Annotated in this window: 98 protein-coding genes and 1 riboswitch (1 of these 99 cut by a window edge); of the genes, 53 read left to right on the top strand and 45 right to left on the bottom strand. The window is 61.4% G+C overall.

Features of this window, described 5'->3' with window-relative positions:
• The 5 genes from kdpC to OS035_RS12560 form a co-directional block, all read right to left on the bottom strand.
• Nucleotides 1-413: the 5' portion of a potassium-transporting ATPase subunit KdpC gene (kdpC, locus tag OS035_RS12540; protein ID WP_183778033.1), read on the bottom strand. The gene continues 157 nt to the left of window position 1, outside the view; the window shows 413 of its 570 coding nt (coding positions 1-413); its start codon is at nucleotides 411-413; the stop codon falls past the left edge of the window.
• Nucleotides 414-426: 13 nt separating this feature from the next.
• The gene (gene kdpB / locus OS035_RS12545) at nucleotides 427-2,487 is read right to left on the bottom strand and encodes a potassium-transporting ATPase subunit KdpB (RefSeq protein ID WP_331813770.1); all 2,061 of its coding nucleotides are present in this window, start codon (nucleotides 2,485-2,487) and stop codon (nucleotides 427-429) included.
• Nucleotides 2,488-2,552: 65 nt separating this feature from the next.
• Nucleotides 2,553-4,256 (bottom strand): potassium-transporting ATPase subunit KdpA, encoded by a 1,704-nt coding sequence (gene kdpA, locus OS035_RS12550; protein WP_310805591.1) that lies wholly within the window; start codon nucleotides 4,254-4,256, stop codon nucleotides 2,553-2,555.
• Nucleotides 4,257-4,325: 69 nt separating this feature from the next.
• Nucleotides 4,326-4,415, bottom strand: coding sequence for a K(+)-transporting ATPase subunit F (locus OS035_RS12555; RefSeq protein WP_003594574.1), 90 nt, complete (start codon nucleotides 4,413-4,415; stop codon nucleotides 4,326-4,328).
• Nucleotides 4,416-4,715: 300 nt separating this feature from the next.
• Nucleotides 4,716-5,075, bottom strand: a complete 360-nt coding sequence (locus OS035_RS12560; protein ID WP_183778039.1) for a copper resistance CopC family protein — start codon at nucleotides 5,073-5,075, stop codon at nucleotides 4,716-4,718.
• A gap of 495 nt (nucleotides 5,076-5,570) precedes the next feature.
• Here OS035_RS12560 and OS035_RS12565 point away from each other — a divergent pair, with 495 nt between their 5' ends.
• Entirely contained in the window at nucleotides 5,571-6,614 is a 1,044-nt protein-coding gene (locus tag OS035_RS12565) for an NAD(P)-dependent alcohol dehydrogenase (RefSeq protein ID WP_183854590.1), read from the top strand.
• 15 nt (nucleotides 6,615-6,629) lie between these two features.
• Here OS035_RS12565 and OS035_RS12570 read toward each other — a convergent pair whose 3' ends face one another.
• From OS035_RS12570 to OS035_RS12585, 4 genes are all read right to left on the bottom strand, one after another.
• Nucleotides 6,630-7,199 carry a DedA family protein gene (locus tag OS035_RS12570; RefSeq protein WP_331813771.1) on the bottom strand — a complete coding sequence of 190 codons (570 nt, stop codon included), beginning with the start codon at nucleotides 7,197-7,199 and terminating at the stop codon, nucleotides 6,630-6,632.
• Nucleotides 7,200-7,232: 33 nt separating this feature from the next.
• The gene (locus OS035_RS12575; RefSeq protein ID WP_183854586.1) at nucleotides 7,233-8,600 is read right to left on the bottom strand and encodes an FAD-containing oxidoreductase; all 1,368 of its coding nucleotides are present in this window, start codon (nucleotides 8,598-8,600) and stop codon (nucleotides 7,233-7,235) included.
• Nucleotides 8,597-9,058, bottom strand: a complete 462-nt coding sequence (locus OS035_RS12580; protein WP_331813772.1) for a DUF4126 family protein — start codon at nucleotides 9,056-9,058, stop codon at nucleotides 8,597-8,599. The genes OS035_RS12575 and OS035_RS12580 overlap by 4 nt, the downstream gene beginning before the upstream one ends.
• Nucleotides 9,059-9,147: 89 nt before the next feature.
• Nucleotides 9,148-10,335 (bottom strand): acyl-CoA dehydrogenase, encoded by a 1,188-nt coding sequence (locus OS035_RS12585; protein ID WP_183778051.1) that lies wholly within the window; start codon nucleotides 10,333-10,335, stop codon nucleotides 9,148-9,150.
• Between the two features lie 174 nt (nucleotides 10,336-10,509).
• Between OS035_RS12585 and OS035_RS12590 the strand changes: the two genes are divergently transcribed.
• Nucleotides 10,510-10,848, top strand: a complete 339-nt coding sequence (locus tag OS035_RS12590; RefSeq protein WP_097629064.1) for a cupin domain-containing protein — start codon at nucleotides 10,510-10,512, stop codon at nucleotides 10,846-10,848.
• Here OS035_RS12590 and OS035_RS12595 read toward each other — a convergent pair whose 3' ends face one another.
• Nucleotides 10,849-11,802: a LysR family transcriptional regulator gene (locus tag OS035_RS12595; protein ID WP_183778053.1), complete on the bottom strand. Its 954-nt coding sequence runs from the start codon at nucleotides 11,800-11,802 to the stop codon at nucleotides 10,849-10,851.
• Nucleotides 11,803-11,977: 175 nt separating this feature from the next.
• Here OS035_RS12595 and OS035_RS12600 point away from each other — a divergent pair, with 175 nt between their 5' ends.
• The 7 genes from OS035_RS12600 to mmsB all read left to right on the top strand — a co-directional run bounded on the left by OS035_RS12600 (nucleotide 11,978) and on the right by mmsB (nucleotide 19,110).
• The gene (locus OS035_RS12600; RefSeq protein WP_183778055.1) at nucleotides 11,978-13,183 is read left to right on the top strand and encodes an ABC transporter substrate-binding protein; all 1,206 of its coding nucleotides are present in this window, start codon (nucleotides 11,978-11,980) and stop codon (nucleotides 13,181-13,183) included.
• A 5-nt stretch (nucleotides 13,184-13,188) separates the two neighbouring features.
• Complete coding sequence (locus OS035_RS12605) at nucleotides 13,189-13,971, top strand: ABC transporter ATP-binding protein (protein WP_097628949.1); 783 nt, start codon at nucleotides 13,189-13,191, stop codon at nucleotides 13,969-13,971.
• Nucleotides 13,971-14,672 (top strand): ABC transporter ATP-binding protein, encoded by a 702-nt coding sequence (locus OS035_RS12610; protein ID WP_003594592.1) that lies wholly within the window; start codon nucleotides 13,971-13,973, stop codon nucleotides 14,670-14,672. The genes OS035_RS12605 and OS035_RS12610 overlap by 1 nt, the downstream gene beginning before the upstream one ends.
• 4 nt (nucleotides 14,673-14,676) lie before the next feature.
• Complete coding sequence (locus OS035_RS12615) at nucleotides 14,677-15,564, top strand: branched-chain amino acid ABC transporter permease (protein ID WP_003553893.1); 888 nt, start codon at nucleotides 14,677-14,679, stop codon at nucleotides 15,562-15,564.
• Nucleotide 15,565: 1 nt separating this feature from the next.
• Nucleotides 15,566-16,555, top strand: coding sequence for a branched-chain amino acid ABC transporter permease (locus tag OS035_RS12620; RefSeq protein WP_131710857.1), 990 nt, complete (start codon nucleotides 15,566-15,568; stop codon nucleotides 16,553-16,555).
• Nucleotides 16,556-16,623: 68 nt separating this feature from the next.
• A complete protein-coding gene (locus OS035_RS12625; protein WP_183778057.1) occupies nucleotides 16,624-18,219 on the top strand; it encodes a GMC family oxidoreductase in 1,596 nt (531 codons plus the stop codon).
• Between the two features lie 9 nt (nucleotides 18,220-18,228).
• Nucleotides 18,229-19,110, top strand: coding sequence for a 3-hydroxyisobutyrate dehydrogenase (gene mmsB, locus OS035_RS12630; RefSeq protein WP_183778059.1), 882 nt, complete (start codon nucleotides 18,229-18,231; stop codon nucleotides 19,108-19,110).
• A 7-nt stretch (nucleotides 19,111-19,117) separates the two neighbouring features.
• Here mmsB and OS035_RS12635 read toward each other — a convergent pair whose 3' ends face one another.
• The 9 genes from OS035_RS12635 to OS035_RS12675 form a co-directional block, all read right to left on the bottom strand.
• On the bottom strand, nucleotides 19,118-19,897 hold the full coding sequence (locus OS035_RS12635; protein WP_183778061.1) for an ABC transporter ATP-binding protein: 780 nt from the start codon (nucleotides 19,895-19,897) through the stop codon (nucleotides 19,118-19,120).
• A gap of 97 nt (nucleotides 19,898-19,994) precedes the next feature.
• Nucleotides 19,995-20,753, bottom strand: a complete 759-nt coding sequence (locus OS035_RS12640) for a fumarylacetoacetate hydrolase family protein (protein ID WP_183778069.1) — start codon at nucleotides 20,751-20,753, stop codon at nucleotides 19,995-19,997.
• An 89-nt stretch (nucleotides 20,754-20,842) separates the two neighbouring features.
• Nucleotides 20,843-22,222: an FGGY-family carbohydrate kinase gene (locus tag OS035_RS12645; protein WP_183778070.1), complete on the bottom strand. Its 1,380-nt coding sequence runs from the start codon at nucleotides 22,220-22,222 to the stop codon at nucleotides 20,843-20,845.
• Nucleotides 22,219-22,539: an L-rhamnose mutarotase gene (gene rhaM, locus OS035_RS12650; protein ID WP_097628956.1), complete on the bottom strand. Its 321-nt coding sequence runs from the start codon at nucleotides 22,537-22,539 to the stop codon at nucleotides 22,219-22,221. Before rhaM ends, OS035_RS12645 begins: the two co-directional genes overlap by 4 nt.
• Complete coding sequence (locus OS035_RS12655; protein ID WP_097628957.1) at nucleotides 22,536-23,543, bottom strand: ABC transporter permease; 1,008 nt, start codon at nucleotides 23,541-23,543, stop codon at nucleotides 22,536-22,538. Before OS035_RS12655 ends, rhaM begins: the two co-directional genes overlap by 4 nt.
• Complete coding sequence (locus OS035_RS12660) at nucleotides 23,540-24,541, bottom strand: ABC transporter permease (RefSeq protein ID WP_097628958.1); 1,002 nt, start codon at nucleotides 24,539-24,541, stop codon at nucleotides 23,540-23,542. Before OS035_RS12660 ends, OS035_RS12655 begins: the two co-directional genes overlap by 4 nt.
• Nucleotides 24,542-24,550: 9 nt before the next feature.
• On the bottom strand, nucleotides 24,551-26,086 hold the full coding sequence (locus OS035_RS12665; protein WP_183778072.1) for a sugar ABC transporter ATP-binding protein: 1,536 nt from the start codon (nucleotides 26,084-26,086) through the stop codon (nucleotides 24,551-24,553).
• A gap of 72 nt (nucleotides 26,087-26,158) precedes the next feature.
• Entirely contained in the window at nucleotides 26,159-27,154 is a 996-nt protein-coding gene (rhaS, locus tag OS035_RS12670) for a rhamnose ABC transporter substrate-binding protein (protein WP_183778074.1), read from the bottom strand.
• Nucleotides 27,155-27,202: 48 nt separating this feature from the next.
• Nucleotides 27,203-28,015, bottom strand: coding sequence for a DeoR/GlpR family DNA-binding transcription regulator (locus OS035_RS12675; RefSeq protein ID WP_097628961.1), 813 nt, complete (start codon nucleotides 28,013-28,015; stop codon nucleotides 27,203-27,205).
• A gap of 197 nt (nucleotides 28,016-28,212) precedes the next feature.
• Between OS035_RS12675 and OS035_RS12680 the strand changes: the two genes are divergently transcribed.
• Both OS035_RS12680 and rhaI read left to right on the top strand, forming a co-directional pair.
• Nucleotides 28,213-30,309, top strand: a complete 2,097-nt coding sequence (locus tag OS035_RS12680) for a bifunctional rhamnulose-1-phosphate aldolase/short-chain dehydrogenase (protein WP_183854567.1) — start codon at nucleotides 28,213-28,215, stop codon at nucleotides 30,307-30,309.
• A gap of 213 nt (nucleotides 30,310-30,522) precedes the next feature.
• Nucleotides 30,523-31,815: an L-rhamnose catabolism isomerase gene (rhaI, locus tag OS035_RS12685; protein WP_183778078.1), complete on the top strand. Its 1,293-nt coding sequence runs from the start codon at nucleotides 30,523-30,525 to the stop codon at nucleotides 31,813-31,815.
• 48 nt (nucleotides 31,816-31,863) lie between these two features.
• Here the strand turns inward: rhaI and OS035_RS12690 are convergent, their stop codons facing one another.
• Nucleotides 31,864-32,322: a carboxymuconolactone decarboxylase family protein gene (locus OS035_RS12690; protein WP_037074429.1), complete on the bottom strand. Its 459-nt coding sequence runs from the start codon at nucleotides 32,320-32,322 to the stop codon at nucleotides 31,864-31,866.
• Between the two features lie 127 nt (nucleotides 32,323-32,449).
• On the opposite strand from OS035_RS12690, the gene OS035_RS12695 reads away from it, so the two are divergent.
• Both OS035_RS12695 and OS035_RS12700 read left to right on the top strand, forming a co-directional pair.
• Complete coding sequence (locus OS035_RS12695; RefSeq protein WP_183778080.1) at nucleotides 32,450-33,319, top strand: sigma-70 family RNA polymerase sigma factor; 870 nt, start codon at nucleotides 32,450-32,452, stop codon at nucleotides 33,317-33,319.
• A 165-nt stretch (nucleotides 33,320-33,484) separates the two neighbouring features.
• Complete coding sequence (locus OS035_RS12700; RefSeq protein ID WP_183778082.1) at nucleotides 33,485-34,699, top strand: amidohydrolase/deacetylase family metallohydrolase; 1,215 nt, start codon at nucleotides 33,485-33,487, stop codon at nucleotides 34,697-34,699.
• A gap of 38 nt (nucleotides 34,700-34,737) precedes the next feature.
• Here the strand turns inward: OS035_RS12700 and OS035_RS12705 are convergent, their stop codons facing one another.
• Complete coding sequence (locus OS035_RS12705) at nucleotides 34,738-35,577, bottom strand: IclR family transcriptional regulator (protein ID WP_131710852.1); 840 nt, start codon at nucleotides 35,575-35,577, stop codon at nucleotides 34,738-34,740.
• Between the two features lie 205 nt (nucleotides 35,578-35,782).
• Here OS035_RS12705 and OS035_RS12710 point away from each other — a divergent pair, with 205 nt between their 5' ends.
• Nucleotides 35,783-36,640 (top strand): SDR family oxidoreductase, encoded by an 858-nt coding sequence (locus OS035_RS12710; RefSeq protein WP_097629066.1) that lies wholly within the window; start codon nucleotides 35,783-35,785, stop codon nucleotides 36,638-36,640.
• 91 nt (nucleotides 36,641-36,731) lie between these two features.
• On the opposite strand, the gene OS035_RS12715 is transcribed toward OS035_RS12710, so the two are convergent.
• Complete coding sequence (locus OS035_RS12715; protein WP_331813773.1) at nucleotides 36,732-40,343, bottom strand: hydantoinase B/oxoprolinase family protein; 3,612 nt, start codon at nucleotides 40,341-40,343, stop codon at nucleotides 36,732-36,734.
• Nucleotides 40,344-40,428: 85 nt separating this feature from the next.
• Between OS035_RS12715 and OS035_RS12720 the strand changes: the two genes are divergently transcribed.
• Nucleotides 40,429-40,959: a winged helix DNA-binding protein gene (locus tag OS035_RS12720; RefSeq protein WP_331813774.1), complete on the top strand. Its 531-nt coding sequence runs from the start codon at nucleotides 40,429-40,431 to the stop codon at nucleotides 40,957-40,959.
• A gap of 55 nt (nucleotides 40,960-41,014) precedes the next feature.
• Here the strand turns inward: OS035_RS12720 and OS035_RS12725 are convergent, their stop codons facing one another.
• Nucleotides 41,015-41,230, bottom strand: coding sequence for a hypothetical protein (locus tag OS035_RS12725; protein ID WP_097628968.1), 216 nt, complete (start codon nucleotides 41,228-41,230; stop codon nucleotides 41,015-41,017).
• A gap of 124 nt (nucleotides 41,231-41,354) precedes the next feature.
• Between OS035_RS12725 and OS035_RS12730 the strand changes: the two genes are divergently transcribed.
• Together OS035_RS12730 and OS035_RS12735 are read left to right on the top strand one after the other, a co-directional pair.
• The gene (locus tag OS035_RS12730; RefSeq protein WP_183778088.1) at nucleotides 41,355-41,978 is read left to right on the top strand and encodes a TetR/AcrR family transcriptional regulator; all 624 of its coding nucleotides are present in this window, start codon (nucleotides 41,355-41,357) and stop codon (nucleotides 41,976-41,978) included.
• A gap of 71 nt (nucleotides 41,979-42,049) precedes the next feature.
• Entirely contained in the window at nucleotides 42,050-42,247 is a 198-nt protein-coding gene (locus OS035_RS12735) for a hypothetical protein (protein ID WP_097628970.1), read from the top strand.
• A 102-nt stretch (nucleotides 42,248-42,349) separates the two neighbouring features.
• On the opposite strand, the gene OS035_RS12740 is transcribed toward OS035_RS12735, so the two are convergent.
• Together OS035_RS12740 and OS035_RS12745 are read right to left on the bottom strand one after the other, a co-directional pair.
• Nucleotides 42,350-42,781, bottom strand: a complete 432-nt coding sequence (locus OS035_RS12740) for a DUF1810 domain-containing protein (RefSeq protein WP_183778090.1) — start codon at nucleotides 42,779-42,781, stop codon at nucleotides 42,350-42,352.
• A gap of 89 nt (nucleotides 42,782-42,870) precedes the next feature.
• Complete coding sequence (locus OS035_RS12745; protein WP_183778318.1) at nucleotides 42,871-43,149, bottom strand: hypothetical protein; 279 nt, start codon at nucleotides 43,147-43,149, stop codon at nucleotides 42,871-42,873.
• 274 nt (nucleotides 43,150-43,423) lie between these two features.
• Here OS035_RS12745 and OS035_RS12750 point away from each other — a divergent pair, with 274 nt between their 5' ends.
• Nucleotides 43,424-44,794 (top strand): amidase, encoded by a 1,371-nt coding sequence (locus tag OS035_RS12750; protein ID WP_331813775.1) that lies wholly within the window; start codon nucleotides 43,424-43,426, stop codon nucleotides 44,792-44,794.
• A 65-nt stretch (nucleotides 44,795-44,859) separates the two neighbouring features.
• A complete protein-coding gene (locus OS035_RS12755; protein ID WP_183778094.1) occupies nucleotides 44,860-45,720 on the top strand; it encodes a sugar phosphate isomerase/epimerase family protein in 861 nt (286 codons plus the stop codon).
• An 18-nt stretch (nucleotides 45,721-45,738) separates the two neighbouring features.
• Here OS035_RS12755 and betC read toward each other — a convergent pair whose 3' ends face one another.
• Entirely contained in the window at nucleotides 45,739-47,253 is a 1,515-nt protein-coding gene (gene betC / locus OS035_RS12760) for a choline-sulfatase (RefSeq protein WP_183778096.1), read from the bottom strand.
• A gap of 94 nt (nucleotides 47,254-47,347) precedes the next feature.
• On the opposite strand from betC, the gene OS035_RS12765 reads away from it, so the two are divergent.
• The 3 genes from OS035_RS12765 (at nucleotide 47,348) to OS035_RS12775 (ending at nucleotide 49,398) form a co-directional block, all read left to right on the top strand.
• The gene (locus OS035_RS12765; RefSeq protein WP_183778098.1) at nucleotides 47,348-48,253 is read left to right on the top strand and encodes a choline sulfate utilization transcriptional regulator; all 906 of its coding nucleotides are present in this window, start codon (nucleotides 47,348-47,350) and stop codon (nucleotides 48,251-48,253) included.
• Between the two features lie 88 nt (nucleotides 48,254-48,341).
• Nucleotides 48,342-48,542 (top strand): hypothetical protein, encoded by a 201-nt coding sequence (locus OS035_RS12770; protein WP_183778100.1) that lies wholly within the window; start codon nucleotides 48,342-48,344, stop codon nucleotides 48,540-48,542.
• A gap of 61 nt (nucleotides 48,543-48,603) precedes the next feature.
• Nucleotides 48,604-49,398 carry an HpcH/HpaI aldolase family protein gene (locus OS035_RS12775; RefSeq protein ID WP_183778102.1) on the top strand — a complete coding sequence of 265 codons (795 nt, stop codon included), beginning with the start codon at nucleotides 48,604-48,606 and terminating at the stop codon, nucleotides 49,396-49,398.
• A 14-nt stretch (nucleotides 49,399-49,412) separates the two neighbouring features.
• Here the strand turns inward: OS035_RS12775 and OS035_RS12780 are convergent, their stop codons facing one another.
• The gene (locus tag OS035_RS12780) at nucleotides 49,413-50,093 is read right to left on the bottom strand and encodes a spermidine synthase (RefSeq protein ID WP_183778103.1); all 681 of its coding nucleotides are present in this window, start codon (nucleotides 50,091-50,093) and stop codon (nucleotides 49,413-49,415) included.
• A gap of 243 nt (nucleotides 50,094-50,336) precedes the next feature.
• Between OS035_RS12780 and OS035_RS12785 the strand changes: the two genes are divergently transcribed.
• The gene (locus OS035_RS12785; RefSeq protein WP_012555158.1) at nucleotides 50,337-50,774 is read left to right on the top strand and encodes a VOC family protein; all 438 of its coding nucleotides are present in this window, start codon (nucleotides 50,337-50,339) and stop codon (nucleotides 50,772-50,774) included.
• Between the two features lie 6 nt (nucleotides 50,775-50,780).
• Here OS035_RS12785 and OS035_RS12790 read toward each other — a convergent pair whose 3' ends face one another.
• From OS035_RS12790 to thiM, 10 genes are all read right to left on the bottom strand, one after another.
• Nucleotides 50,781-51,680: an ABC transporter ATP-binding protein gene (locus tag OS035_RS12790; protein WP_183778105.1), complete on the bottom strand. Its 900-nt coding sequence runs from the start codon at nucleotides 51,678-51,680 to the stop codon at nucleotides 50,781-50,783.
• Entirely contained in the window at nucleotides 51,677-52,480 is an 804-nt protein-coding gene (locus OS035_RS12795; protein WP_183778107.1) for an ABC transporter ATP-binding protein, read from the bottom strand. Before OS035_RS12795 ends, OS035_RS12790 begins: the two co-directional genes overlap by 4 nt.
• A complete protein-coding gene (locus OS035_RS12800) occupies nucleotides 52,477-53,355 on the bottom strand; it encodes an ABC transporter permease (RefSeq protein ID WP_183778110.1) in 879 nt (292 codons plus the stop codon). Before OS035_RS12800 ends, OS035_RS12795 begins: the two co-directional genes overlap by 4 nt.
• 1 nt (nucleotide 53,356) lies before the next feature.
• The gene (locus OS035_RS12805) at nucleotides 53,357-54,334 is read right to left on the bottom strand and encodes an ABC transporter permease (protein WP_097628983.1); all 978 of its coding nucleotides are present in this window, start codon (nucleotides 54,332-54,334) and stop codon (nucleotides 53,357-53,359) included.
• Between the two features lie 107 nt (nucleotides 54,335-54,441).
• On the bottom strand, nucleotides 54,442-56,085 hold the full coding sequence (locus tag OS035_RS12810; protein ID WP_331813776.1) for an ABC transporter substrate-binding protein: 1,644 nt from the start codon (nucleotides 56,083-56,085) through the stop codon (nucleotides 54,442-54,444).
• Between the two features lie 42 nt (nucleotides 56,086-56,127).
• On the bottom strand, nucleotides 56,128-57,150 hold the full coding sequence (locus OS035_RS12815; RefSeq protein ID WP_183778114.1) for a glycoside hydrolase family 3 protein: 1,023 nt from the start codon (nucleotides 57,148-57,150) through the stop codon (nucleotides 56,128-56,130).
• A 24-nt stretch (nucleotides 57,151-57,174) separates the two neighbouring features.
• The gene (locus OS035_RS12820; RefSeq protein ID WP_183778116.1) at nucleotides 57,175-57,654 is read right to left on the bottom strand and encodes a GNAT family N-acetyltransferase; all 480 of its coding nucleotides are present in this window, start codon (nucleotides 57,652-57,654) and stop codon (nucleotides 57,175-57,177) included.
• Between the two features lie 216 nt (nucleotides 57,655-57,870).
• Nucleotides 57,871-58,704 (bottom strand): bifunctional hydroxymethylpyrimidine kinase/phosphomethylpyrimidine kinase, encoded by an 834-nt coding sequence (thiD, locus tag OS035_RS12825; RefSeq protein WP_183778118.1) that lies wholly within the window; start codon nucleotides 58,702-58,704, stop codon nucleotides 57,871-57,873.
• A complete protein-coding gene (thiE, locus tag OS035_RS12830) occupies nucleotides 58,701-59,336 on the bottom strand; it encodes a thiamine phosphate synthase (protein WP_183778120.1) in 636 nt (211 codons plus the stop codon). Before thiE ends, thiD begins: the two co-directional genes overlap by 4 nt.
• Nucleotides 59,333-60,136 carry a hydroxyethylthiazole kinase gene (gene thiM, locus OS035_RS12835; protein WP_183778122.1) on the bottom strand — a complete coding sequence of 268 codons (804 nt, stop codon included), beginning with the start codon at nucleotides 60,134-60,136 and terminating at the stop codon, nucleotides 59,333-59,335. The genes thiE and thiM overlap by 4 nt, the downstream gene beginning before the upstream one ends.
• Before the next feature lie 48 nt (nucleotides 60,137-60,184).
• Nucleotides 60,185-60,281, bottom strand: a riboswitch (TPP riboswitch).
• A gap of 703 nt (nucleotides 60,282-60,984) precedes the next feature.
• Here thiM and OS035_RS12840 point away from each other — a divergent pair.
• From OS035_RS12840 to OS035_RS12890, 11 genes are all read left to right on the top strand, one after another.
• Nucleotides 60,985-61,599, top strand: a complete 615-nt coding sequence (locus OS035_RS12840) for an invasion associated locus B family protein (RefSeq protein ID WP_097628990.1) — start codon at nucleotides 60,985-60,987, stop codon at nucleotides 61,597-61,599.
• A gap of 13 nt (nucleotides 61,600-61,612) precedes the next feature.
• Entirely contained in the window at nucleotides 61,613-63,334 is a 1,722-nt protein-coding gene (locus OS035_RS12845) for a ShlB/FhaC/HecB family hemolysin secretion/activation protein (protein ID WP_183778124.1), read from the top strand.
• 13 nt (nucleotides 63,335-63,347) lie between these two features.
• Nucleotides 63,348-63,815 carry a hypothetical protein gene (locus tag OS035_RS12850; RefSeq protein ID WP_097628992.1) on the top strand — a complete coding sequence of 156 codons (468 nt, stop codon included), beginning with the start codon at nucleotides 63,348-63,350 and terminating at the stop codon, nucleotides 63,813-63,815.
• A gap of 44 nt (nucleotides 63,816-63,859) precedes the next feature.
• Nucleotides 63,860-64,414, top strand: coding sequence for a hypothetical protein (locus OS035_RS12855; RefSeq protein ID WP_097628993.1), 555 nt, complete (start codon nucleotides 63,860-63,862; stop codon nucleotides 64,412-64,414).
• 91 nt (nucleotides 64,415-64,505) lie between these two features.
• Entirely contained in the window at nucleotides 64,506-72,278 is a 7,773-nt protein-coding gene (locus OS035_RS12860) for a hemagglutinin repeat-containing protein (RefSeq protein ID WP_222148552.1), read from the top strand.
• A gap of 171 nt (nucleotides 72,279-72,449) precedes the next feature.
• Nucleotides 72,450-72,953 (top strand): hypothetical protein, encoded by a 504-nt coding sequence (locus OS035_RS12865; RefSeq protein ID WP_183778128.1) that lies wholly within the window; start codon nucleotides 72,450-72,452, stop codon nucleotides 72,951-72,953.
• Nucleotides 72,954-73,374: 421 nt separating this feature from the next.
• A complete protein-coding gene (locus OS035_RS12870) occupies nucleotides 73,375-74,004 on the top strand; it encodes a hypothetical protein (protein ID WP_097628996.1) in 630 nt (209 codons plus the stop codon).
• 280 nt (nucleotides 74,005-74,284) lie between these two features.
• On the top strand, nucleotides 74,285-74,662 hold the full coding sequence (locus OS035_RS12875) for a hypothetical protein (protein WP_131710846.1): 378 nt from the start codon (nucleotides 74,285-74,287) through the stop codon (nucleotides 74,660-74,662).
• Between the two features lie 108 nt (nucleotides 74,663-74,770).
• Entirely contained in the window at nucleotides 74,771-75,709 is a 939-nt protein-coding gene (locus OS035_RS12880; RefSeq protein ID WP_245426869.1) for a hypothetical protein, read from the top strand.
• Nucleotides 75,710-75,876: 167 nt separating this feature from the next.
• The gene (locus OS035_RS12885) at nucleotides 75,877-76,128 is read left to right on the top strand and encodes a MafI family immunity protein (RefSeq protein WP_097628998.1); all 252 of its coding nucleotides are present in this window, start codon (nucleotides 75,877-75,879) and stop codon (nucleotides 76,126-76,128) included.
• Nucleotides 76,129-76,150: 22 nt separating this feature from the next.
• A complete protein-coding gene (locus tag OS035_RS12890; RefSeq protein ID WP_097588476.1) occupies nucleotides 76,151-76,465 on the top strand; it encodes a colicin in 315 nt (104 codons plus the stop codon).
• 68 nt (nucleotides 76,466-76,533) lie between these two features.
• Here OS035_RS12890 and OS035_RS12895 read toward each other — a convergent pair whose 3' ends face one another.
• Nucleotides 76,534-77,118 carry a DUF1349 domain-containing protein gene (locus OS035_RS12895; protein ID WP_097629000.1) on the bottom strand — a complete coding sequence of 195 codons (585 nt, stop codon included), beginning with the start codon at nucleotides 77,116-77,118 and terminating at the stop codon, nucleotides 76,534-76,536.
• Nucleotides 77,119-77,345: 227 nt separating this feature from the next.
• Here OS035_RS12895 and OS035_RS12900 point away from each other — a divergent pair, with 227 nt between their 5' ends.
• The 7 genes from OS035_RS12900 to OS035_RS12930 all read left to right on the top strand — a co-directional run bounded on the left by OS035_RS12900 (nucleotide 77,346) and on the right by OS035_RS12930 (nucleotide 85,349).
• Nucleotides 77,346-78,872, top strand: coding sequence for an ABC transporter substrate-binding protein (locus OS035_RS12900; RefSeq protein WP_183778134.1), 1,527 nt, complete (start codon nucleotides 77,346-77,348; stop codon nucleotides 78,870-78,872).
• An 81-nt stretch (nucleotides 78,873-78,953) separates the two neighbouring features.
• The gene (locus OS035_RS12905) at nucleotides 78,954-79,895 is read left to right on the top strand and encodes an ABC transporter permease (protein WP_165503881.1); all 942 of its coding nucleotides are present in this window, start codon (nucleotides 78,954-78,956) and stop codon (nucleotides 79,893-79,895) included.
• Entirely contained in the window at nucleotides 79,895-80,764 is an 870-nt protein-coding gene (locus OS035_RS12910) for an ABC transporter permease (RefSeq protein ID WP_183778136.1), read from the top strand. The genes OS035_RS12905 and OS035_RS12910 overlap by 1 nt, the downstream gene beginning before the upstream one ends.
• 48 nt (nucleotides 80,765-80,812) lie before the next feature.
• Nucleotides 80,813-81,325, top strand: coding sequence for a RidA family protein (locus OS035_RS12915; RefSeq protein WP_041672209.1), 513 nt, complete (start codon nucleotides 80,813-80,815; stop codon nucleotides 81,323-81,325).
• Nucleotides 81,326-81,394: 69 nt separating this feature from the next.
• Nucleotides 81,395-82,591 carry an aminotransferase class V-fold PLP-dependent enzyme gene (locus OS035_RS12920; protein WP_331813777.1) on the top strand — a complete coding sequence of 399 codons (1,197 nt, stop codon included), beginning with the start codon at nucleotides 81,395-81,397 and terminating at the stop codon, nucleotides 82,589-82,591.
• Between the two features lie 21 nt (nucleotides 82,592-82,612).
• The gene (locus OS035_RS12925; RefSeq protein ID WP_331813778.1) at nucleotides 82,613-84,448 is read left to right on the top strand and encodes an ABC transporter ATP-binding protein; all 1,836 of its coding nucleotides are present in this window, start codon (nucleotides 82,613-82,615) and stop codon (nucleotides 84,446-84,448) included.
• Between the two features lie 79 nt (nucleotides 84,449-84,527).
• Nucleotides 84,528-85,349, top strand: coding sequence for a bifunctional allantoicase/(S)-ureidoglycine aminohydrolase (locus OS035_RS12930; protein WP_331813779.1), 822 nt, complete (start codon nucleotides 84,528-84,530; stop codon nucleotides 85,347-85,349).
• A gap of 193 nt (nucleotides 85,350-85,542) precedes the next feature.
• Here the strand turns inward: OS035_RS12930 and OS035_RS12935 are convergent, their stop codons facing one another.
• Both OS035_RS12935 and OS035_RS12940 read right to left on the bottom strand, forming a co-directional pair.
• On the bottom strand, nucleotides 85,543-85,833 hold the full coding sequence (locus tag OS035_RS12935) for a ribbon-helix-helix protein, CopG family (RefSeq protein WP_097629070.1): 291 nt from the start codon (nucleotides 85,831-85,833) through the stop codon (nucleotides 85,543-85,545).
• A 150-nt stretch (nucleotides 85,834-85,983) separates the two neighbouring features.
• Nucleotides 85,984-86,304 carry a hypothetical protein gene (locus OS035_RS12940; protein WP_097629006.1) on the bottom strand — a complete coding sequence of 107 codons (321 nt, stop codon included), beginning with the start codon at nucleotides 86,302-86,304 and terminating at the stop codon, nucleotides 85,984-85,986.
• Nucleotides 86,305-87,255: 951 nt separating this feature from the next.
• Here OS035_RS12940 and OS035_RS12945 point away from each other — a divergent pair.
• Entirely contained in the window at nucleotides 87,256-87,522 is a 267-nt protein-coding gene (locus OS035_RS12945; protein ID WP_183854814.1) for a hypothetical protein, read from the top strand.
• Nucleotides 87,523-87,531: 9 nt separating this feature from the next.
• Here OS035_RS12945 and OS035_RS12950 read toward each other — a convergent pair whose 3' ends face one another.
• On the bottom strand, nucleotides 87,532-87,909 hold the full coding sequence (locus OS035_RS12950) for a hypothetical protein (protein WP_331813780.1): 378 nt from the start codon (nucleotides 87,907-87,909) through the stop codon (nucleotides 87,532-87,534).
• 618 nt (nucleotides 87,910-88,527) lie between these two features.
• On the opposite strand from OS035_RS12950, the gene OS035_RS12955 reads away from it, so the two are divergent.
• The 5 genes from OS035_RS12955 (at nucleotide 88,528) to aspA (ending at nucleotide 94,399) form a co-directional block, all read left to right on the top strand.
• Entirely contained in the window at nucleotides 88,528-89,238 is a 711-nt protein-coding gene (locus OS035_RS12955) for a FadR/GntR family transcriptional regulator (RefSeq protein WP_331813781.1), read from the top strand.
• Nucleotides 89,239-89,298: 60 nt separating this feature from the next.
• The gene (locus OS035_RS12960) at nucleotides 89,299-90,006 is read left to right on the top strand and encodes a FadR/GntR family transcriptional regulator (RefSeq protein WP_331813782.1); all 708 of its coding nucleotides are present in this window, start codon (nucleotides 89,299-89,301) and stop codon (nucleotides 90,004-90,006) included.
• A 224-nt stretch (nucleotides 90,007-90,230) separates the two neighbouring features.
• Nucleotides 90,231-91,700 carry an amino acid permease gene (locus tag OS035_RS12965; RefSeq protein ID WP_183854525.1) on the top strand — a complete coding sequence of 490 codons (1,470 nt, stop codon included), beginning with the start codon at nucleotides 90,231-90,233 and terminating at the stop codon, nucleotides 91,698-91,700.
• 71 nt (nucleotides 91,701-91,771) lie between these two features.
• A complete protein-coding gene (locus OS035_RS12970) occupies nucleotides 91,772-92,872 on the top strand; it encodes an asparaginase (RefSeq protein WP_331813783.1) in 1,101 nt (366 codons plus the stop codon).
• A 99-nt stretch (nucleotides 92,873-92,971) separates the two neighbouring features.
• On the top strand, nucleotides 92,972-94,399 hold the full coding sequence (gene aspA / locus OS035_RS12975; protein WP_131710840.1) for an aspartate ammonia-lyase: 1,428 nt from the start codon (nucleotides 92,972-92,974) through the stop codon (nucleotides 94,397-94,399).
• A gap of 46 nt (nucleotides 94,400-94,445) precedes the next feature.
• On the opposite strand, the gene OS035_RS12980 is transcribed toward aspA, so the two are convergent.
• On the bottom strand, nucleotides 94,446-95,375 hold the full coding sequence (locus OS035_RS12980) for a TauD/TfdA dioxygenase family protein (protein ID WP_131710839.1): 930 nt from the start codon (nucleotides 95,373-95,375) through the stop codon (nucleotides 94,446-94,448).
• A 299-nt stretch (nucleotides 95,376-95,674) separates the two neighbouring features.
• Here OS035_RS12980 and OS035_RS12985 point away from each other — a divergent pair, with 299 nt between their 5' ends.
• The gene (locus OS035_RS12985; protein ID WP_183778150.1) at nucleotides 95,675-96,082 is read left to right on the top strand and encodes a carboxymuconolactone decarboxylase family protein; all 408 of its coding nucleotides are present in this window, start codon (nucleotides 95,675-95,677) and stop codon (nucleotides 96,080-96,082) included.
• 150 nt (nucleotides 96,083-96,232) lie between these two features.
• Here OS035_RS12985 and OS035_RS12990 read toward each other — a convergent pair whose 3' ends face one another.
• The 3 genes from OS035_RS12990 to OS035_RS13000 form a co-directional block, all read right to left on the bottom strand.
• Nucleotides 96,233-96,523, bottom strand: a complete 291-nt coding sequence (locus tag OS035_RS12990; RefSeq protein WP_442967700.1) for a GH32 C-terminal domain-containing protein — start codon at nucleotides 96,521-96,523, stop codon at nucleotides 96,233-96,235.
• A gap of 5 nt (nucleotides 96,524-96,528) precedes the next feature.
• Nucleotides 96,529-97,161 (bottom strand): hypothetical protein, encoded by a 633-nt coding sequence (locus tag OS035_RS12995; RefSeq protein ID WP_097629013.1) that lies wholly within the window; start codon nucleotides 97,159-97,161, stop codon nucleotides 96,529-96,531.
• Between the two features lie 450 nt (nucleotides 97,162-97,611).
• Entirely contained in the window at nucleotides 97,612-98,655 is a 1,044-nt protein-coding gene (locus OS035_RS13000; RefSeq protein WP_210202856.1) for a LacI family DNA-binding transcriptional regulator, read from the bottom strand.
• Nucleotides 98,656-98,968: 313 nt separating this feature from the next.
• On the opposite strand from OS035_RS13000, the gene OS035_RS13005 reads away from it, so the two are divergent.
• The 5 genes from OS035_RS13005 (at nucleotide 98,969) to OS035_RS13025 (ending at nucleotide 103,970) form a co-directional block, all read left to right on the top strand.
• Entirely contained in the window at nucleotides 98,969-99,934 is a 966-nt protein-coding gene (locus OS035_RS13005) for a substrate-binding domain-containing protein (protein WP_222148546.1), read from the top strand.
• Between the two features lie 97 nt (nucleotides 99,935-100,031).
• Nucleotides 100,032-101,084 (top strand): ABC transporter permease, encoded by a 1,053-nt coding sequence (locus tag OS035_RS13010; protein WP_097629015.1) that lies wholly within the window; start codon nucleotides 100,032-100,034, stop codon nucleotides 101,082-101,084.
• Nucleotides 101,085-101,094: 10 nt separating this feature from the next.
• Nucleotides 101,095-101,919 carry an ATP-binding cassette domain-containing protein gene (locus OS035_RS13015; RefSeq protein WP_097629016.1) on the top strand — a complete coding sequence of 275 codons (825 nt, stop codon included), beginning with the start codon at nucleotides 101,095-101,097 and terminating at the stop codon, nucleotides 101,917-101,919.
• Nucleotides 101,920-102,012: 93 nt separating this feature from the next.
• A complete protein-coding gene (locus tag OS035_RS13020; protein ID WP_183778152.1) occupies nucleotides 102,013-103,014 on the top strand; it encodes a Gfo/Idh/MocA family oxidoreductase in 1,002 nt (333 codons plus the stop codon).
• Nucleotides 103,011-103,970: a sugar phosphate isomerase/epimerase family protein gene (locus tag OS035_RS13025; protein ID WP_131710827.1), complete on the top strand. Its 960-nt coding sequence runs from the start codon at nucleotides 103,011-103,013 to the stop codon at nucleotides 103,968-103,970. The genes OS035_RS13020 and OS035_RS13025 overlap by 4 nt, the downstream gene beginning before the upstream one ends.
• The last annotated feature ends 329 nt before the right edge of the window (nucleotides 103,971-104,299 follow it).

The raw sequence follows: 104,299 nt of genomic DNA on the forward strand, positions 1-104,299 counted from the left end.
TGGAAGTAGGCGGCGTCGGGCGAAATGTCGGGATCGAGGCCGCTGCCCGATGCGGTGACGAGGTCGGCGGGCACCTCGGCATTGGGGTTCGTCGCCTTGTAGGCCTCGTAGTCGCCCTTGACGCGATCGATCAGTTTCTGGCTGGTCGGGCCGAGGTTCGAGCCGCTGGAGGCGGCGGCATTATAGCCGTCGCCGGCAGCCGAGGGACGGCCGTGGAAATACTTGTCTGAGGTGAAGGCCTGGCCGATCAGTGTCGAGCCGATCACCTGGCCGTTCTTCTCGACCAGGCTGCCGTTTGCCTGGGCGGGAAAGAGGGCCTGGGCCGCCCCGGTCATGGCGAGGGGGTAGAGAAGGCCGGTGATCGCGGTGGTGGCGACGATCATGACGACGGCCGGGCGAAGTTCTTTCAACATTGTTCCTGCTCCTTTAAGCGAGGCCGAGGGCTGCGACGGCCAGGTCGATCGCTTTGATGCCGATGAAGGGGACGATGATGCCGCCGAGGCCGTAGATCAGAAGGTTGCGCGACAGAAGCGCGCCGGCGCCGATCGGACGGTAGCGCACGCCCTTCAGCGACAACGGGATCAGCGCGACGATAACAAGCGCGTTGAAGATGATTGCCGAGAGGATGGCGCTTTGCGGCGTCGAAAGCCCCATGATGTTGAGCACGCCGAGTTGAGGGTAAAAGGTCAGGAACATCGCCGGGATGATGGCGAAATATTTGGCGATGTCGTTGGCGATCGAAAAGGTCGTCAGCGCGCCGCGCGTCATCAGGAGCTGCTTGCCGATCTCGACGATCTCGATAAGCTTCGTCGGGTCGCTATCGAGGTCGACCATATTGCCGGCCTCGCGGGCGGCGACCGTGCCGGTGTTCATGGCGACGCCGACATCGGCCTGGGCAAGCGCCGGCGCATCGTTGGTGCCGTCGCCGCACATGGCGACGAGCTTGCCCTTGGCCTGCTCCTCGCGCATCAGCGCCAGCTTCATCTCCGGCGTCGCCTGGGCGAGGAAATCGTCGACGCCGGCTTCGGCAGCGATGGCCGCGGCCGTCAGTGGATTGTCGCCTGTGATCATCACGGTGCGGATGCCCATGCGGCGCAGCTCCGTGAAGCGCTCCCGGATGCCGCCCTTGACGATATCCTTCAGCTGGATGACGCCGAGCAGCCGGCCGTCGCGGGCAACGGCGAGCGGCGTGCCGCCCGATTTGGCGACCTCGTCGGCGAGCAACTGCAGTTCGCGCACGACCTCGCTGCCGTTCTTCGAAGGGGCGTCGCCGTTGACATAGGTCAGCACGGCGTCGACTGCCCCCTTGCGGATCGAAGCGCCCTCGAGGTCGACGCCGCTCATGCGACTCTGGGCGGTGAAGGGCACGAAGGTGGCCTTGAGGCTCGCCATGTCACGGCCGCGGATCGCATATTGCTCTTTGGCGAGCACGACGATGGAGCGTCCTTCAGGCGTTTCGTCGGCCAGCGAGGCAAGCTGGGCGGCGTCGGCGAGATCCTGTTCGGAAACGCCGCGAACCGGGCGGAAGCTCGTCGCCTGGCGGTTGCCGAGCGTGATCGTGCCGGTTTTGTCGAGCAGCAGCGTGTCGACGTCACCGGCAGCTTCGACGGCGCGGCCGGACATGGCGAGCACGTTGAAGCGGACGAGACGGTCCATGCCGGCAATGCCGATCGCCGACAGCAGCGCACCGATCGTCGTCGGGATCAGGGTGACGAAGAGGGCGACGAGAACGATGATCGGGATCGAGCCGCCGGCATAGATGGCAAAGCTCGGGATCGTCGCGGCGGCGAGCACGAAGATCAGCGTCATGCCGGCCAGCAATATGTTAAGCGCGATCTCGTTCGGCGTCTTCTGGCGCTCCGCACCTTCGACCAGCGCGATCATCCGGTCTATGAAGGTCGAGCCGGCGGCTGCGGTGATGCGGACGCGGATCCAGTCGGACAGCACCTGGGTGCCGCCGGTGACCGCCGAGCGGTCGCCGCCGGATTCGCGGATGACCGGGGCGGATTCGCCGGTAATTGCCGCCTCGTTGACGGAGGCCACCCCTTCGATGACCTCGCCGTCCGAAGGTATGATATCGCCGGCCTCGACCAGCACGACGTCGCCGACCTTGAGACTGGTGCCCGGCACCATGCGGTAGTCGCTGCCATTGTTGGTGGCGAGCAGCTTGGCTTGGGTTTCGGTGCGGGCCCTGCGCAGCGAATCCGCCTGCGCCTTGCCGCGGCCTTCGGCGACGGCTTCGGCGAAATTGGCAAAGAGCACGGTAAACCATAGCCAGAGATTGATCTGGAAGGAGAAGCCGAGATTGCCGTTGCCGGCTGCGAGGTCGCGCAGGAAAAGCACGGTGGTCAGCACCGAGACCGTGGCCACGACGAACATGACCGGATTTCTGGCAAGTGCGCGCGGGTCGAGCTTCTTGAAGGCGGCGCCCACGGCCGGAATGAGGATGCGACTATCGACGATACTCGCGGATTTTGCCTGGCTCATAAGAGACTCCAGCTTTGAAACGAGGATGGTGGACGAAACCTGTGACGCAGGGTCACGGCATCGCCTCAGAAGGTTTGCCCGGCGATCATGACCAGGTGCTCGACGATGGGGCCGAGTGCTAAGGCCGGGAAGAAGGTCAGGCCGCCGACGATCAGGATGGTGCCGACGAGCAGACCGACGAAGAGCGGGCCGTCCGTCGGGAAGGTGCCTGCCGAGGCCGGGACCGTCTTCTTGCCGATCAGCGAACCGGCGATGGCAAGCGCCGGGATGATGACCAGGAAGCGGCCGGCGAGCATGCCGATGCCGAGCGTCACGTTGTACCAAGGCGTGTTGCCCGTCAGTCCGCCGAAAGCCGAGCCGTTATTGGCCGCAGCCGAGGTATAGGCATAGAGGATTTCGGAGAAGCCGTGCGGGCCGGCGGTGCCGATCGAGGCGACGGCGGAGGGCAGCACCGTGGCGATCGCGGTGAAAACCAGCATGACGAGCGGCAGGCAGAGGATGGCGAGGACAGCCATCTTCATTTCCTTCGCCTCGATCTTCTTGCCGAGATATTCCGGCGTGCGGCCGACCATCAGGCCGGCGACGAAGACGGCGACGATGATGAACAGCAGGATGCCGTAGAAGCCCGCACCGACCCCGCCGACGATGATTTCGCCGAGCTGCATGTTGATCAGCGGAATGAGGCCGCCGAGCGCGGTGAAGCTGCCATGCATCGCATTAACCGCGCCGCAGGAGGCGGCGGTGGTGATGACGGCAAAGAGCGAGGAGAGGGCGACGCCGAAGCGGACTTCCTTGCCCTCCATGTTGCCGCCGCCAAGACCGAAGGCGTGCATCAGCGGGTTGCCGGCCGCTTCCGCCCAATAGGTTACGACGACGCCGGCGAGGAACAGCACGCCCATCGTGGCGAGGATTGCCCAGCCCTGGCGCTGATTGCCGACCATGCGGCCGAAGACATTGGTCAGCGCCGCACCGATCGCGAAGATCGAGACCATCTGGATGAGGTTGGAGATCGCATCGGGGTTTTCGAACGGATGAGCGGAATTGGCGTTGAAGAAGCCGCCGCCATTGGTGCCGAGCATCTTGATCGCAAGCTGCGAGGCGACGGGGCCGACGGCGATCGTCTGCTGCGCGCCTTCGAGCGTCGTCGCATTGACATAGGCTCCGAGTGTCTGCGGCACGCCGAGATAGACATAGACGAGCGTCAGCACGATGCAGATCGGCAGCAGCACGTAGAGGGTCGCCCTCGTCATATCGACCCAGAAATTGCCGATCGCCTTGCCCGAAGCACGCGAGAAGGCGCGGATGAAGGCGAGTGCGATCGCAATGCCGGTCGCGGCCGACACGAAGTTCTGGACGGTGAAGCCGGCCATCTGGGTGAGATAGGACATGGTGCTTTCGCCGCCGTAGTTCTGCCAATTCGTATTGGTGACGAAGCTGACGGCGGTGTTGAAGGCAAGCTCCGGCGGGACGGTCGCCATGCCGGCCGGATTATAGGGAAGCCCGGCTTGGAAGCGCTGCAGCGCAAAAAGCGCGATGACGCCGAGAAGATTGAAGAGCAGCATGGCGAAGGCATAGGAGGTCCAATGCTGCTCCTCGCCTTCGCTGGTGCCGGCCGCGCGGTAAAGTCCCCGTTCGATCGGAACGAGGACGGGCGACAGGAAGGTGCGCTCGCCGCTGAAGACACGCGTCATGTAGCCGCCGAGCGGTTTGACGAGCGTAAGCACGATCCCGCAATAAAGCAGGATCTGAAGCCATCCGTTGAGGGTCATGGAGGTCAACTTTCAATACCCGGCGGCTTCTCGGTCACGTATGCGCGACCCCGGAAGCGCCGATTCTCTTCAAAAGCGTTCTGGGCGAAGCAGAGCGTAGGTGAGGTAGACGGTGAGAAACACGGTCACGGCACCGCTCAAGATATAATCGAGGGTCATCGTCGTTTCTCCGGTCAAAGCCTGTCGCAGGCTCGTGTGTAGGCAAAGCACAGCGCGAAGAATAGGATCGCGGTGCCAAGCAGAATGATATCCATCATGATCGTGACTCCTGTTGTTCTTGTTGGAGTCAGACAAGACAAAGGGCGCCATTCCCTGGGGAAGGCCGCCTTTCATGCTTTCTGGCGTGGAGATGATCGGTCGATCTCTCGGGTTTCAATATGGAGCCGGAGGCCATAAAGGTTCGAGACGGCCGGAGGGCCGTCAATATAAAAATCTTATAAATGCTTTTCAGGCAGCGAGCTAAGGATCGACCCGGAACCGGTATTGGCCTTCGGCACTGCGGCCGTCCATCGAGAGGACGCGCCAGTCGACGGTATAATCGCCGGGTGCCATGGCAGGATCGAGCGGAACCTTGAAGATCGATCCCTCAGGACCGGAGAGAAACGGCTTGCCGGTGGGAAGCGCCGTTCCCTGTGCATTCAGCAGGACGGCAGTCGAGCGGGCAAGATCGACCGGGCCGCTGAAGGTGAGCTCCAGATTGGCCGGCACCAGCCGTTCTTCCTGCTGCGGCGGGAGCGACGCTTGCTCCAGGGCCGCAGACGCTTCACCTGCGGTGAAGAGAAGGGATGCGAACAGACAGAATGACACGATCGACTTCATGATGGTCTTCCTTATCTTGCCGATCCGCATGGGCCGGAGCCGTCATGCTTCCGCGACGCCATGCCGGCGCATGGCTAATAACGCTGCAAGCGATGATTTCGATCCCTTGTCTTTACAACAATACGTACCGGCCGCGGTTGGCGGTCTTTCGGCAGTGCGGCGATCAGGTCCACAAGCCGTTGCCAGAACTGCCGCAATGACCTTGATATCGTCGGGCCGTTGGATCGATTTCCGCCGGCATTATCGTGATTTTTCTTCATCTCTCTGCCTGTCCTCGTGGCCGGGATGCTCGAATGAAGAATGTACTCCCCGACGGTCAAGGCTGGAATCATACGGAGGTCTTGGAAGACAAATCTTTCGGATTATAGGAAATGGGCATTTCATCGCATGTTGAGCAAAAGCTTGATCTCTTCGATTGAATTGCCGCCCCTTAAAGTCTTATAGTCGCTTCAACGGCACGCGACGAACCGCGGGCACAAGGGAAGGAAACCGATCATGACCAAAGTCCGTGCGCTGGTACTGGAGCGCCAGCATGAGCTTGCGCTTCGCGATATTGATCTGCCGCTCGAAACAGGGCCGGGGCAGGTGAAGATAAAGATTCATACCGTCGGCGTCTGCGGTTCGGACGTTCACTATTATACCCATGGAAAGATCGGCCCCTTCATCGTCAACGCGCCGATGGTGCTTGGCCATGAGGCGGCGGGCACGGTGGTCGAGGTCGGGGCCGGGGTGACGCATCTGAAAGTCGGCGACCGCGTCTGCATGGAACCCGGCATTCCAGATCCGAATTCCAAGGCAAGCCGGCTCGGTATGTATAATATCGACCCGGCCGTGACCTTCTGGGCGACGCCGCCGATCCACGGCGTGCTGACGCCTGAGGTCGTGCATCCCGCCAATTATACCTTCAAGCTGCCGGACAATGTCAGCTTCGCCGAAGGCGCCATGGTCGAGCCCTTCGCGGTCGGCATGCAGGCGGCAGCCAAAGCGAAGATTACGCCTGGGGATACCGCCGTCGTCCTCGGCGCCGGCCCGATCGGCACGATGGTAGCGATCGCCGCCCTGGCCGGCGGTTGCGCCCGGGCGATCGTCGCCGATCTCGCCCAGCCGAAGCTCGATATCGCCGCGCAATATCAGGGCGTCATTCCGGTCAATATCCGCGATAAGAACCTGAGCGAAGAGGTCGTGCGGCTGACCGACGATTGGGGTGCCGACGTCGTCTTCGAATGCTCCGGCTCGCCGAAGGCCTGGGAGACGATCATGGCGTTGCCGCGCCCGGGCGGCGTCATCGTCGCCGTCGGCCTGCCGGTCAACCCTATCGGCTTCGATGTCTCCACGGCATCGACCAAGGAGATCCGTATCGAGACGGTGTTCCGCTACGCGCACCAGTATGAGCGCTCGATCGCGCTCTTGGCATCGGGCCGCGTCGATCTGAAGCCGCTGATATCAGAGACCTTCACATTCGCAGATTCGATCAAGGCCTTCGATCGCGCTGTCGAGGCAAGGCCGAGCGACGTCAAGCTGCAGATCGTCATGGAATAAAGGCTCTAAGCGCCGCTACGAGTGCCTGGCGCTTGGTCTCATTCTGCGAAAGGCAAGGGCCGCGGCGGCGGCGACAGCCGCGGCTCCGATGGCAATCAGCAGATGGCGGTGAAGGGAAAGGTGGCCCAATATCTGCTCGATGCCGTGCCCGAACAAATAGCCAAGCGCGGTGAAAAGCTGCCCCCAGATCAAAGCGGCGATGGCGTTCAGGATGACGAATTTTCCGGTCGATATCCGCGTCGTCCCGATGACGACAGGGCTGATCGTGCGCAATCCGACGAGGAAACGAAACGCAAGGATGAAGCCGGTCGGATATTTTTCCAGAAGTTGGGTAACGCGGGCGAGCGCTGGCTTTTCCATCAGCCGGCGGACGAGGCTCCATCGGGCCGCGTAACGGCCGGCAAAGAACCAGAACTGATCGCCGGCGAAGGATCCGGCCATGGCTGCGAGCGACGCCGACCAATAGGGAAGCAACCCGCGATGAGCGACCACGCCGCCGAGAAAGGCGGCCGTTTCGCCTTCGAAGGCAGCGCCCAGAAAGATTGCCAGCAGGCCGTAATTCTCGATCAGCAGTTCGATGGACACGCGGGTTCGCCTCCAGCTCTTCCCGAGGTCAGGTCACGGCTGAACCGGCTTCAGATCGCCAAGCAGCGTCGGGATCAGCTCCGACACCGTCGGATGGATCGGCACCGCCCATTGCAAGGCGGGATAGGTGGTGCCCGCATTCATCGCGTCGATAAGCCCATGGATCACCTCGTCGCCCTCGATGCCCAAGATCGCAGCGCCGAGGATCTGCTTGGTCTCGGCATCGGCAATCACCTTCATGAAGCCCCTGGTCTCGCCGCGCTCGGTTGCGCGGCCGACGCGGCTCATCGGCCGGGTCGAGACCATGATCTTGCGCCCCGACTCCCGCGCCTGTTTCTCCGTCATGCCGACACGGCCGAGCGGCGGGTCGATGTAGAGCGCATAGGCCGGAATGCGGCTTGAGACCTTGCGGTCGTCGCCGTCGAGGAGATTGGCGGCGGCGATCTCGAAATCATTGTAGGAGGTGTGGGTGAAGGCGCCGTGGCCGTTGCAGTCGCCGAGCGCCCAGATGCCCTCGACATTGGTGGCGAGCCCGTCGTCGACGGTGATGAAGCCGCGTTTATCGGTGGCGACGCCGGCGGCATCGAGGCCGAGATCGTCGGTGTTCGGCGTGCGGCCGGTGGCGATCAGCACATGGCTCGCATCGATTGTCGCCGAGCCGGCGGTGACGCTTACCCCGCTGCCGTTTCCGGCAAAGGCAATGTTGCCGGCATCGGTGTGCACGCCGATGCCTTCGGCACGCAGGATGTCGGCGATCGCATCCGATATATCCTCGTCCTCGCGCGATGCGAGCTTAGGGCCATGCTCGATGACGCTGACTTCGGCGCCGAAGCGGCGATACATCTGCGCAAATTCCAGCCCGATATAACTGCCGCCGATCACCGCCAGATGCCGCGGCAGCGTGTCGAGCTGGATGATCGAGGTGCTCGTGAGGTAGTCGATATCATGGATACCCGGCAGCTCGGGGATAACAGGCCGCGCGCCGACATTGAGGAAGATGCGCGGCGCAGTCAGCGTCTCGCCGTTGACGCGGACGGTCTTCGGGCCTTCGAAACGGGCATGGCCGTAGATCACGCTCATGCCGTCCATCCCGGTGAGCCAGCCGATGAGGCCGTTGCGGGCATTCATCGTCACGGTTTCGGCGCGGGCTCTGACCACCTTCATATCGATGGCGATCTCGCCGGGAATCTTGACGCCGTAGGCGGCGCCGCTTCTGGCGACATGGGCGGCCCGGGCGCTGGCGACCAGCGTCTTGGTCGGCATGCAGCCGGCATTGACGCAGGTGCCACCGAGGAATTTGCGCTCGATCAGCGCCACCTTCATGCCCTTTTCCACCATGCGGGCGGCAAGCGACGGGCCGGCCTGGCCGGCGCCGATAACGATAGCGTCGAAATTTGTCATGCGACGGCTCCCACGATCAGCACCGCGCCGATGACGGCTACGGCATCCTCGATAAGGGCGGCCGGCAGGTCCTTGCCGAAGGAGGCGGCAAGCCGGCTGCGGGCGGCAGCGCCGCCATAGGTGCCGATGACGGCGCCGATCACGCCGGCTATCAGCCCGCCGAAGAGCAGGCCGCTGGCGGCCCCGATTGCAGCACCCGACAGCGCGCCTGAGACGATGCGGGCACCGAACTGCATTGGCACCTTGCGCGACGGCGTCGACGGCAGCTGGTCGGCGACCAGCTCGGTGACCGCGAGGATCGTGAAGATCCACGGCGTCCAGCGATAGCCCATGAAGGCAAGCGGCGTCTGCGACAGGTCGAACCAGCCGAGTGCTGCGCCCCAGGCGACGGCGGCCGGCGCCGTCATGGTGCGAAGGCCTGAAATGACACCGATCAGCAATGCAAGAAGCAGAAACATGCGATCCCCCTCATTGCCGGCTTTGTGCCGCGAGAGGGAAGGTTGCACATTGTCAGGCGCGTGGCAATTCGCCTTGCCCTGCAAGCGAGTTAGTTCGCAAAGGCGGCGATGCCGGTGATCGCTCGACCGATGATCAGCGCGTGGATGTCGTGGGTGCCCTCATAGGTGTTGACTACTTCGAGGTTGACGAGATGACGGGCGATGCCGAATTCGTCGGAGATGCCGTTGCCGCCGAGCATATCGCGGGCCGCGCGCGCAATCTCCAGCGCCTTGCCGCAGCTGTTGCGCTTGAGGATCGAGGTCAGTTCCACCGGCGGATGTCCTTCCTCTTTCATGCGGCCGAGCCGCAGACAGCCCTGCAGTCCGAGCGAGATCTCCGCCGCCATGTCGGCGAGCTTCTTCTGGATCAACTGGTTGGCGGCGAGCGGCCGGCCGAACTGCTTGCGCTCCAGCGTATATTGCCGCGCCCTGGCGTAACAATCCTCGGCAGCACCAAGCGCGCCCCAGGCGATGCCGAAGCGGGCCGAGTTGAGGCAGGTGAACGGTCCTTTCAGGCCGGTCACGCCGGGCAGAAGATTTTCCTCGGGCACGAAGACCCCGTCCATCACCACTTCGCCGGTGATCGAGGCGCGCAAGCCGACCTTGCCATGGATGGCAGGCGCCGAAAGCCCCTTCCAGCCCTTTTCGAGGATGAAACCGCGGATAAACCCGTCCTCGGTCTTGGCCCAGACGACGAAAACATCGGCGATCGGCGCGTTCGAGATCCAGGTCTTCGAGCCGGTGAGGCTGTAGCCGCCGTCGACCTTTTTCGCGCGTGTCGCCATCGAGCCGGGATCGGAGCCGTGATCGGGTTCGGTCAGGCCGAAACAGCCGATCCATTCGCCGGTGGCGAGTTTCGGCAGGTATTTCAGCTTCTGCGCCTCAGAGCCGAAGGTGTCGATCGGCACCATGACCAGCGAGGACTGCACGCTCATCATCGAACGATAGCCGCTGTCAACCCGCTCGACCTCGCGGGCGATCAGGCCGTAGGCGGTGTAACCGAGGCCGGCGCCGCCGTAATCCGGCGAGATCGTCGGGCCGAGCAGGCCGAGTTCGCCCATTTCGCGGAAGATTTCAGGGTCGGTCTTTTCATTGCGGAAGGCGTCGAGAACGCGGGGCGCGAGCTTTTCCTGCGCATAGGCATGGGCCGTATTCTGCACCATGCGCTCCTCGTCGGTCAGTTGCTCCACCAAGCGGAACGGGTCGGCCCAGTCGAAAACCTCGCGCGTATGCTGCATGTCGGCGCCTCCTCACCCTTGACTCAGGCTTGCCTCGCTCAAGGTCGCATAAACCCGCCAGCCGACCGCGTCAACAGAAGGCCGCCTCATCGAAAAGACAGGGCGCGCCATCTTTTCAAAAGCGCCGGCATGCTCCACTTTGCCGGCTATCGATTCTGGAACGAGGAGACGGAAATGTCGTCAAGCGATCTGTTCGTATCGGCTGAAGGCGCCGAATGGGTCAATCCCGAGCCCGGCGTTACCAGGCGCATCATGACCTGTCTTCCGGAGATGATGATGGTTGAAGTCGCCTTCGAGAGCGGTGCCGTCGGTGCGGCCCATTCGCATCCGCACATCCAGGCAAGTTATGTCGCCGAGGGCAGCTTCGAGGTAACGATCGACGGCCGGACCGAGGTGCTCAAGCAGGGCGGCAGCTTCATCGTGCCCCCCAATCTCGTCCACGGCGTCAAGGCGCTGGAAAAGGGCCGACTGATCGATAGCTTCACGCCGCACCGGGCTGAATTTCTCAAATAGTCAGCTTTCGGCTTCCGAGCGACGCGCCGGGCCGGCGGGAGTGACATAGGGTGGCACGAAGCGAGCATCCTCGCCGCGCACCGCCTCGCGCAGAAAGTCGATGACGGCGCGCACCCGCGGCGCCTGTTTCAGGTCGCGGTGGCAGGTGATCCAGTAATGGCGCTTGAGGTCGACCTCCTCGGGCAGCACGCGCACGAGCTCGGGATAACGGCTGGCGAAAAAATAGGGCAGGATGCAGAGGCCGAGGCCGTTTCGGGTGGCGGTGAGCTGGGCGAAGATGCTGGAACTCTGGAATTGCGGCTTGATGCGCGGATGCACATCGCTGAGATAATCCAGGCCCGGCGCGAAAATCATTTCCTCGATATAGCTGACGAAGGGATGCTCAAGCAGGTCCTCGCGGCAGGTGATGGCAGGCGCTTTCGCCAGATAGTCGCGCGAGCCATAGATCTGCAGGTGATAATCGGTCAGCTTCTCGGCAAAATAAGGCCCACCCTTCGGCTCGTCGAGCACGACGGAAAGATCGGCCTCCTTGCGCGACAGCGACATGATCTGCTGAATCGTCACCAATTCGAGCGAGAGATGCGGATGCTGGGCGGCAAAGCGGTGCAGAACGGTCGCAAAGAAGAAATTGGCAAAACCCTCGGGCGCGCTGAAGCGCACGAGGCCGCGCTGTGCCATCGAGCCATCGGCGAGGTCGGCGCGCAGCCGCTCGGTCTCCTGCTCCATTTTCTCGGCCGTTTCGACGAAACGCGTGCCCATGGCGGTCAGCACATAACCGCGCGGATTGCGCTCGAAAAGCTTGACCTTGAGGGTGAATTCCAGCCGGTCGATGCGCCGCGAGACGGTCGCATGGCTGGAGCGCAGCTGGCGGGCCGCCGTCGACAGCTGTCCGGTGCGGGCGACGGCTAGAAAAAACTGAAGATCGTCCCAAGTAAACTGCGGCGGATTGTTCATCGCGATCCCCATCTGTTCAAAAACGAACAGATACTGTTTGGAATTAGTTGTAAACCACCCGTTGCTTCAACGCGGAATTTCCGTGATCGTAGGGAGAGGGTCCGTCGTTCTGAGGAGTGCGGCTGGCCAAATCTGAACAGAACCGCAATCTGGCTCATCTCTGGGAGGAGAGAATATGCGTAAGAATCTCGTTGCATCAGTTGCATTTCTGCTGGCGAGCAGCACCGCGGTGCTCGCGCAGAGCGCGACCGACGGCAAGGTCAAGATCGGCATCCTGAACGACCAGTCGGGCGTCTATGCCGATTTTGGCGGCAAGTCTTCCGTCGAAGCCGCCAAGATGGCGGTCGAGGATTTCGGCGGCAAGGTACTTGGTGTGCCGGTCGAGATCGTCGATGCAGACCACCAGAACAAGCCTGATATTGCCTCCAACATCGCCCGCCAGTGGTATGACACCGAGCAGGTGGATGCGATCATGGAACTGACGACCTCGTCGGTGGCGCTCGCCGTGCAGGCGATCGCCAAGGAAAAGAAAAAGATCGACATCGTCACCGGTGCGGCGACGACCGATCTGACCGGCAAGGCCTGCTCGCCCTACGGCTTCCATTGGGCCTACGACACCCATGCGCTCGCCGTCGGCACTGGCGGTGCACTGGTCAAGCAGGGCGGCGACAGCTGGTTCTTCCTGACCGCCGACTATGCTTTCGGCTATTCGCTGGAGCAGCAGACCACCGACTATGTCAAGGCGAGCGGCGGCACGGTCGTCGGCGCCGTCCGCCATCCGCTGTCGACTCAGGATTTCTCGTCCTTCCTGCTGCAGGCGCAATCCTCAGCCGCCAAGGTGATCGGCCTTGCCAATGCCGGCCTCGATACCTCGAACGCCATCAAGCAGGCGGCCGAATTCGGCATCACACAGGGCGGCCAGCATCTGGCGGCGCTGCTCTTCACGCTCGCCGAAGTCCATGGCCTCGGCCTCGAAGCGGCGCAGGGGTTGACGCTCACCGAAGGTTTTTACTGGAATCGCGACGACGAAAGCCGGGCCTTCGCCAAGAAATTCTTCGCCCGCACCGGCAAGATGCCGAATATGATCCACACCGGCACCTATTCGGCGGTGACGCAATATCTGAAGGCGGTGCAGAAGGCCGGCACCGACGAGACGGAAGCCGTCGCCAAACAGCTGCATGAAATGCCTGTCGATGACGTCTTCGGTCGCGGCGGCACGGTCGGCGCCAACGGCCGCATGATCCACGACATGTACCTGCTGCAGGTCAAGAAGCCGGCCGACAGCAAGGAGCCGTGGGACTACTTCAACGTTCTCGCCACCATTCCTGGCAAGGAAGCCTATATCGACCCCGCCAAGAGCGGCTGCGATCTGGTGAAGTGAGCGCAATGGCGGTTTCCGCGATTGAAACTAAGGAAAAACCGCGGGTGGTCTTATCCGCCCGCGGCCTGCGCCGCGATTTCGGCGGCTTCACCGCCGTCAAGAACGTCGATCTCGACGTGCATGATGCCAGCGTGCATGCGCTGATCGGCCCGAACGGCGCCGGCAAGACGACGGTCTTCAACCTGCTGACCAAGTTCCTGCAGCCGACATCGGGCACGATCACGCTGATGGGCACCGACATCACCGGAACGCCGCCCGACAGGGTGGCGCGCATGGGGCTGGTGCGCTCCTTCCAGATCTCGGCGGTCTTCCCGCATCTCTCCGTTCTCGACAATGTGCGCGTGGCGCTGCAACGGCCGAACAATCTTTCCACCCAGTTCTGGCGGCCGCTCTCGGCGCTCGACCGGCTGAACGAGCGCGCCGAGCAGCTGCTCGCCAGCGTCGGGCTTTCCAAGGAGCGCGATCATATCGCCGCCGATCTTTCCTACGGCCGCAAGCGGGTGCTGGAGATCGCCACGACGCTGGCGCTCGATCCGAAGGTGCTGCTGCTCGACGAGCCGATGGCCGGCATGGGGCTTGAGGATGTCGGCGTCGTCTCGGCGATCATCCGCGATGTCGCCCGCGACCGGGCGGTGCTGATGGTTGAGCACAATCTCTCCGTCGTCGCCAATATCTGCCAGCATGTCACCGTGCTGCAGCGCGGCGAGATCCTTGCCGAGGGCGATTATGCCACTGTCAGCCAGGACGAGCGCGTGCGCGTGGCCTATATGGGCACGGAGGAGCATTGATGGCCGCTCTCCTCGAAATTCAGGGATTGAACGCCTGGTACGGCGAAAGCCATGTCCTGCACGGCGTCGACATGCGGGTGGCCGAAGGCGAGACGATCACCATTCTCGGCCGCAACGGCGTCGGCAAGACGACGACGCTGCGCACCATCACCGGCATCGTGCGGGCCCGCAAGGGCAGGATCAGCTTTGCCGGCAGCGACATGATGCAGGTGCCGCTGCACAAGACGGCGCATCGCGGCATCGGCTTCGTGCCGGAGGAGCGCGGCATCTTCTCGACGCTCACCGTGTCGGAAAACCTGCTGCTGCCGCCTGTCGTGGCGAAAGGCGGCATGACGCTCGACGAGATCTACGAGCTCTTCCCCAATCTCTACGAACGCCGCGGCAGCCCCGGCACCAAACTGTCAGGCGGCGAGCAGCAGATGCTGGCGATCGCCCGGATCCTGCGCACCGGCGTCCGGCTGCTCATTCTCGACGAACCGACGGAGGGGCTCGCCCCGGTCATCGTCCAGCGCATCGGCGAGGTGCTGCAGACGCTGAAAGGGCGCGGCATGACGATCCTGCTCGTCGAGCAGAATTTCCGTTTCGCCAGCCGTATTGCCGATCGCTTCTATCTGATGGATCATGGGCAGATGGTGTCGGAATTCCCGGTCGGCGAACTGCCGCAGCGCATGGATACGCTGCACAAGGTTCTGGGAGTGTGACCAGATGACGATGATCTTCGGCATTCCCCTGCAGGCGCTGCTCGGCCAGCTGCTGATCGGCCTGATCAACGGCTCGTTCTACGCGCTGCTCAGCCTTGGCCTCGCCATCATTTTCGGCCTGCTCAGGGTGATCAATTTCGCCCATGGCGCGCAATATATGCTCGGCGCCTTCGTCGCATATCTGCTGCTCACCTATGCGGGCATCGGCTATTGGCCGTCGCTGATCCTGGCGCCGGTCATTGTCGGCCTTGCCGGGGCGATCATCGAGCGGCTGTTCCTGCGCCGGCTCTACGATCTCGATCCTCTCTATGGCCTGCTCTTCACCTTCGGGCTGGCGCTGGCGGTCGAAGGCACGTTCCGTTATCTCTACGGCTCCTCCGGCCAGCCCTATGCGACGCCGGCAGCACTGGCCGGCGGGGCCAATCTCGGCTTCATGTTCCTGCCGATCTATCGCGGCTGGGTGGTCGTGGTCTCGCTTGTCGTCTGCCTCGGCACATGGCTGCTGATCGAGAAGACCAAGCTCGGTGCCTATCTCCGGGCCGCCACCGAAAACGCGGTGCTGGTGCAAGTCTTCGGCGTCAACGTGCCGGTGCTGCTGACGCTGACCTACGCGCTCGGCGCCGGTCTTGCCGCCTTTGCCGGCGTGCTGGCGGCGCCGATCTACCAGGTCTCGCCGCTGATGGGCTCGAACATGATCATCGTCGTCTTCGCCGTGGTCGTCGTCGGCGGCATGGGATCGATCATGGGCGCGATCATCACCGGTTATGTGCTCGGCATCGCCGAGGGCCTGACCAAGGTCTTCTATCCCGAGGCTTCAAACATCGTGATCTTCGTCATCATGGCGATCGTGCTTCTCATCAGGCCCGCGGGCCTCTTCGGCCGGGATGCTTGACATGGCTGACATCACCGACACCATTCGAACGGAAAGAAGCCGGACCGCCCTTTCGGTCCAGGCGGGCTTCCTCGCCATCGGGCTGCTGCTGCTGCTTCTGGCGCCGTTCTTCTTCTATCCGATCTTCCTGATGAAGCTGCTGTGCTTCGCGCTGTTTGCCTGCGCCTTCAACCTGCTGCTCGGCTATACCGGCCTGCTGTCCTTCGGTCATGCCACCTTCTTCGGCGGGGCGGCCTATTTCACCGCCTATACAGTGAAGGCATGGGGCCTGCCGCCGGAACTCGGAATCCTGATCGGCGTGGCGGGTGCGGCGTTCCTCGGGTTGGTGATGGGCTTCTTCGCCATCCGCCGCCAAGGCATCTACTTCGCGATGATCACGCTGGCGCTGTCGCAGATGTTCTTCTTCTTCTGCCTGCAAGCGAAGTTTACCGAAGGCGAGGACGGCATCCAGTCGGTGCCGCGCGGCCATCTCTTCGGCTTCATCGATCTGAACAGTTCCACCAACATGTATTATTTCGTGCTTGGTGTGTTCATCGTCGGTGTGCTGATCATCTGGCGTTTCATCAACTCGCCCTTCGGCATGATCCTCAAATCGATCCGTGAGAACGAAAACCGGGCGATCTCGCTCGGTTATTCCGTGGCGCGTTACAAGCTCGGCGCCTTCGTCATGTCGGCAGCGCTTGCGGGGCTGGCGGGCGCGGTGAAATCGATCGTCTTCCAATTCGCGACCCTGACCGACGTCGCCTGGCAGATGTCGGGCGAGGTGATCCTGATGACACTGCTCGGCGGCATCGGCACGCTGATCGGCCCGCTCTTCGGCGCCGGGCTGGTGGTGGCGCTGGAAAATTACCTCGCCACCTCGGAATTCCCGGTGACGATCATCACCGGCATCGTCTTCATGATCTGCGTGCTGATCTTCCGCCGCGGCATCATCGGCGAATTCTACGCTTCGCGGCTGGGGCGGAAGCTGGGCTTCGTCTATCGCCGCTGAACGGGCGGACCTCTTCCCGTCCGCGGGGAGGGGAAGCGGCAAGCATCTGGAGTTCGTGCAGGGCACACATGGATCGTTACGACTATATCATCATCGGGGCGGGCAGTGCCGGCTGCGTGCTGGCCAACCGGCTGTCGGCCGATGGCCGGAGCCGGGTGCTGCTGCTTGAAGCCGGGGGCAGCGACAATTACCATTGGATCCACATCCCGGTCGGTTATCTCTATTGCATCAACAATCCGCGCACCGACTGGTGTTTCACCACCGCGCCGGAAGCCGGATTGAACGGCCGGGCGCTGAGCTACCCCCGCGGCAAGGTGCTCGGCGGCTGCTCGTCGATCAACGGCATGATCTATATGCGCGGCCAGGCGCGCGATTACGATCTCTGGCTGCAGATGGGCTGCAGCGGCTGGGGCTGGGACGATGTCCTGCCCTTCTTCCGCAAGTCCGAGGATTTTTATCGCGGCGAAGACGAGATGCACGGCGCCGGCGGCGAATGGCGCATCGAGAGAGCGCGGGTGCGCTGGGCGGTGCTCGATGCCTTTCAGCAGGCGGCGAGAGAAGCCGGCATTCCGGAGACGGCGGATTTCAACCGCGGCAGCAACGAGGGTTCCGGCTATTTCGACGTCAACCAACGTTCCGGCATTCGCTGGAACACCTCCAAAGCCTTCCTGCGCCCGGCGCGCAAGCGCTCCAACCTGAGCGTTCTGACCAAGGCGCAGGTCCGGCGGCTGCTGGTCGAGGAGGGGGCCGTCGCCGGTGTCGAATTCCAGCACGATGGCGTGGCGAAACGTGCCTATGCGGGCAAGGAAACCATCCTTTCGGCCGGGTCGATCGGTTCGCCGCATATTCTGGAGCTCTCAGGGATCGGCAGGGGCGAGGTTCTCCAGCGGGCGGGCGTCGATGTCATCACCGAGGTGAAGGGCATTGGCGAGAACCTGCAGGACCATCTGCAACTGCGGCTCGCCTATAAGGTGACCGGCGTTCCGACACTGAACGAGAAGGCGACGAAGCTGATCGGCAAGGCGGCGATCGGGCTCGAATATCTCGTCCGCCGCTCCGGGCCGATGGCGATGGCGCCGAGCCAGCTCGGCATCTTCACCCGCTCGGGCCCGGACCGGGAAACGCCCGACCTGCAATATCACGTACAGCCGGTCTCGCTGGAGAAGTTCGGCGATCCCGTCCATCCGTTCCCGGCGATCACGGCCAGCGTCTGCAATCTGAGGCCGGAAAGCCGGGGCTCGGTACACCTGTCGAGCCCGGATTTTGCCGCGCAGCCGACGATCAGCCCAAGGTACCTCTCGACGCAGCGCGATCGTGACATAGCTGTCCGTTCGATACGGTTGACGCGCAGGATCGTCGCGCAGCCTTCCTTCGCGAGGTTCCGGCCGGAGGAATTCAAGCCCGGTCCCGCCTATCAGACCGAAGTCGATCTGGAGCGGGCGGCGGGCGATATCGGCACGACGATCTTCCATCCCGTCGGCACCTGCCGCATGGGCGCCGACAGGGACAGCGTCGTCGATCCGCGGCTGAGGTTCCGGGCGCTCGGCAAGCTCAGGATCGCCGATGCCTCGGTGATGCCGTCGATCACCTCGGGCAATACCAATTCGCCGACGATCATGATCGCCGAAAAGGCAGCGGCGATGATCCTCGAAGACAATCGATAGGAGAAGACCATGGCAAGGATCGCATTCATCGGGCTTGGCAACATGGGCGGGCCGATGGCGGCCAATCTCGTCAAATCGGGTCACGAGGTCCTCGGCTTCGATCTCGCGGCCTCGGTGCTGAAGGCGGCTGAGGCGGGCGGCGTCAAGCCGGCAAGCCATGCCAGCCAGGCGGTCAAGGACGCGGAGATCGTCATCACGATGCTGCCGCAGGGCAGGCACGTGCTGACGGCCTGGACCGATATCCTGCAGGCCACGGCGCAGGGCACGCTTGTCATCGATTGCTCCACCATCGACGTCGACAGCAGCCGCAAGGCGCATGAGATGGCCAAGGCCGCAAGCTGCCTGTCGCTCGACGCGCCCGTCTCCGGCGGCACCGGCGGGGCGAGCGCCGGCACCCTGACCTTCATGGCGGGCGGCTCGGACGAGGCCTTCGCCAGGGCGAAACCCATTCTCGAGGCGATGGGCAAGAAGATCGTCCATTGCGGCGAGGCCGGTGCCGGCCAGGCGGCAAAGATCTGCAACAACATGATCCTCGGCATCTCGATGGTCGGCGTATGCGAGGCCTTCGTGCTCGCCGAAAAACTCGGCCTCTCGCATCAAGCGCTGTTCGACGTCGCCTCGACTTCATCCGGCCAGTGCTGGTCGATCAATACCTATTGCCCGGTGCCCGGGCCGGTGCCGACCTCGCCGGCCAACAACGACTACAAGCCGGGTTTTGCCGCGGCACTGATGCTGAAGGATCTGAGACTGTCGCAGGAGGCAGCGCTGGCGAGCGGCGCGTCAACGCCGATGGGTGCCGAAGCGGCCCAGCTTTTTGCGCTCTTCGAAAAGCAGGGTAACGGCGGACGGGATTTCTCCGCCATCATCGAGATGTTTCGGGAAAAGCCGTAAACGAAACCTACAGGAGATAGCTGACCGGCTCGTTTCGAACCGGATGGGGAAAGACGCCCATGCCGACGCCGAAAATCGAGTGCAGCTTGTCAGCCTGCATGATCTCGCCAGGCGTGCCTTCGGCGGTGATCTGGCCGCGGTTGAGCGCGACGATCGCGTCGCAATAGCGTGCGGCGAGGTTGATATCGTGCAGCACGATGATAACGGTCAGCCCGCGTTCGTGGCTGAGCTCCTGCACCAATGAGAGGACGCTTGCCTGATGGGCAAGGTCGAGCGCGGAGGTGGGCTCGTCGAGCAGCAGGCAGCGGGCGTCCTGGGCGAGCATCATGGCGATCCAGGCGCGCTGACGCTCGCCGCCGGACATGTTGGCGACGAGACGGTCGGCAAAATTCTCGAGCTCGGTACGGACGATCGCGTCCTCGACCTTGTTACGATCGGTGGCGGTGAAGCGGCCGAGCGTGCCGTGCCAGGGAAAACGGCCAAGCGCGATCAGTTCCCGCACGGTCATCCCATCGGTTGCCGGCGTGAATTGCGGCATGTAGGCGATATGCCGGGCAAACTCGCGGGCGCCCCAATCACCGGCCGGCTTGCCGCCGAAGGCGATGGCGCCGGATTTCGGCGCGACCTGGCGGGCGATGATCTTCAAAAGCGTGCTTTTGCCGGAGCCGTTCGGCCCCACCAGACCGTAGATACGGCCCTGCTCGAGCGTCAGGTCGATGCCACGCAGGATGGATTTCGGCCCGATGGCATATTCGATTCCCGACAGGGCAAGGAAAGGCGAAGGCATGGTCTGCTCCGGGTTCGGTGTCGCACGGGTTCGGGGAGGGCGAACCCTCCCTTTCCTTGCAAAACTAAACCGGAATTGTCAACTTACGCTTCGGACATTAACCCTTCGACACGGAGAAGTGCAGTTTGCTGTCCCCGAACAGGATGTCGATCTCGCCAGGTTCGGTCAGTTCGATCGCGCCGCTCAACGTACCTGTGGTGATCAGCGCGCCTGCCTTCAGCGATGTCTCGGGGCGCAGACCGTCATTGGCGTAATCGACCAGCCAGGTGAGAACGTCACCCTTCGGATGCTGGGCCGGACCGTCATAGATCGTGCGGCCGCCATGGGTGACCTTGAGCGGCGTGCCGACGGCGGTATCGACGGCGCTTTTGTCGAGCTGCGGGCCGAGGACGTAGCCGCTGTTGCCGAGGCGGTCTGATGTAAACAGCAGAAAGGAGACGCTGCCGCCTTCCTTGACGGCGCTGACCAGCAGCTCGGCGCCGAGATGGACAGCGGAGATCGCCTCGACCGTGTCGGCGCGGCTATAGGGAGTGCCGGTGCGGATCGGCAGATCCTTGCCAAGGCGCACGGCGATCTCGGTTTCGAATTTCATGCCCGGATACCAGGGGATGCTGGCGCTCGAGGCGGCCTCGGCATAGGGATGCAGCGGTGCGGTGACCGCCTGGCCCTGCGGCGAGACCGTCACCTTCCAGGCATTGCTGGAGATGTCGTCGGCGGAAGTCAGGAAATTCTGCGCCTCCATCGCCTGATGCAGATCGGCCGGCAGCGTGAAAGTGCCGGTTTCCTCCTGCCTGCCGGCCTGGCGCAGGCTATGAAGCCGGGCCGCGAGCCCGCGCGGATCGAATGTCTCTGTCATGCTGTCTCCTCGAATTGATTTTCGAGGGGCACACTAACCGCAAGGCAGGGGGGAGCAAGGACGTTGTTGAGCCGTATTTGGAAAAGCTCTTATTCCATCGCCGCGTACCAGCGATCGCGATAGGCGGCCAGCTCCGCGATCTCGGCAGGCGGAACACGCGTTTCGGCGCCGGATACCGGCCGGATGCCGGTGAGAAGGGCGGCACCCTGGCTGGTGCCGGTCGAGCCGGGAAGGGCGAGGACCTCGCGGCCGGCAAGCGCCGCAAGCAGCTTCAGATAGGTCTCGTTGAGCGCAAAGGGACCCTCGACGATAACCGGGCCTTTGGCGCCGATCAGTCCGAGACAGGCATCGGTCATCAAAGCGAGATAGAGGCAAGCGGCGGCGTGGCGCTCCTCGCGGCTCGCTCCTTCGGCGCCGATCCAGCGGCTTGCCTTGCCGGGAAAAGGTCCGGAGCCGGGGGCCATGTTAGGCAGCAGCATCACGCCCTTTTCGATGGCTGGGCCGATCGCCGCCTGGGCGGCCTTTTCACCGACGGGACCGATCTCGGCCGAAAGGATTTCGAACTCCCGCCCGCCCATGAAACGCGAGGAGGGGACGGCCCGGCCATAGGCATCGACATTGGCGAGCGCATCGCGTTTGGCATCGAGGTGATCGAGATCGCCGCCGACGCCGAAATTGATGACCCAGGTGCCGGTGGAGACGACGGCGAAGGGGGCTTCCCGATGGACCAGATGCGGCAGCAGCGAGGCGTTGGAATCGTGAATGCCGCAATAAACCCGCACCGGCGCGGCAAGCCCGAGCTCTTCGGCGATCCCGGGCAGGACCGGGCCGAGCGCATCGAAGGCGGAGCGGATCGGCGCCATCAGCGCGCGGATGCCGAGCCTGTCGACGAGCGACGAATAGTCTGATGTTTTCGGGTTCCAGAGGTCGGTGTGGCAGCCGAGCGAGGTCAGCTCGTTGGCGGCGACACCGGTCAGCCGCGCCGTCCAATATTGCGCATAGGTGAGAATAGTCGCGACCTTGGCGAATGCCTCGGGGAAGGCGCTCTTCTGGTAGTGCAGCTGTGCGCCGACATTGAGGCCCATCGTAAGCCGCGGCGAGAAGGTTTCGTCGAAGGCGGGACGCAAGGCCGTATAGGCATCGCGGATTTCCTCGGGGTATTCATGTTCGTAGTCGATCACAGGCATGGCGAGTTCACCGTGCCGATCGAGCAGGGCGGCTGCGGCGCCGTGGGTGGTGATCGAAATGGCGTCGAAGCCCGGTTCCCTCGCCAGGCGCTTCAACGCATCGAGCGCGAAGGACCAGAGCGCCTCTATGTCGTAATGCGGGTAGGGGCCGGTCTTTATCGTAACGTTCGGCCGTTTCAGCACGGCGATCTCGGCGCCCGTCCCGCTGTCGAGCACGACAACCTTGGCATTGGTCTTGCCGATGTCGAGTACGGCGATGCGGCGATAGGAGGGAGCGGTCATGGCATATGGAAGAGGGTGACGAGGTCGCTTTGAACAGGCGAATTATCCGGATTTACAGCCATGATGTCGGCCATGTGTGCCCACCATTTCTTCATGACCGGATGTTCCGGCAGGCTCGCCATGGTGTGGTCGGCCGGCCGCGTCAACACGCCGAACAGGGTATTGGTCTGACGGTCGAGATGGATGGAATAGTCGCTGGCCCCCGACTGATGCAGGAGATCGACCAGTTCCGGCCAGATTTCGTCATGCCGCTTGCGGTATTCGGCTTCCATGCCGGGATTGAGCTGCATCTTGAAGGCGTGTTTTTCCAAAGTCATCGGGAACTCATGAGCTTGATGCGGCGGGCGATGATCGGGATGGCAATGGTGATGATGAGGAGCAGGCCGATGAAGATCGACATGACGATGCCGGGCACGTTCAGCAGGCCGAGGCCGAAGGTGACGAGGCCCATGACGAAGGCGGCGATGACGACGCCGCCGATCGTGCCGGAGCCGCCGAGGATCGAGATGCCGCCGAGCACGACCATGGTGACAACCTCGAGCTCCCAGCCTTGCGCGATCGACGGCCGGGTCGAGCCGAGGCGCGAGGTCAGACAGACGGCGGCGATGCCGCTCATGATGCCGGTCAGCAGGAAGAGGATGAATTTGACGCGCTCGACCGGGATGCCGGAGAAGCGGGCGGCAAAGTCGTTATTGCCGATCGCATAGACCTGCCGGCCGAAATTCGTCGCATGCAGCAGAATGGCGAAGGCGATCGCCAGCACGATGAACAGCACGAATTCGAAGGAGAATACCCAGACGACATAACCCTGGCCGAAATAGGCGAAGTCGGCGGGATATTTGCCATAGGCCTGATCGCCGAGCACGATATAGGAAATGCCGCGGAAAAGACTCATCGTACCGATGGTGACGACGATTGACGGCAGTTTCAGCACCGAGACCAGGACGCCGTTGAAGGTGCCACAGACAAGGCCGGTGCCGATGCCGATCAGCACCAGGCCCGGCGTGCCGATGCCGAACTGGGCTGCCGCCCCCATCGCCGTCGAAGCGAGCGCGATGATCGCAGCGACCGACAGGTCGATTTCGCCCGAGATGACGAGCAGCGCCATGGCGAAGGCGATCATCGCCTTTTCCGTGAAGTTGAAGGTGGCGTCCGAGAGGTTCCAGGCATCGAGGAAATAGGGCGAGGCCAGGGAATTGAAGATGAAGATCAGGACGGCGACGCCAAAGAGCAGCACTTCCCAGCTGGCGACGATGCGCCGCAACGGCGTGCCGAGGCGATCGGGGATGACCCGCTTTTCGGGTGTGGACACGGTGCTCATGCTGCGGCCCCCGTTCTGATCTCGGCTGCGGCGCGGTCGCGCAGGATGATGCGGCCCCGGTTGCGTTCACGCCGGGCGTTGAAGGCGACGGCGAGAATGATGACGGTTCCGGAGATCGCCATCTGGGTGAAGGGTGAAATGCCGATCACCGGCAGCGCATTCTTGATGACGCCGAGGAAGAGCGCGCCGAGCACAGTGCCGGCGACCGAGCCGACGCCGCCGGCAATCGATATGCCGCCGATGACGCAGGCAGCCACGCTGTCGAGCTCGAAGCCGTTGGCGATATCGACATAGGCGACGGCATAACGCGATACCCAGAGATAGCTCGAAAGCCCGGCGAGCGCCCCTGACAGAACGAAGGCGAGGAATTTTGTCCAGCCCGTATCGATGCCGGCATAGACGGCGGCGGTCGGATTGCCGCCGGTCGCATAGGCCGAGCGGCCGAACTGGGTATATCGAAGCAGCACATACATCAGCAGCACGATGATAATGCCGACCCAGCCGAGCACGGGCAGACCGAGGATCGGCGTGCGCGGCACGGACAGGAAGATCGGCGTCATCTGGTGGGCGTTGACCCAGGCTCCGCCCGAGAGCACGAAGGCCATACCGCGATAGATGGTGAGCGTGCCGAGGGTGACGACGATCGGCGGGATTTCCAGCGCCCAGACGAGAAAGCCGTTGATCGCGCCGAGACAGGCGCCGATGACGATAGCCATCAGGATCAGCACGACGAGCGGCAGATCGGGATGGGCGGCATTCATCATCGCGATCGCCATGCCGGTAAAGGCGAGATTGGCGGCGACCGACAGGTCGATCGATTTCGTCAGGATGACCGTCATCTGCGCCAGCGCCAGGATGATCAGGATCGAGGTGTCGTTGAAGATCCCGGCGAGATTGTCCGGTGTGGCGAAATCGGCTGCCCGCGTCGAAAAGATCGCGATCATCACGACGATGATGAGGAACAGCAGGGTTTCGCGTTTTCTGATCAGTCTTGCCATACTTCTACCTCATGCATTGCCGGTGGCGGCGCGCACCAGCGCTTCCGGCGACAGTTCGGCCCGCTCGAAAATTCCGGCGGCGAGCCCTTCCTTCATCACCAGAACCCGGTCCGACATGCCGATGATCTCGGGCAGTTCGGAAGAGACCATGATGATCGACAGGCCCTCGGCGGCAAGTTCGCTGATAAAGCCGTGCACGGCCGCCTTCGAGCCGATGTCGATGCCCTTTGTGGGTTCGTCGAGAATGATCACCTTCGGCGACGTCGCCAGCCATTTGCCGATGACGACTTTCTGCTGGTTGCCGCCCGACAGCGTGCCGACCGGCACGGAAAGCGCGGCGGCGCGCAGATCCAGCCGCTCGGCATATTTGCGCGCAAGCGCGAATTCTTCCGCCGCTCTCAGAAAGCCGCGGCGCGAGGTGCGGGTGAGCGAGGGCAGCGTCATGTTCTGGAAGATCGGCATCGGCAGTGCCAGCCCGTGCCGGCCGCGTTCTTCCGGCACATAGACGATGCCGGCGCGGATCGCATCCTGTGGCGAATGGATGGTGATCTCGCGGCCTTCGAGCATCATCGTGCCGCAGAGCGGCCGGGTGATGCCGAAGAGGGATTGGGAGAGTTCCGAGCGGCCGGCGCCGATCAGCCCGTAAATGCCGAGAATCTCGCCCTTGCGCAGGGTGAAGGAAATGTCGCGGAATTCGGTGCGGTGGCTGTAGTTGCGGATTTCCAGCACCGGGCCGCCAATGGCGACATTGATCTTCGGGAAAGCGTTCTCGACGTCGCGGCCGACCATCATGCGGACGATCTCGTCCTGCGGCGTGTCCTTGAGCCGGCCCTGGCCGATGGCGCGGCCGTCGCGGAAGACGACGAAATCGTCGGCGATTTCGTAAACCTCATCGAACTTGTGGCTGATGAAGAGGATCGCCTTGCCCTGTTCCTTCAGGCCCCGGACAATGCGGAAGAGATCGTCGATTTCCTTGCGGGAAAGGGCGGCCGTCGGCTCGTCCATAATGACGATGCGGGCCTCGATCGACAGAGCGCGGGCGATCGCCACCAGATGGCGCTGCGCAATGGAGAGGTCCTTGAGCCGGATGGTCGGATCGATATTGCTTTCGAGCGCGGTCAGCAGCGTCTTCGAGCGGTTGTTCATCGCCTGCCAGTCGATGGTGCGCAGGCGCGTGCGCGGCGCATGGCCGAGGAAGATGTTTTCGGCAACCGTCAGCTCGTCAAAAAGCACGGTTTCCTGATGGATGGCGGTGACGCCGGCATCGATTGCCGCCTGGGCGCTGGCAAAACTCGTCGGCCGGCCGTCGACCAGGATCTCGCCTTCGTTCGGCCGGTAGATGCCGGTCAGGATCTTGACGAGCGTCGATTTGCCGGCACCGTTTTCGCCGATCAGCGCCGTCACCGTGCCGGGATGAAGGGCGATGCTGACATTGTCGAGCGCTTTCACGCCCGGAAAGATCTGGGAGATGCCGCGCATTTCCAGAATGGCGGGCGCATCGCCGGTTTTGCTGTCCGTGACGGTTTGTTGAAAGGCGGCGTTCATCAGATTTCTACCAAATGTCGAAAGGGAAATCCCGGCGGCAAGGCCGCCGGGATCTTATTCGTCGGCTGTGGATCAGAAGACCTTGGAGAACTGGTCGATGTTCGCAGCATTGTAGACGAAGGGATCGGCCATAGCGGCTTCGCCGTTGTCGCCGATCTTGATCTTGCCCATGCGGCCGGCTTCGATTTCGCTGCCCGGCTTGCCATCGGCATCACCCTTTGCCAGGTGATAGGCGATCTGGGTTGCGGAGTAGCCGAGGTCGATCGGGTTCCAGATGGCGAATTCCTTGGTGGCGCCCGACTTGATCGCGCCGGCCATTTCGGACGGCAGGCCGAGGCCGGTGACGTAGACCTTGCCGACGAGACCCTTGTCTTCGACGACCTTGGAAGCGGCGAGAACGCCGACCGTCGTCGGAGCGACGATGACCTTGACGTTCGGGTTCGACTTCAAGAGGCCTTCGGCTTCACGATAGGACTTGTCCGAGAGGTCGTCGCCGTAAACCGTGGTGACGAGGTTGAGACCCGGGAAATCCTTGAGCTGCTTCTTCATCTGGTCGATCCAGATGTTCTGGTTGGTCGAGGTGGTGGTTGCCGACAGGATGGCGAAGTCACCCTTGCCGCCGTCGAGATGGTCCTTGACGAGCGTCAGGCACATCTTGCCGATCAGCTCGTTGGACGAAGGGTTGAGCTGCAGGATACGGCCTTCCGGCGCAACGCCCGAATCCCAGGAGATGACCTTGATGCCGCGCTGGGTCGCCTTCTTCAGTGCGGGGACAAGTGCATCCGGATCGTTGGCCGAGACGGCGATGGCGTCGACGCCCTGGGCGATCAGCGAGTTGATGACTTCGATCTGGCCTTCGGCCGTCGTCGAGGTCGGGCCGGTGTAGATCACTTCTACGCCGCCGAGTTCCTTGGCGGCTTCCTGGGCGCCCTTGTTGGCGGCGTCGAAGAAGCCGTTGCCGAGCGATTTGACGACGAGGCCGATCTTGATGTCCTTGGCGCTGGCAGTGCCGGCCATCATAGCGACGGCAAGCGCTGCGCCGAGCGCCAGTGTCTTTGCGAATTTCATGTCACTTTCCTCCCATTAAGATTTAGACTTCCACACCTCGGCGGCGCCTCATGCGACCGACGAGGAATCCTCCTTCGCAAGCTGCGCCACCGGGGTCGCGACAACCAGCCGGACACCGGCATTCTCGACCATGCGAGCTGCCTCTTCCGAAATCCCGTCATCGGTGATGATCGCAGAGACGCGGTCGAGCGCGCAGAGAATGAGGCTCGACCGGCGATTGAATTTGCTTGAATCGACCATGACGACGAGTTCGTCGGCCTGGTGCATCAGCTTCTGCTCGCTCTGAATGATGAGGGCGTCCGCCTCCATGATGCCGAGCGGGCCGACGCCCTGGGCGCCGATGAACATGCGTCGCGCATAAAAATTGCGGATCGCGTCATTGTCGAAAGGCGACAGGATGAGGCTCTGCTCGCGATAGATCGCGCCGCCCGGCACCGTCACCGTGTTTTTGGAATGTTTGACCAGATGTTCGGCGATGGCAAAAGAATTGGTCATCACCTGCAGGCGATGGCCGGCCATGTAATGCACCATCTGGAAGGTTGTCGTGCCGCCGTTGATGATGATGGCATCGCCCGCTTCGCAGAGATCGACAGCTGCGCGGGCAATTGCACGTTTTTTATCGATGTTGACTGATTCTGAAACCCGGAAGGGCCGGCCGGCGAGATTGCCGAGCTGCGGCGGATGCACCGCTTCGGCGCCGCCGCGGACGCGACGGATCTTGCCCTGCACATGAAGAGCCGCAATGTCGCGCCGGATCGTCGCTTCGGAAGCTTCCGTCAGCTCGGCAATGTCCTGGATCGTCACCACCGACTTTTCCTGAACAGCGCTTAAGATGATGCGATGGCGTTCGCGTTCGTGCATTGGGCTCCTCCTCTTGTCACATTTATTTCGCATCCCTTAATGACTGTCAATCACAAACGATCATAAATTTTCATATTGCGATGCAGCATAATCGAATATGATCGTTTTCGATTGACAAGCACACTTTTGATGCGCGATACCGTGAGCGAAAGGGCGCGCTGATCGCGGCCCCTGACAAGCCTATATGGGAGGATGATATGGCGGCGAACGTCCGGCTTCTGGATAACCGGTGGGATGATGCATATGCGGCAGGCCTCGATGAGCCCGGCAAGCTGCTCTATCGCTCCAACCTGCTCGGCGCCGACAAGCGCATCACCAATTACGGCGGCGGCAACACCTCGGCGAAGGTGATGGAGACCGATCCGCTGACCAGCGGCACGGTCAAGGTGCTCTGGGTCAAGGGCTCCGGCGGCGATGTCGGCACCATCAAGCTCGACGGCTTTGCCACACTCTACCAGGACAAGCTGGAAGCGCTGAAATCAATCTATAAGGGCGTCGAAGACGAGGACCGCATGGTCGGCTTCCTGCCGCATTGTACCTTCAACCTCAATGCCCGCGCCGCTTCGATCGACACGCCGCTGCACGGCTTCGTGCCGTTCACCCATGTTGATCACATGCATCCCGACGCCATCATCGCCATTGCCGCATCGAAGAATTCCAAAGAGCTGACGCAGCAGATCTTCGGCGCCGAGATTGGCTGGCTGCCCTGGCGCCGTCCGGGCTTCCAGCTCGGCCTCGATCTCGAAGCCTTCGTCAAGGCGAACCCGAATGCCAAGGGCGTCGTGCTCGAAAGCCACGGCCTCTTTACCTGGGCTGATGATGCCAAGGCCTGCTACGAGCTGACGCTCGATATCATCAACAAGGCGATCGTCTGGTTTGCCGAAAAGACTGAAGGCAAGACGATTTTCGGCGGTGCCGTCGCTGAGAGTCTGCCGGTTGCCGAACGCCGCGCCATCGCTGCCCGGCTGATGCCTGAGATTCGCGGCCGCATCGGCAAGCAGGAGCGCAAGCTCGGTCATTTCGACGATCAGGACGCCGTGCTCGAATTCGTCAATTCGAAGGATTTGCGCCCGCTCGGCGCGCTCGGCACCAGCTGCCCCGATCATTTCCTGCGCACCAAGATCCGACCGCTGATCGTCGATTTCGATCCCGCCAAGCCGGATGTCGACGCGATCGTTGCCGGCCTCGACCAGGCGCTGGAGGATTACCGCGCCGATTACGCCCGCTATTACAACGACTGCAAGCATGACAATTCGCCCGCCATGCGCGACGCCAATCCGGTCATCTTCCTCGTTCCCGGCGTCGGCATGCTGTCCTTCGCCCGCGACAAGGCGACGGCGCGCATCGCCAGCGAATTCTATGTCAACGCCATCAACGTCATGCGCGGCGCTTCGACGGTCTCGGAATATCAGGGCCTGCCGGAGCAGGAAGCCTTCGATATCGAATACTGGCTTCTCGAAGAGGCCAAGCTGCAGCGCATGCCGAAGCCGAAGAGCCTCGCCGGCCGAGTGGCCTTCGTCACCGGCGGCGCCGGCGGCATCGGCCGGGCGACCGCTGCGCGCCTCGTCGGCGAGGGCGCCTGCGTGGTGCTTGCCGATATCGACCAGGCGGCGCTTGAGGGCACCGAGGCCGATTTCGTCAAGAAGTTTGGCGCCGACGCGGTGCGCAGCGTCCGGCTTGACGTCACCAAGGAAGATGCGGTGATCGCCTCCTTTGCGGAAGCCTCGGTCGAATTCGGCGGCATCGATATCCTCGTCTCGAATGCTGGCATTGCCTCCTCCGCGCCGATCGAAGCCACCGAGCTTGCGACGTGGAACCGCAATATCGATATTCTGGCGACCGGCTATTTCCTGGTTTCGCGCGAAGCCTTCCGCCTGTTCCGCCGTCAGGCGCTCGGCGGCAACATCGTCTTCGTCGCCTCGAAAAACGGTCTCGCCGCTTCGCCGAATGCCGCTGCCTATTGCACCGCAAAGGCCGCCGAGATCCATCTCGCCCGCTGCCTGGCGCTGGAAGGTGCCGATGCCGGCATCCGCGTCAACACGGTCAACCCGGATGCGGTGCTGCGCGGTTCGAAGATCTGGAGCGGCGAATGGCGCGAGCAGCGCGCCGCCTCCTCGAAGATCGAGGTGGATGATCTCGAGGAACATTACCGCAAGCGTTCGATGCTGAAACTCAACGTGTTTCCGGAGGATATCGCCGAGGCGATCTATTTCCTGGCATCGGACCTTTCGGCAAAATCGACCGGCAATATCATCAACGTCGATGCCGGCAACGTGCAGAGCTTTACGCGGTAATTTTGATCGGCGGCGGATGCGTCTGCCCCTCACCCTAACCCTCTCCCCGTCGTGACGGGGAGAGGGACTTGCCCAACGAAATGTTGGAGTGGGACGGAGACGATGCGCCACACCCCCTTCTCCCCGTCTGAACGGGGAGAAGGTGCGGGCAGGCGGATGAGGGGCGGCCCAACGGCGGTCCCAATGTAGAAATTGCATCAGTGGGAGGAAAGAATGGCCGAGTTCAGGATCGCGCAGGATCTCATCGCGACGGATAACGACAAGCGGGCGACCGCACTGAAAGCCGATTACGAGGCGCTGGGTGCGAACCTTGACCGCCGCGGCGTCGATATCGAGGCAATCACCCGCAAGGTCGCGGAATTTTTCGTCGCCGTTCCCTCTTGGGGTGTCGGCACCGGCGGCACGCGTTTTGCCCGCTTTCCCGGCACGGGCGAGCCGCGCGGCATCTTCGACAAGCTCGACGATTGCGCCGTCATCAATCAGTTGACGCAGGCGACACCGAATGTCTCATTGCATATTCCCTGGGACAAGGCGGATGCCAAGGAATTGAGGGCCAGGGGCGATGCGCTCGGCCTCGGTTTCGATGCGATGAATTCGAACACTTTCTCTGATGGGCCGGTACAAGCCCATTCCTACAAATACGGCTCGCTCAGCCACACCGACGCGGCGACGCGGGCACAGGCGGTCGAGCACAATCTCGAATGCATCGAGATCGGCAAGGCACTCGGGTCGAAGGCGCTGACCGTCTGGATCGGCGACGGCTCGAACTTCCCCGGCCAGAGCAATTTCACCAAGGCGTTCGAGCGTTACCTCGCCTCGATGGCTGACATTTACCAGGCGCTGCCCGACGATTGGAAGCTGTTCACCGAGCACAAGATGTACGAGCCGGCCTTCTATTCGACGATCGTGCAGGATTGGGGCACCAACTATCTGATCGCCCAGACGCTCGGTCCCAAGGCTCATTGCCTCGTCGATCTCGGCCATCATGCGCCGAACACCAATATCGAGATGATCGTCGCCCGGCTGATCCAGTTCGGCAAGCTCGGCGGCTTCCACTTCAACGATTCGAAATATGGCGACGACGATCTCGATGCCGGCGCGATCGATCCCTATCGGCTGTTTCTCGTCTTCAACGAGTTGGTCGATGCCGAGCAGCGTGGGGTCAACGACTTCAACCCGGCCCATATGATCGACCAGTCGCATAATGTCACCGACCCGATTGAGAGCCTGATCAACAGCGCCAACGAAATCCGCCGCGCCTACGCGCAGGCGCTGCTCGTCGACCGCAAGGCGCTGTCCGGCTATCAGGACGACAATGACGCGTTGATGGCGTCGGAAACGCTGAAGCGCGCCTATCGCGCCGATGTCGAGCCGATCCTCGCCGAAGCCCGGCGCAGGTCCGGCGGCGCGATCGACCCGATCGCGGCCTATCGCGCCAGCGGCTACCGCAAGAAGGTTGCGGCCGAGCGCCCGGCTTCGGTTGCTGGCGGCGGCGGTATCATCTGAACTTCAGTCGCCGGCAGCGTAGGGGTGATTCGCTGCCGGCAACCGCATCTACGGCTTCCAGGCGCCGGCGATCTGCCGTGTGGCGATGTTCAGCCGATTCCAGACATTGATATTGGCGATGGCGATGACGAGGGCCGCGAGGCTCTTGCCGTCATAGTGCCGGGTCGCCTCGTCCCAGATCTCGTCGGGCACGGGGTCGGAACGGTCGCTGGTGCGGGTCACGGCCTCGGTCAGCGCAAGGGCTGCCCGCTCGGCACCGCTGAAATAGGGCGTGTCGCGCCAGGCGCTGACGGCAAAAAGCCTTTCATCGGTCTCGCCGAGCTTCTTGGCGATGCGCGGATGACCGTCGATGCAGACGCTGCAGCCGTTGATCTGGCTGGCGCGCAGATTGACGAGTTCCAGCAGCTTCGGCGAAAGGCCAGCCTCGGCCGGCACCTTCGCAAGCGCCGTCAGCGCCTGCATGGCGGCGGGAAGCACCAGGGCGGGATTTCCCATTCTCTCCTGCATGACCAATTTTTCCTGCATGATATGTCTCCTTGATGCATTTTGCTCTTCGACGATCCGCCGGCGCTGTCACACCGGCCGGGTTTCATTCGTCATGGGCTTGACGGAACGCAGCGAAGGAATGTGACGGATGAACGAGAAAAAATGGCTGGCCGATCAATTCGAGGCGAACCGGGCGCATCTGCGGGCGGCGGCCTATCGCATGCTCGGCTCGCGCAGCGAGGCTGAAGACGCCGTCCAGGAGGCCTGGCTGCGGCTCAACCGCGCGGATACGACCGACGTCGGCAATCTCGGCGGCTGGTTGACGACAGTTGTGGCGCGCATCTGTCTCGACATGCTGCGTGCGCGCAAGACCCGGCGGGAGGAGCCGCTGGAGATGCCGGTTCATGCCGCGATCGCCGATCCGGCAAACGATCCGGAGCGCGATGCGGCCTTCGCCGAATCGGTCGGCGTGGCCTTGCTCGTCGTGCTGCAGACGCTGGCGCCGGCCGAGCGTGTCGCCTTCGTGCTGCATGACATGTTCGATCTGCCTTTTGACGAGATCGCGCCGATCATCGGCCGCACGTCCGCCGCCGCCCGGCAGCTCGCAAGCCGCGCCCGCCGCCGAGTGCAGGGCACGGAAGAGGCGCCCGATGTCGATCTCGGCCACAAGCGGACGATCGCGGAAGCCTTCCTGACGGCATCGCGCAACGGTGATCTCGAGGCGTTGCTTGCCGTGCTTGCCCCCGATGTCGTCTTCCGGCCGGATGCGACGGCAGCGCGATTCGGTCCATTTGGCGGAAGGCGCGGCGCGTCCGAGGTCGCAGAGCTGTTCAAGGGCCGGGCACAGGCGGCGGAAGCCGCGCTCGTCGACGGCGAAGTCGGATTCATCGTCCGCATCAAGGACGAACTGCGCGTCGTCGTGACGCTGACCATCGCCGACGGGAGGGTGACGGTAATCGACGCCTTCGCAGATCCGGATTATCTCGAACACGTCAACTATTCCGTGCTTTCCAGCTGAAACAGACGGCGATCCGGTGCTCCTTCAGTAGGTGGATTTCAGATTGGCGCGCCTTCGCCAGCATTTTTCGCGGCCGTCCTCGTCGCGTCATTTTGCTTGACAGGCGCACCTCCAGCTTTATTCTATTATAAAGATTTATATAACATAACTGTGGAATGACGCGATATGAGCAAGTCCGGCGACCAGGCGAAAAAGCCGCTCCTTCTCACCAATGTGAAACCGATGGCTTTCGGTGCGGGGACTGCGGAAGGGGCGCTCGACATTCTCGTCGATCGCGACGGCAAAATCGCAAAGATCGGTCCGGCGCTCGCCGTTTCTGAGGATGTGACCCGCATCGACGGCAAGGGCGCCTTCGTCTCGCCGGGCTGGATCGACCTGCATGTGCATATCTGGCATGGGGGCACCGACATTTCCATTCGTCCCTCCGAATGCGGTCTCGAGCGCGGCGTCACGACGCTGGTCGATGCCGGTTCGGCTGGTGAGGCGAATTTCCATGGCTTCCGCGAATATATCATCGAGCCCTCGCGCGAGCGCATCAAGGCCTTCCTGAACCTCGGCTCGATCGGCCTTGTCGCCTGCAATCGCGTCGCCGAGCTCAGGGATATAAGAGATATCGATCTCGACCGGATCCTTGAAGTCTACGCCGAAAACAGCGAGCACATCGTCGGCATCAAGGTGCGCGCCAGCCATGTCATCACCGGCTCCTGGGGTGTCACCCCTGTCAAGCTCGGCAAGAAGATCGCCAAGATTCTGAAAGTGCCGATGATGGTGCATGTCGGCGAACCGCCGGCGCTCTATGACGAAGTGCTGGAGATCCTCGGTCCCGGCGATGTCGTCACCCACTGCTTCAACGGCAAGGCGGGTTCGAGCATCATGGAGGACGAGGATCTTTTCAATCTCGCCGAGCGCTGCGCCTCCGAGGGCATTCGCCTCGACATCGGCCACGGCGGCGCCTCCTTCTCCTTCAAGGTGGCGGAAGCGGCGATCGCGCGCGGGCTGCTGCCGTTCTCGATCTCGACCGACCTGCACGGCCATTCGATGAATTTTCCGGTCTGGGACCTGGCGACGACGATGTCGAAGCTGCTCAGCGTCGGCATGCCCTTCGACAAGGTGGTCGAGGCCGTCACCCATGCACCGGCCTCGGTCATCAAGCTGTCGATGGAGAACCGGCTTTTGGTCGGCGCGCAAGCCGAATTCACCATTTTCGACCTTGTCGATTGCGAACTCGAGGCGACGGATTCCAACGGCGACGTTTCGGTCCTCAGCAAGCTGTTCGAGCCGCGTTACGCGGTGATGGGCGCCGATGCCGTTGCAGCCAGCCGCTACGTGCCGCGGGCGCGCAAGCTGGTGCGCCACAGCCACGGTTATTCCTACCGTTAGGACCGGCCGTCGGCTTGGTTCGGCGACCGAGGAAAGCCTTAGCGGTTGCGCCAGCCCATCAGCTTTTCGATCCGCTCCGCCGAATTGCGTACATGCGCGGTATAGTGGTTCTCGTCGGAGAAGGCTTTCTGCTCCGGCAGCACGATGGAAATGGTGGCGACGCAGTGGCCATCGCGGTCGCAGATCGGCGAGGCGATGCAGGCAACCGCATAATCCGATTCCCCCGCCTGGATCGACAGGCGCGCCTCAAAGGCCTTGGCGGCGGCTTCCGACAGCGTGCTTGGATCGATCTCGGCGCGGCCGGTCGGAGACGAGCGGGCGCAGCGCTTGAACAGCTCGATGCGCTCCTCTTCCGGCAGATGGCCGACAAGCAGGCGGCCCGACGCCGTCCAGTTCAGCGGCACCCTTGTGCCGACGCGCGACGCCACCTGGAAGTGGCTCGGGCCATCGGCCATGGCAAGCACCAGCATATAATCACCGTCGCGGCCGCAGACCTGCACGGTTTCGCCGGCCTGGCGGCAGAGATCGTGCATTTCGTGGGTGGCGATGCTCATGAAATCCAGCGACCGGGCATAGGCGAGCCCGTAGTGATAAAGCCGTGCGCCGAGCCAGATGGAACCATCAGCCTGGCGTGTCAGCATGTTCTTCTCGACCAGATCGTCGACGATGACGTAGACGGTCGACAGCGGCGCCTTCACGGCCTTGGCGATGGCATAGACACCGGCAGGCGATCCCGTCTCATAGAGATGATCGATCACCTGAAGCGCCCGGTCGATACCGCTGACGCGCGCGCGCCGCGCGCCCTTGCCGGCGGCTTCCTCGGAATGGCCCTCGTCTTCGGCGTAAACTGCGGGTGATGTTTTTCCGTCCAATTCCATGCACCTCGTTAAAACTGCGATCATGTTACATTACTATGGCATAGCGGTCGCTGTGGCAAATCGCAACATTTTGTAGGTTGATCGTGCGGAGGAATGTGGCAGCAAGATCATTCTCTGTACGGTGTGCCCGCTCGGAAAGAACTCCATCAAAAACTTGGAACAACAAACCGCAGCCTGAGTTTGATCCTGAACCCAGGAGGTCATGATGACGAATTATCCGACACCGCCGTTCCCGTCCCAGAAACAACCGATGCCTGGTTTTACCGCACAGATGGACCCGGTTCCCGACCATGGCGAAAAAAGCTATCGCGGTTCCGAGCGGCTGAAGGGCAAGCGGGCGATCATCACCGGCGGCGATAGCGGCATCGGCCGGGCGGTGGCGATCGCCTATGCCAGGGAAGGCGCCGATATCGTAATTTCCTATCTCGACGAGGATGAGGATGCCGACGAGACGAAGCGGCTGGTCGAGGAGGCCGGTCGCAAGGCCGTGCTGGTCAGCGGCGATATCCAGGATCCGGCTCTGTGCCGGCAGATCGTCGAGACGGCGGTCAAGGAGCTCGGCGGTATCGACATTCTCGTCAACAATGCGGCCCATCAGGCGAGCTTCAAGAGCATCGACGAAATCAGCGACGAGGAGTGGGAACTGACCTTCAAGGTCAATATCCATGCGATGTTCTATCTGACCAAGGCGGCCGTTCCCCATATGAAGCCCGGCAGCTCAATCATCAACACCGCCTCGATCAACTCCGACAGTCCGAACCCGACACTGCTTGCCTATGCGACGACCAAGGGCGCGATCCAGAATTTCACCGCCGGCCTTGCCCAGCTTCTGGCCGAGAAGGGCATCCGCGCCAATGCCGTGGCGCCGGGGCCGATCTGGACGCCACTCATTCCCTCAACGCTGCCCGAGGAAAGCGTCAGCAATTTCGGCAAGCAGGTGCCGATGAAACGGCCCGGCCAGCCGGCGGAGCTGGCTACAGCCTATGTGATGCTGGCCGATCCCTTGTCGAGCTATGTCTCCGGCACGACAATCGCGGTCACTGGCGGCAAGCCGATCCTTTGACGCAAGTCGCCTGGGATTGGCGGTTCCGGGTTAAAGACATGCGTGAAACAAGGAGCTGAAGCGGGTCGATCAAAGTTTGACGTGACGCGTTTCAGTCCGGCTTGCCGTAGCCACCGCCGGTCGGCGTCGTGACAATCACGGCGTCGCCGGCGGCGAGCATTGCCTGGTCGCAGCCGTCAAGTCTTTCGACGGTGCCGTTCGCGCGGCGGATCTCGGTTTTTCCCAGCTGCCCGTCTTCTCCGCCGAAAAGGCCGAAAGGCCGGATCGTGCGATGCGAGGAGAGAATGCTGCAATCCATCATCTCCAGGAAGCGGATGGTGCGCTCGGTGCCGCCGCCGGAACTATACTGTCCCTTGCCGCCAGAACCGCGGCGGATGTGGAAATCTTCGAGCACGACGGGAAAGCGGAATTCTAGCACTTCGGGATCGGTCAGCCGCGAATTGGTCATATGCGCGTGCACGCCGTCGGCGCCGCTGAAGCCGGTGCCGTCGTTGAGCAGGCCGGCGGGGCCGCCGGCGCATATCGTCTCGTAATATTGATAGGCGGCGTTGCCGAAGGTCAGGTTGTTCATCGAGCCCTGGGCTGCCGCGAGCGTTCCGAGCGCTCCGAACAGCGCATTCGTCACATGCTGGCTGGTCTCGACATTGCCGGCGACGACGGCGGCCGGATAGGCTGGGCGAATCATCGACCCGTCCGGCACGATGATCCGGATCGGCCGAAGGCAGCCGGCATTCATCGGGATCGGTTGCTCGACCATGACGCGGAAGACATAGAGCACGGCGGCGCGCGTCACCGGTTCCGGCGCATTGAAATTGGTCGGCTGTTGCGCGCTCGTGCCGGTGAAATCGACCATCGCCTCACGTGCCTGCCTGTCGACGGTGATCTTCACCTTGATGACGGCGCCCTGATCGGTGGGATAGGTGAATTCGCTGTCACTGAGGCGGGCGATCACCCGGCGGACGCTTTCTTCGGCATTGTCCTGCACATGGCCCATATAGGCTTCGACGACGTCGAGCCCGAAATGGGAAACCATCTTGCGCAACTCCTGCACGCCCTTTTCGTTGGCAGCGATCTGCGCCTTGACGTCGGCAAGGTTCTGAGCCGGATTGCGGGCGGGATAGGGATGGTCGGTCAGCATCGCCGCGAAGTCCGCTTCGCGGAAACGGCCTTTGTTGACCAGCAGGAAATTGTCGATCAGCACGCCTTCCTCGTCGACCTTCGTCGCTCGCGGCGTCATCGAACCCGGCGCCTTGCCGCCGATATCGGCATGATGGCCACGCGAGGCGACGTGAAACAGGATCACCTCTCCGGCATCGTCGAAAACAGGGGTGACGACGGTGATGTCGGGCAGATGCGTGCCGCCATTATAAGGCGCGTTGAGCGCGAAGACGTCGCCCGGATGGATGCGGCCTTCGTTGAGGCGGATGATGGTTTCGACCGAACGATCCATCGAGCCGAGATGCACCGGCATATGCGGCGCATTGGCGACGAGTGCGCCGGTGCGGTCGAAGACGGCGCAGGAGAAATCGAGCCGCTCCTTGATATTGACCGAATGCGCGGTGTTCTGCAGCGTCACGCCCATCTGCTCGGCGATCGCCATGAACAGATTGTTGAAGACTTCGAGCATGACCGGATCGGCATTGGTGCCGATCGCGGCATGGCGGGCAAGCGGGATCTCGCGGGTGAGGACGATATGATCGTGGCCGGTGAGCCGCGCCTGCCAGCCGGCTTCGACGACGATCGTCTGATGTGCTTCGATGATAAGGGCAGGCCCTCTGAGGATGGCGCCGGGCTTCAGCGCGTCGCGCTTGAAAATTCCGGCGTCCTGCCATGTTCCGCCGGAATAGAAGCGGGTCGTGCGCAGCGCTTCCGGCTCGAAGACTTTCGCCTCCCTATAAGCTTCCTCGATATCGGCGCCGCCGCCGATGCCCTCGACTTCGATGGAATCGACGACAGTGGGCCGGTCTTCGAAGATGAAGCCGAACTGTTTCTTATGGGCGATGGCAAAGGCCTGCACCATCTCCTCCTGTGGCCCGAAGGCGACGGGCAGGGCGGTGTCGGTGCCCTTATATTGCAGGTGCAGCCGGGTGACGACCTCCATGTCGGCGGCCTCGACGCCTTGCAGCGTCAACTCCTCGCGCACCTCCGCCTCCAACCCGGCCCTGATCTCGCCGATCGTCACCAACGCCGTAGCAAGTTCGGTCAGCACCGCGCGCTGGCGGGTGGCGCGGATATCGGCGAGGCCCATGCCATAGGCCGAAAGGATGCCGGAGAAGGGGTGGATCAGCACTCTTTTCATGCCGAGGCTATCGGCGACGAGGCAGGCATGCTGGCCGCCGGCGCCGCCGAAACAGGTGAGCGCATAGCCCGAAACGTCATAACCGCGCTGGACCGAGATCTTTTTGATGGCATTGGCCATGTTCTCGACAGCGATGGCGAGGAAACCGTCGGCGGCGTCCTCAGCCGTCCGACCGCCGCCGATCGTCTTTGCCATCTCGGCAAAGGCGGCGTGCACCGCCCCGGCATCGAGCGGCTGGTCCTGTCTCGGGCCGAAGATCGCCGGGAAGAATTCCGGGAGGAGCTTGCCGGTCATGATGTTGGCGTCGGTGACGGTGAGTGGGCCGCCGCGGCGATAGGATTTCGGGCCGGGCGTGGCGCCGGCTGATTCAGGGCCGACGCGGAAGCGCGAACCGTCAAAGCTCAGGATCGAACCGCCGCCGGCGGCCACCGTGTGGATCTTCATCATCGGCGCGCGCATGCGCACGCCGGCGACTTCGGTCTCGAAGGCGCGCTCCAGTTCACCGTCGTAATGCGACACATCCGTCGAGGTGCCGCCCATGTCGAAGCCGATCATCTGGCCGAAGCCGGCAATGCGCGACACCTCGACCGCGCCGACCACGCCGCCGGCGGGGCCTGAGAGGATCGCATCCTTGCCCTGGAACAGATGCGCGTCGGTCAGCCCGCCGGAGGACTGCATGAACATCAGCTTCGGGCCTTGCCCCTCGACGGCGCCGAGTTCGGTGGCGACCTGATCGACATAGCGCCGGAGAACCGGGGACAGATAGGCGTCGACGACGGCAGTGTCGCCGCGGCCGACGAGCTTGATCAGCGGGGAAACGACGTGCGAGGGCGAGATTTGTGTGAAGCCGATCGCGCGCGCGATGGCGGCGGCCCGTTGCTCATGCTCGGGATAGCGGTAGGCGTGCACGAAGACGATGGCGACGGCGCGCAGGCCCTCGGCATAGGCGGCTTCGAGCGCCTGCCGCAGCCTGCCCTCGTCGAGCGGGCGTTCCACCGTGCCGTCCGCCAGCACGCGCTCGTCGGCCTCGATGACGCCGGCATAGAGCAGTTCCGGCTTGACGATCTTCTTGGCGAAGATATCGGCGCGGGCCTGGTAGCCGATCTCCAGCGCATCGCGGAAACCTTTGGTCGTCACCAGGAGGGTCGGATCCCCCTTGCGTTCCAAGAGCGCATTGGTGGCGACCGTCGTTCCCATCTTCACCGCGCCGATGCGCTCGGAAGGGACAGGATCACCGGCTTTGAGCCCGAGCAGTTCGCGAATGCCGTGCACGGCCGGGTCGCGATAGGCTTCCGGATTTTCCGAAAGCAGCTTGTGGGCGATCAGCGCACCGTCGGGACGGCGTGCGACGATATCGGTGAAGGTGCCGCCGCGATCGATCCAGAAATCCCACTGTCCGCCCATCGTCCGGCCTCCTGTTGAACTGAAAATTTATTGACGATTTATCGATAAAATGTCAACGTTTCCTCTCGGATCATGGAGGGTGGACATGACAGATGGGTGTGGAAGACAAGCGGAAATCGGGCCGATCGTCTCCTCCGCACATCTGGCCGATGGCGCGCTTCCGGCTCTTTCGGAGCTGGAGTTCGGCCTTATCCTCGCCGGCAATGCCTTCGACCGCTGGATGGTACGCTGCATGACGGCGGCTGGCGAGCCTGGATGCGCCCCGATCGACGTTCTGGTGCTGCATTCGGTGGCGCACCGGCAGCGGCCGAAACGGCTCGGCGATCTGTGCAGCGTGCTCGGCGTCGAGGATACTCATCTGGTGATTTATGCGATCAAGAAGCTGGAAAGGCGCGGCCTCGTGAAAAGCACGCGGGCGGGCAAGGAGAAGCTGATCGCCGCCACCGAAAAGGGCTTGGAAATCTGCCTGAAATATCGGGCGGTGCGCGAAGCGCTGCTGGTGGAATCGGTCAAGGGGTTGGGGCTCGATGCCGCAGCGGCATCGGCGGTGGCGGCGACGCTCAGGGCGCTTTCCGGCCACTATGATCAAGCAGCAAGGGCCGCCGCCTCTTTCTGACGACAGCCCTTGACGGGGGCAGGGAGAGATCCCCCGAAATTTTCAGGCGGCGTGTTCAGCCGAAGCAGGGCATCGCCGGCAGATTGGTGCGGCTTGCGATCGCTCCAATGATGTTGCCGACCGGCGTCGAGCGCGGTTCGCGTTTGCCGGCGGCCGTCTCAAGGAGTTGCTTGAAATCTTCAAGCTTCACGCCGTCGGCGCGCAACACCATGGCGATCAGGGGGTCGCGAAGGGCTTCGGATATCGTCAGGTCGTCTCTGGTCTTTCTCATGGTTGTCCTCCTTTCGTGGGCGGTCGCCCGTGTTCCACTTTGCGCTGCCGTGTTCTCATTGACTTTCGCGTTTCGTGGTGTTACCGGTAAGTAACAATGCATTTGTTACCGATCGGTCACATCGATGTCAAGGACTACGTCCGCAAAAAAATCAGAAACTTCGAATGAAATCTCCGCAGCCGTTCCAGAAGATCGCATCCCGCCGCGGGAACGTATCGTCTCGACCGCCTCGGAGCTTTTCCGCGAGCGCGGCATCCGCGGCATCGGCGTCGATGCCATCGCCGACGCGGCTCTGACCAACAAGATGACGCTCTACCGGCATTTCGGCTCGAAGGACGAGCTTGTCTGCGAGACGCTGCGCCGCGCGTCGGAAAAGGCGGGTGCGATCTGGCGGGAGCTGGAGGCGGCCTATCCCGGCAATCCGCGCGCCCAGCTCTACGCTTGGGTGGAGATGCGGGCGCAATGTCTGAACGGCGAGCCCGCCGGCTGCGATCTCGCCAATGCCGCCATCGAACTGAAGGGCGAGGGCCATCCCGCCCACGAGATGATCGAGCGCCACAAGGCAGAACAGCGTGATCGTCTGGCCGCGCTCTGTTCGGCGGCCAATGCGCGCGAGCCGGAGCTTCTTGCCGATACGCTGACGCTGCTGCTCGAAGGTGCTCGCGTCAGCCGCCAGGCGATGGGTGCTGGCAGCTGCTGCGGTCATTTCGCCAAGGCCTGCAATGCGGCGATCGCCTCTTTCGCCTGAACCGGTTTTTCGGGAACCTTACCGCTTCCATACCGTTTTTCCCTCACCGGAGGACAAGTGGAGACCGGGAGATGAACTACGTCTATCTCAAGCGGCTGTATGCCAAACGCGCCGAACTCGAAGCCAAGCTGGAGCTTCACGATGCGCGCTATTGTTTCGGCGAGGAAGAGGTCGATGACGGCACCGACAGCGACCTGCGTCAGCGGCTGAGCGAAATTTCCGACGAAATTGACGAGCTGGAATCAGGCCGGGCCGCCAGAACAGGATGATTTCAAGCCCGGCCTGCCTGAATCCTGTTCTAAATTAGAGAGTGCGGAAAGCTGTGAGCAGTCTCGGGCGACATTAGGCCGACCGGACCCAAATCACCTATTCTAAGTCCGGAGGATATCCATCGTCCGGTCGTCGAATTTCCCTTGATAGAAACGCTCGATCACGCGGTGAAAGGGCGAGCCATGGTCGCTGATTGCGGCAAACAAGGTCATTGACGAGCGCAGCTTCAGGTCATCGGGCGAACCGAGGATCTCATGCGCCGATCGGCCCTCCACCGACAGGATCGCCTCGACGCAGCGCAGCAGCCGGCTGGAGAGAATGGGATCGGCGAGATAGGCGGTGGCTTCCTCAGCCGAGCGGATCGCGTATTTTTCCGCCATTGGCGAGGTGCCGAGACCTGATATCTGCGGGAAGATGAACCACATCCAATGGGAAGTCTTGCGCCCGGCTTTCAGCTCCGAGAGCGCTTTTTCGTAGACGCCGTTCTGAGCGTCGACGAAACGGTCGAGATTGTAATCGATATCACCGGCCATGGTCCTTTTCCCTTTTCCTGCATTATGCAGCCTGGGCCAAGGTCTCCATGCCCGGCGAGGTGATTTACCCGCGCGAGCCGAGCTCGCCTTCAGCAGACCCTTTCAGCGTATGGGCTGCTCTCACGGCAATGGCCGTAAGGCTGATGGTGCGGCGCGCTGTCGCCGGCGGGGGCAGCGATGGCCGATGTCGTCACCGGGTCCGTCTCATTGGAAGAATATGCGGCGAAACCGACAAAGCTCAAGAGAGCCAGCGCGGCGACGACGACAATGCGCTCGAAGCCCGAAAGTTTCTGGGCGCTGACATGTTCCACATAGTCGCGCTCCCCCAAGCCGGTGGTTTCGTCCTCTTTCACATGGAGGGTCACCATATCCTGGCGATGGGTCAAAGTTTCACAATCTGTCATCTAAATTACTCCTGCAATACATGCGGCGCCGGCCTCTCAAGAATAAACTCTCAACCCTCATGGCGGGCCGACTCCCGCATGCGTGCAGCATGTGTGTCTTTAATCGCGGCAATTGAAGGGGCAATCTGCAAACTCAGTGTTCAAAAAATCGTCCTAATAAATGCAAAATATCGTGATGCTCTGGCTCGCCGGAATGATCCGGGGTAGTCCAGAGGATCATCTTTCTGTGGATCGTCCCATGAGCAAATCCTTCGGCGCGATGTCGGTCGCCCAGCTTTCCGTCCTCATTCAAGGTGGCGCGGCCGATCCGGTCGATGTGGCCGAGGCTTTCTTCGGCGCCATCGCTGATTATGCCGACAAGGCGGTCTTCACCACGTTGACCGAAAGCCGTGCGATGGAGGAAGCGCGCGCCTCTTCCAAACGTCTGCGGGAAGGCCGATCGCTCGGATTGCTGGACGGCGTTCCAATCGCCTGGAAGGATCTTTTCGATATCGAAGGCCTGGCGACGACGGCGGGATCCGTCGTGCTGGCCGCCGATGCGCCGGCCAGGCGCGATGCGGCCGTCGTCGGCTTCCTCAGGCAGGCGGGCATGGTCGCTATCGGCCGCACCAATATGAGTGAATTCGCCTTTTCCGGCCTCGGCATCAATCCGCACTACGGCACGCCGGTCAATCCGCGTGGCACCGATCTCCCGCGCATTCCGGGCGGCTCGTCCTCGGGTGCCGGTGTCGCCGTCGCAGCCGGCCTGGTGCCGGTCGCGATGGGCACGGACACCGGCGGCTCGGTGCGCATTCCCGCCGCCTTCAACGGCATTGTCGGCTACAAGGCGACCCGCGGCCGTCATGCGATGGAAGGCGTCTATCCGCTGGCCAAGAGCCTGGATTCGCTGGGGCCGCTCTGCCGCAGCGTCAGGGATGCGGTGTGGATCGATGCGGCGATGCGCGGCGGGATCGCGCCTGACGTCGTCGAGCGTCCGTTGCAGGGTCTGGAACTGCTCGTGCCTGAAAATATCGTCTTCGACGGAGCCGAACCGGGCGTCATCGCCGCCTTCGAGGCCGGTTTGGAACGGCTTCAAAGGGCCGGCGCCCATGTTGCCCGTGCCGTCATTCCCGCCTTCGACGTGATTTTCGATCTGATGACGAGATATGGCCCGCTGGTCACCGCCGAAGCTTTCGCACTTCACCATGAGCGCTTGGCCGGACCGGACGCGGACAGGATGGACCACCGCGTCGTCATGCGCACCCGCCTGGGAAGCAGGACGACCCTGGCCGATTACCTGGCGATCCTCGATGCGCGCAAACGGATGATCGCGGATGTCGAGCGCCTTGTCGGCGACCGCCTGCTCGCTTTTCCGACGGTCGCCCATGTCGCGCCGCCAATCGGTCCGCTGGAGCAGGACGACGAGCTGTTCTTCGCGACCAACAACAAGACGCTGCGCAACACCGCGCTCGGCAATTTCCTCGACTGGTGCGCCGTCTCCATCCCCTGCGGCACGGGTGCCTTCGGCATGCCGGTCGGCCTGCTGCTCTCGGCCACCGCCCGTCGCGACGAAGCGCTGCTGGGAGTTGCCCTAGCCGCCGAGCCGGTCATCCGCGGCGATTTCGCCTGATTGGCAATTGAACCGCCGGGCTTTTATTGCGACTGATGGCAGGAGGAAATCTGGGAGGAAGGCACGTGCAGATCTTGCAAAACGGACGCTTCGCTGTTTCGACGTGGTCGCTGCATCGGCTGCTCGGTGCCGTTTATGGCTACAGCCCCGATCCTGACAAAAGTTCTGCGCCGAAAGAACCCTATGGCCCTGGTGCCGCGGCACTGATCGATATGCCGGCGGCGCTTGCGGCGCGCGGCGTCAATCGTCTGGAGATATGTTCCTTCCATCTGCCGAGCCTTGAGGCCGGCTATCTAAGTGAATTGCGCGACGCAATGACGGCCTCGGACGTGTTGTTCCAGACACTGCTCGTCGAGGACGGCGATCCAAGCCATCCCGAGACGGCTGAACGCGACGTCAGATGGATGGCGCAGTGGATCGATATCGCCGCTTCCCTTGGAGCGCAGAGAATGCGCGTCATCGCCGGCAAGCAGAAGCCGACCGAGGAAAACCTGAGCCGTGCCGCCCGTCACCTCGGCTGGTTGGCCGAAAAAGCCGAAGGTAGCGGTGTGCGCGTCGTCGTCGAGAACTGGTTCGACCTGCTGCCGTCGCCCGTGGAGATGAACTGGCTGCTGGATCGGCTGGACGCCAAGGTCGGCCTCAACGGCGACCTCGGCAATTGGGCAGCGCCCGCGAAATACGAGGGTCTCGCCGACATCATGCGCCGGGCGGAAATCTGCCATGCCAAGGCCGATTACACCGTTGCCGGCCTCGATGCAGAGGATTACCGCAAGTGCCTGGAGATGTGCGAGCGGGCCGGTTACGCCGGGCCCTTCACGCTGATCTACGACTCGCCCTTCTTCCCCGATGAATGGGACGGCATCCTGCTGCAGAAGCAGTTCATCGAGGATTTCCTGCGCGAGGCGCCGGCGCGCAGGACGGCTTGATCCCAAAGGATTTCGCGCTCATTCCTGGCGCGGAAACCTCTGGTTTTCCTCGAGCACGTTCAGGTCCATGTGGTTGCGCATATAGCGCTCCGAGGCCTTCTGCAGCGGCTGGTAGTCCCAGGGATAATAAGCGCCGTTGCGCAGCGCCGCGTAGACCACCCAGCGGCGCGCCTGGCTTTCGCGCACGGCTGCATCGAAATCGGCAAGGTTCCAGCGCCGCCTAGCCTGGTCGGCAAGCCTCGCCAGGGTGTCTGCATGCGCCGGCTTTCCCGCCAGATTGTCCAGCTCCTGAGGATCGGCTTCTAGGTCGAACAGCATCGGCGGGTCCTTGTCGCAGAGCGAAAGCTTGTAGCGCCCGTCCCTGAGGCAAACGAGCGGCGCTTCGGAACCTTCAGCGGCATATTCCATCGGCACGGGACTGCGGCTGCCGGTACCCTCGGCGAGGCCCGCGAGATCCTCGCCCTCGGTCCATGGTTTCAACGCGGTGATGTCGATCCCGGCAAGACCGGCGAGCGTCGGCGTCACGTCGAGGGTGGAGACCGGCTGATCGATGCGTTTCGGCTTCCAGCCGGGTGCAGCAATCATCAGCGGGACGCGCGCCGATCCTTCGAAGAAGTTCATCTTGAACCAGAGGCCGCGGTCGCCGAGCATGTCGCCGTGATCAGAAACGAAGAGGATGATCGTGTTGTCGGCCATGCGGGTCCGTTCCAGCACGCCGAGAATGTCGCCGATCTTCTCGTCGACATAGGAGATATTGGCGAAGTAGCCCCGCCTTGCGCGCCGGATTTCGTCCGGGCTGATGTCGAAAGCCTCGTGGTCGCAAGCTTTCATCAGCCGCTGCGAATGCGGGTCCTGTTGCTCGAAGGCGATCGGCGCCACCGCCGGGTCAAGCGCCGGGCAGTCTTTATAGAGATCCCAGAATTTGCGGCGTGCGACATAGGGGTCGTGCGGATGGGTGAAGCTGACGGTCAAGCACCAGGGGCGTCCGTCGTGGGCGCGTGAGAGATCGAACAGCTTGCGGGTGGCGTGGTAGGCAACCTCATCGTCATATTCCAACTGGTTGGTGATCTCGGCAACGCCGGCGCCGGTCACCGAACCCAAATTGTGATACCACCAGTCTATGCGCTCGCCGGGCTTGCTATAGTCGGGCGTCCAGCCGAAATCGGCAGGGTAGATATCGGTCGTCAGGCGCTCCTCGAAGCCATGAAGCTGGTCTGGGCCGACGAAATGCATTTTGCCCGATAGCGCCGTCTGATATCCGGCGGCGCGCAGATGATGCGCATAGGTCGGAATGTCGGAGGCAAATTCCGCGGCATTGTCATAGACGCGCGTCCGGCTCGGCAATTGCCCGGACATGAAGGACGCCCGCGCCGGCGCACAGAGCGGACTTGCCGTATAGGTGTTGGCGAAGCGCACGGAACGTTCAGCCAATGCTTTCAGATGCGGCGCATGCAGGAAGTCGGCAGGCCCGTCGGGAAACAAGGTCCCGTTCAGCTGGTCCACCATCAGGATGAGAATATTCGGGCGCGCCATGTCGTTTTCCTATGCTATTTGCAGATTTTATTGAAACGCCTATTGTCGCGCCTGTAAAGACGGCATTTTTGAATGCTTGCATAAAGGAATTTTTATGCCAGACCACCCGCTTGAGCTTGGATGGATGCGCATCTTCGTCGAGGTCGCGAGACTCGGGAGCTTTTCGTCGGCTGCAGCGCTGCTCGGGCTTACCCAGCCGGCCGTCAGCTACCAGATCCGCCGGCTGGAGGAGCAGTTCGGCGTCAGCCTGCTGCGCCGCCAGCATCGCGGCGTGACGCTGACAGCCGAAGGTGAGCGGCTTCTCGACGTCACCGCGAAAGTGGTCGGTGACATCGATGCGCTCGCCCGCAGTTTCCGCGCCGAAGCCCAACGACCAGTTGTTCGGCTCAGAACCGACTATGCCTTTTCATCGCTTTGGCTGATCCCGCGCATGGACGGCTTTCGGCTTCTTCATCCGGAAACGGACATCCAGATCGTCGCGACGCAGCGATTTTCAGCCGGTTTTCGCGACGAAGCGGATGTCGCTGTCGTTTTCGGCACGCGGGCGGAATTCGGCGCCATCGGTACGCTTCTGCTGCGTGAAAAGGTTGTGCCGGTCTGCACGCAGGGATTTCTCGATCGCAACGGCCCGTGCGAGGATGCGAGGCAGCTTGCCAAGGCGGTACTGATCCATCTCGACACGCCGATGCCATCACCCTGGTTCGACTGGCGCAGTTATCTGACCGAATTCTCCGTCCTGCGCGACGGCCATGCCGGCCGCGGCGATATCAGCTTCAATACCTATTCGCTGGTCATTCAGGCTGCGTTGAGCGGGCAGGGCGTGGCGATCGGCTGGATGGGGCTCGTCGATACGCTGCTCCAAGCAGGCATGCTGGTCGAAGCCGGCCCGCCGCTCGAGGCGCAGGACCGCGGTTACTGGCTGGTGCCGCCGCGATCTCCAAGCCCGCATAGCGAAAGCCTCGGCGCCTGGCTGATGGGCGAAGTCGGAGGGAACGGCTGACGTGGATTATTCTCCGCAGCAGAACCCTTGCCATCGGCGGCGGCGGCCGACATTGTGGGAACGAATCCATAGCGAAAGTGACGCAAGCATGCGAACGATCGGATATATCATCGGACTGCTGATGGTCCTCCTCGGGCTGATCTGGATCGGACAGGGAAGCGGCTATTTTCCTTATCCGGCGTCGAGCTTCATGATCGCCCAAACGATCTGGGTGTTGTGGGGTGCCATTCTCGCCGCAGCCGGCATTGCTGTCATGATCATCGTCTCGCGACGGCGCCGGAGAGTCTGAACCGCCGCCGCTGCCTGGCAGCAATGGCCGCCGGCGGTCTGAAGAATTGTGGGAGAATGGCATGGGTGCAGCTGACATAGACGGCTTTGCGAACCGGATCAGGGGCAGCCGGGGCGGGATGATCTCCGCCTGGGTCGGCATTCCCGACCCCATGCTCGTCAACCATCTGGCGCAGGAGGCCTTCGATGCCGTCGTGCTGGATATGCAGCACGGCATGTGGGACATGCCGTCGGCGGCCAATGGCATCGCGCAGGTGCGCCTGGCCGGCAAGCCGGCCCTGGCGCGCATCCCAGTCGGCGGTTTCGCTTCCGCCTCGCGGCTGCTCGACGCCGGTGCCACCGGCATCATCGCGCCGATGATCAATTCGGCAGACGATGCGAGAGCCCTGGTCCGGACGACGAAATATCCGCCCGTCGGCGAGCGCAGCTGGGGGCCGTCATTGGCGCTGAATCATACCGGCCTGTCGGACGACGATTATTTGAAGAACGCCAATGCGCTCACCGTTGCCATCGCCATGATCGAGACCCGCGCCGCGCTCGATGCGATCGACGGCATTCTCGATGTGACCGGCATCGACGGCATTTTCATCGGCCCTTCCGATCTTTCGATTGCGCTGTCGAACGGTGATCAGGTGGCGCCGAACGCTGCCGAAATCGACAGCGCCATGCAGCATGCCGTCGCGCGCTGCCGCGCCCACGGCAAATTCGCCTGCGCGTTCGCCGCCGACGGCGAGCGGGCCGGCGAACTATTGAAATTCGGCTTCGACCTGGTCATCGCCGGCGCCGAGACCACGCAGTTGCGCGCAGGCGCCCGCCGCGCCATCAATGCCGCCCGCAGGATCGCGTCGGCCAGTTGATTACGGTGCTTTAGTCAGCGGGCCGGCTTCACCGCCAGCCAGATCACATGGCGGGCGCCGCCGCGTTTGCCGTTGGCGCGGGTGTTGACCGCATCGACGGAAAAACCGCTGTCCCTCAGGCGGCGGGTAAAATCGGGGTCGGGGCCGGACGACCAGACGGCGAGCACGCCGCCGAGGCGAAGCGCGTCGCGGGCGGCGCGCAGGCCGGCGAAATCATAGAGCCGATCGTTGGATTTGCGGGTCAACCCATCCGGGCCATTGTCGACATCGAGCAGGATGGCGTCATAGGCCGCCTTGCCGGCACGGATCGCCTCGCCGACATCGCCTTGATGGATGACGACGCGCGGATCGTCGAGACAGCCCTTGAAGACCTCGGCCATCGGCCCGCGCGCCCAGGCGACGACGGCCGGCACCAGTTCGGCGACGGTGACGCCGGCATTTTCGGGAAGGATGGCGAGGGCAGCGCGCAGGGTAAAGCCCATGCCGAGGCCGCCGATCAGGACCTTCGGTTTCGGATGCGCCTTGATCCGCTCCCAGGAAAGGGTCGCCAGCGCTTCTTCCGAGCCGCTGAGGCGGCTGTTCATCAGCTCGTTGGCGCCGAGCATGATCGAGAACTCGCTGCCGCGCTGCTTCAGCCTGAGTTCGCCGCCTTCGCCGGGAATGGTCGCGGAATCGAGCTGGATCCAGGGCAGCATGACGGTTTCGCCTCATTTGAAAGAACCGTCCCCTAGCATAGGGTGATGAGCGGGGCCAGTCAGCAGGCCTCGGGACCGTTTGAAGGCGGGGCGGTGGCTAGAGGCGGTCCATGATTCAAGCTTCCGATGTCAAGAGCAGCGAATTATGCTCGGATGGTTGTCGGCGCTGGGAATCCTCACACGTCCTTTGTTGCACGAGGCGACGCCTCGGAGATTGCAACGACACTTTTGGAGATTGGAAACATGGCGCTCAAGCGAATGGACAATGTAGGCATCGTCGTCGAAGACCTCGCAGTGGCGATTGATTTCTTTGGCGAACTCGGCCTCGAGCTCGAAGGACGGGCCATGATCGAAGGAGAATGGGCGGGGCGGATCACTGGACTGGGCGATCAGCGTGTCGAGATCGCCATGATGCGCACACCTGATGGCCACAGCCGGCTCGAGCTCTCCCGCTTCCTGATGCCTGATGTCGTCGCAGATCACCGCAACGCTCCGGTCAACGCGCTTGGCTATCTCCGCGTCATGTTCACCGTTGAGGACATCGACGACACGCTTGAAAGGCTTCGCGCGCGTGGCGCGCAGCTCGTCGGCGAAGTCGTCCAGTATGGAGACACATATCGGCTCTGCTACATAAGAGGCCCCGAAGGGCTTCTCCTCGGACTCGCCCAGGAACTGAGCTGAGGCGCCTCAGATCATCCGTATGAAATGCTGCGGCTCCGCTTCGACGATCTCGTCCTGCGGCACAGCGGAACGGCGGCGGATGTCCTCCACCTCCTCGGGCCTGAGGCGTGCCTTCGGGTCCTCGAAGCGGACGTCCGGATCGGGCACGGCGGAGAGCAGCAGCCTTGTATAGGGATGCAGCGGATTGTCGATCACTCTTGCGGTGCTGCCCCATTCGACGATCTGGCCGGCATACATTACGGCGATATCTTCTGCGACATAGCGGGCGGTGGCGATGTCATGGGTGATATAGAGCAGGCCGAGATTCATCTCCTGCTTCATCTCGTTCAGCAGATTCAATACGCCGAGGCGGACCGAGACGTCGAGCATGGAGGTCGGCTCGTCCGCGACGATCACCTCCGGCTGGACCGCAAGCGCGCGGGCGATGTTAACGCGCTGGCGCTGGCCGCCGGAGAGTTCATGCGGATATTTTGGCGCGACGAGATCGGGATCGAGCCTGACGCGCGTCAGCAGTTCGCGGACCGCGACGTCGATCTCGCTTCCTTTGATCTCCGGGCGATGCAGCTTCAGCGGCCGCCGGAGATGAAAGGCGATGGTATGGGCGGGGTTGAGCGAGGCGAAGGGGTCCTGGAAGATCATCTGCACCGAGCGGCGGTAGCGGCCGATTTCGGCGGAGTTCGCCGCCTCGACCGGCCGGCCCTTATAGAGGATGCGGCCCGATGTCGGCAGATATTCGCGCATCGCCATGCGGGCGCAGGTCGTCTTGCCGCTGCCGGATTCGCCGACGAGTGCCAGCGCCCGGCCGGCGTGCAGCGAAAAGGAAATGGCGCGCGCCGCATGCACGGCCGCCGAACCATGGCCGAACCTCTTGGTGACGGTGTCGAGCGCGAGGATGGCGTCGCTCATAGCAGCACTCCTCCGTGAAGCGAGGGGAAGGAGGCCCAGAGCCTTTTCGTATAGTCGTGCTGCGGCGTCCGGTAGATCGCCTCGGCCGCGTTCTGCTCCACCAGCCTGCCTGACAGCATGATGCCGATGCGGTCGCAGAATTGCACCATCAGCCCGAGATCATGAGTGATGAACAACACCGAGAAACCGAAGCGGCGGCGCAGCTCGTTGATGCGCTGCAGGATTTCGCGCTGGACGACCACGTCGAGCGCCGTCGTCGGCTCGTCCATGACGACCAGCTTCGGATCGAGCGCCATGCAGATGGCGATGACGATGCGCTGGCGCATGCCGCCGGAAAACTGGTGCGGGTAGTCGCGCATGCGATCCGGCGCGATATCGACGAGCCTCAGCATTTCGGCGGTGCGCTCGCGGGCCGCAGCACGGCTCATGCCCTTGTGGGTGCGCAGCATGTCGTAGAATTGCGTCTCGATGCGCAGCACCGGGTTCAGCGAGTTCATGGCGCTCTGGAAGACCATGGCGACCTCGCGCCAGCGGAAGGCGGCAAGCGCCTGCTGGTCGAGATCGAGCACATCGCGGCCGTCGAGCAGGATGCGGCTTTCCTTGCGGATTAGCGCCGGCGGCTTGTGCAGGCGGCTGATGGCGAAGGCGATGGTGCTCTTGCCGCAGCCGGATTCGCCGGCGAGCCCGAAAACCTCGCCGGGTGCGACGTCGAAATTGACGTCGTCGACGGCGCGGAAATCTTTCTGCTCGCCGATATAATCGATGGTGAGATTTCTCACCGACAGCAGCGGCTGCGTCACAGGCGGCCCTCCCCGGAACGGACCAGCAGCGACCAGCGCTTCAGGTGATTGCCGGTGCGCAGCCGCGGATTGGCAATCTCGTCGACGGCGAAATTCAGCAGCGACATGCCGATGCCGAGGAAGGCGAGCGCGAAGCAGGGGGTGAGGATATCCCACCAGGCGCCGACCGAAAGGGCAGAGGCCTTCTGCGCATTGTAGAGCATGGTGCCCCAGGAGATCGCTCTGGGGTCGCCGAGGCCGAGAAACTCGAGCGTCGCCTCGGTGATGATCGCGAAGATGACGCTGCCGATGAAATTGATGCCGACGATCGATATCACGTTGGGAAAGATCTCGAATGTCATGATCCGCCATTGCGGCTCGCCCATCATCTCGGCGGATTTGACGAAATCCTTGTGTTTGACGGAGAGCGTTTCGGCGCGGGTGACGCGGGCGCCCCAGGCCCAGGACGTGGCCCCCAGGATCAGCGCAATGACCACGGGGCTTGCCTGGCCGATGAAGGCGGCGAGTACGAGCAGCAGCGGCAGATTGGGAACGACTAGAACCATATTGGTGAAAAAGCTGATGATCTCGTCGGTCTTGCCGCCGCGATAGCCGGAGATGATGCCGAGCGCGGTGCCGACGAGGGTGATCAGCAGCCCGGCGCCGAAGCCGACGGCGAGCGATGTGCGGGCGCCGTAGATCAGCCGGGCAAAGACATCTTGGCCGATGCGGGTGGTGCCGAGAATATGGTCGAGCGACGGCGGCCGGTGCGGCCGCCCGGTGCGGGCGGCGGGATCGTATTGCGTCAGCAGCGGTGCTGCGATCGCGACGATGACGATGACGGCGATGATGACGAGGCCGGTGAGCGCCTTGCGGTTTCGCAGCAGGCTCCTCATCTCACGCTCCCTTCAGCCGCGGGTCGAGCAGGATATAACTGACGTCGACGATGAAATTGGCGATCAGCATGGTCGCGGTCATGATGAGGAGCTGGCCCTGGATGACGGGGTAATCGCGGGCGAGGATCGCCTGGTAGAGAATATTGCCAAGGCCGGGATAGTTATAGACGACCTCGGTCACCAGCGAGCCACCGAGAATGGTGCCGATGGCGATGGCAAGGCTGGAGACGGTCGGCAGCAGGGCGTTGCGCGCCGCATACCAGAGCATCACATGCCGGTCGGAAAGGCCCTTGGCGCGGGCCATGACGATATAGTCCTCGCCGATCAGGTTGATCATGTTGTTGCGCATGGTCACGGTGAAGCCGCCGATCAGCACGGTGCAGAGCGTGACCATCGGCAGGATGCCGTGATAGGCGACGCTGCCGAGATATTGCAGGCTGAAGGCCGGATCGAGCGATGGATCGGCGGCATAGCCGTTCGGGAACCAGCCGAGTGTAAAGCCGAAGATGAAGAGCACAATCAGCGAGGTGACGACGGCCGGCACCGATGTCGCGAAAATCGCGCCGACGGAGACGACAACATCGAACCTGCTGCCGCGGCGCCAGGCGGCGGCGATGCCGAGGAGGGTGCCGAGCGCAAAGCTGATGATCGTCGCTGTGCCCATCAGGCTGACGGTCCAGATAAGGGCATGACCGAGCACCGAGGTGACCGGCAGCGGGAAATACTTGATCGAGCGGCCGAGATCGCCGGTGAAGATGCTGCCGAGATAGGTGAGATATTGCTGCCAGAGCGGCCCGTCGACGAAGCCAAAGGTGAGCTTCAGCGCCTGCAGGCTTTCCGGCGGTAATTCGGTGCCGGCGCTCGAGAACATGATCTGCACGGGATCGCCCGGCATCAGGCGCGGCAGGAAGAAATTGATCGTAGCTGCGGCGATGAAGGCTGCCATGTAGAAGACGAGGCGGCGAAGCAGAAAAGCCATGAGAACTCCGTCGTGACGGGAGCGGCGCTTCTGGATGAGCGTGACGTCATCCGAAAACCGCTTACACTTTTCGGCATCATGCTCTGACGCCGCTCCCGGGAGGTGTCTTACTTGACCGGCTCGAGCGCGAGCAGGTTCAGGAGGCGTGCCGGATTGGTCCGTGAGATCGACGGATTGACGAATGGATTTTCCTTGGTCGACCAGCCGGTGAAACGCTTGGTGTTGTACTGATACCAGTTAGGATTGTTGAACACCGGAATCATCGGCATGTTCTCGGCGACGATACGCTGCGCCTTGTTCATCGCGTCCTTCTGCTTGGCAAGATCCGCGGTCTGGGTGAACTCGGTGACGAGCTTTTCGACCTCGGGATTGAACCAGCGCTGCGCGGTGAAGCGGGTCTTGCCCTTGTCCGAAGCGCTGAAGGCGCGCTTATAGGGATAATAGGGCGAGGCCGAGGCCGGCAGGCTGTTGATCGCCGCATCGAAGGTGCCGTTGATAAGGTTGCCGGTCCAGACGGCTTCTTCAGGCGTTTCGATCCTGGCGTCGATGCCGACCGCCTGCATGCCTTCGACGGCGAGATTGACGGTGTCGCTCCAGTCGGTCCAGGCGCTGGGCACGATGATCGAGAAAGAGATCTTGCTGCCGTCGGGATTGTCGCGGAAACCATCGCCGTCCTTGTCCTTATAGCCCGCTTCGTCGAGCAGGGCCTTGGCGGCGTCAGCATCATAGGTGGCGAATTTGCCGAAATCGGCCTTGACGGAGGGGTCCGCCCAGCTCTTGTAAAGTTCGCCCATCAGGCCGGGATCTTCGTTCAGCGTCGGATAGCCGTAGCCGGCGACGTCGATCATCGTCTTGCGGTCGAGCGCCATCGAGACGGCCCGGCGGAATTTCAGGTCGTTGAAGGCCTTCTTGTTGTTCTCGTTTGCCGTTTCCAGGTTGAACAGGAAGGCGACCATGCTGCTCGGCGAATACCAATAGTGGAAATGGGCCGGATCCTTGGAAACATAGACATTGTCGATATCGGGAATGAAGGAGACGCCCCAGTCGAGGGTGCCGTCGGCCGTTGCCGTCAGCATCTGGTTGTTGTCGGCAAGCTGCGGAAAGCGCAGGCAATCGACCTTCAGATGGGCGTTGTCCCAATAGTTCGGGTTGCGGCACTGGTCGTAGGTCTGGCCGGTGAAGCGCGGAACCTCGGTCAGTGGGCCGCTGCCGACCGGGTTCTCGTTGGCGAAAGTGACCGGGTCGGCAACATCCTTCCAGACATGTTCCGGAACGATCGGCAGCTGTGAAATCTGCTCGGCGGCGAGCGAGCTCGGATTGGCGAGCGTGAAGCGCACCGTCTGATCGTCGACGGCTTTGACATCGGTGATGAAGCTCCAGATGCTGACGAAGTCGAGCGCCGGGAATTTCTTCAGATAATCATAGGTGAACTTGACGTCGGCTGCGGTCAGCGGTTTCCCATCAGACCATTTCAGGTTCGGGCGCAGCTTGAAATCGATGCTTTTCAGATCGTCGGAGAGCTTGAAGCTTTCGGCCAGGCGATAGACCGGCTTGTTGCTGTCGAAGCGGTTGAAGATAACGAGCGGCTCATAGATGAAATCGAGCGTCGACTGGCGCGACGAGGTCTGGTTGAACGGGTTGAAGTTGCGCACCCAGGTCGTCGCCGGTTCGATATTCGCCGTCAGGACCGTTTGCGCCATTGCGGAGCCCGAAAGCAGCGTCAGGGCGGCGGCAAGAAGATATTTTTTCATGTCTTATTCCCCTTTTTTATGCGGTGAGAGATGGCGCGCCGGTCAGGAAACCAGCGCGCTTGCAAACATGTCTTCGACTTCAGCATGGGCTGCGCGGACATCGATCTTGAGATTGCCGAGGCGGGCCTTGCCGGCGGCAATCCGCTTGAGAGCTGCGTCCGTCAGCGGCCGGGCCGCCCTGGCGGCGGCTTCGCTTTCCCTGACGTCGCCATGGCTGTGGAGGGCGATGTCGAAGCCGGCGTCGAGCACCTGTTTGACGCGTTCCGGCAGGGTGCCGGAGAGCGATTCCATGAAGATGCAATCGGAAATCAGCACGCCGTCATAGCCCATGTCGTTGCGGATGAGGTCGTGCATGACCGGCGAGATGGAGGCCGGCAATTCCTTGTCGTAGGCCGAGTAGACGACGTGGGCGACCATGGCCCAGGGCGTATCCTTCAGCGCCACGAAGGGCTTGAAATCGGTCGCAGCGAGCGTCTCGCGGCTGGCATCGACCACCGGGCGTTCCTTGTGGGAATCCAGCGTTGCGCGGCCATGGCCGGGAATGTGCTTCATCACCGGCATGTTGCCGGTCTCGAGCAGGCCGTAGACCACCTCGCGGCCGAGGGCGGCGATGACATCAGGATCGGGGCCGAAAGAGCGGGCGCCGATGACAGCGCTCGTCGTCTCGAAGACGAGGTCGAGCACGGGCGAGCATCCGCTGGAAAGGCCAAGTTCCGTCATCATCGCCCCCATGGCCTGGGAGGAAAGGCGCAATGCTTTTTTGGCGAGCGCGAAATCGCGGCGCGCAAGTTCGGCGAACTGGCCGAAGCTGCGGAACAGCGGCCAGGGGCCGGCATCGAGATGCTGCACGCGGCCACCTTCCTGGTCGGTGAAAACAGGCGCATCGTCGCGGCCGACGGCTTCGCGAAAGCGTTCGATCAGCCGCTTCGTCTGCTCCGGCTCGCGCTGATTTCGCCGGCCAACGAAGAGGCCCATCGGATTGGTCTCACGAAACAGGGCGAATTCATCATCCGAAAGGACTGGATTGGGAAGGCCGACGAAAAGGGCGAGCGGGGTCGAGGACAATTCTGTAACTCCGGGATCAGATGGTCAGGTCGGCGTGCGTCTCAGCATGCCTTCGTAAATGCCCTTGTCGGGGGCGGGGATGATGATGGCGCCTGCGGTCTTCGCGTAAAAATCGACGGGGCCGGCATCGCCGATGAAGGCATAGGCATGGCCAAGCGTCTTCATGGTCTGAAGGCAGGCGGAAAACAGGGCGAGCCCGATACCCTTGCCGCGGGCTTGCGGGTCGACGCCGGTCGGGCCGAAGAAGCCGCGCGCTGTCGTGTCGTAGCAGGCAAAGCCGAGCAGCTTGCCGCCGTCGACGGCGATCAGGCAGCCAACCGGCTGGCGGGAGAAGGCGACGGAGACTTCGCTCGCCCAGTTTTCGCTGAACTGCTGGCGAACCCAGTCGACGACGAGATGCAGTTCCGAGGGGAGGGCCGGTCGGATGGAGACACCGACAAGATCGGCTTTCCGATTCAGATCGGCAAGCTTTGTGGAGTATAGACTCACAAGCAGGTCTGGCACCGGTCATTCCTCCTCATATTCCGTTATTGCGGAATATATCCCCTTTTAATGTCATAGACTTGGCTATCTGGCTGAGCTTGTCAACTGCGTTTTTCAAATGGCGCGATGCTGCTCGCCATGATGCTCTCGATCAAAAGCAAGCTGGCTGCCGAACGCAAAAACGGCCCGGGGAGCCCGAGCCGTTTCGATTGAAAGGGGTGCGTCGATGATGGATGCTTATCCCGTCACTTTCCAAAGCGCATGAAAATGCTGCACCGGCCCGTGGCCGGAGCCGACGGTGAGGCTTCCGGCGGCGGCGACCGCGCCGGCGAGGTAATCCTTGGCGATGGCGACCGCCTCCGGCACCGAGGCGCCCTTGGCAAGCTCGGCCGCCAACGCGCTCGACAGCGTGCAGCCAGTGCCGTGGGTGTTCTTGGTCGGCACCCGCCGGGCTTCGAACCAGTGCAGGCCGTCGGCTGTGGCAAGCACGTCGGGGCTGTCGTCGCAGTCGAGATGGCCGCCCTTGACCAGCACGGCGGCCGGACCGAGCGCCCGCAGGCCTTCGGCCTGCGCCGCCATCTCGGCCCGGTTCGTCGCGACCGGCTGGTGCAGCAGGGCGGCGGCTTCAGGCAGGTTCGGGGTCAGCAGTGTGGCGAGCGGCAGCAACCGGCGGTTCAGCACGTCGACGGCTTCGGGCGCAAGCAGGGCGGCCCCGCCCTTGGCGATCATCACGGGATCGATGACGATGGGAATGCCGCGGCGGTCGGCCGGTGCTGCGGCCACAGCTGCGTCGAGTGCGGCGGCGACGGCCTCGGCGATGCCGGCATTGGCGATCATGCCGATCTTGACGGCATCGACGCGCACATCGGCAAAGACGGCATTGATCTGATCGGCGACGAATGGAGGCGGCACCAGATGCACGCCGCTGACGCCTTGCGTGTTCTGCGCCGTCAGCGCCGTCAGCACCGCCATGCCGTAGACGCCCCGGGCGGAAAAGGCCTTGAGGTCGGCCTGGATGCCGGCGCCGCCGGAGGGATCGGAGCCGGCGATGGAGAGGACGTTGCGGATCATGCGCGGGCCTTTCGAATTTCTGCGGCGATGCGGTGTGTGGCGGCTTCCGGATCCGGCGCGCCGCAAATGGCGGAGACGACGGCAAGCCCGCTTGCGCCTGCGGCAAAGACTTCGGCCACATGCTCCGCCTTGAGCCCGCCGATGGCAACCGAGGGCACCGGCGAGACCGCCACCAGTTTGGCAAGACCGTCAAAACCGATCGGCTGCTTGTGGTCGGCCTTGGTCGGCGTCGCAAACACCGGCCCGACGCCGGTATAGTCGACGAGATCGGGATCGACGGCAGCAGCAAGCGCCGCGGTTTCGACCGACAGGCCGAGGATCATGTCGGGACCGATCATCGCCCGCGCTGTCGCCGCATCCATATCCTCCTGGCCGATATGCAACCCGTCGGCGCCGATGGCGATCGCCGCCTCGACATCGTCGTTGACGACGAGGCGGGCGCCGGTGCCATCAAGCGCCTGTTTCAAGGCGCGTCCGGTCTCGATCATTGCGGCCGTGCCGGCATGTTTGTCGCGCAGCTGCACCATCGTCGCGCCGCCGGCAACGGCACGGCGCGCGGTCTCGACCATGCCGATCCCGGCGCAGAGATCGGGATCGAGAACGAGATAGAGCGAAAGGTCGAAACTCTTCATGCCGCCGATATCCTTGCCCTGGCATCGAGCGTTTCGGCATCGAGCGCGTTCAGCGCGTCGAGAAAGCGCCAGGCAAAGGAGCCGGGGCCGGCCGCACCGAGCGCTGCCTCCTCGCCGGCGATGGCGAAGGTTGAAAGGGCGGCGACCGTCGCGCCGAACAGATCCTCGGGCACGGTGGCGGCAAAGGCGCCGACGAGGCAGGTGAGCGAGCAGCCAAGCGCGGTGACCTGCGGCATCAAGGCCGATCCGCCTGTGATGCGCACCGCCCGCTCGCCGTCGGTGACGAAATCGACAGCGCCGGTGACAGCGACGACCGCCTGCTGGCGCTCGGCCAGCCATCGCGCCGAACCTTCGGCCTGTTCGACCGGATCGCGGCTGTCGACGCCCTGGCCGCGGCTCTCGCCGCCGGCAAGCGCGATGATCTCGGAAGCGTTGCCGCGGATGATCGTCGGCTTGAGCGCCAGCAGAGCAGCGACCGCATCGCGGCGGAAGGCCGTGGCATAATGGGCGACCGGATCGAGCACCCAGGGTTTGCCGGCCGAGGTCGCCGCCTTCGCCGCCGCCTGCATGCCGTCGATCCATTGCGTCGACAGCGTGCCGATATTGACGGTCAGCGCGCTCGCGAGGCCGGCGAACTCACCGGCTTCCTCAGCCGCATGCACCATGGCCGGCGAGGCGCCGGCGGCCAGGAGAACATTGGCGGCGACGTTCATCGCGACATAATTGGTGATGCACTGAACGAGCGGCGGCTTTTCGCGCATCGCCTTCAGCATGGCTCCTGGTGTGCTCCTGGTCTGCATGTGGCCCCTTTCAGGCGGGGGCGGGCACGGGGTCATTCGTGCGGCGGACCGCGACCCCGAGCGACTCCCTCCGCCGGCATTATCCGGTTCAGGTTCGAAGGGTGCTTCTCAGCCCGCCTGTCGACGAACGCCCCTGTCTCTCATCGCGCTCTTTTTCGCAGAGAACGGGGCGGATGTCATCTCGAAAATGACAGTGCTGCGACGGCGCGGCGCGTGAAGTCCGCTGCGGACACGCTATCATCCTCGACGGCCAGGCCCGGGCTTTACGGGGGCCGAGAGCTTGCCGCCGATTCGGGTCTTGATCAGGTTTTCCCGAATACGGCCCGCGGATTCCGTCCCAGGCTGCATTGGCCGCCGCCTTTTCACCATTCGGTTGTCCTTTCCCTTCCGAGAAGAACAGTCGCAGCAACCCGCGGGTGTGACGAATTTCTGAAATACATCTCAGTATTCGTGGGCGGCATCGGGGATAAAGCCGGCGCCTTGGAATGTGTTTCTTCAAAATGAGTGCGGCTCATCTTTCGCAGATTTTTCTGGATGTCTGACGATGCGGAATTATTCATCCTATCCGATTATACGCCTGATTTTCAATAAAAACGAGCAGGTGACCAGCTTCGCGTAAGTTGCGCATCGTCTCATGTCCCTCGCCAAGCGGTTTTATTCGAATTTCGGAATCTGTTGGCGTTTTCGTTGCGAATGGGGTCTCGGGCAAACTGAGCGTAATCTCCCAGAACGCGAAATAAATACCTAACGCAAACTTTACCGTGCTGACACGTTAAGGTTGACCAAATTGCGGATTGTAGCGATATGACTTCCAACCCAAATAAAATCTTCCTGAAGTTGCATTTTAAATGAAGAAATTTTTGAAAAGCGGCATGAAGAGGGTCCTTTGGACGATCGCCCCCATTCTGATATCGATCGCCTGCGCGAGCCCATCCTTTTCGCAATCTCCTGATGGTCAAGAACCGGAACAGGCGCCGGCGCAACCTGCGCCGGCGATAAAATCGCAAAAATTCGACGACTGGTATTATCGCTGCACGGGTTCGGCAGGCACCGAGGCCTGCGAAGTCGCACAGGTGGCGCAAGTCACCAAGGACGGCAAACCCGTCAATATCCTGACGCTGGCGATATCCGCGCCGCCGGCGCCTGCCGCGCCTTCCGACAAAGGCAAGGGCAAGGCGCGGCTGATGCTGACCGCCCTTCTGCCGCTCAATGTTTTCCTGCCCTCGGGCCTGTCTATCAAGGCCGACGGCAAGCCCGTCGCCAAGCTCGATTACCGCAATTGCAACCAGACCGGATGCTGGGCGCAGCTGGCGCTGGATACCAAGATGACTGCGGCGCTGAAGAAGGGCGCGGCGGCCGAGGGGCTGGTGCGGCTGATGAACGGCCAGGACGTCAATATCCGCTTCTCGCTGAAGGGGCTGAAGCCGGCCCTCGACGAGCTTCAGTCCGTCGCCGCGAAGTAACCGAATTTCACCGATGACCATAGAAATTCGATACTTTCTGATTGCCGGCGCCGCCCTCGCAGTGGTGATCGCCCCCGCTTACGCGCAAACGCCTGCCGATGACTTCAGCCGCCGCCAGGAAGAGCAGTCGCAGACGCAGCGGCTGGATGCCCTGCGGCGCGCCACACCAGGCGGCGGCACGGATGCGGAAAACGGCGCTTTGCCCGCCGCACCGGGCAACGGCGCCTGTTTCGACATCGCGCGGGTCGAGATCGATGGGGCGAGCCTGCTGTCGGCCCAGGAGATCGGCAAGGTGACGGCGCCTTACGGCAACCGCTGCGTCGGCCTCGCCGAGATCAATGCGGTCCTGAGGGATGTCACGCATCTCTATATCGATCATGGCTATGTGACCTCGCGCGCCTATGTGCCGCAGCAGGATATCCGCACGACCAGGATCCTCCGTCTGCTGGTCGTCGAAGGCACGCTCTCCGACATCTATCTCAATGGCCGGAAAGTGGCCGGCAATGCTTCGCTGGCGACCGCCTTTCCCGGCCTGATCGGCCGCGTCGTCAATATCCGCGATATCGAGCAGGGGCTCGACCAGATGAACCGGCTGCAGGCCAACGACGCCAAATCGGCGATGCTACCCGGCCCGAAGGACGGAACCTCGATCCTCAACATCGAAAACCGTCCGGGCCGGCCCTGGCACGTCTCCTTCGGCAACAACAATATGGGGCAGGAGAGCACCGGCTTTTCCCGCAGCTCGGCATCGCTCGGCTACGATGACCTGCTCGGCATCAATGACCAGTGGAATTTCTCCTACGAGCACAGCGGCCCGAGCTATCCGTGGGAGAATGACGGAAATGGCTACGGCAACAGCTATTCCGGCAGCGTCAGCGTGCCCTACGGCTACTCCACCCTGTCGCTGAACGGCTCCTGGTACCAATATGAAAGTGCGGTCGAGGGAAACTTCAGCACGCTCGAAACCTCCGGCAATTCGGGGCAGGCCGGTCTCGGCATCGATCGCGTTATCTCTCGCGACAAGGATTCGATCACAACCGTCCGCAGCGGCCTGACCTACAAGCAGACCAACAACTTCCTGCTCGGCAATCTGATCGAGGTCGGCAGCCGCCGCTATACGGTCGGTGATATCGGCATTTCCCATTCCCGCCGCATGTTCGGCGGCATCTGGATGTTCGACGCCAGCCTCGACAAGGGGCTCCGTCTCTTCGATGCGGTGGACCCCGGCGATCCCGGCGCCGGCAACGCCGATCCGCGATTTTCGAAATTCAACGCCACCGTCAGCGTGACACAGCCGTTCCAGGCGGCCGGCCGGCAGTTCGAATTCACCTCGCTGCTCAGCGGTCAATATTCCCCGGACAATCTGCTCGGTGCCGAACAGATCTCTCTCGGCGGCTACGGCAATGTCCGCGGCACGCGCGAAGGCGTGCTCTTCGGCAACAACGGCATGTTCAGCCACAACGAGATCGTCTGGAGAACGAAGTCCAACGAAAGCGGCGGCGCGGCCGCCAAGGCATTCGGCGAACTGCGCCCCTATCTCGGCTTCGACTACGGCCATGTCTATGCGCAGAAACGCTTCGACATATCAGGCGGCAACCTCGCCGGCTGGACGGCCGGCATCCGCACCGTCGGCGGCAATATCAGCGCCGACCTCGGCTATTCCGACATTGTTGCAAGCAGCCTCGACGATGTCGACGGCGGGCTCTTTTATTTCAGCGCATCCGCTCATTGGTAACGAAAGCAGGACAATGACCACCCGCAGTATTTCGACGAACAAGCCCGCCAAAACCCTTTCAAGATCGACGGCGCTGATCCTTGCTCTTTCCATGTCGCTTGCCGGCTGCGCCGGGCGGGAGGCCCGTCCGGTCGCTTCGACCAACCCGTCCGACAGCGCCTTCGATTGCGCCGGCATCGCGCGTGAATTCGAGGCCAACGAGCGGCAGATCTCCTCGACGGTGAAGGAGCGCACCGATGCGCAGGGGAAGAACATCGTGCTTGGAGCGACCGGTGTGCTGCTGTTTCTGCCCGCGCTGTTTTTCATGGACCCGAAATCGCCTGAGAAGGTCGAGATCGATGCCTTGCGCAACAGGAACAATGTCCTGGCCAGCATCGCCAAATCGAAAGGCTGCCCGGCGCCGAAGTCTCAGCTGACCGAACTCTACAAGCATCTCGACAGCAAACCAAAGCCGGCCTCGTCGTCCAACAGCCGGAACTGAGCCCGCAGACGAACTGAACTCGTGAATGAACCCTGGAGTTGCTTATGCGTATCGTGCGTTTTCTAACCCTTCTCCTTTTGGCGGCGACCCTGGCGTCCTGCGTCACCACCAGGACAGATCCTCGGCTGATTGCCGCCCTGCAGCGGACGTCCGTGCGCGAGATCCGGATCGAGCTGGCTCCCGACGTCAAGACATTCGGTTTTGGCGACAAGCCCGACCAGCAGGTCTCCGACGCGGTTCGCACCCTCCAAGCCACGATGTCGAAGGAACTGATCGGCGTGCCGGGTGGCCCTAACAGGGGCAGGCTGGTCGTGACGCTGCATGTGTTCGACGTCACCACAAAGCAGGCCCGCATAATCGGTGGTCACGACAGCATGATCGACGGAACCGTTCGGCTGGAGGATGCCAAGACCGGGCAACTGATCGCCCAAGCGCAAAACATCCATGGCGAAGACCTCTCCATGCGCGGAAGCGGTTACGGCGTGATCATCGCAGTCGCGGTCAATGCTGCGACCACGTCCGGCGCGCCTGATGTCATGGCACAGCGCCTCTCCAAGTCCTTCACCCGCAATGTGAAGACCTGGCTCACCCAGAAATAACGAGACGAGGCGAGGCGCTGCCGGGGAAGGCAGCGCCGGCCGTGATTGATGTCGAGACAAAAACCAGTTGTGCGTTTGGAAAGACGAAACGATGCGTGAAAAAACCGGTCTTGGTTCGAATGGCAAGGGTCTTGGCTGCCGGCTCGGCAGGCTTGCCCATCGCTCGCTTGCGATGGTGCTCAGCGCGCTGCTGGTCCTCCAGCCGATGCTGGCCAACGCCCAGTCGGTCTCGGCCAGCACCACGGCGCCGACCGCCAACCAGCCGGGCGTCGGCACGGCGCCGAACGGCGTGCCGCTCATCGACATCGTCACGCCGAACAGCAAGGGCCTGTCGCATAACAAATACGACGATTTCAACGTCGGCACGCCGGGCCTCATCCTCAACAACTTCAAGGGCGAGGTCGGCAACTCCAATCTCGGCGGTGTCACGCCGGGCAACCCCAATCTCAACAGCTCCGGTCCGGCATCGGTCATCCTCAACGAGGTGATCAGCAGCAACCGCTCGGCATTGAACGGTGCGATCGAGGTGTTCGGCGGGAAAGCCGACGTCATCATCGCCAACCCGAACGGCATCACCTGCGACGGCTGCGGCTTCATCAACACGCCGCATGCGACGTTGACGACAGGCGCGCCTGATATCGGCGGCGACGGCAGGCTCAACGGCTTTACCGTCAAGGGCGGCGACGTCACCATCGGACCGAATGGTGGCAATTTCGCCGCCGGGCTTGGCGCGGTCGACCTCTTCGATATCGTCTCGCGCTCCGTGCACGTCAACGGCGCGGTCTACGGCAAAGACCTTCGCGTCACGGCTGGCCGTAATCAATTCGATTATGCTACCGGCGACGCCACGCCGCTTGCGGCGACATCAGGCACACCGGAATATGCGATCGACGGTTCGGCGCTCGGCGCCATGCAGGCCGACCGCATCAAGATCGTCGTCACCGAAAAGGGCGCCGGCGTGCGCATGCGCGGCGACATGGCCGCCAATGCCGGCGAGCTGTCTCTGTCTGCCGACGGCAAGATCTCGCTCGGCAACGTCTCTGGCCAGCAGGGCGTTTCGATCTCCTCGAAGGCGAAGGTGACGGCTTCCAAGGTCACGTCGAAGGCAAAGGTCGCCGTTCAAGCGGATCAGGGCATCACCCTCGATACGGTCGCCGCCGATGACGATATCCTGCTGTCGAGCGGCAGCGGGTTGTTGAGTGTCGGCGGCGAGGTCAACAGCGCCGCCAGCGTGCTGATGTCGTCTTCGGGCGGCATTGCTGCCGGCAGCGTCATGGCTGGGCAGATCCTTACCCTGTCCGCCACCTCGGGCGACATCCAGATTGCCGGTGCGGCAAAGAGCGGCGATGCACTGTCGATCACCGCGACATCAGGCTCGATCGCCGCGGCCTCGCTTGTCAGCGGCAACAATCTCACGCTTTCCGCCGGCGCCGACATCGCCGTATCGGGCGATGTCCTGGCTGAGGGCGACGTCACGGCTTCGGGTCGTTCGATCGCAGCCGCGACGATCGCCTCCGGCGTCGATCTCGCCGCCACCGCCCAATCCGCCAATGCCGCACTGGTGCTACAGCCGGCGGGCGACATAAGCCTTGCCGCCACGAATGGTTCGATCACCGTTTCCAACGCGCTGCTGAGCAGCGGCGATCTTTCGGCCAATGCCAGCCAGAATCTCGCCTATACCAAGCTGCAGAGCCTCGGCAGTGCCGATCTCTTCGCTGCCGGCCAGATCAGCTACGGCAATCCCACCAGCGCCAAGGGAAACCTGACGCTCACCACCACCACTATCGATCTCTCCAATGGCGGCGCAGGCAACATCGCTGCGGGCGGCACGCTGACGCTCAACGCCGATAGCGCCAATCTCAGCAATAACAGCATCACTCTCGGGGGGCTCACTCTCAATCTATCAGATGCTGCCGATCTCAGCGGCACCAGGATCAATGCCGTTACCAATGCCGGCGGTTCGGGCGACATCGACATCAACGCTTCCAGCCTCTCGACAACGGTCGGCACGGCGCTGCTCGCCGCCAACAACCTGACTCTGACGCTGCCGTCGCTGACCAATGCCGGGCAATTGGCTGCCGGCCACGATTTAACATTCAACATTTCCGACGATTTCACCAACAGCGCCACGGGCCTTGCCTATGCCGGTCACGACGCGGGCCTGTTCATCGGCGGGGTGCTCACGAACAATCAAGGCGCCATCCTCGCCGGCAATGATCTTGAGATTGCCGGGACGACATCGGGAGTAAGAAACACTGAAGTCACCAATATTTCCGGTCTGATCCAGGCTGGAAACGACATGTCCATCCTTACCAGCAATCTGACAAACGAGCGGGCTACTGCGCCGCAATGGACGACCGGGGTGCTGGTTTCGTCAGGCGTCGTCAGCGGCTTTACGCTCAATCCCGTCGCCGCCGGACTGCCTTTCGGCTACCTCGAGACCGCAGATCAGAACATGTACCAGCTCTATGCCGGCGTGGATCCGGGGCTGTGGCAGGATTATCAGCCTCTGCTCTGGTCGAAGGCGACGCTTGCCGACGGCACGACCTATCGTGCATGGACATGGATCTCGGCCGATGGACCCGAAAAGGTCGAGCCGATCATCGAATGGATCAGGGCCCGCGTGCCAAGGGACGCGAACGGTAATCCCGTTGTCGATCCCAACAATCCGTCGCGCTATTTCATCGTCGACGAGGTCAATTTCAGCGGCTCGGATGAAAGCACCACCTATAGCTGGGATTGGTCGTCCCACCTCAGCCAGTCGGTTTACGAAGACCGGTTGGTCGGCACGCTCAGCCCGGAAGCGACGATCCGCGCGAGCCGCAACCTTACTGTCGACGCCACGAATCTCACCAATGCCTACAGCTCGATCGAGGCCGGCGGCGACGCGACGCTGAAGGGCTCGACGCTGACCAATACCGGCGTCAGCCTTTTCCGCACGACGACGACGACCTGCCATGCCCAGGGTGCCTGCACCGCCTATAATGCCAACGGCACTGCCAATCCCTCGAAGAACATCGCCAACGGCTCGACCATCGTCAGCTCCGTCGAGGCGATCGGCGGCGTATCGGCCAACATCAAGGCCGGCGGTGCACTCTCCGTCGATTTCGGCAGCGTCAGCAACACATCGGCGGCCGGCTCGATGGCCGGCGGCGCCAGCGTCACGGCGGCAGGCAATCCCGGCGATCCGCTGTCGGCGCTCTCCGGCCTCACCGCCGGCGGTGCGCTGTTCAACGTCAATTCGGGACTCGGCGGTGCCGCCCTTGCGCCTCCCGCCAACCCGAAATCCGGCGGCTTCGGCGGCAAGATAGCCAACCAGACGTTCCTGTTCGAAACCCGCGCAGCCTACCTCGATGTCGGCACCTTCTATGGCTCCGGCTATTTCATGGACAAAATCGGCTATCAGCCGGAGACGACGGTTCCCTTCCTCGGAGATGCCTATTTCGAGAACCAACTGATCGACACGCAGTTGCGGCAGCTCGTCGGCGAAGGGCTCGGCAGAAGCACGTTCATCGCCGGCAACAGCGCCATCGAGCAGATGAAGACGCTGCTCGACAACGGTGCCACCTATGCCAAGGATCATGGCCTGGCCGTCGGCCAAGGCCTCACGCCTGAGCAGGCGGCGGCGCTGGCCGAGTCGATCGTCCTCTACCAATGGCAGACCGTCAACGGCGTCCAGGTGCTGGCTCCGGTCGTTTATGTTGCCGCCGCTGACCGACAGAAGCTTTCCGGCGGCGGCGCGGCCATGGCGGGCGGCTCGGTCAATATGAATGTCGGCAATCTCGACAATTCCGGCCTGATCGCGTCGGCTGGCGGCCTTACCGTCTCCGGCAGCTCCATCCAGGGCAGCGGCACGTTCCTGTCGCGCGGCGATACGGCGCTCAATGCCACCAACGGCATCACGCTCGCCGCCCAGACGATGACGATCGGCGGCCAGAACGTCGTCAATACCAATGCAGGCGTGACGGCAAGCGGCGCTCTGCAGCTTGCCGGCGGCAGCGGCGATCTGGCGCTGACGGGCGTCAAGGTCAATGCCACAGGCAACGCTTCGCTCACCGGTAAAAACGTAACGCTGGATGCGGCCAAGGTCGACAATAGTGGTCAACAAAATGCCACCGGCACTCAGATCGCCAGTGGTGGGGCCTTGACGATCAAGGCCACCGACAATGTCAACGTCATCGGCAGCTCCGCCAAGGCGGGCACGACGCTCGACGTGACTGCCGACAAGGGTTCGGTGGCCGTGGTGTCGACCGATGTCGCCCGCGACAATCAATCCGGCTACACCAAGACCCTCTCCACCGACCAGCAGCAATCGCAGCTATCCGCCGGCACCAATGCGACGATCAAGGCCGGCGACGACATCCTGCTCTCCGGTTCCTCCGTCAAGGCTGGCGGCAATGTCGCGCTCTCCGCAGGCGACGATATCAACATCACGGCCGCGCAGGAGCGCTCCGAGTCCTCCTTCGGTAAGAAGTCCGCCTCGTCGATCACCCATGTCGGCTCAGAGATATCGGCGGGCGGCGACCTCTCGGTGACGGCAGGCAGCGGCAGCGGCGATCACGACCTCAACATCGTCGGCAGCAAGCTCGCCGCCGACGGCAAGGTCGCTCTCAAGGCCGATGGTGACGTAACGATCGCCGAAGCCACCGACACCGCGACCCTCGACACCAAGCTCAGCATCAAGGGCGGTTTCCTCGGCAGCAGCGAGAAGACGACTACGCATCAGGAAACGACGACGGCCGTCGGTTCCGCCATCACAGGCGGTGGCGGCGTCGACATTGAATCCGGCAAGGACACGGTCATCTCGGCCTCGAAGATCGAAGCCGGCAATGAGGCCGGCGCCGCGAACCTGAACATCACCACCAAGGGCGACCTCATCATCGCCTCCGGCAAGGACACCAGCGCCAAGGATGACAAGGGCTCGCGCAGCGGCTTCCTGTCCAAAGGCTCATCCAGCTACAAGAGTTACGACGAAACGACGGTCGCTTCCGAACTCGGGGCATCCGGTAATATCAATCTGGATGCCGGCGGCGCTGCGGTGATCGCTGGCTCACAAGCGTATGCGGATGGTTCGATTTCCGTCAAGGGCGACAGCGTCTCGGTCATCGGTGCGGCCGAGCAGCATGAGCTTGAGATCACGCGCAAGAAGTCCGGCTTCGGGGTCGGCGGCGGTGGAGGCTTCATTTCGATCTACGGCAGCCAGCAGAACAGCGGCAAGCAGGCCTCCGAGCTCAACGTGGCATCGGTGCTTTCTGCCGGAACGGATGTCGCACTCAAGTCGCGCGATACCGACATCAACATCCTCGGCTCGCAGATCTATGCCGACCAGAACATCACCCTCGATGCTGCCCGCGACGTCAACATAACGCCGGGCGCCGAAAGCGCCTCGTCCGAGGAAAAGGAAAAACGCTCCGGCTTTGGCATTTCCTTCGGCTCGAGCAGCGGCGGCTTTTCCGTTGGTATCGGCCTGTCGTCGGTTTCTGACGCGACGAAGCAAGGCTCGCAGACCAACGCGATGGCCACGCTTTCCGCCGGCAACGACCTGACGATCACCGCCGGCCGCGACGCCAACCTGCAGGCCGCCAACGTCTCGGCCGAGGGCGATGTTGGGATCACTGCTGAACGCGACGTCAATCTGTTCTCGGCGCAAGATCAGACAAACTACGAACACCTGCATGAAGAGTTCTTCGCGGGTATCAGCCTGTCGGTCTCAACCTCCCTGGTGAGCGCGGCTGACAGCGTGAGCGTTGCGGCGCAGAAGCTTGCAAATATCTCTGATGGGTATTCCGCAGCTAACGCCGCCTTTGCCTCGCTCAAGGCCTATGATGCGCTCGACAAAATTGCAAAGGGTGGCAACGTCGGGTCGGCGTCGCTCACGGTAGGCTTCACTTATCAGAAGGAAAAGGAGGCGGCGCAAACCTCTGTTCCGGTCCTGACAGACATACGCGGAGGGCGGTCTGTAACGATCGAGGCAGTCTCCGGGGATCTCACGAGTCATGGAGCACAAATCGCTGCAGGTTACGATGCTGACGGCAATGTCGTCATCTCTGATAATGACAACGCGGGTGATATTACGCTGAAGGCCGGCAAGGATATCATCCTCGAAAGCGCACAGGCGACTGATAGCTCGTCGACGAGCAGCGCGTCAGGGGGCGCAAGCTTCGGCGTTTCCGCCGGCATCGGCATCAATGGTGTCAGCGGGGGACTGACGGGTGGCGCCGACGCATCGGTTGGCAAGTCCAACGCCAATGGAACCACTCAGGTCAATACTCACGTCAACGGCACTGGTGACATCATCCTTGAATCAGGAAACGATGCCCGTCTCGCGGGCGCGGTGGTTTCCGGTGACACGGTAACTGCCAATGTTGGCGGCGATCTAACCATCCTCTCCGTTCCCGACACCGGGGCAAGCTCCAACCACTCTGCCTCCGGTGGCTTCAGCTTGGGCGGAGGCCAACTCCTTTCCGGCGTGCAGATCGGCGGCGGCAGCGGCTCCGGCGAAACGAACTGGATCACCGAGCAGTCTGGCCTCGTTTCCACTGGCGCGATGGACGTCACGGTCGCCGGCAATACCCATCTGGGTGCCGGCAAGATCGTCTCCGAATCCGGCGACCTCATCCTCGATACCGGCACGCTGACCTATGACAACTTCGATGGCCGGATGAACTATGAAGGCTTCAGTGTCGACGTCGGCATCGATCTTTCCAGTGGCAAGGACGAGAACGGCAATTCCACCACCAACCACACGCTGGAGGGCTCCTACCAACTTGACGATACTCGCCAGACGGTTCGCGCCACGGTCGGCTCAGGTGACATTGTAATTCGCGATCAGGAACAGCAGGAAGCGCTCGAACATGACGGTACATCCTCGCGTCCTCTTGATGAACTCAACCGCGATCCCGACAAAGCTTACGAGATCACAAAAGATAAGCATGTGGATCTCGATTTTTATATGTCCAGCAACAGCTTGCAGGCCGTCGGGAACGGGATCAAGGAGGCGATCGAGCCAGGTGGCTTCATCGACAAGTACCTCCTGGACAAGGAACTGACTCCGGAAGAAGTTGCAAACATCAAGTCAGGCCTGGATGCGCTGGCGAATGGAGGATCTCTCGGAGGCTGCACCCAGCAACAGGGATTCAATCTGTTCGACCTGATTGTGACCCCGGCATATGCGGGCGATTTTTCCACAGATTGCACTATTCGTCAGCGGGACGGTCAACTCATTCATCTTGGCATCAAGTCTTATCAGGACTGCCAGGATGCCATCTACGCTTATCTGAATACGATGGACGCTGAAAAGCGTTCGGATATTCTCAGAAATGCCGGCTTTGCCTTCGTCGTCGACCACCCCCTCGACGTGGAAACCTGGGTGAAGGGCGACTGGCTCCTTGATGCGATCAAAAAACTCGATGGTGACGACCCGGATGGCGCGAATGCCGAGGCTTATGCCGAGGGCCAGAATGCGGCCGCACTGGTCGGCGAACAGCTAATCGGCGAGCGCTCGAAGATCTGGCAGGACACCTCGATTTCCTGGAGCGTCAGGATCGATCGGTTGGAGGCCACAGGGCTTGACATCAATGCGATCATTGCAACCGCGATGCTGGGTGGCGCTGCAGGAAAAGGACCCGTTTACAAGACCAACAGTGAGGCAAAAATTGCGGCTACTGCACTCGGATTTGTAAAGATTAACGACACAACACATGGCGGGCAGCCCGTGTTTAAAAAAGGGAACCTATATATTACACGAGACTTGGATGGCCATAACGGGGGCGCTTGGAAGATGGCAACGTCTATCAAGAATCTCGGCAGCAAAGCCACCCGACTTGGGACTTACGACACGAATCTAAACCGCATAGGTGATTGAAATGATCTCAAACGGCGTCGACGCTCAAAACTGGACGGAGAGAGGAAAAACTATTCGCGATTTAATAAAAGAGCTGCAGTCTTTCGAGGATCCAGAACTACTCGCGGAAATATCTATTGACGGAGGCAAAACCACCCGCCCCATCAGTTTCGTTGGGAAGGAAAATGGGAAATGTCTAATTGTCTATACGAAATGATCGAGCAGCCTACCCTTCTTGTCGCGACGTCGTGCGACTTCGTCCGGATGAACCCTTTTGGCAAGGTCATCGGCAGTTATTTTGATCCGGTTGCCGGTGAGAGAAACCGACGACAAAAGGAATCATTTCTATGGCTGCAAGAGAGTGCAAATTGTACCGTCGAGGCCACGACCCTGTCAGAAAAAACTGAATTACGCGTCCGGGTTTTGCTGGCTGTACAGCAGTCACTTCTAGGAAGCGTTAGCCCTAATTTACGAGCGGTAACGTGCTCTTGGAGCAGTTCAGATATTCAAGTACGCGCGATATTTGACTTGGCTGTAAGTGAAATCGACAAGGAAAACATGGGCGAGGTTGAGACAGAGATCATGTCTCATTTTCCTGACCAGGAGGTGGCTGTAAGCTGCACAAGGGTGGATGCCCCTGCAATAATTGGTGCCGATCAAAACGAGGTATTTGTCTTTAAGCGGCGCGAAGGTTAGGGGCACCACGCCCGAACAGGCGGCCGCGCTTGCGAGCCGATCGGAACTTAAAGATGAGGCCAAAACCGTTTTGCCGCGTGCGTTGTCTTACATCGCCACCGTGCTCCGTTTCCTCGGGGTCCAGAAACGTCCGTCTCATCAGCGTCGACAGCTTGGCGTTCGGAGAACAGGCCGCGAAAGACTCGATCGGGGCCGTCCGCGCTGGCGATCGGAGCGCATGCGAGCGGCTGGCGCCCCGAACGGCAGGGTCTGGTAGCCGCTCTTCATCTCGATTGCTTAGGACCAATCGTTGATGGTTCAGTTCACATCGTGACTTTTGTAATGGAGCAAAGCTTACCGAAACATGGGCGCAGCGACTTATGTGATGCGCCCACGCAGGAGAGGTCGTCTGTTTAAGGAATCGAAGCTGTGCATGAGAAGAATGAGCGATACCCTTCGGTTGCTACTGATGTCAGTCAATCTCGCGGGATATGGAGCATCAGATCGCTTCCTCGGTTTTTTTGAAAGAGACACCCGATATGAGCCGGGCATGGAAGAATCTGCGGTCGATTTCTTCATGCGATATTTCAGAAACGATCTGGAATATTTTTTGATTGCATCCTCGGTACACGCAAACTCCGACGAAGTTGGGCATTACGGCGATGCTGCGGATGACCAGCGAGACGCCAATTTAATAGAGGGCCTTGTGGGGGCTGGGCTTATCAAAGAATTTGGTTTTAAAGAACGATTTGGGTGTGATCCTAGTTCGCAGGAATATACTGAATCGGTCGAAAGGGAATGGGCGAATATTGCCCTGATGAAAGCGCATGATTTCCCTATCGAAAGTGTGAGATCTTTACTTGTCGCAAAGATGATTGCGTATGGACTGTACGGTCATTGCTTCATGATCTCACGCGATTGGAATCTGGCTTTTTATCCACACGATGATTTTGGTTTTGGCGTGATAGGCTTAACCGACAACGTAAATGTACAACTCGCGCACGATTTTTTGGCGCAGGCGGATCAATTGCCGGGCATGCATTCAATCATCAGGACGCCGCCCAGCAATTGAGCCGAGCTCTGAAAGTAAAAGAAGGCGGTCTCCAATGTGGCAGCACCAATGGTTGGTTCCTCTGCAAGGGCGAGAAGACGACCTGGACGGTGGTGAACAGGACGTTTTCTACGTTTATTGAGAGGTGTATCTCGAGATACTGCTGGCGCCCTCTCCGACCCAACCGAAAAGTATATTCAAATCCTCCGGATAAGCGCTGAGTTTCGCAGTGCCGGGGGCCGCCGATAAGCTTCCATCGGACAAGAAGCAAACTATGGATCGAGAATATGCAAGGACAATCGTGGACTACCTCTATGATGAAGGAGATAGGGATATAATATTCTTCGGGTTCATCATCGGTGTCGTTAGCTTCGACAGAGAGGATGCCCCATACGAAAAATCTGAAGCCGACAGATTTAACCACGCACTCCGGCTGGCAAATTTCCTGATTTCTGATGGAGATTTTAATCCTGGAAAATCCATCCGCCAGGAAAACGGTAACTTTAGAAAAACCTTATACGAAGGTGGATTTGAGGAGTTTCGTCAAGATTTAGAGATTTTATTTGATGGAGGTGGCATCGACAATATCGATCTCGTTGCCGGTCCTTGGTTGGTCAAAAACAACATTGGTAAGTCGGCGTCATCCGTCCCGGACCGCATTTCTCAATTATTTGGGTGACGCAACCATGGATAAGCCTTTGACCTTGCCCCGTTTAATTGAAGTAAGCTCTGGCCCGTTGTGAGGTGTGGATCGGGAAAAACACCTCAAGCTTGGGAAGCAGTCTAGTTGACCATCAAAGAATGCAACCCCGCCTCAGACGAAGGTGTTCAGAGGAACAAACCGGCCGCAACGCGGCTATATGCGATCCTTGCGCGGGGAGCGAGAACGGGTGTTATATTCCGTCGCGGCCCGAGCAAACATGTGCAGCTAATTCGTTGGGACCTGCGCAACGATATTTTTGAACATGGGCAATGGTTCAAGGGACGCATCTACGAACGACGCTGCGATCTTTCCCCGTCCGGCCGACTGCTGGTGTATTTCGCAGCGACAAATCGCGCGCCCTACGGAAGCTGGACAGCAATATCAAAGCCGCCATTCTTTACGGCGTTGGCCCTTTGGCCGAAAGGGGATGCCTGGGGCGGCGGCGGCATTTTCGAGGATGAGGAAACACTGCTTTTGAATCATTCCCCCGAGTGGGAGGCCAGCTTCAAACTCGCCGATGGATTTCGGCTAAAGCCGGGAATGCATGTCAAGCCGTGCGGGAACCGGCCAGGCCGCGGTGAGGACGAACCCATCAATGGCCTCCTGCGCGAGCGCGATGGTTGGCGAGTGGTAGAGATCGGTGAAGAGCAGTACTGCGGTTTGAATGCGCCTGCGATTTTTCGCTTTAGCCAGCCGCACGTTGAGGAAAAGGTCGGTTCTAACGGTCGGCGCCTCCAAATGATACTCCACGCGATCGGTCGCAGGCAAAAGGCGTGGTACGGCCTCGATTATCGTGTGATTGATCGCGACGGAACCCTGCTCATCGATCTGCCTGAGAGCGATTGGGCCGATTGGGACGGCGGCGACCTTGTGTTCGCCCGGGGTGGTTGCATCTACCGATTGTCGAAAAGCCAATTCCGATATTATGCCGACAAGCGCGAAGATGCCTTTCAGCGCCTGTATGATTTCAGCGACGCACGCTTTACCGCTGTAGCTCCCACGCGCGCTGCACTCCAATATTGATGGAGCAGGCGGTTCAAAAAAAGCCGAGATACTCGTTACCGGATGAAAGTTGAGTGGGTGGACAGCCGGTAAACGGTTTGTGTTTCGTGCAATGCCGAATTCCTCATGGATAGGTGAGTTGCTCGGATTATTTCATAGATTTAGCGCTCAAGCCCCGTGAGGTGCGTATGGAAGTTGAGAAACAGCTGATCAAGCTCATAGGTGATTTCACCGGACGCCTGCCCGAGGAATATATCGGCGAATACATATCCCTTGCGAAGCACAATGAGTGCGCAGTCGCATTGGAAAATCTATGCACGCAATTGTACGAGCATGACGTGGTGCCGGCTCCAGGGGAACTGATCACCATTCGGGAGCTAGCCGAGGAAATGAACCTGGAGGAGGATACATGGCACTTCCTCAGGCATTCGAATTCTTGAGCTCAGTGCAAGGGCGACAACAGTGAACAAACTTCCAAACTGGCTTGTCCTCAATATCTGGCGAAATCTACTGGGAGAGATTTACCCAGCGATTAGGGCCATCGCCGTCGAATTCGATGAAAAGGCTCTTCTCATAAGATATTACCTTGAGCGTGAGCCGACCGAGTTTGATATCGAAAGCGCGGAAGTATTATCCACAAACGTTTTCGCCTCTGCCGGACCGGAACTGATCGAACGTATCGATACGGAATGTTCCTACGCAACGCGGCTTTTCAAAGATTTGGACGCATTGTCTGGGTTTGTATATTGCCGTCGAGAATACGACATGCCCGAGTGAGGATGGCTGTGTCTCCTGTTCCAGGTGGTGCAGTCGGCATGAGGCGCTTGAATGCGTCACAGCGTTCCTCAACTCAAATCATGCAGATCCGTCGTAATCGCCGGCCCGATCGAAAATTCCGAAAACCGCACCGTCAATCCACTCCGCTCCGGCGTACAGGCGGTGGGCCCGACCTGGTATCTGTCGGCGATTGGGAAGGGCGCTAGCCGCAAGAGCGGCCAGAAGCTCCCGTCGTGCGAAGCCTGGATGCGCAGGGCGCCGGCCGCCAGGGTGACGCGGATGTGGAAGTCCTCGAGTTCCTTGAAGGGTTGCGACACCGACCAGTCGGACCTGCCGTCGGTGACGACGGTGCTGAGGAAGGCTTCGCCGTCGGTGAATTCGACGCCGGTCTTGACCCAGCGGTTCTCGTCGAGGCGCACCATCAGGCCGGCCTGGTCGTAGAGGGTGCGGAATTCGCCTTGTATGCGGATCTGGGCGGTGAAGCTCTCGGCCGTAGGGAAGGCGAGGAAGTGGCCGCTGTCGCGGGTGAAGCCGTAATAGGTCTCCCGCCAGAAATCGGTCTTCTCGCCTGTTGTCAGCGTCAGGCCGGTTGCGTCGGCCTGCCAGCTTTCCGGTTCGTTCAGCCATTTTCCGTCGTTGAAATCGATGCTCATTCCATCCTCGCTTTATTGAAGCCGTGGCGCTGCCGATTCTTCACGCCCGCATCATGCGCGAGCTTCGCGCAGGCGGCCAGCCGCACATGCGGTTCGGCGCTGTTTGCCGCTGCGACGCTCGTCTCACGACATAATCCACGGCTTCCGCTTGACACGATCATTTCATCTCTTATTCTGTTACAAAAACATGAATTACATAATTGTGGAACTTAACTGGGAGCTCTCATATGAAACCGCTTGTCGCATTCCTGCTCGGCACTGCGCTCGTCGCCCTGCCTTCGACCCTGCTTGCTGAGGAGAAGGGCGGCGTCATCAATGTCGCGACGATCGGCGAGCCGCCGACGCTCGATCCGATGTCGTCGACGGCCGATCTCGTCGGCATCGTTACGCAGCATATTTTCGAAACGCTCTATACGTTCGACAAGAGCTGGAACGTCACGCCGCTGCTGGCGGAAAGTCTGCCCGAGATCAGCGCCGACGGCAAAACCTATACGATCAAGCTCAGGACCGGCATCAAGTTCCACGACAATAGCGACATGACCTCGGACGATGTCGTCGCCTCGCTGAACCGCTGGATGAAGATTGCTTCGCGCGGCAAACAGGTGGCCGGCTTCATCGACAAGATCACCGCGACCGATCCTGCGACCGTGACGATTACGCTGAAGCAGCCCTATGCGCCACTGACCTCGCTGCTCGCCTTCAACAACTCGGCGGCGATCATCATCCCTGCCGAAAAGCAGGATGAGCCGATGAAGGAGTTCATCGGCACCGGCCCCTATATGCTGAAGGAGCGCAAGGCCGACCAGTATATCCAGCTCGTCCGCTTCGACGGCTACAAGTCCCGCGAAGGCGAGGGCGATGGTTATGGCGGCGCCCGCCATCAATATCTCGATGAAATCCGCTTCGTGCCGGTGCCGGATCCGAATACCCGCGTCGAGGCCGCCGTTTCCGGCCAATATGATTATGTCGATTCGATCCCGGTCGAATCCTACGACAAGCTGAAGGCCTCGACGGCCTCGCAGCCGGTCATGCTGAAGCCCTTCGGCTACCCGGTCTTCGTCTTCAACACGAAGGAGGGTGTTGCCGGGAATGTCGAGGTTCGCAAGGCGATCCGCCAGGCGCTCAGCATGGAAGACATGCTGGCCGCGGCTTTCGGCAGCAAGGACTTTTATGCGCTCGACGGCGCCATCTATCCGAAGACCTTTTCCTGGTCGACGGATGCCGGCGTCGAAGGCGCCTATAACGTCGCCGATCCGGAAGGGGCTGCCGCTGCCGCCAAGAAGGCCGGCTACAATGGCGAGCCGATCCGCATCCTGACCAGCCGCCAGTACGAATTTCACTACAAGATGGCGCAGGTCGCCGCCGAATATCTGAAGCTTGCCGGCTTCACCGTCGATATGCAGGTGGTGGACTGGGCGACGCTGACGCAGCGCCGCACCGATCCGAAGCTCTGGGATATCTACATCACCCACAGCCCCTTCCTGCCGGAGCCGGCGCTGATCGGCTCGCTCTCGACCAGTTCGCCCGGCTGGTGGGATACGCCGGCCCGCAAGGCCGCCGTCGATGCCTTCACCTCCGAGGTCGACCCGACGAAACGCGTGGCGCTCTGGGCCGATGTCCAGAAGGCTATCTATACAGACGCGCCCTTCATGAAGATCGGCGATTTCAACGCCGTCGCGGCAAAGTCGGTCAAGCTTGAAGGTGTCGATCCGGCCCCGTGGCCGTATTTCTGGAACGCTTCGATCAAGAAGTAAGCATCGCCGCCGGTGCCGGCCCTGCGGGGCTCGGCGCCGGTTTTTTCTGCTGCATCTGCAAGGGCTTGAAGGCCATCATTCATGATCCGCTACATCCTCCAGCGCTTCTTTGGCATGATCGTCGTGATGTTTCTCGTCGTCACGATCGTCTTCGTCATCGTGCGCGTGACGCCGGGCGACCCGGCCGCCGTCATGCTCGGGCCGGATGCGACGCCGCAGGATGTTGCCGATCTCCGCGCCCGGCTCGGCCTCGATCAATCCCTCAGTCTGCAATATCTCTATTATATCGGCCAGCTGCTGAAGGGTGATCTCGGCCAGTCGATCTTCCTCAACATGCCCGTCACCTCCGCTCTGCTCGACCGCGCCGAGCCGACCTTCTTCCTGACGCTGTTTTCGCTCGCCATCGCCAGCATCATCGCCTTGCCGATCGGCATCTACGCCGCCTATCGGCGCGGCTCCTTCGTCGACCAGGCGGCAACGACGCTGGCGATGTTTGCCGCCAGCATCCCGAGCTTCTGGCTCGGCCTCATCCTGATGCAGTTCTTCGCCGTCCGGCTCAACCTCTTCCCGGTCTCGGGCTATGGCGGCCCCGGCTCGACCTTCGCGGACCGAATGTATCACCTGACACTGCCGGCCTTTGCGCTCGGCATCGTCTCCTCGGCGCTGATCCTGCGCTTCACTCGCGCCTCGATGCTCGATGTGCTAGGCGACGACTATATCCGCACGGCGCGCGCCAAGGGGCTGGTCGAGCGCAAGGTCATCCTCAAGCACGCGCTGAAGAATGCGCTGATCCCGATCCTGACGGTGCTCGGCCTGACGGCGGCGGTGCTGATCTCAGGCGCCGTCGTCACCGAAACCGTTTTCGGCCTGCCGGGTGTCGGCAATCTCGTCGTCTCGGCGGTGCTGCGGCGCGATTACCCCGTCATCCAGGGGGCGCTGCTCGTCATCGCCGCCCTCTATGTGCTGATCAATTTTGCGATCGACATGCTCTATCTGTTGGTCGATCCGAGGGTGCGCTACTGATGGCCGATATCGCAATCAAATCAGCCGAGAGCGAAGGCAGCAAATTCGTCCGCCGTCTGCTCAAGCGCAAGACGGTGGCCTTCGGCCTGTTGATCCTGGCGATCTTCGTGCTGCTGGCGGTCTTCGCGCCTGTCGTCTCGCCCTATTCGCCCTCCAAGCTTTCCATCGTCAACCGGCTGAAGCCGCCGAGCGGCACCTTCTTCTTCGGCACGGACGAGTTCGGCCGCGACGTCTTCTCGCGGACGATCTTTGCCGGCCGCCTGTCGCTGCTCGTCGGCGTTGCGGTCGTCAGCCTGTCGGCGGTGATCGGCGTGACGCTCGGCCTGCTTGCCGGCTTTTTCCAGAAGCTCGATACGCCGATCGCCCGGCTGATCGATGCGATGATGGCATTCCCGGATATTCTGCTGGCGATCGCCCTCGTCGCCGCGCTCGGCCCGTCCTTGACCACTGTGATCATCGCCCTGTCGATCGTCTATGCGCCGCGTCTGGCCCGCATCGTCCGCGCCTCGACCCTCGTCATCCGCGAGCTGCCTTATGTCGAGGCGGCGAGGGCGCTCGGCATTTCCACTTTCCACATCATGACCCGGCACGTGCTGCGCAACCTGCTGTCGCCGATCCTGGTGCAGGCGACGTTCCTCTTCGCCAGCGCGATGCTTGCCGAAGCCGGTCTGTCTTTCCTCGGCCTCGGTGTCAGCCCGGAAATTCCGACCTGGGGAACGATGATTGCAGCCGGCCGCCAATATATCGGCCAGGCCGACTGGATGACGCTGTTTCCCGGTGTCGCCATCATCCTCTCGGTGCTGTCGCTGCAGATGGTCGGCGACGGCCTCAGGGACATGCTCGATCCAAGACTTCGCAAGGACCTTTAATCCGCTGGCCAGACGTCGGCCAATCGAAATTCGCCTAATCCAATTCGCATGACAGGAGTTTGCGTGAATCAGTTTCCCAACGCCGCCGGCAAGGTTGAGAATTCGCCTTACCAACGGTTAGCCGCCCTCGGCATCAAGCTGCCGCCGCCGCCGCCGCCGATCGCCAATTTCGTGACGCATGTGGTGGAGGGCAATATGCTCTACCTCTCCGGCCAGGGGCCGCGCGAGGCAGACGGCTTCCTGCACGCCGGCAAAGTCGGCGCTAATGTCGGTGTCGATGAGGCTTACCGGCATGCACGGCTGACCGGCATCAATCTGCTCGCCGTCATGCATGATGCGCTCGGCGATCTCTCCCGCGTCAAGCGGGTGGTCAAGCTTCTCGGCATGGTCAATGCCGTGCCTGAGTTCGAGGATCATCCGAGTGTCATCAACGGCTGCTCGGATCTGCTGATTGCCGTCTTCGGCGCGGCCGGCGAACATGCCCGCTCGGCCGTCGGCTTCGGCTCGCTGCCCGGCAACATCACCGTTGAAATCGAGGCGATCGTCGCCTTGAATGGCTGACGAGAGCTTTCATATTCGGAGCAGCGTCCACCATGGCCCGTTGCTCGACTGAGACTTCTGGAGACCTTCATGCCCAATGACATCAGACCTTCGCTCGGCCTTCGCCCCGTCATCAACGTATCCGGCACGATGACCAGCCTCGGCGCGTCGATCGTCGTGCCGGAGGCGATCGAAGCGATGGCATCGATCCTGCCGCATTTCGTCGAGATAAACGACCTGCAGCGCAAGGCAAGCGCCGTCATCGCCCGCCTGACCGGCGGCGAGGCCGGCTTCGTCACCGCCTCCTGCTCGGCCGGAATTTCGCTGGCCGTCGCCGGCGCGATCACCGGCAATAACCTGCTGGCGATCGAGAAGCTGCCGGATGCCGTGTCCGAAAAGAACGAGGTGCTGGTGCAGATGGGCCATGTGGTGAGCTACGGCGCGCCGGTCGACCAGGCGATCCGGCTTGCCGGCGGCAAGGTCGTGCTTGTGGGACAGGCGACCTCGACGCATCGCTTCCACATGGAAAAGGCGATCACCGACAAGACTGCCGCGGCCGTCTATGTCGTCTCCCACCATGTCGTCGATTACGGCCTGCTGAACCTCAAGGAATTCGTCGAGATCGCCCATGCCAGGGGCGTGCCGGTGATTGTCGATGCGGCCTCAGAATATGACCTGAAGATCTTCCTGGAGCAGGGGGCCGATATCGCCCTTTACTCCGGCCACAAGTTCCTCGGCGGCCCGACCTCGGGCATCGTTGCCGGCCGGAAGGAGCTGGTGCGTCATGCCTTTCTGCAGAACATGGGCATCGGCCGCGGCATGAAGGTCGGCAAGGAGAGCATCTTCGGCGTCATGGCGGCCCTCGAAGCCTGGGAAAAGCGCGATCATGCCGGCATCCGCGAGCGCGAGACCGGCTCGCTCACCCTGTGGAAGCGCACACTCGACGGCCGTCCCGGCGTCACCGCGCTGATCGAGCCCGATCCGACCAACAATCCGCTCGACCGGCTGCGTCTTATCGTCGATTCCGAGCAGGCCCATATCACCGCCTGGGATCTGGCCGATGCGCTGGCGAGGGGCAACCCGCCGATCATCGTACGCGACCATGAGGTGGAGCACCGCTATTTCTATCTCGACCCGTGCAACCTGCATCCGGGCCAGGATGTCATCGTTGCAAACCGCCTGGCTGAGGAACTCGACAAGGCGCGCGCCTCCAACGAGATCATCGCAACCCCGATCGAAAACCGCAGCCGGCACCGCTTCGACGGCGTGCTGCGCTGGCCGGATTGAGCCGCAAAGGAACCGACTGACATGGGCAGCGTCCAAGCACAATCGATCGCTTCAGCCAGCACCGTTCTTTCCGTCGAGGGGCTGACGACGTCCTTTCTGGTCGAGGGCGCCTGGAAACCGGTGGTGCGCGATGTCTCCTTCACCGTCGCACCCGGTGAAACCGTGGCGATCGTCGGTGAATCCGGCTCGGGCAAGAGCGTCACCTCGCTCTCGATCATGCGGCTGCTGCAGCCGGACATGAGCCGCATCGAAGGCCGCGTCATGCTCGGTGGGCGCGACTTGCTGGCCTTGCCGGAACAGGCCATGCGGCAGGTGCGCGGCAACGAGGTGGCGATGATCTTCCAGGAGCCGATGACCTCGCTCAATCCGCTCTTCACCATTGGCGATCAGATTTCCGAAGCGCTGCTCTGCCATTCCGATATGAGCCGGACCGATGCCAGGGCCGAGACGATCAGGCTGCTGGAAAAAGTCCGCATCCCCTCTGCCGCCTCGCGCTTCGACGAATATCCGCATCGTTTCTCCGGCGGCATGCGCCAGCGGGTGATGATCGCCATGGCGCTCGCCAGCCGGCCGAAACTCTTGATCGCCGACGAGCCGACGACGGCCCTCGACGTGACGATCCAGGGCCAGATCCTCGATCTCATCAAGATGCTGCAGGAAGAGGAGGGGACCTCCGTCCTCTTCATTACCCATGACATGGGTGTCGTCGCCGAGATCGCCGATCGGACGGTGGTGATGTATCGCGGGGAACAGGTGGAAAGCGGTGCCACCGCCGATATTTTCCACCGCGGCAAACACCCTTATACCAGGGCGCTGCTGTCGGCCGTGCCGGTGCTCGGCTCGATGCAGGGCCGCCGGCGGCCGCTGCGTTTTCCCGTGGTCAATACGGCGACAGGCGAATCGGACATACCGGCTGAGGCCGCCGATACCGTCGCCGCGACGCCGGTCTTGCAGGTGAAGAACCTCACCAAGCGTTTCGATATCCATTCCGGCCTGTTCGGCCGGCTGACCAGCCGCGTGCATGCGGTCGAAAACGTCTCCTTCGATCTTCATGCCGGCGAGACGCTGTCGCTCGTCGGTGAGTCCGGCTGCGGTAAATCGACGACGGGCCGCGCCATCATGCGTCTCATCGAGCCGCAGGCGGGTTCCGTTCTCGTCGAGGGCAGGGAGGTGCTCGGCCTCGACAGGAAGGATCTGCGCGAGATGCGCAAATCCGTGCAGATGATCTTCCAGGATCCGTTCGCCAGCCTCAATCCGCGCATGACGGTGGGTGCAGCGATCGCAGAGCCCTATCTCGAGCACCGGATGGGCAGCGCAAGAGAGGCGAGGGAGGTCGTCGCCGATCTGCTGGTCAAGGTCGGGCTCTCCCCGGACATGGCGGCGCGTTATCCGCATGAATTTTCCGGCGGCCAGCGCCAGCGCATCTGCATCGCCCGGGCGCTTGCCCTGCAGCCGAAGGTCATCGTCGCCGATGAAAGCGTGTCGGCGCTCGACGTGTCGATCAAGGCGCAGGTCATCAACCTGATGCTCGACCTGCAGCAGAGCCTCAACCTCGCCTTCCTGTTCATCTCGCACGACATGGCGGTGGTCGAGCGCGTCAGCCACCGGGTGGCGGTGATGTATCTCGGCGAGATCGTCGAGATCGGCCCGCGCGCCGCCGTCTTCGAAAATCCGCAGCATGCCTATACCAAGAAGCTCATCGCCGCCGTGCCCGTGCCGGATCCCGATCGGCGCCACGAAAAACGCATGGTGGCGAATGACGAAATCAAGAGCCCGATGCGTGCCGTGGACTACCAGCCTCCGGCCACCTTGTATCGTGAAGTCGGGCCGGGCCATCTGGTGATGGCCGACCGGTAACGAAAGGCGTTGGGAGTTGCTTAACCGGCCGGCGGCGCATAAAGCAGATGCAGAGACATCTGCCCGGAAAGCCGCATCAATGGACAAGACAGAGTATTTTTCGAAGCTCGGCGGTTTGCCGCCGCAGACCCAGTTGCTTTCCGGCAGGGCCGTTTTCACCACGGCTTACGCGGTCATCCCCCGCGGCGTCATGAGCGATATCGTCACCAGCCTCCTGCCGCATTGGACGGGAACGCGGGCATGGGTTCTCTCCCGTCCGCTTTCCGGCTTCTCCGAGACCTTCTCGCAATATGTGATGGAGGTTCAGCCGGGTGGCGGAAGCGACCGGCCGGAGCCGGACAAGCGGGCCGAAGCGGTGCTCTTCGTCGTCGAAGGCGGCATGACGGTGGAACTCGAAGGTGTCAGCCATACGCTGCGCGCCGGCTCCTTCGTCTATATCCCCGCCGGTTCGGCCTGGCGTCTGAAGAATGACGGCTCGGCTGCTGTAATCTTCCACTGGGTCCGCAAGGCCTTTCAGGAGGTCGACGGGCTGGAGCCGCCGCCGGCGATCGTCACCCATGACGACGACCATCCGATCCGGGCCATGCCCGACACCGACGGCCGCTGGGGCACGACCCGCTTCATCGATCCGGCCGATGTGCGCTACGACATGCACGTCAATATCGTCACGCTGGAGCCGGGCGCGGTGATCCCCTTCATGGAAACCCATGTCATGGAGCACGGGCTCTATGTGCTCGAGGGCAAGGCGGTCTATCGCCTCAACCAGGACTGGGTCGAGGTCGAGGCCGGCGATTTCATGTGGCTGCGCGCCTTCTGCCCGCAGGCCTGCTACGCCGGCGGCCCCGGCCGGTTCCGCTACCTGCTCTACAAGGACGTCAACCGGCATGTGAAGCTCTGGTAGCGTCGGTCGCCGGAACTTAGTTCCGCAAGCAACGACGATAAAGCCTTGTGTTCGGGGCCAAGCGGACGCCGGTTCAAATACGAAGTTACAGGGATTATCGTTTCATGCCGCCGACGCGACACATCTGATAAGTTAGTGTAAAGGGCGTCTAAAACTCTGTCGCGATTCCATGTCGAGCTCAGACGTGGCAAGGTTATGCCGATCCGCCCAACTCGCCATCCTCGTCCAGCACATGCCCGGACAGGAAGCTGTTCTTTACCATCCACTCCCTGATGATGTATCTCATCACGTCTTCCCGTGTTTGCCCGAGTTCGCCGGCGAGGTCCCGCAAGACTTCATCAACATCGTCTTCCATAGAAACAGTCGTCGCATTGCGCAGCCGGAGTGCCGCTCGCCGAAGCATAATCTGCAGATCAGAACGCGGGATGTCCGCGATCCGGTCCGCTGCATCCTGGAGAAGCGTGGCGGCGTCGGACGATGTCATCATTGTGCGCTTCCCTACGTTCCTCACCAACCGCATGCGCTAAAGGTGCCGCCTGTCTCTTTGGAGAGCGGAATCTGTCGGAAATCGCGCGCTTGATAAAAGCGACTGTCGAAAGATGACCGAGACTGGATGAGGTTTGCGAGAAGTAACTTAACGAGTCTGCTCAGGCGCCGGTAGGCGACTGACCACAACGACTGGTCCGATTCCTTGTATCAGTTTGCGATTCTTTTCGAACTCCGCGGAGGATTTCGAGGACAGTGGTGCTTTTCCAAAGTGCCGGCTGAGTTCGATAGTAAGGGCGGCGGGCGAGGTCATTCCATCATTGTAAAGCTTGAACAGCAATTTGACGGCGATGTTGTAACATTTGGGATCTTCGAGGCTACTTGTGCAATCGTATCCTGCGTTGTCGAGTACGCCCTGCAATATAGCCATGTCAGAGGTCCGAACAGACATGTGGAGATTGGAAGACATGCTGCCCTCCTTAATTTTGGGGCGAAGGGAACCGTCAGCCTCCACGCAGTAGCGCCCGGGTAAAAAGCTACTGAAGATCTATCCTGCGCCTAATCAATGCGGCTGGCAAATTAAATATTTGGGATGAACAGAAAGCGATCAAGATTGTGCTTTGCAATGCGTCGCGGACATTTAAAAATACTTATAAATTTCCTGCTTCTACGTGACTAGCGGTCGGTTGCCGCTCTGTTTGCCGTCCTTGTTCAGGCCTGCAGGACGCAACGCGCTCTCGATCACGTCCTGAATTGCGTTCGAAGCCATCTCATCTCTCGCGCATATCTGGATCTTTTCTGCCGCGTCATCCGGTCTGACGCGTATTTCGAAGGATGGGCGGCGAGATCTCTTTCATTTAATCATGTTGGTCCGCGCAATAGGGCCACTTACCACATGTGTGCCGCCCGGCCTCCGAATGAACTCGGTGCAAGGAAGATTCCGTCAGCCTTTACTCAAGCCGGAGCAATGGTGCTATCACCCGACAGCATGCCGGCAATCGCGCCTGTAATTGGCATGGTCGCTGCAGGATAACCATGGCGCGGCATCTCCATATCAGCGAACACGACGATGGTTCGGCATTCCTCGCTCAATCGCCTCACGGGGTCATCAAGTTCTTTCCGCAGGGGCGTCCGGCTCAGGTTGCGCTCCCTTCGTTTTCCCATGATGCCAAAGCCTCAGGATCGGCGCCCATCTTCCACCGCCTCTAAGAGGGTAGGCGGGCACCCGGATCGTCGCTGCCCTGATGCGCCGGACTACCATCACCCCTTCGCGACGGTCGCCATTTTCCGAAGCAACGAGATCTGTCGTCGCGTAGTCCGCTCGCTTGAGGATGGACAGCAGCCGCCAATTCTCGTCGCGTTTCGCAGCAGTTTCAGTTGTGATGATTACTACCATAACCATCCCTTAAAAGTTATAATGATGACGGTGAAGCTCGCCGGGATGGAAGCCCTGAATACGAAGTCGCCGTCTTACGACCAATTCCCCGAAGGACCTGGAACTCGCGCGCTGGCAGTGATTGTCGACCGGCAGATGATCTGCATTCAGCAGGGCCTGATCGATAGAATGCTGGCGCGAGGCGAGCCTGCCGGTCTGGTCAAGGAAAGGCTGCTCAAGTTGACAGAGGACTTGCGCAACCACTGCTTCCACCAAGATCTGATCCAGGCTTCGATTCGATTAGAGCGCTGAGCCACCCGCCTAGGCGCGCCTCTCAGCTTCCCGAGTGGCGATCTTCATGCTGTGATCGCTCCGCGCCTGCTTGAGTTCACCCATTGTGGGAAGTTCCCGGACAGCCAGACTCATATCTTCGGTCTCAGCGTTTCGGCGTTTTGTGAAATGATGCCGCGGCTTCTTTGCTTGACGGAGTTCGTCAGCTGCGCGCGCTTCCTCAGGTTGCGCGGCGAGGTCGGTGCGTGCGGCGACGGCATGGGCGATCAATTCCTTTGCGGAGGGATTACCATGCGGGCGCCTGCCGTTGGCGCCAAAGTCGTGGCGGTCACTGGCGATAAACGGTTTGACGTTGTTATGCCTCGACATTTGCTGCCTCCTTTTTTTATTGTGAATTGGCGAGGCCACCGTGCTGGCCTCCTGCTTGTCTAGCATGGCCGGTGAAGTCGGTGTGTATTTCGTTGTAAAAACCGATCTATGGAACTTCCAAGAGGTCATGCTTTTAGAATAACACAATAAAATGTCGGAATGGTTTTATTGTTCAAGTATTTTACCTGGATGTCATTTCGGCCACCATTATAAAATTATAAAAATATTTACGCCCGGAAATTGGTCCCGATAAGGTATTTGTAGAATTGTGTCCCAGTTCGGGCTTCCCGATCTGTCGGTGAAATTCACCCGCAGGCGATTACACGATCGCGCAGGATGAGGAGCCGATCGAGGCCTGTCGTGGCTTGCCTACCGTGGCGTCGCGACCTGCATCATTTGCCCTCGATTGCTGAGGGGAACCGCTTGCGCAGCGTGTCCGAATCGAGTTGACGGCTCGCTGATCTCTTGGCGGCGACGAATGCGACGCAGGAGCCGTTCCGATAAATGCATGGCCTGCCACGCCAGAGCGCTTCCGCTATCTGTTCTAAAAGGCCGTCAACCGCAACTTCGCGTACCGCGCCGAGATGCTGACAGCGCCTTTTCCGCGCACTTGTCCGGTTGCTTGACAGCTCTTTCGAATGCCCGCATCGTCCTTCGATGCAGGATATGGATTCATGGTTGTCGGCGAAGAAAGAGATAAGCCGAAGAAACGCTGGCGAGGCGGTCTTCGAAGATCTCCGCACGGCGATTGTTAGTCGGAAACTGGCGCTCGGAACCCGTCTTCCCGCGGAGGTGCAACTCGCCGAACGTTACGGCATCAGCCGGGCGATCGTGCGTGAAGCGCTCCGCTCGCTGCAGACGCTGGGCTTCACACAGACCAGAACCGGGCGGGGCACCTTCGTCGTTTCGGAAAGCCCGGCGCGGCAGCTCGGCGGCGGCGCTTATTCCGCCCGCGATCTCATGGAGGCGCGCCCCTGTATCGAGATCCCGGCTGCGGGCTGGGCCGCATTGCGGCGCTCGAACGAGCAGCTCGCATCGCTCACATCCTTGTGCGACCGGATGGACGTGGAGGAGGACGTCCAGATATGGGTGCGGATGGACGCTGAGTTTCACGGAGGGATCGCCGAAGCCTCCGGCAATGCGATCTTCGGGAAGGTCGTTGCCGATGTCCGCGGGGCGCTTTCGACGCAATCGGAACTGGTGGAGCATGTTCGCGGCCGGCGTAAAGCCTCCAACGCCGAGCACCGCCGCATTCTCCAGGCCGTAACCGCAGGCAGCGAGGGGGATGCGCGGGCAGCCATGGCCGAGCACCTGCTGGAGGTCAAGCGGTCCATCATCGGCATTGCCGGTGAAGAGAATCGCCGCTGACGACATGATTTTCAATTTCGCGCCCGGACGTCCGGGGCTCTGCCGATCGAAGACAAAGCGATGAACGATCTAGAAGACTGGCTATCCGACTCCGCGATCCTCAGTCGAAAAAGCGCCTCGGAACTGGTGTTCGAGGAACTGCGCAATCTCATTCTATCCGGCCGTTTTGCCGCCGGTTCCAAGCTGCCGTCGGAAGCCAAGCTTGCGACGAAATACGGTGTCAGCCGTCCGATCGTGCGGGAAGCGCTGCGCTCGCTACAGATTTTGGGGCTGACGGAGACGCGAACGGGAAGCGGAACCTATGTGCTCGCGGCTGGCGGTGGCCGAGATATCCGTTACGGCGATTATTCGGCGCGTGATCTGGTGGAGGCGCGGCCCTTCGTCGAAGTATCCGCTGCCGGCTGGGCAGCGCTGCGCCGAAGCGATGACGAGCTGTCCCGGCTGCTTCTCCTTTGCGACCGGATGGAGCGGGAAGAAGATACCGAGGCCTGGGTGCGGCTGGATTCGGATTTTCACGGGGTGATCGCCGAGGCGTCAAAGAATGCCGTCTTTCGCGACATCGTCGATGACGTCCGCGAGGCGATGGCGCAGCAATCCGGGCTGCTGACCGCCTTGGGGCCACGCCGTCAGGAATCGAATGAAGAGCATCGCGCCATCGTCGAAGCCATTCGGATAGGGTCGGAGGCCGAGGCCCAGACGGCAATGGAAATTCATCTCAGGAAGGTCGAGGCGGCTGTCAGCCGCATCATCGGCGCCGCGCCGCGCTGAAGTTTGTCGCGCAGCGTAAGGAAGCGACGTTGTTCAGTCGCCAGACGCTGGCTTTCCACAGGCCGGCGGTGACGCATCCACAAATAGCAGAGTGAAAATCCTTGACTGCAGGGTGGTTTTTCCTTAAATCGCCAAACCTGTCAGACCGCATAGCAGATTAACATCTTTGTAGGTCTGCACGGAGGGGCGGCCGGGAGGTTGCCGAACCCATGGAGGGAGGAGATATGACAGTCATGCAAAATAGAAGTGAGGCGGATCGCCAGGTCTTTGCCGAGGAGGATCTCGGCTACCACAAGGCGCTGAAGCCGCGGCAGATCCAGATGATCGCCATCGGTGGCGCCATTGGCACGGGGTTGTTTCTCGGCGCCGGCGGCCGGCTTGCCGCTGCCGGTCCGGCACTTGTGCTGGTCTATGCCTTGTGCGGCCTTTTCGCCTTTCTCGTTCTGAGGGCTCTCGGCGAACTGATCGTCCATCGCCCGACCTCGGGCTCGTTCGTCTCTTATGCCCGCGAATTTTACGGTGAAAAGCTCGCCTTCGCGGTTGGCTGGATGTATTGGCTGACCTGGGCGATGACGGCGGTCGCCGACGTCACTGCGGTCGCCCTCTACATGAATTTCTTCAAGGCCTATGTCCCCTGGATCGCGATGATCGATCAGTGGGTGTTTGCGTTGGCGGCGCTGGTCCTCGTCCTCTCGATGAACCTTCTGTCGGTGAAGGTCTTCGGTGAACTGGAATTCTGGTTCAGCCTCGTCAAGGTCCTCGCCCTGGTCGTCTTCCTGATCGTCGGCGTCTACTTCGTCGTCACCGGCACGCCGATCGACGGCCATGTTCCGGGTCTCAGCACGATCACCGATTTCGGCGGCATGTTCCCGAACAGCGTCCTGCCGGCACTGGTGGTGATCCAGGGCGTGGTGTTCGCCTATGCCTCGATCGAGCTGATCGGCACCGCCGCCGGTGAAACCGAAAATGCCCGCAAGGTCATGCCGCGGGCGATCCGCACGGTCGTGCTGCGCCTGGTGGTCTTCTATGTCGGCTCGGTCCTGCTGCTGTCGCTGTTGCTGCCTTATACCGCCTATAAGGGCGGCGAGAGCCCGTTCGTGACCTTCTTCGGCAAGATCGGCATCCAGGGCGCCGACGTCGTCATGAACCTGGTCGTGCTGACGGCCGTCCTGTCGTCGCTCAATGCCGGCCTCTATTCCACAGGCCGCATCCTGCATTCCATGGCGATTTCCGGCTCGGCGCCGGCGGCGCTGGCGAAGATGAACCGGTCCGGCGTGCCCTATGTCGGCATTGCGGTGACAGCTGTCGTGACCGCCTTCGGCGTCGTGCTGAACGCCGTCGTTCCGGCAGAGGCCTTCGAGATCGGCCTGAATGTCGCCGCCCTCGGCATCATCGCCGCATGGGGCGTGATCGTGCTGTGCCAGCTCAAGCTGTGGCAACTGTCGCGGCAAGGCAAGTTGGCGCGGCCCGAATTCCGGATGTTCGGCGCGCCCTATACTGGCCTGCTGACCCTGGGCTTCCTTGCGGTCGTCGTGATCCTCATGGCGCTCGACTATCCGGTCGGAACCTACACGGTCGCTTCTCTGGCGCTGATCATTCCGGCGCTGGTCGTCGGCTGGCTGCTGATGCGTGAGCGCATTTACATGCTCGCCGCCGAACAGGGCGAGGACCGCGGCGGTTTTGATCTCGCCTGACACCGATCGACAATCCAAGCTTGCCCGGCGGTGCATATTACCGCCGGGGCGCGGCATGAATGGAGAGAGACATGACCTCGAGTGAGGATTTCGTCGTCGCCGATCGTGGCGGCATCGTCGAGAACAGCCATCGCGTCCACGCGGCTGTCGTCGATGCAACGGGCAGGCTGCTTTACGCGCTGGGAAATCCGGCGCGCATAACGCTTGCCCGCTCCGCCGCCAAGCCGGTCCAGGCGCTTGCTATCCTGGAGACGGAGGGTGTCGAGCGTTTCGGCTTCGATGATGCGGATATTGCGCTGATGTGCGCGTCCCACAGCAGCGAAGAGCGGCATATCGCGCGCACGCGAGCCATGCTGTCGAAGATCAAGGCCGAGGAGGCCGACCTTCGCTGCGGCGGTCATCCTTCACTGTCGGAAACGGTCAACCGCTCATGGATCAAGGAGGACTTTGTCCCGACGGGCGTCTGCAGCAATTGCTCGGGCAAGCATGTGGGCATGCTTGCCGGCGCCCGGGCGATCGGCGCGGGCATGGAAGGCTACCACTTGCCGGATCATCCGATGCAGGGAATGGTCAAGCGCACCGTCGCCGAACTCTGTGATCTAGACGTCCGGGATGTCGAATGGGGGATCGACGGATGCAATCTTCCGACTCCCGCTTTTCCTCTGGACCGCCTGGCCCGCATTTATGCCAAGCTTGCTTCGGCGGACGGGGACCGGTCGGGTGAGGGGCTGTCGGCGCGGGGTGCGGCGCTGGCCCGCATCTTCCATGCGATGGTGCGCTATCCTGACATGGTCGCGGGCGAGGGACGCTACTGCACGCTGCTGATGCGCGCATTCAACGGCGCCCTCATCGGCAAGCTCGGGGCCGATGCCAGCTATGCGATCGGCGTGCGGGCTTCGGATGCAACCCGGCGATTGGGAACGGACGGTGCGCTCGGCATTTCGGTCAAGATCGAGGACGGCAATCTTGAAATCCTTTACGCCGTCGTGACGGAGCTCCTCGAGCGGCTCGGCATCGGTTCGGCTGATATCCGCAGCCAACTCGCGCCGTTCCATCATCCCCAGCGTGTGAACACGATGGGTGTCACGACAGGCGGCGTCTCTTTTCCGTTCAAGATGCGCGGATCGGAGGCGGAGGGGGAGGATCCTCGTCTTGCCGCCCCGACCCGATGACGCCTGCGGACGCGGCTATTCTGCCGCGTCACCAGCCATTCTCGTCTTCAGCCGCCGCCGCAATGCGTGCCGGCGGCGCCCCACTCGAAAGTTCCTGCCATGACCACATCCGATATGACTGCTATCCGTGTTGAGCACGACCTGATCGGCGATCGCGACGTGCCTGCCGCGGCCTACTACGGCGTGCATACGTTGCGTGCGGTCGAGAATTTTCCGATTACCGGTCAGACGCTGAAGGAATCGGCGGATCTGATCGCATCGCTGGCGGCGATCAAGCAGGCGGCGGCTGAGGCCAATGTTAGCCTCGGCCTTCTGGATCAGGAGCGGGCCGACGCCATCATTGCGGCCTGCGTCGAAATCCGCAACGGGGCGCTGCACGACCATTTCGTCGTCGATCTGATCCAGGGCGGGGCGGGAACCTCGACCAACATGAACGCCAACGAGGTGATTGCCAACCGGGCGCTGGAAATCCTCGGGCATCGCCGCGGCGAGTACCAGCACCTGCATCCGAACGAACACGTCAATCTCTCGCAATCCACCAACGACGTCTATCCGACGGCGCTGAAGCTTGCCGCATGGATCGGCGTTCATCGTCTGGTCGACGCCATGGCGATCCTGCGCCGGGCCTTCGAAGCCAAGGCGGTCGAGTTCGCCGACGTCCTCAAGATGGGTCGCACGCAATTGCAGGACGCTGTGCCGATGACGCTCGGTCAGGAATTCGGAACTTACGCGCTGATGCTGGCGGAAGACGAGGCCCGGCTTTCCGAGGCGGTCTCGCTGATCCGTGAAATCAATCTCGGCGCCACCGCGATCGGCACCGGCATCACCGCGCATCCTCGCTATGCGGCGTTGGTGCGCGAGCGCCTGTCCGAAATCGTCGGCGTCGATCTGGTTACGTCACCTGACCTGGTGGAGGCGACACAGGATTGCGGATCCTTCGTGCAGCTTTCGGGTGTTCTGAAGCGCGTGGCGGTCAAGCTGTCCAAGACCTGCAACGACCTGCGGCTTCTATCCTCGGGGCCGCGCGCCGGCTTCAACGAGATCAACCTGCCTGCACGCCAGGCCGGCTCCTCGATCATGCCCGGCAAGGTGAACCCTGTCATCCCGGAGGTGGTCAACCAGGTCGCTTTCGAAGTGATCGGCAATGACGTGACGATCACCATGGCCGCCGAGGCCGGCCAACTGCAACTGAACGCGTTCGAGCCGGTGATCTTCTACAGCCTCTATCGCAGCCTGAGCCACCTGACCAATGCCTGCCTGACGCTCGAAGCAAATTGCATTTGCGGCATCACCGCCAACCGCGACCGGTTGCGGCAGACGGTCGAGCAATCGATCGGCATCGTGACGGCGCTCAACCCCTATATCGGCTACCGCAACGCCACGGAGGTTGCGCTCGAAGCGCATCATTCCGGACGGGGGGTCTACGAAATCCTTCTCGAACGCGGCCTGATGCAGAAGGAGCACCTCGATGCGGTGCTGCGCCCGGAAACGCTGACCCGGCCAAGCGAGAAGCTGTCCTTCTCGTAAGGCATGTGGCGCATTTTGCTTCCGGGCGACACTCAGATGTGTGCGATCACGCCGCTTTTGCTTGCGGCTTGGCAGCCTTGACGTGGGTTATGCTGCGACGGCCGTCGATACTGACGGGAACATCGCCATCGACGGTGGCCCGGCGCACGACGCGGTGCTGGTCGCCATAATCGTTGACGGCATAGTGCTGTGTCGCACGATTATCCCAGATCGCGACATCTCCGGCTCTCCAGCGCCAGCGCACGGTATTTTCCGGGGCGGTGACGTAGGACTGGAACACTTCGTAGAGTTTCGCGGAGTCGCTCTTCGAAAGGCCGACAAGTCGCTGAACGAAGTTGCCGAGAAGCAGCGATCTTTCACCGGTTTCCGGATGGACGCGCACGACCGGATGCTCGGTCTCGTAGATGGTCGAGGTGAAAACTTCCTCGAAATGTTTCTTCTCTTCAGCGGTGGCGCGAGGGCGCACGGCGGCATAGTCATAGGCATTGCTATGAATGGCCCACAGATTATCCGCCAGCAATCTGAGCGGCGCCGGCAAGCTTTCATATGCGGCGTGGGTGTTGGACCAGATCGTGTCGCCGCCAGCCGCCGGAATGACGACGCCGCGCAGGACGGAAAATTTGGGATAGGCGTCGACGAAGGTGACGTCGGTGTGCCACTGGTCCGCCCGGCCGCCGCCGCGGCTGGAATCGAGATTGAGGATGGAGGCCGTGCCGGCGACCGGTCCCTGGGTTGGATGCGGCACGAGGTCGCCGAGGCGGCGCGCGAAGGCTTCCTGTTCGGAATCCTCAAGATGTCCCTGATCGCGGAAGAAGATGACCTTGTGCTTCAGGAGAAGCTGGTTGATGGCTGCCACCGTTGCATCCGAAAGCTCTCCGCCGAGGCGGATACCTTTGATTTCGGCTCCGACACGGCCGGTCAGCGGGACGACGTCGGACTCGGGGATGATCTGATTGACGAGAACCGGATTGCTCATGGAAATCTCCTGTTGATATTGCAAGAAGTCGGCAGGTCACATGCACCCAGGCATGCATCCATTGGGAGTTCGAAATCTCAGCGCTGAAGTCGACGGGGCTATGGAACCGCATAATCTACAAAATCTGTAGACAATAATTTCTAATTTAAGCTGTTTTCGTGAAACAGCCGCCTCGATTTCCTCGCCGGCAGGGAGGCTGGCGGCCGTTGGCGTTTCTTCGTATCTTCCGCCGGCGGCGTGGGATCGCCGAGCAAAATCATGTTTGAGGCCGTAGATCGGCGCCCGGAAAGGAACTTTCGATGGCAACAGTCAAACTTCTGTCGGATCAAGAGGTCGCGGCCATTCCGGCCGTGCAAGCCGTGTTCGATGACATCAGGGCCACCCGCAAGACCGATTTCATCAACAATTTCTGGCGTGCACTTGCAAACGATCCGGCAAATCTCAAACGGGTGTGGGAAACGCTCAAATCAGTGATGACGGTGGAAGGCGCCATCGATCCGTTGACGCGCGAGATGATCTACATCGCGGTGTCGACGGCCAATGCCTGCCAGTATTGCGTTCAATCCCACACCGCCGCCGCTCGTGCGCGCGGGATGACCGATGCCCAACATGGCGAACTCCTGACGATCATCGGGCTTGCCGCGCAGACAAATCATCTCGCTCTCGCCATGCAGGTTCCACCCGATCCGGAATTCGAGGTGCGATAGGAACCGACGTCTCAGATCAAGCACCAGTCCCGTCAGCAATCTCCCGCATCATCAAATGCGGGGAGTGTGATATTCCAACTTTGCCTAATTTTGCCGCTACGCCATCGATGTACAGAAGCTACCTCTTAGAGCGACTACAGCGCGATGCGATTACTCCCCGCTGAAAATGCTGATATGTGCTTTTGATAGAATAACAAGCTTGTCCGGTCTGATGTTGAGATAGTTGCGTCGCGTGCCGCAGACGGCTCCTCCGTCAGCAAAAATCTCCAAGATGCCCTTGTCGTGGATGACTCTCAGATCCGCCGCATCGGCAACGGCCGCGGCGTAACGGATCGATCCGTCGTCTTGCGGCAGCTGCACGGAAACACTTTGATCTTCCACCACGATGGAAAATGACAATTGCCCGGCTTCGGTCGCGGTGATCCTTGTTCCATCGAGCATCCCGTTCAACCGGATATCGATCGACGCTCCGTCCAGAACATATCTGCCGGGCTTTGCGCAACACAGAGGTGCATGAGTGAGGGCCTCGCGCACAGCCCGGCGACGCCCCAGGCGCCCATCATCCTCGCCGAGCCGGCGAATGCCAGTCCCATCGCTGCCGGGATGATGAGCCAGGAGGCCGACATGAAAGCCCGGACTGTGGCGTTGATCGCGGCAGCCTCCCGACCCGGAAGGGTGGCCGTTTCAGCCCGCACACCCACGAAGATCAGCGAACTGACCGACTGGAAGAACGGGATGACGAATGCCGTGGCGACTATGAACACCGGAACTGAAGGAAAGAAAAAGATCGCGCCATAGCCGGCCACTCCCATCAGCGCCATGGCGATCATGATCCTGCGCCGGTCGCCGATCAGGTCGGAGAGAATGCCGAGCGAAACGCTGATCGTGACCGCCGATGCCGATGTCACGAAGACCAGGACCGAATAGGCCTGATCGCTCATACCCAGTTCGCGGATCGCCGTGATCGAGAGATAGGGCAGGGTCGAGCCATAGGCGGAGCCCTGGACGAAGATCATGAAGGCGAGGAGCAAAAGTTGAGGATGGGCACGAATGTGGCGCACGGAATGGAACACGGGCATGCAATCTCTAAAAAACGCGCATCAGCCGTATAGCTCTGGAAAGGGAACAGCTTGATCCAGGCGGCGGAATGAAATGCAGGGAGTTAGCCGCATTGCACCTCGGGTCACAAGCAAATTGAATTGATACGTGCCATTCCGAAACTTACTTATTTGATGGCGTGATCGGCGCATTTTCTCGGACTCGAATTCGACGATCGTCACCCGCTCGCCATCCTTGGCAGCAAAACTCTTACGGGAGACGTTCCGACACCGCATCACTGATGGCGGTGCCGAGCGCGGAGGCATTCCCCAGTCATCTTCAAAATAACGGAAATAAGAAGTGCCCTCTGTCGAAAGAGGCAGTTCATAAGCGGAGAACGGCGATCACGTTGGCGGAAGGGTTTTGAGCAGGATGATTAATCCTCGTCGGTGACCTGCTCCATCCACTCGTCGCCGCGCCGTTTTGAAGGATCAGATGCATTCTGGACCGTACATGTCAAAGCCAAAAGTCACCCTGAATACGCCGGCATCAGGGCCAGCGGTCTTGACCTTCATCAATGTGGCGATCGTTTCGGAACCGAAGCGTTCAATCGGATGGGAGATCAGCAATGAGAATGTCCCATCGATCAGCGCGGCACGAGTGTCTTCGAAGAGTTCGTAGCCAACGACGACAAAGTCATCACGTTTTGGCGTCGCTCGAAGTGCCGCGATTGCTCCCGTGACACCTCCGCCCGAGATGTATAGCCCGCACATGTCAGGGTGTTCAGTCAGAAGCTTTTCGACATGTTCCCTGGCTACAACGGCAGATTCATAAGTTGGCAGTGGCTCAAGCAACGTGAAGCCGGAATTATGTTCACGAAAGTAGGACCGAAATCCACTTTCGTTCATTTCCTGATTGCGCAGGCGATGGCTTCCCACGAGAATGCCAATCTTACCTGGAACACGGACCATCCTGTCAAAGGCCCATGCGGCAGTCCGGCCTACCTTCCAGTTATCAAGACCAACGAAACTGATGTTTCCTTTTGCCGTCAGTGGACCGATCAGGGAGACAACCGGGACTCCCTGTTCAAGCACGCTGTCAATGGCATCGGCTACAATCGGATGCTGCGGAGCCACAATAGCGATTGCCTCGCATCTGCTCCCCAAGGAGAGGATGTGCGTTGCCACCTTCTCCGGTGTCAAATCTTCGAGAAACTCCAGTGTCAGCTCGATACCGCCACCGGGATATGTCTGTGCGGCTTGAGTGATCGCTTCGCCCAGCAGCCGATAGAAAGTGCGTTCCTTGCGCTGCAGGAGCACACCGAGCCGGTGTGCCATCTGCGGAGCCTTGATGGCATGCTTGATGGTCCCTAGCCCGTAAAATCCGATCTCTTCAGCGGCGGCCAGTACCCGTGTTCGGGTATGCTCGCGAACAGACTCGGGTTCGTAGAGAACGCGGTTGACTGTTGAAACAGACACTCCAGCAGCCTTTGCAAGGTCTGCAATCGTTGGCCTTTTCATATCAAGAAATTCCATTCTCTCTTGGGGCGAATCTCAAAAAGTCTCAAGATGTCGTCATTTCGGTATGATATGAGACGAATTCGTGAGTGGATATTAATCCGCGTTGACATGAAAGATGTCAACAATGCATTCAATAAGCGCTGATTGGGCTTGGCCGTTTTCGAGCGTCAGCACTTTGGGGGAGGCCCATCGCACAATTTGAATGAGGAGGCTTAACGCAACTGCGTTGGGATCGCGGATCTGTGCGCGCCTGCCGGGATCGGCCGAACGGCCAAAAAACAAATGTCGAGCTGCAGAAATGCGGCTTTAACCTGAGGAGGAATTCGACATGTCGTTCACCAAGAAAATCGCTACCGCCGCTATGGCATTCATGCTGGCTTCCAGCGCGCATGCCGGAGACACCGATATTGCCGTCATCGTGGGCTCTGCTCAGGACGGCTTCTGGAACATGGTCAAGAAGGGCGTTGACGATGCGTCGCTGATGGTCAAGGCCAATGGCGGAACCGTCAACTTCATGCAGACCCAGAATTACGACAACTTCGGTCCGGACCTCGCATCGCTGATCGAACAGGCCGTTGCACAGGGTGCCAAGGGTATTGCTATTCCGAATTGGCTGCCGGAATCCGAAACTCCGGCGCTTAAGGCCGCGCGTGACAAGGGCGTCGTCATTATTTCCTTCAACGCTGGCCAGAGCGAAATGGATAACTATGGTGCTCTGAACTACTTCGGTTCGGACGAATATCTGGCAGGCGTAGAGGGCGGCAAGTATCTTGCTTCTCATGGTGCCAAGAAAATCCTCTGCCACATCCAGAACCCGGGTGCGGTAAACCTTGAAACCCGATGCAAGGGCGTTCAGGACGGCGCCAAGAAGGCCGGTGCGGAGACCTTCATCCTTCGCGTCCCCGCGAACCTGGACCAGGACATGAACGGTACTTCTGAGGCCATCAAGTCGGAATTGATTGCCGATCCGTCCATCGACGCTGTGATCACGCTTGCGGCATGGGCCTCCGATGCTGCTGCCAGTTCCATCGAACAGCAGGACAAGACGGGCAAGATTCAGCTCGGCACCTTCGACATGTCGGCATCGGTCCTCGACCGTATCTCGAAAGGCACTCAGACCTTCGCAATCGACCAGCAACCCTATCTCCAGGGTTTCCTAGCAACCTCGATGCTGTTCGCGAACCTGAAGTTCGGCACGGCTATCGCAACGAAGCCGGTCCTGACCGGCCCGGCGATCGTCGACAAGTCTAACGTGGTCTCGGCGATCGAAGGCGTGAAGCTCGGCGCACGCTGATCGGCTCCAAGGATGGGGACCCGGTACCAGTTGCCGGGCCCTTTCAACTCTGACTCTTCACCGAGTTCGCGCTGTTTATATGAGGATCGAGACGCAAATGACCGAAACCATCTCCAACAAGCTCCATGTCCAGAACCAAAGCACTGCGGGATCGCGTACTTCTTCGTTCAAGGCCTTCTTCCGCAGCCCGGCGGCGGGTGCTTTCATGGGTTTTGTGGCCGTCTTCATTCTTTTTTCGGTGTTCGGATACAGCCGCAATTTTCTCTCCATCCCTGGCGTGACGACCTGGGTTAACTTCGCGTCGCTCGTTGGGATGATAGCGATTCCCGTGGGGTTCCTTATGATTGCAGGCGAACTGGACATTTCGACTGGTGCAGTCCTGCCTGCAGCAACCATGACGGTGGCCATCATTTGCGAACACTACAAAATGCCGGTCATTGTGGGCATTGCAGCTGCCTTGGCCATCGGAGCCCTTATTGGCTTTATCAATGGCTATATCGTCACGCGAACGCGGGTACCTTCGTTCATTGTGACATTGGCGACACTTTTCGCCGTCGCGGGTCTAACCCTTTATCTGTCGATTTTCTTCATCAACAACACGAACTCATTCTACCATGCGCCGGATTGGGCAAAATCGCTCTTCGGCGGAAAGGTCTACGGATTCAATTCCTCCGCATTCTGGTGGGCCGGACTGATCGCGGCCTTTGCCTTCTTTCTCCACTATTCGCCGAAGGGCAGCTGGGTTTTCGCACTCGGCGGTGACCAGGAAAGCGCCAGGAACGCTGGTATCCCCGTTGCCTGGATGAAGATCGCGCTATTCATGCTGTGTTCTACCTCCGCAGCATTCGCGGGTGTGCTCCAAGTGATGACCTTCAGTTCCGCCACGTCTCAGGCGAACTTCGGACTTATTTTCAATACGATCATCTCGGTCGTCGTGGGCGGGGTTCTGCTCACGGGAGGATTTGGAACCGTGATGGGCATCGTTTTCGGCGTGCTCACGCTTTCCATCGTCACTCAGGCCATCGGCTTTACCGATATCGACCGTAACCTGTCCTTCCTCATTATCGGTGTCATGCTCCTGATCGCCGTTCTACTCAACGACACCTTCCGTCATCTGGCTACAAGCTGGTCGGCGTCCAAGAAAAAGTAAGGGGGCGAGCATGTCCGACAAGAAAACCGTTCTCGAACTGCGAAATGTCGACAGGTCCTTCGGACATATCGACGTCCTCAATGACATCAGCCTGAAAGTTGGCAAGGGCGAGGTACTTTGCCTATTGGGTGACAATGGGGCGGGCAAGAGCACACTCATCAAGACCCTTTCCGGGGTCTATCAGCCCACCCGAGGCGAGATCCTGATGGACGGTCAACCTACCGTCTTTTCCAGCCCCCGCGACGCACAAGAGCGTGGTATCGCGACCGTTCACCAATTCGGTGGCACCTACCCGCTGATGTCCATCGGCCGCAACTTCTTCATGGGATCGGAACCGACGAAGGGATGGGGGCCGTTCAAGATTTTCGACCGCCAGAAAGCCAATCGGGTGGCGGTCGAAGAAGTGCGGAAAATGGGAATAACACGCATTACCGACGGGGACCGACTGGTAGGTGGTCTTTCCGGCGGTGAGCGCCAGTCCCTGGCTATTGCCCGCGCCGTCTATTTCGGCGCCCGCGTGCTGATCCTCGATGAGCCGACGGCGGCATTGGGCGTCAAGCAGGCCGCGCATGTGCTTCGCATCGTCAACGAAGCCAAGCGCCGGGGACTCGCCGTGATCTTCATTACCCACCAAGTGATGCATGCCATGGCCGTCGGCGATCATTTTGCCGTTCTGATCCGTGGCGCAATTGCCGCCGACTTCCGCAAGGGTGAGAAGACCAGAGAGCAGATTGCAGACCTCATGGCGGGTGGGGAGTCCATGGCCAATCTCGAAGCCTCCATTGAAGGCTATATGGAAACTCATGATGGGCATCCCCCACTGCCTGCCCATTGAGGAGATGGATGCCATAGGCCACGACATGCATTTGAAATCTAATGACATGCAGCAGTTGGCAACAGCGCTGACTGAGAGGAAGGAGTTTGTCCAATGTTGCGAATAGCAGTCATTGGTGCGGGGCTCATGGGAGCCGACCACGCAAAGATCGTAACCGAGGAAATGCCGGGGGCTACGCTTCAGGTGGTTTGCGACATGGATGCGGGCCGAGCCCGCAAGATGGCCGAAGCCCATGGAGCTGTGGATGCCGCGAGTGACCCGGAGGCTGTGATTGCGCGGGCCGACGTCGATGCGGTCATCGTCGCCAGCCCGGATTTTACCCATGCGCCCCTGTCGCTGGCCTGCATCCGGGCTGGCAAGAAGGTGCTCTGCGAAAAGCCGCTTTCGCAGTCTTCGAAGGAGTGCCTCGAGGTCATGCGGGCCGAACAGGCTGCAGGCCAGAAGTTCGTCCAGCTCGGTTTTATGCGCCGCTTCGACCAGTCCTACGTGGAGATGAAGGCTGCGCTTGCGGATGGCACGCTCGGCCGGGCGCTGATAATGCACAACTTCCACCGCAATGTCGAAACCCCTGCCTCCGATTTCACCGGTGCGATGGCGATCACCAATTCCGCCCCGCATGAATTCGATATCGTGCGCCATGTGCTCGGCACGGCATACGCCTCGATCTCGGCCTTTCAGCCGAAGCGCACGGATGCGCTGGTCGCGCCGGTCATGATGGTGCTCGAAACCACCGACGGCCAGCTGGTCAACATCGAGGTCAACAACAACGCCGCCTATGGCTATGACGTTCGCGCTGAACTTGTCGGTGAGAAGGCAAGCATCGCCATGAACCAAGTGGCCTATACCCGCCTTGACCGGGCGCGCGGCCAGCATGTCGGCTATGACGCCGACTGGCGCGGCCGCTATTTCGATGCCTATCGCCGCCAGAACCGTGCCTTCCTGCGCTTTGTAGAGACCGGCAATTTCCCGGACATCGCCTCCTCCGCTTGGGATGGCTATGCAGCCGCGATTGTCGCCGAAGCAGGGGTGATTGCCCTCAGCGAGGGCTGCAAGCAGCCCGTATCCATGATCCAAAAGCCGGAGTTCTATGCATGAAGCTGGGTTTCGTATCCGACAGCCTCGGTGGGCTGTCATTCACTGAAGTGCTGGACAATGCGGCCCGCATGGGCGTGTCGGGCGTCGAGGTAAACACCTGCGGTTGGTCGACAGCCCCGCATTTCATCCTCAAGAACACCCTCGGCAACAGGGCGGCACAGCAGGAATTCTTACAGGCCTTCGCTGATCGTGGACTGGAAGTGATCAGTCTCAATGCGAACGGCAATCCGCTGCATCCGACCGATCCGGCGCAAGGCGAGGGGCTGAAGAACACCATCCGCGCCGCTGGCGAAATGGGCATCAGGACGGTCTGCACCATGTCGGGCCTGCCTGCAGGCAATCCGACCGATACCATGCCGAACTGGGTGGTCTCCTCCTGGCCCCCGGAAACGCAAGCGATCCTGAAATACCAATGGGAGGAAAAGCTCTTCCCGTTCTGGACCGAAATCGTTGCCTTGGCGAAGGAATGCGGGGTCGAGAAGATCGCGCTCGAACTCCACGGCAACCAATGCGTCTACAACGTGCCCTCGCTGCTCAAGCTACGAAACGAGGTGGGCCCCATCGTTGGCGCGAACCTCGATCCCTCGCATCTCTTCTGGATGGGAGCCGATCCGCTGCTCGCGGCAGAAGCACTCGGCGAGGCCATCTATCATGTCCATGCCAAGGATACCTTCCTGAACGCACCGAAGCAGGCCGTTACCAGCCTGCTCGAAAACGGTAGCCTGACCGACATTCCATCGCGCTCCTGGTCCTATATCACGCTCGGCTTCGGCCATGGGGAGGAATGGTGGCGGCAGTTCTGCTATAGGCTGAAGATGGGCGGTTATGATGGCTGGCTCTCCATCGAGCATGAAGATGTGCTCCTGAACTCGCTCGAAGGGTTGGAAAAATCCGTGGCCCTGCTCAAGGGCGTCATGCCGATCGCACCGGCCGACTTCAAACTTCAGGACATCTGAAATGAGCTTTCAACTCGCAGCCCGTGCGGGAATGCTATGGCAGGACAAGCCTATCCACTGACGTGTGCAACGCGTCTGAGCGACATGGGCTATTCCTGACCTGACTGCTTGGAAACCTTCGCCAAGGGCGATCCGGAATGCGTGCTCGCGGCCTTTCGCAAGGCATTCACCTCCATCGATTTCGAGCCACAGGCAATCTAACGCCGGCCAAGTGCGGAACGCGAGCACGAAACTTTGCGGAAACAGGACATTCCAACTTTGCGTGTGACTTCTAATGTAAATGCAACAAGGGCTTAAAGGCTACTACAGGGCAAGGAGATCAGCCCTCG

The sequence above is a fragment of the Rhizobium sp. 268 genome (assembly GCF_036571585.1).
Lineage (GTDB): Bacteria > Pseudomonadota > Alphaproteobacteria > Rhizobiales > Rhizobiaceae > Rhizobium > Rhizobium redzepovicii.

What these genes read in the sequence shown, in the direction of transcription:
- kdpB (WP_331813770.1), bottom strand. Translation starts at nt 2,487, where the DNA reads ATGAGCCAGGCAAAATCCGCGAGTATCGTCGATAGTCGCATCCTCATT.
- kdpA (WP_310805591.1), bottom strand. Translation starts at nt 4,256, where the DNA reads ATGACCCTCAACGGATGGCTTCAGATCCTGCTTTATTGCGGGATCGTG.
- OS035_RS12555 (WP_003594574.1), bottom strand. Translation starts at nt 4,415, where the DNA reads ATGACCCTCGATTATATCTTGAGCGGTGCCGTGACCGTGTTTCTCACC.
- OS035_RS12560 (WP_183778039.1), bottom strand. Translation starts at nt 5,075, where the DNA reads ATGAAGTCGATCGTGTCATTCTGTCTGTTCGCATCCCTTCTCTTCACC.
- OS035_RS12565 (WP_183854590.1), top strand. Translation starts at nt 5,571, where the DNA reads ATGACCAAAGTCCGTGCGCTGGTACTGGAGCGCCAGCATGAGCTTGCG.
- OS035_RS12575 (WP_183854586.1), bottom strand. Translation starts at nt 8,600, where the DNA reads ATGACAAATTTCGACGCTATCGTTATCGGCGCCGGCCAGGCCGGCCCG.
- OS035_RS12580 (WP_331813772.1), bottom strand. Translation starts at nt 9,058, where the DNA reads ATGTTTCTGCTTCTTGCATTGCTGATCGGTGTCATTTCAGGCCTTCGC.
- OS035_RS12585 (WP_183778051.1), bottom strand. Translation starts at nt 10,335, where the DNA reads ATGCAGCATACGCGCGAGGTTTTCGACTGGGCCGACCCGTTCCGCTTG.
- OS035_RS12590 (WP_097629064.1), top strand. Translation starts at nt 10,510, where the DNA reads ATGTCGTCAAGCGATCTGTTCGTATCGGCTGAAGGCGCCGAATGGGTC.
- OS035_RS12595 (WP_183778053.1), bottom strand. Translation starts at nt 11,802, where the DNA reads ATGAACAATCCGCCGCAGTTTACTTGGGACGATCTTCAGTTTTTTCTA.
- OS035_RS12600 (WP_183778055.1), top strand. Translation starts at nt 11,978, where the DNA reads ATGCGTAAGAATCTCGTTGCATCAGTTGCATTTCTGCTGGCGAGCAGC.
- OS035_RS12605 (WP_097628949.1), top strand. Translation starts at nt 13,189, where the DNA reads ATGGCGGTTTCCGCGATTGAAACTAAGGAAAAACCGCGGGTGGTCTTA.
- OS035_RS12610 (WP_003594592.1), top strand. Translation starts at nt 13,971, where the DNA reads ATGGCCGCTCTCCTCGAAATTCAGGGATTGAACGCCTGGTACGGCGAA.
- OS035_RS12615 (WP_003553893.1), top strand. Translation starts at nt 14,677, where the DNA reads ATGACGATGATCTTCGGCATTCCCCTGCAGGCGCTGCTCGGCCAGCTG.
- OS035_RS12620 (WP_131710857.1), top strand. Translation starts at nt 15,566, where the DNA reads ATGGCTGACATCACCGACACCATTCGAACGGAAAGAAGCCGGACCGCC.
- OS035_RS12625 (WP_183778057.1), top strand. Translation starts at nt 16,624, where the DNA reads ATGGATCGTTACGACTATATCATCATCGGGGCGGGCAGTGCCGGCTGC.
- mmsB (WP_183778059.1), top strand. Translation starts at nt 18,229, where the DNA reads ATGGCAAGGATCGCATTCATCGGGCTTGGCAACATGGGCGGGCCGATG.
- OS035_RS12635 (WP_183778061.1), bottom strand. Translation starts at nt 19,897, where the DNA reads ATGCCTTCGCCTTTCCTTGCCCTGTCGGGAATCGAATATGCCATCGGG.
- OS035_RS12640 (WP_183778069.1), bottom strand. Translation starts at nt 20,753, where the DNA reads ATGACAGAGACATTCGATCCGCGCGGGCTCGCGGCCCGGCTTCATAGC.
- OS035_RS12645 (WP_183778070.1), bottom strand. Translation starts at nt 22,222, where the DNA reads ATGACCGCTCCCTCCTATCGCCGCATCGCCGTACTCGACATCGGCAAG.
- rhaM (WP_097628956.1), bottom strand. Translation starts at nt 22,539, where the DNA reads ATGACTTTGGAAAAACACGCCTTCAAGATGCAGCTCAATCCCGGCATG.
- OS035_RS12655 (WP_097628957.1), bottom strand. Translation starts at nt 23,543, where the DNA reads ATGAGCACCGTGTCCACACCCGAAAAGCGGGTCATCCCCGATCGCCTC.
- OS035_RS12660 (WP_097628958.1), bottom strand. Translation starts at nt 24,541, where the DNA reads ATGGCAAGACTGATCAGAAAACGCGAAACCCTGCTGTTCCTCATCATC.
- OS035_RS12665 (WP_183778072.1), bottom strand. Translation starts at nt 26,086, where the DNA reads ATGAACGCCGCCTTTCAACAAACCGTCACGGACAGCAAAACCGGCGAT.
- rhaS (WP_183778074.1), bottom strand. Translation starts at nt 27,154, where the DNA reads ATGAAATTCGCAAAGACACTGGCGCTCGGCGCAGCGCTTGCCGTCGCT.
- OS035_RS12675 (WP_097628961.1), bottom strand. Translation starts at nt 28,015, where the DNA reads ATGCACGAACGCGAACGCCATCGCATCATCTTAAGCGCTGTTCAGGAA.
- OS035_RS12680 (WP_183854567.1), top strand. Translation starts at nt 28,213, where the DNA reads ATGGCGGCGAACGTCCGGCTTCTGGATAACCGGTGGGATGATGCATAT.
- rhaI (WP_183778078.1), top strand. Translation starts at nt 30,523, where the DNA reads ATGGCCGAGTTCAGGATCGCGCAGGATCTCATCGCGACGGATAACGAC.
- OS035_RS12690 (WP_037074429.1), bottom strand. Translation starts at nt 32,322, where the DNA reads ATGCAGGAGAGAATGGGAAATCCCGCCCTGGTGCTTCCCGCCGCCATG.
- OS035_RS12695 (WP_183778080.1), top strand. Translation starts at nt 32,450, where the DNA reads ATGAACGAGAAAAAATGGCTGGCCGATCAATTCGAGGCGAACCGGGCG.
- OS035_RS12700 (WP_183778082.1), top strand. Translation starts at nt 33,485, where the DNA reads ATGAGCAAGTCCGGCGACCAGGCGAAAAAGCCGCTCCTTCTCACCAAT.
- OS035_RS12705 (WP_131710852.1), bottom strand. Translation starts at nt 35,577, where the DNA reads ATGGAATTGGACGGAAAAACATCACCCGCAGTTTACGCCGAAGACGAG.
- OS035_RS12710 (WP_097629066.1), top strand. Translation starts at nt 35,783, where the DNA reads ATGACGAATTATCCGACACCGCCGTTCCCGTCCCAGAAACAACCGATG.
- OS035_RS12715 (WP_331813773.1), bottom strand. Translation starts at nt 40,343, where the DNA reads ATGGGCGGACAGTGGGATTTCTGGATCGATCGCGGCGGCACCTTCACC.
- OS035_RS12720 (WP_331813774.1), top strand. Translation starts at nt 40,429, where the DNA reads ATGACAGATGGGTGTGGAAGACAAGCGGAAATCGGGCCGATCGTCTCC.
- OS035_RS12725 (WP_097628968.1), bottom strand. Translation starts at nt 41,230, where the DNA reads ATGAGAAAGACCAGAGACGACCTGACGATATCCGAAGCCCTTCGCGAC.
- OS035_RS12730 (WP_183778088.1), top strand. Translation starts at nt 41,355, where the DNA reads ATGTCAAGGACTACGTCCGCAAAAAAATCAGAAACTTCGAATGAAATC.
- OS035_RS12735 (WP_097628970.1), top strand. Translation starts at nt 42,050, where the DNA reads ATGAACTACGTCTATCTCAAGCGGCTGTATGCCAAACGCGCCGAACTC.
- OS035_RS12740 (WP_183778090.1), bottom strand. Translation starts at nt 42,781, where the DNA reads ATGGCCGGTGATATCGATTACAATCTCGACCGTTTCGTCGACGCTCAG.
- OS035_RS12745 (WP_183778318.1), bottom strand. Translation starts at nt 43,149, where the DNA reads ATGGTGACCCTCCATGTGAAAGAGGACGAAACCACCGGCTTGGGGGAG.
- OS035_RS12750 (WP_331813775.1), top strand. Translation starts at nt 43,424, where the DNA reads ATGAGCAAATCCTTCGGCGCGATGTCGGTCGCCCAGCTTTCCGTCCTC.
- betC (WP_183778096.1), bottom strand. Translation starts at nt 47,253, where the DNA reads ATGGCGCGCCCGAATATTCTCATCCTGATGGTGGACCAGCTGAACGGG.
- OS035_RS12765 (WP_183778098.1), top strand. Translation starts at nt 47,348, where the DNA reads ATGCCAGACCACCCGCTTGAGCTTGGATGGATGCGCATCTTCGTCGAG.
- OS035_RS12770 (WP_183778100.1), top strand. Translation starts at nt 48,342, where the DNA reads ATGCGAACGATCGGATATATCATCGGACTGCTGATGGTCCTCCTCGGG.
- OS035_RS12775 (WP_183778102.1), top strand. Translation starts at nt 48,604, where the DNA reads ATGGGTGCAGCTGACATAGACGGCTTTGCGAACCGGATCAGGGGCAGC.
- OS035_RS12780 (WP_183778103.1), bottom strand. Translation starts at nt 50,093, where the DNA reads ATGCTGCCCTGGATCCAGCTCGATTCCGCGACCATTCCCGGCGAAGGC.
- OS035_RS12785 (WP_012555158.1), top strand. Translation starts at nt 50,337, where the DNA reads ATGGCGCTCAAGCGAATGGACAATGTAGGCATCGTCGTCGAAGACCTC.
- OS035_RS12790 (WP_183778105.1), bottom strand. Translation starts at nt 51,680, where the DNA reads ATGAGCGACGCCATCCTCGCGCTCGACACCGTCACCAAGAGGTTCGGC.
- OS035_RS12800 (WP_183778110.1), bottom strand. Translation starts at nt 53,355, where the DNA reads ATGAGGAGCCTGCTGCGAAACCGCAAGGCGCTCACCGGCCTCGTCATC.
- OS035_RS12805 (WP_097628983.1), bottom strand. Translation starts at nt 54,334, where the DNA reads ATGGCTTTTCTGCTTCGCCGCCTCGTCTTCTACATGGCAGCCTTCATC.
- OS035_RS12810 (WP_331813776.1), bottom strand. Translation starts at nt 56,085, where the DNA reads ATGAAAAAATATCTTCTTGCCGCCGCCCTGACGCTGCTTTCGGGCTCC.
- thiD (WP_183778118.1), bottom strand. Translation starts at nt 58,704, where the DNA reads ATGATCCGCAACGTCCTCTCCATCGCCGGCTCCGATCCCTCCGGCGGC.
- thiE (WP_183778120.1), bottom strand. Translation starts at nt 59,336, where the DNA reads ATGAAGAGTTTCGACCTTTCGCTCTATCTCGTTCTCGATCCCGATCTC.
- thiM (WP_183778122.1), bottom strand. Translation starts at nt 60,136, where the DNA reads ATGCAGACCAGGAGCACACCAGGAGCCATGCTGAAGGCGATGCGCGAA.
- OS035_RS12840 (WP_097628990.1), top strand. Translation starts at nt 60,985, where the DNA reads ATGAAGAAATTTTTGAAAAGCGGCATGAAGAGGGTCCTTTGGACGATC.
- OS035_RS12845 (WP_183778124.1), top strand. Translation starts at nt 61,613, where the DNA reads ATGACCATAGAAATTCGATACTTTCTGATTGCCGGCGCCGCCCTCGCA.
- OS035_RS12850 (WP_097628992.1), top strand. Translation starts at nt 63,348, where the DNA reads ATGACCACCCGCAGTATTTCGACGAACAAGCCCGCCAAAACCCTTTCA.
- OS035_RS12855 (WP_097628993.1), top strand. Translation starts at nt 63,860, where the DNA reads ATGCGTATCGTGCGTTTTCTAACCCTTCTCCTTTTGGCGGCGACCCTG.
- OS035_RS12860 (WP_222148552.1), top strand. Translation starts at nt 64,506, where the DNA reads ATGCGTGAAAAAACCGGTCTTGGTTCGAATGGCAAGGGTCTTGGCTGC.
- OS035_RS12865 (WP_183778128.1), top strand. Translation starts at nt 72,450, where the DNA reads ATGTCTAATTGTCTATACGAAATGATCGAGCAGCCTACCCTTCTTGTC.
- OS035_RS12870 (WP_097628996.1), top strand. Translation starts at nt 73,375, where the DNA reads ATGAGCGATACCCTTCGGTTGCTACTGATGTCAGTCAATCTCGCGGGA.
- OS035_RS12885 (WP_097628998.1), top strand. Translation starts at nt 75,877, where the DNA reads ATGGAAGTTGAGAAACAGCTGATCAAGCTCATAGGTGATTTCACCGGA.
- OS035_RS12895 (WP_097629000.1), bottom strand. Translation starts at nt 77,118, where the DNA reads ATGAGCATCGATTTCAACGACGGAAAATGGCTGAACGAACCGGAAAGC.
- OS035_RS12900 (WP_183778134.1), top strand. Translation starts at nt 77,346, where the DNA reads ATGAAACCGCTTGTCGCATTCCTGCTCGGCACTGCGCTCGTCGCCCTG.
- OS035_RS12905 (WP_165503881.1), top strand. Translation starts at nt 78,954, where the DNA reads ATGATCCGCTACATCCTCCAGCGCTTCTTTGGCATGATCGTCGTGATG.
- OS035_RS12910 (WP_183778136.1), top strand. Translation starts at nt 79,895, where the DNA reads ATGGCCGATATCGCAATCAAATCAGCCGAGAGCGAAGGCAGCAAATTC.
- OS035_RS12915 (WP_041672209.1), top strand. Translation starts at nt 80,813, where the DNA reads ATGACAGGAGTTTGCGTGAATCAGTTTCCCAACGCCGCCGGCAAGGTT.
- OS035_RS12920 (WP_331813777.1), top strand. Translation starts at nt 81,395, where the DNA reads ATGCCCAATGACATCAGACCTTCGCTCGGCCTTCGCCCCGTCATCAAC.
- OS035_RS12925 (WP_331813778.1), top strand. Translation starts at nt 82,613, where the DNA reads ATGGGCAGCGTCCAAGCACAATCGATCGCTTCAGCCAGCACCGTTCTT.
- OS035_RS12930 (WP_331813779.1), top strand. Translation starts at nt 84,528, where the DNA reads ATGGACAAGACAGAGTATTTTTCGAAGCTCGGCGGTTTGCCGCCGCAG.
- OS035_RS12935 (WP_097629070.1), bottom strand. Translation starts at nt 85,833, where the DNA reads ATGACATCGTCCGACGCCGCCACGCTTCTCCAGGATGCAGCGGACCGG.
- OS035_RS12940 (WP_097629006.1), bottom strand. Translation starts at nt 86,304, where the DNA reads ATGTCTTCCAATCTCCACATGTCTGTTCGGACCTCTGACATGGCTATA.
- OS035_RS12945 (WP_183854814.1), top strand. Translation starts at nt 87,256, where the DNA reads ATGACGGTGAAGCTCGCCGGGATGGAAGCCCTGAATACGAAGTCGCCG.
- OS035_RS12955 (WP_331813781.1), top strand. Translation starts at nt 88,528, where the DNA reads ATGCAGGATATGGATTCATGGTTGTCGGCGAAGAAAGAGATAAGCCGA.
- OS035_RS12960 (WP_331813782.1), top strand. Translation starts at nt 89,299, where the DNA reads ATGAACGATCTAGAAGACTGGCTATCCGACTCCGCGATCCTCAGTCGA.
- OS035_RS12965 (WP_183854525.1), top strand. Translation starts at nt 90,231, where the DNA reads ATGACAGTCATGCAAAATAGAAGTGAGGCGGATCGCCAGGTCTTTGCC.
- OS035_RS12970 (WP_331813783.1), top strand. Translation starts at nt 91,772, where the DNA reads ATGACCTCGAGTGAGGATTTCGTCGTCGCCGATCGTGGCGGCATCGTC.
- aspA (WP_131710840.1), top strand. Translation starts at nt 92,972, where the DNA reads ATGACCACATCCGATATGACTGCTATCCGTGTTGAGCACGACCTGATC.
- OS035_RS12980 (WP_131710839.1), bottom strand. Translation starts at nt 95,375, where the DNA reads ATGAGCAATCCGGTTCTCGTCAATCAGATCATCCCCGAGTCCGACGTC.
- OS035_RS12985 (WP_183778150.1), top strand. Translation starts at nt 95,675, where the DNA reads ATGGCAACAGTCAAACTTCTGTCGGATCAAGAGGTCGCGGCCATTCCG.
- OS035_RS12990 (WP_442967700.1), bottom strand. Translation starts at nt 96,523, where the DNA reads ATGCTCGATGGAACAAGGATCACCGCGACCGAAGCCGGGCAATTGTCA.
- OS035_RS12995 (WP_097629013.1), bottom strand. Translation starts at nt 97,161, where the DNA reads ATGCCCGTGTTCCATTCCGTGCGCCACATTCGTGCCCATCCTCAACTT.
- OS035_RS13000 (WP_210202856.1), bottom strand. Translation starts at nt 98,655, where the DNA reads ATGGAATTTCTTGATATGAAAAGGCCAACGATTGCAGACCTTGCAAAG.
- OS035_RS13005 (WP_222148546.1), top strand. Translation starts at nt 98,969, where the DNA reads ATGTCGTTCACCAAGAAAATCGCTACCGCCGCTATGGCATTCATGCTG.
- OS035_RS13010 (WP_097629015.1), top strand. Translation starts at nt 100,032, where the DNA reads ATGACCGAAACCATCTCCAACAAGCTCCATGTCCAGAACCAAAGCACT.
- OS035_RS13015 (WP_097629016.1), top strand. Translation starts at nt 101,095, where the DNA reads ATGTCCGACAAGAAAACCGTTCTCGAACTGCGAAATGTCGACAGGTCC.
- OS035_RS13020 (WP_183778152.1), top strand. Translation starts at nt 102,013, where the DNA reads ATGTTGCGAATAGCAGTCATTGGTGCGGGGCTCATGGGAGCCGACCAC.
- OS035_RS13025 (WP_131710827.1), top strand. Translation starts at nt 103,011, where the DNA reads ATGAAGCTGGGTTTCGTATCCGACAGCCTCGGTGGGCTGTCATTCACT.